Annotated in this window: 109 protein-coding genes, 4 tRNA genes and 2 pseudogenes; 64 read left to right on the top strand and 51 right to left on the bottom strand. The window is 59.5% G+C overall.

Features of this window, described 5'->3' with window-relative positions; all coding sequences use genetic code 11:
- Positions 1-53 precede the first annotated feature (53 nt).
- Positions 54-503: a YaiI/YqxD family protein gene (locus BSP75_RS11440; protein ID WP_042656600.1), complete on the bottom strand. Its 450-nt coding sequence runs from the start codon at positions 501-503 to the stop codon at positions 54-56.
- Positions 504-643: 140 nt separating this feature from the next.
- On the opposite strand from BSP75_RS11440, the gene zntB reads away from it, so the two are divergent.
- Both zntB and BSP75_RS11430 read left to right on the top strand, forming a co-directional pair.
- Positions 644-1609, top strand: a complete 966-nt coding sequence (gene zntB / locus BSP75_RS11435) for a zinc transporter ZntB (RefSeq protein ID WP_058053159.1) — start codon at positions 644-646, stop codon at positions 1607-1609.
- Positions 1610-1622: 13 nt separating this feature from the next.
- The gene (locus tag BSP75_RS11430; protein ID WP_075113246.1) at positions 1623-2135 is read left to right on the top strand and encodes a mechanosensitive ion channel domain-containing protein; all 513 of its coding nucleotides are present in this window, start codon (positions 1623-1625) and stop codon (positions 2133-2135) included.
- Positions 2136-2197: 62 nt separating this feature from the next.
- Here BSP75_RS11430 and BSP75_RS11425 read toward each other — a convergent pair whose 3' ends face one another.
- From BSP75_RS11425 to lpxL, 6 genes are all read right to left on the bottom strand, one after another.
- Positions 2198-2446: a hypothetical protein gene (locus tag BSP75_RS11425; protein WP_042057543.1), complete on the bottom strand. Its 249-nt coding sequence runs from the start codon at positions 2444-2446 to the stop codon at positions 2198-2200.
- Positions 2447-2524: 78 nt separating this feature from the next.
- Positions 2525-3097: a DNA-J related domain-containing protein gene (locus BSP75_RS11420; RefSeq protein ID WP_075113245.1), complete on the bottom strand. Its 573-nt coding sequence runs from the start codon at positions 3095-3097 to the stop codon at positions 2525-2527.
- Positions 3098-3271: 174 nt separating this feature from the next.
- A complete protein-coding gene (locus BSP75_RS11415) occupies positions 3272-3793 on the bottom strand; it encodes an MltR family transcriptional regulator (RefSeq protein ID WP_005354914.1) in 522 nt (173 codons plus the stop codon).
- Between the two features lie 133 nt (positions 3794-3926).
- Positions 3927-5072, bottom strand: coding sequence for a mannitol-1-phosphate 5-dehydrogenase (locus BSP75_RS11410; RefSeq protein WP_075113244.1), 1146 nt, complete (start codon positions 5070-5072; stop codon positions 3927-3929).
- Positions 5073-5109: 37 nt separating this feature from the next.
- Positions 5110-7032 carry a PTS mannitol transporter subunit IICBA gene (locus BSP75_RS11405; RefSeq protein ID WP_075113243.1) on the bottom strand — a complete coding sequence of 641 codons (1923 nt, stop codon included), beginning with the start codon at positions 7030-7032 and terminating at the stop codon, positions 5110-5112.
- Positions 7033-7659: 627 nt separating this feature from the next.
- The gene (gene lpxL / locus BSP75_RS11400; RefSeq protein ID WP_075113242.1) at positions 7660-8583 is read right to left on the bottom strand and encodes an LpxL/LpxP family Kdo(2)-lipid IV(A) lauroyl/palmitoleoyl acyltransferase; all 924 of its coding nucleotides are present in this window, start codon (positions 8581-8583) and stop codon (positions 7660-7662) included.
- Positions 8584-8787: 204 nt separating this feature from the next.
- On the opposite strand from lpxL, the gene hldE reads away from it, so the two are divergent.
- A complete protein-coding gene (hldE, locus tag BSP75_RS11395; RefSeq protein WP_075113241.1) occupies positions 8788-10215 on the top strand; it encodes a bifunctional D-glycero-beta-D-manno-heptose-7-phosphate kinase/D-glycero-beta-D-manno-heptose 1-phosphate adenylyltransferase HldE in 1428 nt (475 codons plus the stop codon).
- A gap of 116 nt (positions 10216-10331) precedes the next feature.
- Here hldE and tolC read toward each other — a convergent pair whose 3' ends face one another.
- Positions 10332-11657, bottom strand: coding sequence for an outer membrane channel protein TolC (tolC, locus tag BSP75_RS11390; protein ID WP_075113240.1), 1326 nt, complete (start codon positions 11655-11657; stop codon positions 10332-10334).
- Positions 11658-11962: 305 nt separating this feature from the next.
- Between tolC and nudF the strand changes: the two genes are divergently transcribed.
- The 6 genes from nudF (at position 11963) to parC (ending at position 18866) form a co-directional block, all read left to right on the top strand.
- On the top strand, positions 11963-12604 hold the full coding sequence (gene nudF, locus BSP75_RS11385) for an ADP-ribose diphosphatase (protein WP_075113239.1): 642 nt from the start codon (positions 11963-11965) through the stop codon (positions 12602-12604).
- Position 12605: 1 nt separating this feature from the next.
- A complete protein-coding gene (locus tag BSP75_RS11380; protein WP_075113238.1) occupies positions 12606-13055 on the top strand; it encodes a DUF1249 domain-containing protein in 450 nt (149 codons plus the stop codon).
- A gap of 22 nt (positions 13056-13077) precedes the next feature.
- Positions 13078-13896: a 3',5'-cyclic-AMP phosphodiesterase gene (cpdA, locus tag BSP75_RS11375; RefSeq protein ID WP_042656609.1), complete on the top strand. Its 819-nt coding sequence runs from the start codon at positions 13078-13080 to the stop codon at positions 13894-13896.
- Between the two features lie 10 nt (positions 13897-13906).
- Positions 13907-14494: a YqiA/YcfP family alpha/beta fold hydrolase gene (locus BSP75_RS11370; protein ID WP_075113237.1), complete on the top strand. Its 588-nt coding sequence runs from the start codon at positions 13907-13909 to the stop codon at positions 14492-14494.
- Between the two features lie 116 nt (positions 14495-14610).
- The gene (gene parE, locus BSP75_RS11365; RefSeq protein ID WP_075113236.1) at positions 14611-16506 is read left to right on the top strand and encodes a DNA topoisomerase IV subunit B; all 1896 of its coding nucleotides are present in this window, start codon (positions 14611-14613) and stop codon (positions 16504-16506) included.
- Between the two features lie 71 nt (positions 16507-16577).
- On the top strand, positions 16578-18866 hold the full coding sequence (parC, locus tag BSP75_RS11360) for a DNA topoisomerase IV subunit A (protein ID WP_075113235.1): 2289 nt from the start codon (positions 16578-16580) through the stop codon (positions 18864-18866).
- Between the two features lie 46 nt (positions 18867-18912).
- Here the strand turns inward: parC and BSP75_RS11355 are convergent, their stop codons facing one another.
- Both BSP75_RS11355 and BSP75_RS11350 read right to left on the bottom strand, forming a co-directional pair.
- Positions 18913-19107 carry a hypothetical protein gene (locus BSP75_RS11355; RefSeq protein WP_075113234.1) on the bottom strand — a complete coding sequence of 65 codons (195 nt, stop codon included), beginning with the start codon at positions 19105-19107 and terminating at the stop codon, positions 18913-18915.
- Between the two features lie 234 nt (positions 19108-19341).
- A complete protein-coding gene (locus BSP75_RS11350) occupies positions 19342-20139 on the bottom strand; it encodes a CPBP family intramembrane glutamic endopeptidase (RefSeq protein ID WP_216219165.1) in 798 nt (265 codons plus the stop codon).
- 261 nt (positions 20140-20400) lie between these two features.
- Here BSP75_RS11350 and BSP75_RS11345 point away from each other — a divergent pair, with 261 nt between their 5' ends.
- Positions 20401-20781, top strand: coding sequence for a VOC family protein (locus BSP75_RS11345; protein ID WP_075113233.1), 381 nt, complete (start codon positions 20401-20403; stop codon positions 20779-20781).
- Between the two features lie 163 nt (positions 20782-20944).
- Here BSP75_RS11345 and BSP75_RS11340 read toward each other — a convergent pair whose 3' ends face one another.
- From BSP75_RS11340 to BSP75_RS11300, 9 genes are all read right to left on the bottom strand, one after another.
- Entirely contained in the window at positions 20945-22441 is a 1497-nt protein-coding gene (locus tag BSP75_RS11340; protein ID WP_075113232.1) for an oligopeptide:H+ symporter, read from the bottom strand.
- A 558-nt stretch (positions 22442-22999) separates the two neighbouring features.
- Positions 23000-23905 (bottom strand): hypothetical protein, encoded by a 906-nt coding sequence (locus tag BSP75_RS11335; protein WP_075113231.1) that lies wholly within the window; start codon positions 23903-23905, stop codon positions 23000-23002.
- A gap of 11 nt (positions 23906-23916) precedes the next feature.
- Positions 23917-24681 (bottom strand): hypothetical protein, encoded by a 765-nt coding sequence (locus BSP75_RS11330; RefSeq protein ID WP_075113282.1) that lies wholly within the window; start codon positions 24679-24681, stop codon positions 23917-23919.
- Between the two features lie 12 nt (positions 24682-24693).
- Positions 24694-25224 carry a hypothetical protein gene (locus tag BSP75_RS11325; protein WP_075113230.1) on the bottom strand — a complete coding sequence of 177 codons (531 nt, stop codon included), beginning with the start codon at positions 25222-25224 and terminating at the stop codon, positions 24694-24696.
- A gap of 26 nt (positions 25225-25250) precedes the next feature.
- On the bottom strand, positions 25251-25535 hold the full coding sequence (locus BSP75_RS11320; RefSeq protein WP_033135738.1) for a DnaJ domain-containing protein: 285 nt from the start codon (positions 25533-25535) through the stop codon (positions 25251-25253).
- 277 nt (positions 25536-25812) lie between these two features.
- Positions 25813-26331 (bottom strand): protein disulfide oxidoreductase, encoded by a 519-nt coding sequence (locus tag BSP75_RS11315; RefSeq protein ID WP_075113229.1) that lies wholly within the window; start codon positions 26329-26331, stop codon positions 25813-25815.
- 3 nt (positions 26332-26334) lie between these two features.
- The gene (locus BSP75_RS11310) at positions 26335-27078 is read right to left on the bottom strand and encodes a DsbA family protein (protein ID WP_075113228.1); all 744 of its coding nucleotides are present in this window, start codon (positions 27076-27078) and stop codon (positions 26335-26337) included.
- Positions 27075-29117, bottom strand: coding sequence for a protein-disulfide reductase DsbD domain-containing protein (locus BSP75_RS11305; protein WP_075113227.1), 2043 nt, complete (start codon positions 29115-29117; stop codon positions 27075-27077). The genes BSP75_RS11310 and BSP75_RS11305 overlap by 4 nt, the downstream gene beginning before the upstream one ends.
- 50 nt (positions 29118-29167) lie before the next feature.
- Positions 29168-29545 (bottom strand): hypothetical protein, encoded by a 378-nt coding sequence (locus BSP75_RS11300; protein ID WP_075113226.1) that lies wholly within the window; start codon positions 29543-29545, stop codon positions 29168-29170.
- A 176-nt stretch (positions 29546-29721) separates the two neighbouring features.
- Here BSP75_RS11300 and BSP75_RS11295 point away from each other — a divergent pair, with 176 nt between their 5' ends.
- The 4 genes from BSP75_RS11295 (at position 29722) to pspG (ending at position 31799) form a co-directional block, all read left to right on the top strand.
- Positions 29722-30450 carry a 1-acylglycerol-3-phosphate O-acyltransferase gene (locus BSP75_RS11295; RefSeq protein WP_042061905.1) on the top strand — a complete coding sequence of 243 codons (729 nt, stop codon included), beginning with the start codon at positions 29722-29724 and terminating at the stop codon, positions 30448-30450.
- Between the two features lie 210 nt (positions 30451-30660).
- Positions 30661-31323 carry a phage shock protein PspA gene (gene pspA / locus BSP75_RS11290; RefSeq protein WP_058052337.1) on the top strand — a complete coding sequence of 221 codons (663 nt, stop codon included), beginning with the start codon at positions 30661-30663 and terminating at the stop codon, positions 31321-31323.
- A 2-nt stretch (positions 31324-31325) separates the two neighbouring features.
- On the top strand, positions 31326-31532 hold the full coding sequence (locus BSP75_RS11285) for a PspC domain-containing protein (protein WP_005335873.1): 207 nt from the start codon (positions 31326-31328) through the stop codon (positions 31530-31532).
- Between the two features lie 48 nt (positions 31533-31580).
- On the top strand, positions 31581-31799 hold the full coding sequence (gene pspG, locus BSP75_RS11280) for an envelope stress response protein PspG (protein WP_005335871.1): 219 nt from the start codon (positions 31581-31583) through the stop codon (positions 31797-31799).
- A 102-nt stretch (positions 31800-31901) separates the two neighbouring features.
- Here the strand turns inward: pspG and BSP75_RS11275 are convergent, their stop codons facing one another.
- Entirely contained in the window at positions 31902-32246 is a 345-nt protein-coding gene (locus tag BSP75_RS11275; RefSeq protein ID WP_075113225.1) for a GIY-YIG nuclease family protein, read from the bottom strand.
- Between the two features lie 43 nt (positions 32247-32289).
- On the opposite strand from BSP75_RS11275, the gene BSP75_RS11270 reads away from it, so the two are divergent.
- The gene (locus BSP75_RS11270; protein ID WP_075113224.1) at positions 32290-33024 is read left to right on the top strand and encodes an ABC transporter substrate-binding protein; all 735 of its coding nucleotides are present in this window, start codon (positions 32290-32292) and stop codon (positions 33022-33024) included.
- On the opposite strand, the gene rarD is transcribed toward BSP75_RS11270, so the two are convergent.
- Complete coding sequence (gene rarD, locus BSP75_RS11265; protein ID WP_042061910.1) at positions 33006-33896, bottom strand: EamA family transporter RarD; 891 nt, start codon at positions 33894-33896, stop codon at positions 33006-33008. The two genes, BSP75_RS11270 and rarD, sit on opposite strands and share 19 nt — an antisense overlap.
- A gap of 99 nt (positions 33897-33995) precedes the next feature.
- On the opposite strand from rarD, the gene BSP75_RS11260 reads away from it, so the two are divergent.
- Positions 33996-34583: a uracil-DNA glycosylase family protein gene (locus tag BSP75_RS11260; protein ID WP_075113223.1), complete on the top strand. Its 588-nt coding sequence runs from the start codon at positions 33996-33998 to the stop codon at positions 34581-34583.
- A 4-nt stretch (positions 34584-34587) separates the two neighbouring features.
- Here BSP75_RS11260 and BSP75_RS11255 read toward each other — a convergent pair whose 3' ends face one another.
- Complete coding sequence (locus BSP75_RS11255) at positions 34588-35445, bottom strand: DMT family transporter (RefSeq protein WP_075113222.1); 858 nt, start codon at positions 35443-35445, stop codon at positions 34588-34590.
- 91 nt (positions 35446-35536) lie between these two features.
- Here BSP75_RS11255 and BSP75_RS11250 point away from each other — a divergent pair, with 91 nt between their 5' ends.
- Positions 35537-36427 carry a LysR substrate-binding domain-containing protein gene (locus tag BSP75_RS11250; protein ID WP_075113221.1) on the top strand — a complete coding sequence of 297 codons (891 nt, stop codon included), beginning with the start codon at positions 35537-35539 and terminating at the stop codon, positions 36425-36427.
- Between the two features lie 12 nt (positions 36428-36439).
- Here the strand turns inward: BSP75_RS11250 and znuB are convergent, their stop codons facing one another.
- Together znuB and znuC are read right to left on the bottom strand one after the other, a co-directional pair.
- Positions 36440-37219: a zinc ABC transporter permease subunit ZnuB gene (gene znuB, locus BSP75_RS11245; RefSeq protein WP_075113220.1), complete on the bottom strand. Its 780-nt coding sequence runs from the start codon at positions 37217-37219 to the stop codon at positions 36440-36442.
- 21 nt (positions 37220-37240) lie between these two features.
- On the bottom strand, positions 37241-38017 hold the full coding sequence (znuC, locus tag BSP75_RS11240) for a zinc ABC transporter ATP-binding protein ZnuC (RefSeq protein WP_005354861.1): 777 nt from the start codon (positions 38015-38017) through the stop codon (positions 37241-37243).
- A gap of 93 nt (positions 38018-38110) precedes the next feature.
- Here znuC and znuA point away from each other — a divergent pair, with 93 nt between their 5' ends.
- Together znuA and BSP75_RS11230 are read left to right on the top strand one after the other, a co-directional pair.
- Positions 38111-39067 carry a zinc ABC transporter substrate-binding protein ZnuA gene (gene znuA, locus BSP75_RS11235; protein WP_075113219.1) on the top strand — a complete coding sequence of 319 codons (957 nt, stop codon included), beginning with the start codon at positions 38111-38113 and terminating at the stop codon, positions 39065-39067.
- 67 nt (positions 39068-39134) lie between these two features.
- Complete coding sequence (locus tag BSP75_RS11230) at positions 39135-39809, top strand: transglutaminase-like cysteine peptidase (RefSeq protein WP_042062932.1); 675 nt, start codon at positions 39135-39137, stop codon at positions 39807-39809.
- Here the strand turns inward: BSP75_RS11230 and BSP75_RS11225 are convergent.
- Both BSP75_RS11225 and BSP75_RS11220 read right to left on the bottom strand, forming a co-directional pair.
- Positions 39804-40745, bottom strand: coding sequence for a TAXI family TRAP transporter solute-binding subunit (locus BSP75_RS11225; protein ID WP_075113218.1), 942 nt, complete (start codon positions 40743-40745; stop codon positions 39804-39806). The two genes, BSP75_RS11230 and BSP75_RS11225, sit on opposite strands and share 6 nt — an antisense overlap.
- A complete protein-coding gene (locus tag BSP75_RS11220) occupies positions 40742-42040 on the bottom strand; it encodes a LapD/MoxY N-terminal periplasmic domain-containing protein (RefSeq protein WP_075113217.1) in 1299 nt (432 codons plus the stop codon). Before BSP75_RS11220 ends, BSP75_RS11225 begins: the two co-directional genes overlap by 4 nt.
- A gap of 260 nt (positions 42041-42300) precedes the next feature.
- Here BSP75_RS11220 and mepM point away from each other — a divergent pair, with 260 nt between their 5' ends.
- A complete protein-coding gene (gene mepM, locus BSP75_RS11215) occupies positions 42301-43638 on the top strand; it encodes a murein DD-endopeptidase MepM (protein WP_042656426.1) in 1338 nt (445 codons plus the stop codon).
- Positions 43639-43710: 72 nt separating this feature from the next.
- On the opposite strand, the gene BSP75_RS11210 is transcribed toward mepM, so the two are convergent.
- The gene (locus tag BSP75_RS11210) at positions 43711-44655 is read right to left on the bottom strand and encodes a D-2-hydroxyacid dehydrogenase (protein ID WP_075113216.1); all 945 of its coding nucleotides are present in this window, start codon (positions 44653-44655) and stop codon (positions 43711-43713) included.
- A 162-nt stretch (positions 44656-44817) separates the two neighbouring features.
- On the opposite strand from BSP75_RS11210, the gene BSP75_RS11205 reads away from it, so the two are divergent.
- A complete protein-coding gene (locus BSP75_RS11205; RefSeq protein ID WP_075113215.1) occupies positions 44818-45399 on the top strand; it encodes a YjaG family protein in 582 nt (193 codons plus the stop codon).
- Between the two features lie 71 nt (positions 45400-45470).
- Here the strand turns inward: BSP75_RS11205 and BSP75_RS11200 are convergent, their stop codons facing one another.
- Positions 45471-45950, bottom strand: coding sequence for a MarR family transcriptional regulator (locus BSP75_RS11200; RefSeq protein ID WP_013723454.1), 480 nt, complete (start codon positions 45948-45950; stop codon positions 45471-45473).
- A gap of 163 nt (positions 45951-46113) precedes the next feature.
- Here BSP75_RS11200 and BSP75_RS11195 point away from each other — a divergent pair, with 163 nt between their 5' ends.
- Both BSP75_RS11195 and BSP75_RS11190 read left to right on the top strand, forming a co-directional pair.
- Positions 46114-46641: a hypothetical protein gene (locus tag BSP75_RS11195; RefSeq protein ID WP_042062940.1), complete on the top strand. Its 528-nt coding sequence runs from the start codon at positions 46114-46116 to the stop codon at positions 46639-46641.
- A 9-nt stretch (positions 46642-46650) separates the two neighbouring features.
- Positions 46651-48249, top strand: a complete 1599-nt coding sequence (locus BSP75_RS11190) for a BCCT family transporter (protein ID WP_075113214.1) — start codon at positions 46651-46653, stop codon at positions 48247-48249.
- A 118-nt stretch (positions 48250-48367) separates the two neighbouring features.
- On the opposite strand, the gene BSP75_RS11185 is transcribed toward BSP75_RS11190, so the two are convergent.
- A complete protein-coding gene (locus tag BSP75_RS11185; RefSeq protein WP_075113213.1) occupies positions 48368-49606 on the bottom strand; it encodes a multifunctional CCA addition/repair protein in 1239 nt (412 codons plus the stop codon).
- A gap of 237 nt (positions 49607-49843) precedes the next feature.
- Between BSP75_RS11185 and mutY the strand changes: the two genes are divergently transcribed.
- From mutY to mltC, 3 genes are all read left to right on the top strand, one after another.
- Positions 49844-50896, top strand: coding sequence for an A/G-specific adenine glycosylase (mutY, locus tag BSP75_RS11180; protein ID WP_075113212.1), 1053 nt, complete (start codon positions 49844-49846; stop codon positions 50894-50896).
- Positions 50897-50904: 8 nt separating this feature from the next.
- Complete coding sequence (locus tag BSP75_RS11175; protein WP_075113211.1) at positions 50905-51177, top strand: oxidative damage protection protein; 273 nt, start codon at positions 50905-50907, stop codon at positions 51175-51177.
- Between the two features lie 117 nt (positions 51178-51294).
- Positions 51295-52398: a membrane-bound lytic murein transglycosylase MltC gene (gene mltC / locus BSP75_RS11170; protein WP_058052350.1), complete on the top strand. Its 1104-nt coding sequence runs from the start codon at positions 51295-51297 to the stop codon at positions 52396-52398.
- A gap of 85 nt (positions 52399-52483) precedes the next feature.
- On the opposite strand, the gene BSP75_RS11165 is transcribed toward mltC, so the two are convergent.
- Complete coding sequence (locus tag BSP75_RS11165) at positions 52484-52870, bottom strand: NirD/YgiW/YdeI family stress tolerance protein (protein ID WP_075113210.1); 387 nt, start codon at positions 52868-52870, stop codon at positions 52484-52486.
- A gap of 254 nt (positions 52871-53124) precedes the next feature.
- Here BSP75_RS11165 and BSP75_RS11160 point away from each other — a divergent pair, with 254 nt between their 5' ends.
- Entirely contained in the window at positions 53125-54150 is a 1026-nt protein-coding gene (locus BSP75_RS11160; protein ID WP_075113209.1) for an SGNH/GDSL hydrolase family protein, read from the top strand.
- A 266-nt stretch (positions 54151-54416) separates the two neighbouring features.
- A complete protein-coding gene (gene ompA, locus BSP75_RS11155; RefSeq protein ID WP_075113208.1) occupies positions 54417-55454 on the top strand; it encodes a porin OmpA in 1038 nt (345 codons plus the stop codon).
- Positions 55455-55587: 133 nt separating this feature from the next.
- Here ompA and BSP75_RS11150 read toward each other — a convergent pair whose 3' ends face one another.
- The gene (locus BSP75_RS11150) at positions 55588-56610 is read right to left on the bottom strand and encodes a GGDEF domain-containing protein (RefSeq protein WP_042062951.1); all 1023 of its coding nucleotides are present in this window, start codon (positions 56608-56610) and stop codon (positions 55588-55590) included.
- A 134-nt stretch (positions 56611-56744) separates the two neighbouring features.
- Here BSP75_RS11150 and rnr point away from each other — a divergent pair, with 134 nt between their 5' ends.
- The 4 genes from rnr to BSP75_RS11130 all read left to right on the top strand — a co-directional run bounded on the left by rnr (position 56745) and on the right by BSP75_RS11130 (position 61108).
- Positions 56745-59138 (top strand): ribonuclease R, encoded by a 2394-nt coding sequence (rnr, locus tag BSP75_RS11145; protein ID WP_042062952.1) that lies wholly within the window; start codon positions 56745-56747, stop codon positions 59136-59138.
- The gene (gene rlmB / locus BSP75_RS11140) at positions 59135-59884 is read left to right on the top strand and encodes a 23S rRNA (guanosine(2251)-2'-O)-methyltransferase RlmB (RefSeq protein WP_075113207.1); all 750 of its coding nucleotides are present in this window, start codon (positions 59135-59137) and stop codon (positions 59882-59884) included. Before rnr ends, rlmB begins: the two co-directional genes overlap by 4 nt.
- 7 nt (positions 59885-59891) lie before the next feature.
- Entirely contained in the window at positions 59892-60461 is a 570-nt protein-coding gene (locus BSP75_RS11135) for a Crp/Fnr family transcriptional regulator (RefSeq protein ID WP_075113206.1), read from the top strand.
- A 191-nt stretch (positions 60462-60652) separates the two neighbouring features.
- Positions 60653-61108: a GNAT family N-acetyltransferase gene (locus BSP75_RS11130; RefSeq protein WP_075113205.1), complete on the top strand. Its 456-nt coding sequence runs from the start codon at positions 60653-60655 to the stop codon at positions 61106-61108.
- Between the two features lie 69 nt (positions 61109-61177).
- Here the strand turns inward: BSP75_RS11130 and srmB are convergent, their stop codons facing one another.
- Positions 61178-62401, bottom strand: coding sequence for an ATP-dependent RNA helicase SrmB (gene srmB, locus BSP75_RS11125; RefSeq protein WP_075113204.1), 1224 nt, complete (start codon positions 62399-62401; stop codon positions 61178-61180).
- 119 nt (positions 62402-62520) lie between these two features.
- On the opposite strand from srmB, the gene BSP75_RS11120 reads away from it, so the two are divergent.
- The 3 genes and pseudogenes from BSP75_RS11120 to brnQ (BSP75_RS11110) all read left to right on the top strand — a co-directional run bounded on the left by BSP75_RS11120 (position 62521) and on the right by brnQ (BSP75_RS11110) (position 66455).
- Positions 62521-63231, top strand: a complete 711-nt coding sequence (locus BSP75_RS11120) for a methyltransferase (RefSeq protein WP_075113203.1) — start codon at positions 62521-62523, stop codon at positions 63229-63231.
- A gap of 191 nt (positions 63232-63422) precedes the next feature.
- Entirely contained in the window at positions 63423-64727 is a 1305-nt protein-coding gene (gene brnQ / locus BSP75_RS11115) for a branched-chain amino acid transport system II carrier protein (protein ID WP_075113281.1), read from the top strand.
- A gap of 442 nt (positions 64728-65169) precedes the next feature.
- Positions 65170-66455, top strand: a pseudogene (gene brnQ / locus BSP75_RS11110) (branched-chain amino acid transport system II carrier protein).
- Between the two features lie 71 nt (positions 66456-66526).
- On the opposite strand, the gene BSP75_RS11105 reads toward brnQ (BSP75_RS11110), so the two are convergent.
- The 4 genes and pseudogenes from BSP75_RS11105 to BSP75_RS11090 all read right to left on the bottom strand — a co-directional run.
- On the bottom strand, positions 66527-66757 hold the full coding sequence (locus BSP75_RS11105; protein ID WP_042656409.1) for a hypothetical protein: 231 nt from the start codon (positions 66755-66757) through the stop codon (positions 66527-66529).
- 4 nt (positions 66758-66761) lie between these two features.
- The gene (locus tag BSP75_RS11100) at positions 66762-67223 is read right to left on the bottom strand and encodes a chemotaxis protein CheX (RefSeq protein ID WP_042656408.1); all 462 of its coding nucleotides are present in this window, start codon (positions 67221-67223) and stop codon (positions 66762-66764) included.
- Positions 67213-67671 (bottom strand): zinc uptake transcriptional repressor Zur, encoded by a 459-nt coding sequence (gene zur, locus BSP75_RS11095; RefSeq protein WP_075113202.1) that lies wholly within the window; start codon positions 67669-67671, stop codon positions 67213-67215. The genes BSP75_RS11100 and zur overlap by 11 nt, the downstream gene beginning before the upstream one ends.
- A gap of 396 nt (positions 67672-68067) precedes the next feature.
- A pseudogene (locus BSP75_RS11090) lies at positions 68068-68820 on the bottom strand (IS3 family transposase); the annotation flags it as partial.
- A gap of 63 nt (positions 68821-68883) precedes the next feature.
- On the opposite strand from BSP75_RS11090, the gene BSP75_RS11080 reads away from it, so the two are divergent.
- Both BSP75_RS11080 and dusA read left to right on the top strand, forming a co-directional pair.
- A protein-coding gene (locus BSP75_RS11080) for an IS3 family transposase (RefSeq protein ID WP_148140694.1) occupies positions 68884-70034 on the top strand; the annotation gives its coding sequence in 2 pieces (ribosomal slippage) (positions 68884-69121 and positions 69121-70034; 1152 coding nt in all).
- A gap of 284 nt (positions 70035-70318) precedes the next feature.
- The gene (gene dusA / locus BSP75_RS11075) at positions 70319-71371 is read left to right on the top strand and encodes a tRNA dihydrouridine(20/20a) synthase DusA (RefSeq protein WP_075113199.1); all 1053 of its coding nucleotides are present in this window, start codon (positions 70319-70321) and stop codon (positions 71369-71371) included.
- A 71-nt stretch (positions 71372-71442) separates the two neighbouring features.
- Here the strand turns inward: dusA and BSP75_RS11070 are convergent, their stop codons facing one another.
- Both BSP75_RS11070 and BSP75_RS11065 read right to left on the bottom strand, forming a co-directional pair.
- Entirely contained in the window at positions 71443-71754 is a 312-nt protein-coding gene (locus BSP75_RS11070) for a hypothetical protein (RefSeq protein ID WP_075113198.1), read from the bottom strand.
- Positions 71755-71883: 129 nt separating this feature from the next.
- Positions 71884-73488: an ABC transporter substrate-binding protein gene (locus BSP75_RS11065; protein ID WP_075113197.1), complete on the bottom strand. Its 1605-nt coding sequence runs from the start codon at positions 73486-73488 to the stop codon at positions 71884-71886.
- A gap of 184 nt (positions 73489-73672) precedes the next feature.
- Between BSP75_RS11065 and BSP75_RS11060 the strand changes: the two genes are divergently transcribed.
- Positions 73673-74380 (top strand): ParB-like protein, encoded by a 708-nt coding sequence (locus tag BSP75_RS11060; protein ID WP_075113196.1) that lies wholly within the window; start codon positions 73673-73675, stop codon positions 74378-74380.
- A gap of 101 nt (positions 74381-74481) precedes the next feature.
- On the opposite strand, the gene BSP75_RS11055 is transcribed toward BSP75_RS11060, so the two are convergent.
- Positions 74482-75141 (bottom strand): CatB-related O-acetyltransferase, encoded by a 660-nt coding sequence (locus BSP75_RS11055; protein WP_075113195.1) that lies wholly within the window; start codon positions 75139-75141, stop codon positions 74482-74484.
- 285 nt (positions 75142-75426) lie between these two features.
- Between BSP75_RS11055 and BSP75_RS11050 the strand changes: the two genes are divergently transcribed.
- Positions 75427-75855, top strand: coding sequence for a DUF2753 family protein (locus BSP75_RS11050; protein WP_005335785.1), 429 nt, complete (start codon positions 75427-75429; stop codon positions 75853-75855).
- A gap of 18 nt (positions 75856-75873) precedes the next feature.
- On the opposite strand, the gene BSP75_RS11045 is transcribed toward BSP75_RS11050, so the two are convergent.
- A complete protein-coding gene (locus tag BSP75_RS11045) occupies positions 75874-76623 on the bottom strand; it encodes an enoyl-CoA hydratase-related protein (RefSeq protein ID WP_075113194.1) in 750 nt (249 codons plus the stop codon).
- A 90-nt stretch (positions 76624-76713) separates the two neighbouring features.
- Between BSP75_RS11045 and BSP75_RS11040 the strand changes: the two genes are divergently transcribed.
- The 3 genes from BSP75_RS11040 to BSP75_RS11030 all read left to right on the top strand — a co-directional run bounded on the left by BSP75_RS11040 (position 76714) and on the right by BSP75_RS11030 (position 78688).
- Complete coding sequence (locus BSP75_RS11040) at positions 76714-77163, top strand: copper chaperone PCu(A)C (RefSeq protein WP_075113193.1); 450 nt, start codon at positions 76714-76716, stop codon at positions 77161-77163.
- Between the two features lie 94 nt (positions 77164-77257).
- A complete protein-coding gene (locus BSP75_RS11035) occupies positions 77258-77890 on the top strand; it encodes a TIGR04219 family outer membrane beta-barrel protein (RefSeq protein WP_075113192.1) in 633 nt (210 codons plus the stop codon).
- 117 nt (positions 77891-78007) lie between these two features.
- Positions 78008-78688 (top strand): SDR family oxidoreductase, encoded by a 681-nt coding sequence (locus tag BSP75_RS11030; RefSeq protein WP_042019464.1) that lies wholly within the window; start codon positions 78008-78010, stop codon positions 78686-78688.
- A 94-nt stretch (positions 78689-78782) separates the two neighbouring features.
- Here BSP75_RS11030 and BSP75_RS11025 read toward each other — a convergent pair whose 3' ends face one another.
- Complete coding sequence (locus BSP75_RS11025) at positions 78783-80507, bottom strand: proline--tRNA ligase (RefSeq protein WP_075113191.1); 1725 nt, start codon at positions 80505-80507, stop codon at positions 78783-78785.
- Positions 80508-80782: 275 nt separating this feature from the next.
- Here BSP75_RS11025 and rlmD point away from each other — a divergent pair, with 275 nt between their 5' ends.
- Complete coding sequence (gene rlmD, locus BSP75_RS11020; RefSeq protein WP_075113190.1) at positions 80783-82135, top strand: 23S rRNA (uracil(1939)-C(5))-methyltransferase RlmD; 1353 nt, start codon at positions 80783-80785, stop codon at positions 82133-82135.
- 82 nt (positions 82136-82217) lie between these two features.
- On the opposite strand, the gene BSP75_RS11015 is transcribed toward rlmD, so the two are convergent.
- From BSP75_RS11015 to BSP75_RS11005, 3 genes are read right to left on the bottom strand one after another with little or no spacing between them, the layout of a single operon-like run.
- Positions 82218-82784 carry an ABC-type transport auxiliary lipoprotein family protein gene (locus BSP75_RS11015; protein WP_075113189.1) on the bottom strand — a complete coding sequence of 189 codons (567 nt, stop codon included), beginning with the start codon at positions 82782-82784 and terminating at the stop codon, positions 82218-82220.
- Positions 82781-84430, bottom strand: coding sequence for an intermembrane transport protein PqiB (pqiB, locus tag BSP75_RS11010; protein ID WP_075113188.1), 1650 nt, complete (start codon positions 84428-84430; stop codon positions 82781-82783). The genes BSP75_RS11015 and pqiB overlap by 4 nt, the downstream gene beginning before the upstream one ends.
- The gene (locus BSP75_RS11005; protein ID WP_075113187.1) at positions 84423-85694 is read right to left on the bottom strand and encodes a paraquat-inducible protein A; all 1272 of its coding nucleotides are present in this window, start codon (positions 85692-85694) and stop codon (positions 84423-84425) included. Before BSP75_RS11005 ends, pqiB begins: the two co-directional genes overlap by 8 nt.
- Before the next feature lie 177 nt (positions 85695-85871).
- Between BSP75_RS11005 and hfq the strand changes: the two genes are divergently transcribed.
- The gene (gene hfq / locus BSP75_RS11000; protein WP_005335772.1) at positions 85872-86231 is read left to right on the top strand and encodes an RNA chaperone Hfq; all 360 of its coding nucleotides are present in this window, start codon (positions 85872-85874) and stop codon (positions 86229-86231) included.
- Positions 86232-86363: 132 nt separating this feature from the next.
- Here hfq and BSP75_RS10995 read toward each other — a convergent pair whose 3' ends face one another.
- From BSP75_RS10995 to BSP75_RS10970, 6 genes are all read right to left on the bottom strand, one after another.
- Positions 86364-86954, bottom strand: coding sequence for a beta-phosphoglucomutase family hydrolase (locus tag BSP75_RS10995; RefSeq protein ID WP_058052274.1), 591 nt, complete (start codon positions 86952-86954; stop codon positions 86364-86366).
- A gap of 66 nt (positions 86955-87020) precedes the next feature.
- Positions 87021-88124, bottom strand: a complete 1104-nt coding sequence (locus tag BSP75_RS10990; protein WP_042063604.1) for an HDOD domain-containing protein — start codon at positions 88122-88124, stop codon at positions 87021-87023.
- 5 nt (positions 88125-88129) lie between these two features.
- On the bottom strand, positions 88130-89770 hold the full coding sequence (locus tag BSP75_RS10985; protein ID WP_075113186.1) for a sensor domain-containing diguanylate cyclase: 1641 nt from the start codon (positions 89768-89770) through the stop codon (positions 88130-88132).
- A gap of 256 nt (positions 89771-90026) precedes the next feature.
- Positions 90027-92063: an exoribonuclease II gene (locus BSP75_RS10980; RefSeq protein ID WP_075113185.1), complete on the bottom strand. Its 2037-nt coding sequence runs from the start codon at positions 92061-92063 to the stop codon at positions 90027-90029.
- A gap of 100 nt (positions 92064-92163) precedes the next feature.
- Positions 92164-93063: a LysR family transcriptional regulator ArgP gene (locus BSP75_RS10975; protein WP_075113184.1), complete on the bottom strand. Its 900-nt coding sequence runs from the start codon at positions 93061-93063 to the stop codon at positions 92164-92166.
- A 198-nt stretch (positions 93064-93261) separates the two neighbouring features.
- Positions 93262-93912: an acyl-homoserine-lactone synthase gene (locus tag BSP75_RS10970; protein ID WP_075113183.1), complete on the bottom strand. Its 651-nt coding sequence runs from the start codon at positions 93910-93912 to the stop codon at positions 93262-93264.
- Positions 93913-93974: 62 nt separating this feature from the next.
- Here BSP75_RS10970 and BSP75_RS10965 point away from each other — a divergent pair, with 62 nt between their 5' ends.
- From BSP75_RS10965 to BSP75_RS10955, 3 genes are all read left to right on the top strand, one after another.
- Positions 93975-94757, top strand: coding sequence for a LuxR family transcriptional regulator (locus BSP75_RS10965; protein WP_075113182.1), 783 nt, complete (start codon positions 93975-93977; stop codon positions 94755-94757).
- A 208-nt stretch (positions 94758-94965) separates the two neighbouring features.
- Entirely contained in the window at positions 94966-95574 is a 609-nt protein-coding gene (gene lysE, locus BSP75_RS10960) for an L-lysine exporter (protein ID WP_042656447.1), read from the top strand.
- Positions 95575-95708: 134 nt separating this feature from the next.
- A complete protein-coding gene (locus BSP75_RS10955; protein WP_075113181.1) occupies positions 95709-97682 on the top strand; it encodes a bifunctional 2',3'-cyclic-nucleotide 2'-phosphodiesterase/3'-nucleotidase in 1974 nt (657 codons plus the stop codon).
- Positions 97683-97782: 100 nt separating this feature from the next.
- Here BSP75_RS10955 and BSP75_RS10950 read toward each other — a convergent pair whose 3' ends face one another.
- Complete coding sequence (locus BSP75_RS10950; RefSeq protein ID WP_075113180.1) at positions 97783-99792, bottom strand: methyl-accepting chemotaxis protein; 2010 nt, start codon at positions 99790-99792, stop codon at positions 97783-97785.
- Between the two features lie 260 nt (positions 99793-100052).
- Here BSP75_RS10950 and ruvA point away from each other — a divergent pair, with 260 nt between their 5' ends.
- The 17 genes from ruvA to BSP75_RS10865 all read left to right on the top strand — a co-directional run bounded on the left by ruvA (position 100053) and on the right by BSP75_RS10865 (position 112038).
- Positions 100053-100667, top strand: a complete 615-nt coding sequence (gene ruvA / locus BSP75_RS10945) for a Holliday junction branch migration protein RuvA (RefSeq protein ID WP_075113179.1) — start codon at positions 100053-100055, stop codon at positions 100665-100667.
- 8 nt (positions 100668-100675) lie between these two features.
- The gene (ruvB, locus tag BSP75_RS10940) at positions 100676-101686 is read left to right on the top strand and encodes a Holliday junction branch migration DNA helicase RuvB (RefSeq protein WP_042063596.1); all 1011 of its coding nucleotides are present in this window, start codon (positions 100676-100678) and stop codon (positions 101684-101686) included.
- 935 nt (positions 101687-102621) lie between these two features.
- Positions 102622-104178, top strand: a complete 1557-nt coding sequence (locus BSP75_RS10935) for a cytochrome ubiquinol oxidase subunit I (RefSeq protein ID WP_042656377.1) — start codon at positions 102622-102624, stop codon at positions 104176-104178.
- Positions 104179-104189: 11 nt separating this feature from the next.
- Positions 104190-105326 (top strand): cytochrome d ubiquinol oxidase subunit II, encoded by a 1137-nt coding sequence (gene cydB, locus BSP75_RS10930; protein ID WP_042063598.1) that lies wholly within the window; start codon positions 104190-104192, stop codon positions 105324-105326.
- Between the two features lie 14 nt (positions 105327-105340).
- Entirely contained in the window at positions 105341-105457 is a 117-nt protein-coding gene (gene cydX / locus BSP75_RS10925; protein WP_005304933.1) for a cytochrome bd-I oxidase subunit CydX, read from the top strand.
- A complete protein-coding gene (locus tag BSP75_RS10920) occupies positions 105444-105755 on the top strand; it encodes a cyd operon YbgE family protein (RefSeq protein ID WP_075113178.1) in 312 nt (103 codons plus the stop codon). Before cydX ends, BSP75_RS10920 begins: the two co-directional genes overlap by 14 nt.
- A 105-nt stretch (positions 105756-105860) precedes the next feature.
- The gene (ybgC, locus tag BSP75_RS10915) at positions 105861-106268 is read left to right on the top strand and encodes a tol-pal system-associated acyl-CoA thioesterase (RefSeq protein WP_042063599.1); all 408 of its coding nucleotides are present in this window, start codon (positions 105861-105863) and stop codon (positions 106266-106268) included.
- Positions 106258-106947: a protein TolQ gene (gene tolQ, locus BSP75_RS10910; RefSeq protein WP_042063600.1), complete on the top strand. Its 690-nt coding sequence runs from the start codon at positions 106258-106260 to the stop codon at positions 106945-106947. Before ybgC ends, tolQ begins: the two co-directional genes overlap by 11 nt.
- Positions 106947-107393, top strand: coding sequence for a protein TolR (gene tolR / locus BSP75_RS10905; protein ID WP_005335733.1), 447 nt, complete (start codon positions 106947-106949; stop codon positions 107391-107393). Before tolQ ends, tolR begins: the two co-directional genes overlap by 1 nt.
- 5 nt (positions 107394-107398) lie before the next feature.
- Entirely contained in the window at positions 107399-108532 is a 1134-nt protein-coding gene (gene tolA, locus BSP75_RS10900; protein ID WP_042063601.1) for a cell envelope integrity protein TolA, read from the top strand.
- Between the two features lie 95 nt (positions 108533-108627).
- Complete coding sequence (tolB, locus tag BSP75_RS10895) at positions 108628-109953, top strand: Tol-Pal system beta propeller repeat protein TolB (protein ID WP_033135654.1); 1326 nt, start codon at positions 108628-108630, stop codon at positions 109951-109953.
- Positions 109954-110002: 49 nt separating this feature from the next.
- Positions 110003-110527, top strand: coding sequence for a peptidoglycan-associated lipoprotein Pal (pal, locus tag BSP75_RS10890; RefSeq protein WP_005304908.1), 525 nt, complete (start codon positions 110003-110005; stop codon positions 110525-110527).
- Between the two features lie 158 nt (positions 110528-110685).
- Complete coding sequence (gene ybgF, locus BSP75_RS10885; RefSeq protein WP_075113177.1) at positions 110686-111489, top strand: tol-pal system protein YbgF; 804 nt, start codon at positions 110686-110688, stop codon at positions 111487-111489.
- A gap of 174 nt (positions 111490-111663) precedes the next feature.
- A tRNA-Lys gene (locus BSP75_RS10880) sits at positions 111664-111739 on the top strand.
- A gap of 31 nt (positions 111740-111770) precedes the next feature.
- Positions 111771-111846, top strand: a tRNA-Val gene (locus tag BSP75_RS10875).
- Positions 111847-111869: 23 nt separating this feature from the next.
- Positions 111870-111945, top strand: a tRNA-Lys gene (locus tag BSP75_RS10870).
- 17 nt (positions 111946-111962) lie between these two features.
- Positions 111963-112038: transfer RNA gene (locus BSP75_RS10865), tRNA-Val, on the top strand.
- Positions 112039-112121 lie beyond the last annotated feature (83 nt).

Below are 112121 nucleotides of genomic sequence, written 5' to 3'. Positions count from 1 at the left end.
AATCAGGATGTTACGGCGAAAAAGCGCCCAAACAGGGCGCCTTTAGGGTCTCTTTACAGCTTGCCTTTGACCAGCCACTTGTCGAGGGCGTTGGCGAAGCGCTGTTTGTCGGCGGCGTTGAAGGGGGCCGGGCCGCCGGTCTGCACTCCGGCCGAGCGCAGCTCTTCCATAAAGTTGCGCATGCCGAGCCGCGCCTTGATGGTCTCGCGGGTGTAGATCTCGCCACGGGGATTGAGCGCCTCGCCACCGGCATCGATCACCCAGGAGGCGAGGGGAATATCGCCGGTGATCACCAGATCGCCGGGCTGAACCTGCTGGGCGATGACATGATCTGCCACATCGAACCCCTTATCTACCTGCTGGGTTTTGATGAAGGGGGAGGGGGGCACCCGCAATCCCTGATTGGCCACCAGGGTGGTGACGACCTGGGCGCGGTGGGCGGCGCGGTAGAGGATCTCCTTGACCGGAATGGGGCAGGCATCGGCATCGACCCAGATGGGCATGGCATGGTTTCCTGTAGTGAAAGCGGAGAGAAAACGAGAGCGGGCATCTTAACACAAGCCTCCCCTTGCCGGTGCGGGGCTGAGTCTGCCCCGCCTTTCGTGTAAGCTGGGGCCAGCACATGCAACGAGAAGGAGACGAGATGGATCGGGTGCCCGGTGAAGTGATTTATGCCCTGACCCTGGATGGCAAGGGTGGCATGGCGCCGCTGACGGCGGGAAGCGAGATCCCGGGGGATCGCCCCGGCTGGCTGCATCTGGATTACGGCCATCCCGATTCGGCGCGCTGGTTGCTGCAAACCCCGTTACTGGGTGAGGCGGCTAAGGAGTCGCTGCTCGGCCAGAGCAATCGTCCCAAGCTGGTGCGGATGGGGGAGACGGTGCTGCTGATCCTGCGCGGCATCAACCACAACAAGGATCACCGGCCCGAAGAGATGGTGGCGCTGCGCATCTTCATCACCCCGGATCTCATCATCAGCAGCCGTCGTCGCCCGCTGCTCTCCGAGCAGGATGTGTTCAACCAGCTCAAGCTGGGGGGCGGTGCCGATACCCCGGCCGACTGGCTGGTGGAGATCTGCGATGCCCTGACCGATCGGGCGGGGGAGTTTGTTGAAGAGCTGCACGACAAGATCCTCGATCTGGAGGAGATGGTGCTGATGCGCGACCTGCCCGCCAATGGCCGCCTGGCGCTGATCCGCAAGCAGCTCATCATGATCCGCCGCTATCTCTCCCCCCAGCGGGATCTGGTGGCGCGCCTCGCCAACGAGAAGATCAGCTGGCTGGATGAGGATGACCGCCGCCGTCTGCTCGATATCGCCGACCGGCTGCGGCGCTGGCTCGATGACCTCGATGCCGGGGTGGCGCGCACTGCGGTGCTGGCGGACGAGATCAACAATCTGATGGCGGAGGCGACCAACCGCCGCGCCTACCAGATGTCGGTGATGGCGCTGCTGTTTTTGCCCGCCAGCTTCCTGACCGGTCTGTTTGGCATCAACCTGGGGGGGATTCCGGGGGCCGAGAGCCCGACCGCCTTCTGGGTCTTCTGTGGCTCCCTGGTGGCGCTGGCCAGCGGGCTGGCCATCTGGCTCAAGCACCGGCGCTGGTGGTAGGGAGGCATAACCCATGTGGCAATCCATTGGCCTGACCCTGCTGCTGTTGCTGGGGCACACCCTGATCCGGCGGCTTATTCACAAGAGTTTGCTGGCGCTCGGTCTGAGCAGACAGGTGAGCGAGAACCGGGTGCTCTACGTGGCCCATGTGTTCCACTTCCTGCTCGGCTGCGCCACCTTGCTGGTGCTGGCCGGTGTGTGGGGGCTCGACTTCTCCCGACTGGTGGTGCTCGCGTCATCTTTCTTTGCGGTACTGGGGGTCGCCATGGTGGCGCAGTGGTCGATCCTCTCCAACATCACTGCCAGCATCACCATCTTCTTCGCCTTTCCCTACAAGATTGGCGACCGGATCCGCATCCTCGACAAGGACGACTCGGTCACCGGCGTCATCACCGAGATTGGCCTGTTCTACGTGCGGGTACGGGATGACAACGGTGATCTGGTCACCTATCCGGCCAACCTGATCCTGCAAAAGCCGGTCAGGAAGCTGGAGGGCAAGGTGGCGGAACCACTGCAACCGGAATAGCAAGTAACCGGAATAAGAAAAAGGCTCCTCTGGAGCCTTTTTTCTGTGTGGCGGGTGCTGATCTAGCGTTCGAAGAAGCGGTAGAGGTGCTCCACCTGCATCGGGCAGTCGGCCACCAGATGCACATGTTCGCGGGCCTGATCGACGGTGCCGAAACTGACCGGGCAGCCGAGGGTGTCGGTCAGCTCGTAGAGGGCACCATCCTTGCCTCTGAATTCGATAAGCCAGCCGGGGATGGCAACGTCGTGGAGAATTTCGGCTTCTTGCAGGATCTGTTGCTGATAGAGCTTTCGAAGTTCACTGACTGTCATGATGCGCTCCTTTGGGGAATATCCACTCCCAGTCTATGCCTGCCCTTTATATGCGGCAACAGCAGTGCGGCAACGGGATCATCCTCGTAAGCACTGCCAGGCCCAGCGGATGCGGATAAAGGTCTCGGCATTGCCGCCCCGATCCGGATGGTGCTGCAGCGCCAGTTCCCGCCAGCGGCGGCGGATCGCCTCCTGACTCGCCCCTTCATGCAGATCGAACAGGGCTAGCGCCTCGGCTTTGTGCCCCTCCCCGTCATAAGCACGCCAGAAGCGGTTGAGCAGGGCTTCGACCTCGGCACGGTCGGTCTGCCAGAACACCTGCCAGTCGAGATAGTAGCTGCGCAGAGTTTCGCCAAGGGCAAAGGCGTGGCTGGCCTCCGGGGTCTTGGCCAGCGGTTCGAGCCGGATATCCAGGGTGCTGATCACCAGCCACCATCCCTCTTCATAAAGCTCGGCCTGCAACTGGTAGAGGGCGTTCATGATCAGGAAGTTGACCCGAAACAGCTGCAACTGCTCATCGTCGGCCAGCTGGGGGATCGCCCCCTGCTGGCGCAGGGCGGCCATCAGCTCGTGCACCTTGTAGCTGCCCGCCGCCTGCTGCAACAACGCCAGCAGCGGGGCAATCAGCGGGTTGACGTTCGGGTCGCTCATGACGTTCGATTCTTCCATGTGAAGTTTTTTCTGCCTGTGGCGCCAATAGTATCCAATGTCCAGGCGAGGCGGTGCTGGATCAGAGTGGCATCTGCCAATGGTTGGGGCAAGGCGCAGTGGCAAGCGCGGCGCAGAAAAAGCGCGCCAGCGGGGCGGTCATGAGCGTGAGCCCGATCAGATGGGACTCTCCTTGTGGAGCTCGCCGACACAGTCGGCCAGCGCCAGTACCAGTGCGGAGCGCACCATCTGATCGAGCCGGTTGAGCTGCATCTGGTAGAAGGCCCAATCCTCTTCGCTGGCGGGGGGCTCCAGCTTCATCATTCCACCCTGATTGACCCCGTGCAGCCGGTCGAGCAGGTCGCGGATCGGCTTGTCGCTGAAACGGTAATCCTTGGGGTCGCGCACCAGAAAGTCACGGATCTTCAGATAGGCTTCCAGATCCTGATAGCGCTCGAGGGAGATGAGGCCGAGGGCGAAGATAAGCTTGAGGCGCACCTCCAGCTGGCCGAGGGGGCCGCTCTGGTTGAGCAGGGGTTCGATGGCGTATTTGACGGCATACTCCTCCTGACGGAACGCGCGTCGCATCAGGGAGTCGACCGCCTCTTCCAGGATGGTCACGGCTTCGAGAAAGAAGCCGCGAGGGCCATCCTGCTCGTTCAGTCGTTCCAGTACTTCATCTTCCTGGTGTGTGGTCATAGGTGTATAGGGTCCAGCTGACAGGGAGAGAGTGGGCCTCTCTCCCGGTTTTTATCATATGGGGCACATTCCCTTGCCATTCAAGCGCTTGGTGCGCTATCAGTGGTGGCTGAATGCGCCGCAAGCAGGGTCATTACAGGGTTTCGTAACGGGCGACGATGGCGCGAACCACCTCGCTCTCTTCATCCAGCCCGGTGACGCGGGCCAGCGCTTTGGCCGGGCCCAACTCCGCCAGCAGGGCTTGCAGCTCCACCGCCTGCGGGTCATCGGTGTTGCGATAGTGCAGCGCCGCGGCGATCCCCTCCTGCAACTGCTCGTTGGGCAGGCCGTACTCCAGGGTACCGAGCAGCGGCTTCACCAGTCGATCTCCCGCCGCCAGCTTGCGCAGCGGCTGACGACCGACCCGGTCAATCTCGTCCACCAGATAGGGGTTGGCGAAGCGGGACAGGATCTTCTCGATGTAGGCGGCATGCAGGCGTGGGTCGAAGCCGTAGCGTTTCACCAGCACGGCACCGCTCTCCTCCATGGCGCGGCGCACCTTGCTGCGGATCACCGGATCTTCGATCGCCTCGCGCACTGTGCGGTAGCCCCGCAGCTTGCCGAGGTAGGCGGTGACGATGTGACCGGTGTTGAGGGTGAACAGCTTGCGCTCGACGAAGGCCATCAGGTTGTCGGTGGGCTCCATGCCCGCCACCTGGGGCAGCTCACCCTTGAACTGGGTCTGGTCGACGATCCACTCGCTGAAGCTCTCTACCGTTACTTCCAGCGGATCATCGTTGGCGGCCGCGGCGGGCGGTACGATGCGATCCACCGCCGAGTCGACGAAGCCGATACAGGATTCGAGCGTGGCATGATACGCGACTGGCAGGTACTTGAGTACCTCCTGCTTGAGGTGGCTGGTGCCACGCACCATGTTTTCGCAGGCGATGACGTTGAGGGGGGTCAGGTTGCCGGCATCGAAACGGGCCTGCAGCCCCTTGGCCAGGGTGCTGGCAATCTTGTCGAGAATGTTGGGGCCGACCGCGGTGGTGACCAGATCGGCGGTGATGATGCGGGCGATCACCTCGTGACCGGCGGAGCTGACCGCCGCCACGTTGCGCACCACGTCCAGCTTCTGATCCGCACCCACCACATGGACCTTGTACTCCTGACGGTGGTTGAGCTGATCGATAAGCGTGTCGTTGACGTCGGCGAAGGTGACCTGATGGCTGGCATCTGCCAGCAGTTTGCCGATAAAGCCGCGACCGATGTTACCAGCACCAAAATGCAATGTTTTCATGATATTAACCTCTTGAACCAAAGACGATGAAAGATGATTACGCAGCCTGTTCGGCACCCAGCAGATCCAGGAAGGCTTGGGGATCCGTGGTGCTGGCCAGCCGGTCGATGAGACCGGGTTCATCCAGTGCATTGGTCAGGCGGGTTATCACCTGCATGTGTTCGTCGTTGCGGGCGGCGATGCCGATCACCAGCCGCGCCACCTCATCGGCGGCTTCGCCAAAGGCGACCCCGGCCGGGTACTGGCAGATGACGATGCCGGTACGCTTCACAAACTCCTTGGCGGCGATGGTGCCGTGAGGCACGGCGATGGACTCGCCGAGGTAGGTGGAGACCAGCTGTTCGCGCTCCAGCATGGCGTTGACATAGTCGGGCGCCACGTAGCCGCGCTCGGCCAGCAGTCGGCCCGCGGTCAGGATAGCGGCCTCCTTGCTGTCCGCTTTCAGTCCCAGATGCACGTCATGACGGCTCAGGGTAAAGACTTCGGCCGCTTGCGGCTCGTAGCTGTCATCGTTGGCCGCCACCAGCAGTTGCGGGTTGGCGACATCATCGTTGGCGGCCTGGGTCAGGCTCTGTACCAGCTCCTGATAGAGGCCGTTGTCGAGGAAGTTGGTCAGGGAAATATGGTGAGCGTTCGGCGCATGGCGACGGGCCCGCTCGGTCAGATCCTTGTGGGTGATGACCCAGTCCACCTGATCGTCGAGCTGATCGATGGCGCGGTTGGTGACGCTGATATCGAGCCCGGCGGCCTGCACCCGTTTGCGCAGCATGCCAGCACCCATGGCGCTGGAACCCATGCCCGCATCGCAGGCCACCACGATGTTGCGTACTGCCATCAGTTCGCCGCCCGGTTTCTTGGCCGCTGCGGTTTCGGGCTTGCCGCCCTTCATGGCTTTCATCTTGCGAGTGGCTTCACCGAGCGCATCGGCCTCGTCGGCTTCCGGTTGCTGGGCACGAACGAACACGGCGGCGACCAGGAAGGAGACCAGAGTCGCGCTGATGATGGAGAGGGCGACCCCAATCAGGGAGGCTTTCGGTGTCATCAGCAGCACGGCGAAGATGGAGCCCGGTGAGGCGGGGGAAACCAGACCTGCATTGAACAGGGTCAGGGTGAAGACCCCGGTCATGCCGCCGGCGATCACCGCCAGGATGAGGCGCGGGTTCATCAGCACATACGGGAAGTAGATCTCGTGGATGCCGCCGAAGAAGTGAATGATGGAGGCGCCAGCCGCGGACTGCTTGGCCGCACCGCGACCGAACACCATGTAGGCCAGCAGCACGCCCATGCCAGGGCCCGGGTTCGCTTCAATCAGGAAGAAGATGGAGCTGCCGTGCTCGGTCGCCTGCTGGATCCCCAGCGGCGAGAAGATTCCGTGGTTGATGGCGTTGTTGAGGAACAGGATCTTGGCCGGTTCGACGAAGATGGAGGTGAGCGGCAGCATGTGGTTTTCCACCAGGAAGCCGACGCCACCGGCCAGCACGCCGGAGAGCACCTTGACGAAGGGGCCAATCACGAAGAAGGCGAGGATCGCCAGCAGCATGCCGATAAGGCCGGCGGAGAAGTTGTTGACCAGCATTTCGAAGCCGCTCTTGACGCGACCGTCCATCGCCTTGTCGAAGCGCTTGATGGCCCAGCCACCGAGCGGGCCGACCATCATGGCGCCCATGAACATCGGGATGTCGGTCCCCACGATGACGCCCATGGTGGTGATGGCACCGACTACGCCGCCGCGCTCACCGCCCATCAGCTTGCCGCCGGTGTAGCCAATCAGCAGCGGCAGCAGGTAGGTGATCATGGGGCCAACCAGCTTGGCCAAGGTTTCGCTTGGCAGCCAGCCGGTGGGGATGAAGAGGGCGGTAATAAAGCCCCAGGCGATAAAGGCGCCTATGTTGGGCATGACCATATTGGACAGGAAGCGTCCAAAATTCTGTATCTTGACTTTGGTATCCGGTGATAACATGTCGGGACCCCGTTTTAAGCCTGTTTGATTAAAAGTGGTAGTCGGGATGGCCGGTTTTGCCGAACCGCCATCCCGGTCGTCTAAGCAACTTCAATCTACCAGCTTGCGATCAAATTAGGCTGAAAACGGGGTGTCTTGTGATCCACCTCTCAGATACCCCGCCATACCCCCTCTGCAACCCGTGACCCTGATCACATTCGGATGCTGTAATTCGGCTACATTTCGATCTTTTCTGTTTTGCATGACCATTTTATGTGACTCACATCACTTAAGTTGTTTGGTGGTGTCTTTGGGTAAAGGTGATTTAAGTCACAAATTCAATTTTTGTATTCGAATGGGACAAATCACTCAATCACTCATCAGCGGGTGGTGACGATGGATCTATCGAAACCTCTCACTGGTTATCAATGAATCAATAAGTTTGTAACCCGCTTTCAGTTTTTACGGTCGGTGATGAGGGCTCTTTTGCGACTGGTTGATGGGAATGGGCGCCAACATGCAGGATGTGATTGCGCGGCTGGCGTTCAGGGCGCTTGCTTGCCGCACAGGGCAGACAGCAGATAAAAACAAACCGCCAGCAGGCGGTTTGTCGGTTTTTGCGATCTGGCCCCTGTCGGGGACTGCGGCTTAGTAGAAGCCTGCATCCTCGGGGGCGGGGCGGGTCTTGAAGCGGCGATGGAGCCACATGTACTGCTCCGGCGCCTTGCGCACGGCGGCTTCAATCTCGCGGTTGGCGCGGGCGGCATCGACCATGTCATCCCCGCTGGGGTAGTCGGCGAGCGGCGCCCCGATGTGCAGGGTGTAACCCTCGCTGGTGCGGATGTTGTAGCAGGGCAGGGTGACGGTGTTCTTCACCCGCGCCAGCGTGGCGGTGCCGGTGATGGTGGCCGCCTGCTCCACCGCGAAGTAGGGCACAAACACGCTGGCGTGGCTGCCGTAGTCGTGATCCGGCGCGTACCAGAGGGCGTCACCGTTGCGCAGCGCCTTGATCATCCCCTTCACGTCCATCCGGTCCACCAGATATTTGTTGGAGGCGCAGCGACCGTGGTACTGGGCATACTCCAGCACCGGATTGGTGTTGGGGCGATAGACCCCCACGCCGGGGCGAACCAGACCGAAACAGCGGGCGTTGAGCTCCAGCGTCAGGAAGTGGCAGGAGAGCAGCAGCATGCCCTGCCCCCTCTCCATGGCGGCGATCACGTGCTCTTCCCCTTCCACCTTCATCAGGTTGCGCATCCGCCAGTCTGGCCAGAACCAGGCGATCCCCACTTCGAACACGGCGCAGCCCACGCTCTCGAAGTTTGCCTTAAGCAGTTTCTCCCGCTCATCCCGGGTCAGCTCGGGCATCGCCAGTTCCAGATTGCGATGGGCAATCTTTACCCGGGACTTCAATATCTTGGCGGCGAGACGACCGAGCTGACGACCCAGCCACATCTGGCTGCGCCACGGCAGCAGGGTCAGCAGCCAGAGCAGGCCGAGGCCGAACCAGCTGGCCCAGTAACGGGGATGAAACAGGTGGGGCTCCAGGCGGGGAGCGTTGTCATGGGCCATGGCTAATCTCTTGTTCGCAAACACAATCGGGGGATTCTAGCCGAAAAGGGGGGGCGGGGGCGAATGGCAGTGTGCTGGTCAGAGGGGTGTCCCGCGTCCGGTTAGCGTGACAGCGGCGGCAACTGCGGTCGGCTTTTTCTCCACCGGATAAAAGAGTGTGATAAAATCGCCCGCTGATTTTTCAGGTTTTGAGAGTCGATACAGATGAAGATCACCCTGCCCGAGTTTGAAAAAGCCCGCGTTCTGGTCGTAGGCGATGTCATGTTGGACCGTTACTGGCATGGCCCCACCGGCCGGATCTCCCCCGAGGCGCCGGTGCCCGTGGTCAAGGTTGAACACATTGAGGAGCGTCCCGGTGGCGCGGCCAACGTGGCCCTCAACTCCGCTGCGCTGGGCGCCCACGCCGTGCTGCTTGGCCTGACCGGTCAGGATGAAGCGGCCGATGCGCTGGCCGGTCAGATGGCTGGCGTCAAGGTGGCCTGTGACTTCGTTCGTCTGGCCGACTTCCCGACCATCACCAAGCTGCGCGTCCTCTCCCGCAACCAGCAACTGCTGCGTCTGGACTTTGAAGAGCCCTTCCACTCCGTCGATGCCACCCTGCTGATGAGCAAGGTCGAGCAGGCGTTGCCGAACAGCGACGTGATGATCCTCTCCGACTACGGCAAGGGTGCGCTGAACGACGTGCCCGGCATGATCCAGCGGGCCCGCGCCGCCGGTATTCCGGTGATGGTTGACCCCAAAGGAACCGACTTCGAGAAGTACCGCGGTGCCACCCTGCTGACCCCCAACATGTCCGAGTTCGAGGCCGTGGTGGGCAAGGTGAAGAGCGAAGAGGAGCTGGTCGCCAAGGGACTGGAGCTGGTCAAGCGCTTCGAGCTGGATGCCCTGCTGGTCACCCGTTCCGAAAACGGCATGACCCTGATCCGCGAAGGCCAGCCGGAGCTGCATCTGCCGGCTCAGGCCCACGAGGTTTACGATGTGACCGGTGCCGGTGATACCGTCATCTCCACCCTGGCCACCTCGCTGGCGGCAGGCAAGAGCCTGGACGAAGCCTGTGCGCTGGCCAATACCGCTGCCGGTATCGTGGTCGGCAAGCTGGGCACCTCTACCGTCAGTCCGGTCGAGCTGGCCAACGCCCTCTATACCGAACAAGAGACCGGTTTTGGTGTCATGTCCGAAGCCCAGCTGAAAGTGGCGGTGCGTGCCGCCCGTCTGCGTGGCGAGAAGGTAGTGATGACCAACGGCTGCTTCGACATTTTGCACGCCGGTCACGTCTCCTATCTGGCCAACGCTGGCAAGCTGGGGGATCGTCTGATCGTGGCGGTCAACACCGACGAATCGGTTCGCCGTCTGAAAGGGCCGGGTCGTCCGGTCAACCCGACCGAGCGTCGCATGGCGGTGCTGGCTGCGCTGGGCGCGGTGGATTGGGTGGTACCGTTCGGTGAAGATACCCCGCAGCGCCTGATCGCCGAGATCCTGCCGGATCTGCTGGTCAAGGGCGGTGACTACAAGCCGGAAGATATCGCCGGTTACGCCGAGGTGACCGCCAACGGCGGCGAGGTGCGCGTGCTCAACTTTGAAGATGGCTGCTCCACCAGCGACATCATCAAGACGATTCGCGAGCGCGGCTAACGCGCTGCTGGCCCCGCAATCAGGCGGGGCTCACTATAGTCTGTAGCAAGCCGACGGAAATACGGATAACAAAAAGGCGACCTTGCGGTCGCCTTTTTCATGTCCGATAACGGCTATCAGCCTTTGGTCTTGGCTTTTGCGGTAGCAGGCATCAGACCCTGGTTCACTTCCACCAGATCTTGCGCTTCCAGCACTCCAGCAGCCTGTTTCAAACTCAGGATGTTGAGGATGTAGTTGTAACGGGCAGCAGAGAGTTTCTGCTTGGCATCGTACAGCTTGCGGGTGGAGTCCAGCACGTCGACGATGGTACGGGTACCCACTTCGTAACCGGCTTCGGTCGCTTTCAGGGCGCTGTCGGCAGAGATGACGGACTGGCTATAGGCGCGCACCGAGCCGATGCTGGCGTTCACGTTGTTGTAGGAGGAGCGCACTGTGCTCTGCACCGAACGGAAGTTCTTCTCCAGCAGCTCGCTGGCGGCCACGTAGTTGAACTGGGCCTGCTTCACTTGCGACGTGGTGGCACCGCCGCTGTAGATCGGCAGCTTGAAGGTCAGACCGATATTGGCCTGATTGTCATTGCCGCCCGGAATGCTATCCAGCTTGTAATCGGTATTGCTGGTTTGCAGGCCGGCACCCAGATCCAGGGTCGGTTCATGGCCGGTTTTGGCCAGATCGATTTTCTCTTTGGCGATGTCTTTGGCGATGCGGGCACTGTGCAGTTGCAGGTTCTTGTCCAGCGCCAGTTCCAGCCACTTGTCGGAGCCAAAGGCGGTCTTTTGCGGGCTGAAACGATCGGTGTTCAGCACATCCAGATTGCGGTGATCGATACCGGTCAGCTCGCGCAGGGCCTCATAGCTGTTGGCCAGATCGTTCTCGGCGTTGATCTCGTCGGCCAGAGCCTGGTCGCGGGACGCCTCGGCTTCATGGACGTCGGTGATGGCGGTCAGGCCCACTTCGAAACGCTGCTGGGTTTGCTCCAGTTGACGCTCAACGGCAACCTTGTTGGCACGGACGAATTCCAGGGTATCCATCGCCTTGAGCACATTGAAATAGGCGGTGGCGCTGCGCACCATCAGGTTCTGCACTTCGAGGTTGTAGGCGACGTCGGACTGGGTGGCGCCTTTCTCGGTCAGGTCCAGGTTGACCCAGTTGCTGCGACGGTAGATGGATTGATCCAGCGAAAGAGAACCGGAGGCTTTGTTGTTGCTCTGGGTGTCATTTTTGTTTTGCAGGTAGTTCAGACCGGCACCCAGATTTATTTGCGGCAAGAGCGCAGCACGGGATTCATTGATCTTCTCGAAGGCCTGGTCACGAACGGCTTTGGACTGCAGCAACTGCGGGTCTTTGATCTGGGCTTGCTGGTAGATGTCGAGCAGGTTTTCGGCATGGGCACCGGCACTGACGCCCAGCAACACCATGACAGACAAGAGTGTTCTTTTCATAGATCGTTTTAACCTTATGTAGTAACCCAAACTGGTTGCTGGAGAGGGCAAATATTGTCACCGACCAAGCTTGATTGCAGCTTAATCACTCTACTATAAGCAAAATTTAATGCTAAGAGTCTCAGGTCCGGTGACGGGAACGTCAAGAACCGGACGCAGTTTTCTCCCCGCGCGCCTAGCCAAATGGTCTGTGGCTGCTAAAATCCACCCCTCATTGCCATGGCACGCCGAGTGAATGAACGTTCATTCATGTTCCTCGGATTTTATGGTCAAACTGATACAAGTCAAGCTGACGGGAGTCCCGGATGTCGCAGCAACCCTTGCCGCAAGATCGGCATTACGCCGCCGATGATGTGAAAATCATTGAAAAATCAGCTGGATATAACGGCTTCTTCAAGGTGAATGTCTATCGTCTGCAGCATCGGTTATTTGCAGGCGGCTGGAATCAGCCCATCGTGCGCGAGCTGTTCGAGCGGGGCCATGCTGCCGCGCTGCTGCCCTATGATCCGGTGCGCGACCAGATCGTGCTGGTGGAGCAGTTCCGTATCGGCGCCATGGAGACCTGCCCGACCCCCTGGCTGCTGGAGCTGGTGGCCGGCATTATCGACGAAGGTGAAACCGCCGAGGCGGTGGTGCGCCGCGAAGCGGTGGAAGAGGCGGGGATCGAAGTGGCCCGCTGCGAGCACGCCATCAGCTATCTGGTGAGCCCGGGTGGCAGCACCGAGCGGATCGAGGTCTTTGTGGGCGAGGTGGATGCCAGCAAGGCCGAAGGGCTGCACGGTCTGGCGGACGAAGGTGAAGATATCCGGGTCCACGTGGTGAGCCGCGAACAGGCCTATGCCTGGCTCAAAGAGGGGCGCATCGACAATGCGGCCTCGGTCATCGCCCTGCAGTGGCTGGCTCTCAACCACGGCGAGCTGCGCGCCCGCTGGCTGGCGGATCGCTGAGGTGGCGCTGACCCTGCAACAGAGCAGGCGCTATGTGCCTGATCTGATGTCCTTGCAGCGTACCTGCGAGGTCAACTACATGGCATTGATGAAACTGCTGCCGCCTGATGGGGAAGTCGGGGCCGAGCGCTGCTATCGGGTCGGCAACGATCTGCAGTTCCAGCTCACCATCATTGGCGAGAGTCGCTTCACCAGTCAGGTGATCCTGAGCCAGCACAACCCCGAATTGCCCGAATATCTGCAGGCTCAAATCGAGATTCGTTTGTACCATGATGTGCGGATGGCGGAAGTGTGTGCAGCGCAACAGATTTCCCGTTTGCAACCACGTTATGATTATCCCAATAAAAAGATGCACCAGCGGGACGAAAAGGAGCAGGTAAATCTGTTTCTGGCCGAATGGCTAAAATTTTGTCTCAGACATGGTACCAGCCCGATCAATATCTCCAGTTGAACATATAAAAAGAAGCGTGATTTTGGAAACAGAGCTCCCCCAGGCGCAGGACGGCAGTGTGCGCCTGTTGCAAATTACCGATACCCACCTCTTCGCGAGTGCCGAAGGGCGGCTGTTGGCTGTGCGCACCGCAGAGAGTCTGGCCGCCGTGCTGGAACAGGTGCAGGCCAACGAACACCCCTATGAGGTGATTCTGGCGACCGGCGATCTGTCGCAGGATCACAGCCCGGAATCCTATCAGCGTTTTGCCTCCATGATGGCGCCACTGGGTCGCCCCATCTACTGGCTGCCCGGCAATCACGATGACAGCCCGCTGATGACCGAATATCTCCATGCCGCCGGGATCAGCGAATCCAAGCAACTGGTGGGCGATCACTGGCAGGTGATCCTGCTCGACACCCAGGTGCGCGGCAAACCCCACGGCATGATCGGCGATCACCAGCTGGCCGCCCTCGACCGCGCCCTGCGCCAATATCCTGATCGCCACGCCCTGATCACCCTGCACCATCAGGCGGTGCCGGTGGGCTGCGCCTGGCTGGATCAGCACAATCTCAAGAATGCCGATGACCTGTTTGCCGTGCTGGCCCGTCATCCGCAGCAGAAGACCATCCTGTTTGGCCACGTGCATCAGGAGTTTGACGAAGTGCACCGCGGAGTGCGACTGATTGCCAGCCCCTCCACCTGCATCCAGTTCAAACCGCTCTGTGATGGCTTCGCGCTGGATGAATCCGGCCCGGGCTGGCGCTATCTCACCCTCTATCCGGATGGGCGGGTAGCCAGCGAGGTGTGGCGCCTGCCGGTGGGGCAGTTTGTGCCCGACCCCGATGCCACCGGTTATTGAGGAGGATTACGTGAAGTCGGTTCTCCTTTATCTGCACGGTTTCAACTCCTCACCGGGCTCCGCCAAGGCGCAGCAGATGGCTGCCTGGGTGGCCGCCAACCGGCCCGACATCGAGGTGATCATTCCGGCCCAGCCCAATACGCCTGCGGCGGCCTGGGCGGCTATCGAGCAGACCATTGCCGAGCTGCAGCGTCGTTATGGCAATGCATTCAAGCTCGGTGCCGTGGGCAGCTCCCTCGGCGGCTTTATGGCGACCCGGGTCAGCGAGCAGTACGGCTGCCGCGCGGCGCTGATCAATCCGGCGGTGCGCCCGCATGAGCTGCTCTGCGACTACCTCGGCCCCCAGACCAATCCCTATAGCGGGGAGCAGTACGAACTGCTGCCTGAGCATATGGACGAGCTGCGGGCGCTGGCGGTGCCGGTGACGGTGCCGGAGCGACTCTGGATCCTGCAACAGCAGGGGGATGAGGTGCTCGACTATCGCAAGGCGCTGGATGAGTACCGCTTTGCCCGCCTCTCGCTGGAGTGCGGCGGCGACCACGCCTTCGTGGCGTTCGAACGCTATCCCGCCCAGATCATCCACTTCCTCGGGTTATAAAAGGGCGGTCTCGCCCTGCTTGTCCTTCTCCAGATCAAGCTTTCTGCGCGGGGCGTTTGTCCTGCCCCCGCCTAGCAGTTAAGATTCCCTCCAAACGTCAATTCGCAAGGCCCTCCATGTCTACTCAATACAATGCGGATGCCATTGAGGTCCTCAATGGCCTTGAACCGGTGCGTCGTCGCCCCGGCATGTATACCGACACCACCCGGCCCAATCACCTCGGCCAGGAGGTCATCGACAACAGCGTCGACGAAGCGCTGGCGGGTCACGCCCGCACCCTGGAGGTGACCCTGTATGAAGATCAGTCCCTCGAGGTGATAGACGATGGCCGCGGCATGCCGGTCGACATCCACCCGGAGGAAGGGGTGTGCGGGGTGGAGCTGATCCTCTGCAAGCTGCACGCGGGCGGTAAATTCTCCAACAAGAACTACCAGTTCTCCGGCGGTCTGCACGGGGTGGGTATTTCGGTGGTGAACGCGCTTTCCGATCGGGTCGAGGTGACGGTGCGTCGCGACGGCCAGGTCTACGACATCGCCTTCGAGCGTGGCGAGAAGGTGCAGGAGCTGACCATCACCGGCACCTGCGGCCGCCGCAACACCGGCACCCGGGTGCGCTTCTGGCCGCAGGCGAGCTACTTCGACTCGCCCCGCTTCTCGGTCACCAAGCTGGAGCACTTGCTCAAGGCCAAGGCCGTGCTTTGCCCCGGCCTCACCATCAAGTTCCTCGACAAGAACACCGGCATCAAGCTGGAGTGGTGCTATGAAGATGGCCTCAAGGATTACCTGATCGATGCGGTCAAGCAGTTCACCTGCTTGCCGGAGCAGCCCTTTATCGGCGCCTTCAGCACCGAACAGTCCGCCGTGGACTGGGCCCTGTGCTGGCTGCCGGAAGGGGGCGAGTGCCTCGCCGAATCCTATGTGAACCTGATCCCCACCGCACAGGGCGGTACGCACGTCAACGGTCTGCGTCAGGGGCTGCTCGACGCCATGCGCGAGTTCTGCGAGTTCCGCAACCTGCTGCCGCGCGGGGTCAAGCTGACCCCGGAAGATATCTGGGATCGCTGCGCCTACATCCTCTCGGTCAAGATGCAGGATCCGCAGTTCGCCGGTCAGACCAAGGAGCGCCTCTCGTCCCGTCAGAGCTCGGCGTTTGTCTCCGGTGTGGTGAAGGATGCCTTCAGCCTTTACTTGAACAGCAATACCGAGCTGGCGGAGCAGATCGCCGAGATCTGTATCAGCAGTGCCCAGCGCCGGATGCGCGCCGCCAAGACGGTGGTGCGCAAGAAGATTACCCAGGGCCCGGCGTTGCCCGGCAAGCTGACCGACTGTAACTGCGCCGACCCCATGCAGGGGGAGCTGTTCCTGGTGGAGGGTGACTCCGCGGGCGGCAGCGCCAAGCAGGCGCGGGACCGCGAGTTTCAGGCCATCATGCCGCTGCGCGGCAAGATCCTGAACACCTGGGAGGTGGAGGCCGGTCAGGTGCTCGCCTCGCAAGAAGTGCACGATATCTCGGTCGCCATCGGGCTCGATCCCGACTCCGAGGATCTCAGCGGCCTGCGCTACGGCAAGGTGTGCATCCTCGCGGATGCGGACTCGGACGGTCTGCACATCGCCACCCTGCTCTGCGCCCTGTTCGTGAAGCACTTCCGCGCGCTGGTCAATCAGGGCCACGTCTATGTCGCCATGCCGCCCCTCTACCGGATCGATATCGGTAAAGAGGTCTACTACGCCCTCGACGAGGACGAGAAGAACGGCGTGCTGCAGCGGGTCGAGGCCGAGAAGAAGAAAGGCAAGGTGATGGTGACCCGATTCAAGGGTCTGGGTGAGATGAACCCGAAACAGCTGCGGGAAACCACCATGGATCCCAACACTCGCCGTCTGGTGCAGCTCACCATGGGACCTGAGGCCGAAGGGGATGAGACCCTGCAGCTGATGGACATGTTGCTGGCCAAGAAGCGCGCCCCGGATCGTCGCGAGTGGCTGGAAGAGAAGGGCAACCTTGCCATCATCTAAGCCGTCGGTCACCTGCCGACCCGCATTTCAGGCGTGCCCTCCAGGGGCGCGCCATAGCAAGAGAAAAACATATGAGTGATGCTATCGAGCTCAGTCTGGACGGGGTAGAGCGCCAGCCAATGCGCACCTTTACCGAACAGGCTTACTTGAACTACTCCATGTACGTCATCATGGATCGGGCCTTGCCGCATATCGGCGATGGCCTCAAACCGGTGCAGCGGCGCATCATCTACGCCATGAGCGAGCTGGGCCTGTCGGCCCTCTCCAAGCACAAGAAGTCCGCCCGTACCGTGGGTGACGTGCTGGGTAAGTACCACCCCCACGGCGACAGCGCCTGTTATGAAGCCATGGTGCTGATGGCCCAGCCCTTCTCCTATCGCTACCCGCTGGTGGACGGTCAGGGCAACTGGGGTGCGCCGGACGATCCCAAATCCTTCGCTGCGATGCGTTATACCGAGGCGCGCCTGTCGCGCTTCTCCGAGCTGCTGCTCTCCGAGCTGGGTCAGGGCACGGTGGAGTGGACGCCGAACTTCGACGGCACCATGAAAGAGCCCGTGGTACTGCCCGCCCGCCTGCCGCACATCCTGCTCAACGGGGTGACCGGTATCGCGGTGGGGATGGCGACTGATATTCCACCCCACAACGCGCGGGAAGTGGCCTACGCCTGTGCCGAGCTGCTCGACAACCCCAATGCGGGGCTCGATGCATTGATGGCGCACATTCAGGGGCCGGACTACCCGACCAACGCCGAGATCATCACCCCGCGCGACGATATCCGCAAAATCTACGAGACCGGCAAGGGCTCCATCAAGCAGCGGGCGGTCTGGAGCGAGGAGGATGGCGACATCGTCATCACCGCGCTGCCCCATCAGGCCTCCGGCGCCAAGATCATGGAGCAGATCGCCGCCCAGATGGTGGCGAAAAAGCTGCCGATGGTTACCGACCTGCGCGATGAATCGGACCACGAAAACCCGACCCGTCTGGTGATCATCCCCCGTTCCAACCGGGTGGATGTGGAGGGGCTGATGGCCCACCTGTTCGCCACCACGGATCTGGAGAAGAACTACCGGGTCAACCTCAACATCCTCGGCCTCGACAACCGACCGCAGGTGAAGACCCTCAAGATGATCCTCTCCGAGTGGATCATCTTCCGCCGCGAGACTGTGCGTCGCCGTCTGCAATTCCGCCTCGACAAGGTGCTGGCTCGCCTGCACATCCTCGAAGGTTTGCTGGTGGCCTACCTCAACATCGACGAGGTGATCGAGATCATCCGTACCGAGGATGAGCCGGGCAAGGTGATGGTGGAGCGCTTCAATATCAGCGAAACCCAGGCCGAAGCGATCCTCGAGCTGAAACTGCGCCATCTGGCCAAGCTGGAAGAGTTCAAGCTGCGCGCCGAACAGGATGAACTGGCGCAAGAGCGCGACAAGCTGGAGCTGATCCTGGGCTCCGAGCGTCGCCTCAACACCCTGCTCAAGAAAGAGCTGCTGGCCGATGCCGAGAAGTACGGCGACGATCGCCGCACCCCGCTGGTGGAGCGTGCCACCGCGGTGGCGCTGACCGAGAAAGAGCTGATTCCCAGCGAACCGGTTACCGTCATCCTCTCCGACAAGGGGTGGGTGCGCGCCGCCAAGGGCCACGACGTCGATGTGGCGGGGCTCTCCTACAAGGCGGGGGACAGCTATCTGGCCCATGCCTGTGGTCGCAGCAACCAGCAGGCGGTGTTCCTCTCCACGTTGGGCCGAACCTACGCCCTTGAATCCCACACCTTGCCATCCGCGCGCAGTCAGGGCGAACCGCTCACCGGCCGCTTTGCGCTGGGGGCAGGGGAAGAGGTGCGCCATCTGGTGATGGGCAACGAGGGTGAGCCCTACCTCATCTGTTCGGATGCCGGTTACGGCTTTGTCTGCACCTATGACGATCTCATCGGCAAGAACAAGAACGGCAAGGCGCTGCTCACCGTGCCGGAAGGGGGTCAGGTGATGGCGCCTCAGAAGATTGGCTCGCCAGAGACCGATCTCTGCATGGCCATCTCCAACGAGGGGCGCATGCTGCTGTTCCCGCTCAACACCCTGCCGGTACTCGGCAAGGGCAAGGGCAACAAGCTGATCAGCATCCCGTCGGCGCGGGTCAAGGCGCGGGAGGAGTTTATGGTGATGGCCGCCATTATCCCGCAGGGGCAATATGTCACCCTGTTTGCCGGCAAGCGCAAGCTGACCCTCAAACCCTCTGATCTCGACTACTACCGCGGCGAGCGCGGCCGCCGCGGTGCCAAGCTGCCCCGCGGTTTGCAGCGAGTCGATCGCATCGAGATTGAACCCGCCGCCGGTGCCGAACCGGTCGCGGAGGATAATCAGTAAGGGTAATGAATATAGAAGGGCGCGAAAGCGCCCTTTATATATTACATCAGTCTTTAAGTGAGCGCTTAAATCCCTCTTTAATCGCGGATGCCTTTATGTGTGCAGGAACCTTTTCCCTCCCACCTATTATATCTCTTACTCGATCGTCACTCATGCGGGGCACATCATACATATCTCTATCCAACATGACATCGCCAACTTTATCGCCAATAGCGTGTGCTATTTTATCAAAAAGCCCCATATAACTTCCCCTTGTTATTTAGCTAATGCAATTGAGAATTAAATTAAAAACTGGCGCTCTATCTACGAGAGTGAGTGCAATTCGATCATTGTAACTATGATGGAGTTCCAAGAGAAGCCTTTTGTCTGGCGCAGACATTTGGCGCGATTCAGTAGGGGGATAGCCTTGATTCACAGCGCCTAAACAGGGTGAGGGGAGGTAACCGTAGGGTGCAATGGGCTATACGGATTGCCGCTATCCGGCGGCGTGAGCGCCCAGAAATGCCGCCATGATGGTAAACAGCAGCCAGTCATTAATAATGTGTGCGCCGGTCGATACCCAAATATTTTTGGTAATGATGTAGCCACTGAGCAGCACAATGCGGGCCGTTCCGATAACCAGAAAACATTGCACGAAATTCCACTCATAAGTGGGCAGATGCAACGCACCGAAGATAAGCGCAGTGCAGAGCCAGGCGGTGATAATGGCACGCTTGCGCGTCATGGCGAGTTTTTGGTGACAAAACCAGAGCACAGCCAGAAACGGCAAGATGGAGACCACCTCCTCACCGAACAGCTGCGGGGCCGTTTTTAAATAAAAGAGAATGAGTGCCGTATCTGAGGCCTCTGCCAGCAGGGCGTTGGCCGGGTTTGCATTCATCTTGAAAACAAGCTGCAGCAACAATGCCACGGTAAAGGAGACCAGAATATTGGCGCCAGCAATGGCCACCATCAACAGAACATCCCGCCATGTCGGCGTGCGAAACAGGGCGCGCCACCCTTTACCCACCATGATGGCGAGCACGGCCAGGGGGATTAGCGGAAACAGGAGGGCGGGAACAAAGCCGCCCATGGTGGTTTTAAAAAATGCGACCGGCAGCGTCAGCATCGAGAAACCCAGCGCCGCACCCAGCAGGAGCACTACCCAGTGGCGGGCAGATAATGCATGGTGCCCCTCGCGATAAAAGGGAAAGTCTCCGGCATTTTTGCGCTCGAAACCATAGCAATCCTTGTCATTCAATACCGGCATGGCGGCAGATTGATCTTCACTCATGGCGTCTCTCGATATGTATTCGGGTGTGGTGCAGACAATCGTACACCAAGGTTGTGCTCCGCGAGGTCGCCGCGGCAATGGGTTGCGCCGGTCGCCTCACCGCACATGGTTTGTCTCTTGTCCCCAGCGAACTTGTGCTTCTCAGCGCACCATCTCGTCTTTTGACCCGTCTGCGTGGATCTGATGGATGGCTTCATGGCAATAATGGGGGCATGATCCTGCCTGCACGGCGTTATCGCTCACTAACAAGGAAGGGGTTCGATGGTCAATATTGGGATGCATTTCGAGATTCCGGTAACGGATATGCCGCGAGCAATCGCCTTCTATTCTGCCGTTTTTGATATCGAGTTCGAACGAGTGGAGATCGATGGCAATGAAATGGCGCTATTTCCGCTTATTGACGGTGCCGAAGGCTGTTCTGGTGCGTTGGCGAGAGGAGAGAGTTATGTCCCGAGTCTGGATGGCACGCGTATTTATCTGACGGTGAACGATATTGAGCGGGAGATAGCGGATGCGCTATCGGCGGGCGCCAGGTTGCTTTACCCCGTGACCCGGGTGGGAGATGCCATCACGGTGGCCGAGTTTCAGGACTCTGAAGGTAACCGGATTGCCTTGCTGGATAAGGCGATTTGCGCTGATTAGCGAAGCCTGAACAGGGATGAGCCAACCTGTGCGGGCCATCAAACCTGCCAAAAAGCGAGGGCCCCGCCATCCATGATGGCGGGGCCCTTTGCATTATCAACTGCGTCGCTGATTCAACCGCTCGCTCTGGCAGGGGCCGGTTACATGGCTGGCCCGAATCCGATCAGACGGGAATGGCAGCCCCTGCCGGTGGCGGGGTAATTTTGGAAGCGATCAGCTGGCGCAGGCGGGGCACCAGCAGCAGCAACACCACGCCGCCCGCCAGCGAGCCCCAGCCGAGCATATTGAATACCGAGCTGTAACCGGGGTTGGTGGCGGCCGGGGTGCTGCCGATATTTTGCGGCATGGCGCCGGAGACATAGCCCGCCAGTACCGAGGCCACGCCGGTCACCATCATCCAGCAGCCCATCATCAAGCCTTGCAGGTTGGCGGGGGCCAGCTTGCCAATCATGGCGTAGCCGATGGGGGAGATCAGCAGCTCGCCCAGACTCTGCAGCACATAGCTGATGGCGATCCACTTGAAGGCGACCAGCCCGTCGGCGCCCGCCAGATGAATGCCGATCGGCAGCACCAGCATGCCGAGCCCCATGCAGAACAGCGAGGTGGCAAACTGGGAGGGGATATCGATATTCCAGCCCTGTTCGCGCAGCCGCTTGAACAGCAGCGCCATCAGCGGGCCACCGATGACGATGACAAGGGTGTTGATGTTCTGGATCCACTGGGGGGCGACTCGCAGCCCGAACACGTTGAGGTTGATGTTGTGCTCGGAGAAGAGCATCAGCCCCATGGGCGCCAGCTGGTAGAGCGACCAGAAGATGAGGGAGCCAAGGGCGAGGATCAGATAGGCCACCATGCGGCTGCGCTCTGCGGCGTCCGGGTGGCGGGCGGTCATCACGCAGAGCAGCACCAGCACCACGGCCCCCAGCATCAGCACGAAGCTGCCGCTAAAGCTGGCGTGGGTCAGCAGCAGACGCAGGGCAGGAACCAGCATGGCCAGAATGGCGAGGCCGCCAAGCATCCGCAGGTAGAAGCCGCGCCCCTTGATGTGGCGCAGCGGGGTGTTGATATCCGCCAGAATCGGCCAGAAGAACAGGGTGGCGATGATGGCCAGCACGTTGCCCAGCGTCGCAAACAGGAACAGGGTGCGGTAATCCTCGGTGAGCTGGAAGTAGCCCGCCACCGAGAAGCCCATAAAGAAGCCCAGATTCATCCCGGCGTAGTTCCACAAGAAGGCGCTCTCGCGGCGGTGATCGTCCGGGGCGAAGCGCTGGGTCAGCATCATGTTGAGGCAGGTGACGTTGAGGCCGCTGCCGGTGAGGAACATGGCGAGCCCCCAGTAGAGGCCGGTGATGCCCATCTCGGCGATGAGGTAGCAGCCGATCACCTGCAACACCATCCCCATCACGAACAGGTTGCGGTTGCTGAGGTAGCGCCCGCCGAGGTAGCCGCCAAACAGGTGCAGGCCGTAGTTGAAGGCACCGAAGATCCCCATCATGGCGTTGGCCTGGGATTCGCTAAAGCCGAGCCGCTTGGTGGCGTAGAGCACCAAAGTGGAGTAGAGCACGGCAAACCCCAGGGTGGCGAAGGTCTGGATAAAGAACAGGGCGCCTGAGCCGGGTGGGACGGCGGCGTGATGAGGGTGTGGTGTCGAAGCGCTCACGGTCTGTCTCCTGTGAGAAGAGAAAATCACAACTCATCCTGAGAGCGTACCGGTCTGCTGCCGGCTAGCCTTTGGCGCTTCCATGCTGGTTTCAAGGCTGGTCTGTCATTTAGCGACCAGCCCGATCAAATTGCCAGACCTTAAATTTAATCCGGCGCGATTAATTGCTTTTTATTGATCTATTCCGCTTTTTTATGCGAGAAAGGTCGTGATTTTAGCCCGGTTTGCCATGCGATTTCGGTGCGTCTGATGTGATCTTGTCGGTCTTTTTGTGCAAATTTCTGCGGTGTGGTGCGATCTCCATCCCGTTTATTACCCCGTCACGTCACGACAATCCGGCTGTTGCGTCGTATGTCATTTATTCATCTGCCAGCGTTGAGTGAATAAATGTCGGGGAGAGGAGGGGCGGCCTGAGGGTAGCTTGCGCGTATTCCCTCTCCCCTTCGGAGAGGGACGGGGTGAGGGGAGGTGCTTGTCGCCTGATATAACAACGCCCGGCGGGCCGGGCGTTGTGGTGCGACTGGTTGTGGTGCGACAGTATGGCGGCGAAAACGCCCGTTAGAAGTCGTGGTAGAGCGGCCAGCCGAGCAGCGGGTGCTTGAGACCGGCACGCATTTCGAAGTTGTCGAGCTTCTCCGGCGAGGCGTTCTCTTTTTGCAGTAACTGGTACTGGCGCACAAAGCCGAGGGTGTGCAGCAGGTTGGGGACAAACCCCTTGCTGAGATCCTGACGCAGACCAGCGATCAGTTCGCCCGGCAGCTCTGCCAGCAGCAGCTCCAGCTGGGCGGCCAGATAGTCGGTGTCGTACCACGCCTCGTTGAGCTCAATCTCCCGCGCCAGCTTGCGCTTGAGATCCTGCTTCACCTTCAGTTTGGCGGCGCCGCTGCCATTGCCGCAGAGAATGCGGTAGAGCAGCGCTTCGGCCAGCTTGTCTTCCATGGTCGGGTGGTCGTTTTCGCAGGCGAAGCAGTGCTGATCCAGCAGGGTCATCAGGCGGACCTTGTTATGCTCGGCCAGCGCCTTTTCGTACTCCTGCCACCCTTGCCACTCTTCCACGTCCGGCGGGCTGGAGATCTTGTCCAGCAGGCGGGCGTCCACATCCCCAAAGAGGTTGTTGCCGCCGGGCTGCTTGCTGCTGACGGAGATCAGCATCGACCACCCTTTCTGGAACGGCTTGATGGGCCCTTCCGGCGCTTGCAGCAGGGCGAGCGCTTTAGCCGTGTCGCGCTGGGAGAGCTCCTGCAGGCCGAGGCTCACCACGCCGATCACGTCGTGGGCGGCCTGCTCCAGCAGGTGCATCTTGTACTTGTTGTAGTACTTGTCGGCGAACTTCAGGCTCATCAGCACCGCTTTGCCCTTGATGGCTGCGAGCTGCTGTTGACTCAAGAGTTCGTTCTCGCGGCCAAAGCGCAGCACCTGAGTGAGAAAGGGGCCTTGATTGACGTCGCGTATCACTAGTTGCATTGCGGGGTTCCTCAATCCAGAAAGCTGAACATGTCGTCGACTTCGGCGTACTCGTCCTCGACCTTGTTCTTCTCTTTGGCCTGCATCACCAGCTCGCTGGCGAACTTGTTGATGATCCCTTCCCAGCTGGAGTGCTCGTTGCGCAGCAGCGCCTTGATGGATTTTTCCACCTCGGGGGTCAGCTCGCGGATTAGCATCAACAGGCTGCGCGGATCATCCAGTGCGTAGTCGTGGGCATCTTCGCTCTGCTGGCGGTTGCTGTAGGAGAGCGCCTCTTCCAGATCTTCCTCTTCGGCATGCAGGGTGTCGTGGAAGCCTTCGTCATCCTCGTAGCGATCGCCACGGTAGAACTCGATAAAGGGGATGGCGAGGTAGAAGAGACCGGCCGGATCGTCGGCGACGCACTCGAGGATCTCGCGTTGCTTCGTTTCGCTATCCTGGGTGCGGATCAGGTAGTTGAGGAAGTCGAAGGTGTGCTGTTGCAGCTCTTCGGCGTTGTTCTTGATCGCTTCTTCCCAGTAGAGGGGCTGCTGGCAGACGATGTCGCGGATCCGCTCCGGGGTCATCAGCTCCGCGATGATGGAGGGGAAGGACATGTCATGCTGGCCGTTGATCTGGGTCAGGGTGACGATATCGATCTGTTCGATAACTTCGCCCAGCTGCTCATCGGACATGGTCTTGGCGATCAGCTCGAACTTTTCGCTGGCCTGCTTCGGCTCGATAACGGCCAGCTCTTTGATCTCGATGGCGGTAATTTCTATCAGACTGTTGTTCATGCGTTGCCCCAATTAGAAACGTACTTCGTCGTACATATCCTGATCGCCGTCGTCGTCACCATCACCGTTGTAGTCGGCGTCGGCATCTTCCCCGTCTTCATCTTCGTCGTCACGCAGCTCATAGTCGTCATCGGCACGGCGGCCACCGCGCTGCAGCGGGTTGTCGAGCTGGAACAGCACGGCGCAGGCTTCGATCAGCTGATCTTCGCTCTGGGCCCGCACCGCCTTGACCAGCGGCAGGTCGGCATTGTTGAACGCCACCGACACCTTGAATTCGTCCCATGAGGGTTGTACGCCGCCGGTGAGCCATTTGTTCCACTCGGGCTTGGTCTTGGCCGGGAACTGCACCCGGCCATAGAGGGCCAGCGGCAGGTATTCCGGCATAAACTCCAGCATGCTCATATCGGCCAGCAGCAGGGTCTTCATCTGGCCGGTGAACTGTTCCAGCGCCTTGGGGTCGTCCTGATCCCGGTAGGATTCGATGTTCTCGCTCGCGTCACTTATCAGCGCTTTGATCCGCGCCTGATCCCATTTTTTTTGCATAGTGGCTCTTCTTTCCTGCGTTGGCATCAGGGGTAGAACTGATCCCACATCTCCTGCATGGCAGCAGCGGGATCGGTCACGATAACGTTGTTGAAATCCTTGATAAAGGCGGCGCGCTGCTTCGGGTCGGACAGCACTTCATAGGCCTGCTTTACCTGGTGCAGCTTGATGGCTGCCAGCTCTCGCTCTTCTTCGCTCGCCCCTAACAGCTTATCGGGGTGGTACTGGTTCGACAGCCGGCGATAGGCTTTTTTGATGTCGTTTTCGTTGGCGTTGGACTTGACGCCCAGCACCCGAAAGTAGTTGTTCATGGCAGATCCTGCATCACTGGCATCATCGGATTCACACTGCGGGTGCCTGATGGTGGGGATTGACAAACCAGGCACGGCAAAAACCCGTCATTTTAACGGAAACGGCCCCCCAAAGCGATGAATTGGGCGACGAATTAAGGGGCGGGATGAAGAGGTGTCAGTTGAGCGTCTATTGTTGCCAGTCGGTCTGGCCAGTGCAAGGGCCGCGCACGGGAAGGCGATGAAAAAATGGCCATCCGGTAGGGATGGCCATGTTGAAGGCAACTATGTTGCGTGGCTAGAGTGACGCCCACCAGAGCCGCAACTGCAAGCCCCACTTCGAGCTCCAGCCGGTGGTGCTGCTCACCAGCTTGCCATCCTTGATGACGAGGAAGGTCGGGGTGACGCCCACCTGCCACTTGGCGGCCAGCGCTCCCGACTCATCGTTGTGGGTCGGGAAGGTGAGCCCCTTCTTGCTCATCCCCTTGCCTAACTGCTCCGGATTGCCGGAGCGCAGCGCCACCGTCAGCACGTTTTCACCCTCTTGCCAGAGCTGCTGCACGGTCGGGGTAGTGAAACGGCAGACGCCGCACCAGCTGGCCCAGTAGTAGACCAGCAGCGGCTTGCCCTGACTTAAGGTAGCGAGATCCGTGCTGCTGCCATCCTGCAGGGTGACGGGGGCGCTCATCGCCCCTTCAGGCAAGGTCGGGCTGCGCCACAGGTCCAGCAACGTCGAGATGACCAGCGCCATCAGCAGCAGCCAGAGCGCCTCCTTGCCCCAGCGTCGCCAGCGGGGTTGAGGATTGATTGTTGTCATCCCTTACCCCAGCTTGGCCAGTTCGGCCAGCACCAGTTGCTCCAGCTCCTCATAGGGGATGGCGCCCGGCACCAGCTGGTTGCCGATAAGCGTCGCCGGGGTGCCCTGTACCCCCAGAATGGTGCCGATGCGCAGGCTGTTGCGCAGCTCCTCGGTCGCCTTGCCCTCCGGTTTGAGCGCCACATTGCCGGTGGCCGCCAGCGCCTTGTTGATGTCTGCCTCGGTCAGCATCCCCTGCTTGCTCATCAGCTTGTCGTGCAGGGCGAGGAAGCGGGCTGGATCCTGCTGCCACAGGGTCAGGCTGTATTGAGCCGCCTTGGCGGAGGTCTGCCCCTTGAACGGCAGCAGTTTGATCACCAGACCCAGATCGTCCGGATAGGCCTTGAGCAGCTTGGTCAGCTGGGGATCGAACTGCTTGCAGTAGGGGCAGTTGTAGTCGGTGAACAGCACCAGCGTCAGCTTGGGGTTTTTGGCGCCGAGGCGCGGGCTGGTGGCGCTGTTGAACAGCACATCCTTGTTGCCCTTGATGAAGTTGCCAAGCTGCGCCTGCTGGGCGGCCGCGTTCTGCTTCTCCCAGGATTCGGCCGCCTCGTCGAGGATCTTGGGGTTGGCGATCAGGGTTTCGCGGATCAGCTCCTTGATGCGCGCCTCCTGCTCCGCAGTGAAGGGGGCGGCGTGCAGAGCCGGAGTTAGCAGGGCTGCACAGAAAGAGGCCAACAGGGGCAGGGCGCTCAGGGTTGATTTCATTTGGTATCTCCTTGAGAAGTGGCAATGCCTGCTTGCGCCAGGGTGGCAAGCAGGGTCGGGCGGTCCAGCAGGGGCGAGAGGATCTCGCCACCCTGCAGGCCGGGTCCGTAGATCTGGTTGAAGGGAATGGCCACGCTACCGCGTTGGCGCAAGAAGTCGGCGATGCTGGCAGAGGGGCGGCTCCAGTCCCCACGCAGGGCCACCACATCGGGGGCGCTCAGCGCGCTTTGCACGTCATCTCGCAGCAGTACGTTGAATTTGTTGGCTTTACAGGTAATGCACCAGTCGGCGGTGACATCGACAAAGACCCGCTTGTTCTGGGCCAGCGCATCCTGGATGGCTTGCTCCGTGAGTGGCTGCCAGTTGACGGTATCTCGCTGGGGCTTTCCTTCCATCGTAAAGGCGCCGCCCAGCAGCAGGGCCCCGCCCAGTAAACAGCCCAGCGCCAACCCCAGGGTCACGCCCCGAATGCCATGGCGCCACACGACGGCCAGCAGCAGGGCGGCCAGCATCAGCGCCATCAGGATCAGCATCCAGAATTGACCGACATGGTTGCCGAGCAGGCTGAGCAGCCAGAGGCTGGATCCCAGCATCATCAGGCCGAGCAGCATGCGCAGTCGCCCCATCCAGCGGCCCGGCTTCGGCAGCCAGAGCGCAAGACGGGGGAAGGCGGCGATCAGCAGCCAGGGCAGGCTCATGCCGAGGCCAAGCGCGGTGAAGATAAGCCACAGCTGACCGAGTGGCGCTGCCAGCGCAAAGGCGACCGCGGTGCCAAGGAAGGGGGCCGAGCAGGGGGTGGCGAGCAGGGTAGCGAAACTCCCCTGCAGGAAGTGGCCGCCGAGGCCGTTGCCGCCGCTGGTGGCGAGGCGGGTGCTGAGATTGCTGGGCAGCCTGATCTCGAACAGCCCCAGCAGGTTGGCGCAGAACAGCGCCGTCACCACCACCATAAAGCCGATAAACCAGATGCTCTGGAACTGAATGCCCCAACCGACAGCGCCTTGCGTGGCGCGCAGCAGGCTGCTCATGGCTGCCAGCATCCAGAAGGAGGCGATGATCCCGGCACTGGCCGCCAGAAATTGCAGGCGAACCGGACGGCGCTCACGGGTTTCCAGCTGCAATACCGATCCCAGCTTCAGTGCCAGCACCGGCAGCACGCAGGGCATCAGATTGAGGATCAGGCCGCCCAACAGTGCTGCGCCCAGCAGCCAGAGCAGCGAGTGGCTCTGACTCGGCAGGGTCAGCGGGTCACCTACCTCGAGTTCGCTCTGCCAAGCCTGTTCACCGTTGGCCAGTACCAAGCCGAGTGGCTGGTTACGGATGTCGGGCGCATCGCCCTGCCAGCCATCGCTGACCGGAATGCGGGCGATCAGGGTGTTGTCTTGCACCTCCAGCTCGGGTTTGCCAAATTCGGCGCCCTCCAGCCGCTGGAGGAAAATCTGCGGATCCTGCCAGCCCTGCGGGTTGTCGGCAGTCAGCTGCAGCTGGTTTTGCTGATAACCCGCGTTGAGGATGACGGTCTCCGGCATGGCTTGTGGCAGCTTGCTCATCGCCTGGGCGTAGGCAAAGTCGAACCCTTCCGGCGCAGTGCCATCCAGCGCCAGGGTGAAGGGGTAGTCAGTCAGGATGCAGACATTGCTACAGGTTGAAAGGCGCAGGGTGCCCGTCAGTGCCTCGCGGCGGCTGTGGGCAAGCGTGATGGGGAGGCTGACGGTCTTCTGATAGCCCTGGGTCGAGATGCCGCTGACCTCAAACCGCTCCGGTACGGGCCAATGCCACTGCTGCGCAGCTTGAGGGTCATCCCAGAATATTTCAGGGGCAATGCCGCCTTCCCCCGGGTTCTGCCAATAGGTTTTCCAGCCGGATTCGAGCTCCAGGCTGAGCAGCACGCGCGTTTGGGCGGGATCACGGGCGTCGGCTTGCAGCCGCACTTTTGCGTGATCGTTCCGGGGACTGGCAAGCCAGCCGGTGTCGCTGGTCAATCCCATGGATTGCCACAGCAGACCGCCCATCAACAGGGCCGTCTTGATGATGTTTGACATTTTTCTGTCTCTTGAAAATGGAAGTTAGGGTGGTGTAAACCGCGGCTAACTCATTCTCGCCAGACACAGAGAGTAAGATGCAGTCGCCGTTCAGGCGGAGATATGTTCCGAGGTGGGGGCAACGCGGGTGAGCGGCGCGACAGCGGCGCCAGCAGGGCAATCACGAAGGCGATGGCAAAGAAGATCTGTTCAACGCAGAGCAGGGTCGCGGCGCTCAGCCACTTGCCATTGAGCTGGCAACTGGTGGGCTGCGGGCTGGCCGGTTTGGCATCCTCTTGATCCGTCGCCGCGCTTGGAACAGGCAGTGCCTGACAGCTGAGGGCCTGATCGAGTTGGGCCAGCCGGGCCAGCGGCTGGGCCGCACAGTTGAGCACCAGAATGCAGACCAGCAGCAGGAGTCTTGTCGCCACGCGTTGTCGCAAAATCATGCTCGCCCTACCCTGTTGAATGGTGCATATCCTATCGATCAATAATGTCAGGGGCAAGTCAGCGGGATTCGATACGACCATATGTGCGATGCGGGGTGGTCGGTTCTGTCTGGCGAACGCTTGTTCGCTAAAAGGGGGATCAGTATACTGCGCCGAGTTAAAACTCGAGGTGTTCGATGCTCAAAATTGCCCGTGTGCTGCTGCTTGGTCTGCTGCTCATTTTCTGGTTCCTGTTCGGCCTGCTGCTCTGTCTGGTTCGTCCGCGTCATCCCAACAACGTCTATGTCTTCGCTCGCATGTATCACGCGGTCTGCCCGCTGATCGGGCTGCGAGTCAAGGTGACTGTGGCCGACGAGGTCAAATCGGTCGGCCCGGCGGTCTACGTCTGCAACCACCAGAGCAACTTCGACATCTTCACCGTGACCGGTGCGGTGCAGCCTGGTGTGGTGGCGGTGGGCAAGAAAAGCCTGCTCTGGCTGCCCTTCTTCGGCCTTATCTTCTGGCTCTCCGGCAACGTGCTGATCGATCGCTCCAACCGCTCACGTGCCATCGGCACCATCGGTCAGGTGGTGGATCGCATCAAGAATCGCGGCACCTCCATCTGGATGTTCCCGGAAGGGACCCGCTCCAAGGGACGCGGCCTGCTGCCGTTCAAGGCGGGCGCCTTCCACACTGCGGTGCAGGCGGAAGTGCCGGTAGTGCCCATCGTCTGCTCCAGCTACTTCGGCCAGATCGACCTCAATCGCTGGGACAACGGCGAAGTGCTGGTGGAGGTGATGGCGCCGGTCTGCAGCAAGGAGCACGGTGCCAGCGGCATTCGCGATCTTTCCGACACCTGCCGCGCCCGGATGGAGGCCAAGCTGGCCGAACTGGACAGCAAGCTGGGCCACAGCCACGCCGCCTGATAGATAGCGCAGCTGAATCGACAAGGGAGCCACCGGCTCCCTTTTTTGTTGGTGAAAATCACCACTTGGTTGGCTATTTTCACCAATCAACCCTTCTTGAATTTCCTCCATAAATTTCCATCTATATGTAAAACAACAATAAATTTTCTTGGCACGGCTCTTGTAATGCAATGGGAAGAGATTGCCATCCCATCAACAAGGAGCCAGACCATGAGCGTATTCAGCCGCCTGACCGACGTGATTAATGCCAACCTGCACAGCCTGCTCGACAAGAGTGAAGAGCCGGAAAAGATGCTGCGCCTGATGATCGAAGAGATGGAGCAGGTACAGGTTGAGATGCGTACCCAGGCCGCCCGCGTGATTGCCGAACAGAAACAGCTGGAGCGTCACCAGCAGGCGTTGCAGGCGCAGATCCGGGAGTGGTCGGCCAAGGCCGAGCTAGCCATCCAGAAAGGGCGTGAGGATCTGGCCCGTGCCGCCCTCACCGAGAAGCTGGCGGAGGCCAAGAAATGTGAACAGCTGGAGCAGGACAAGGCCCGGGTGGCCGAGGTGCTGGCCCAGCTCACCGCCGACAGCGAGCGGCTGGCGGCCAAGCTGACCGAGGCGCGCGAGAAACAAAAACTGCTGACCCTGCGCGAGCAGACGGCCCACAGCCGTATTCGTGCCCGTGCTCAGGTAGACAACCAGCGCATGCACGAGCTGATGGCGCGCTTTGACGGTTTTCAGGGCCGGGTCGATCAGCTGGAAGCCCAGCTGGAGGCGGCCACATTGGGGCAGAATCCCTCGCTGGAGGCCCAGTTCCGCGAGCTGGAGCTCAATGACGAGATCGAGCGCGAGCTGGCTCGCCTCAAAGGCCAGAAGGCGGAGGTGTAATCATGAGCCCCTGGCCCAAGGATCTGGTGCATCGCAAGCTGACCGGGGTCTGCGCCGGTATTGCCAGGCGGTTGGGGGTCTCCAGAGTCACTGTGCGGGTGGTGGCACTGCTCGCCCTGATCCTGATGCCGCCACTGGCACTGGCCGCCTATCTGCTGGCGGTGCTGGTGATGCCGCCCCGTTATGAATTGAAGCGCTGGCTGGATTGACCGAAGGGTTGCCCAGCCGGCAGACAAGGTACTGATAAGGAGCAAGTTATGCTGGAATTTTTCATCTTGCTGGTGGTGCTGCTGGTCATGGCACTAACCGGCTTTACCCTGGTAGCCATGTTGCTGGTGAGCGGCCTGTTTGTGCTGCTTGGGGCGCTGGGTGGCATGCTTGCTCTGATCATCAAGCTGGCTCCCTGGTTGCTGCTGGTGCTGGCGGTCTGCTGGCTGATCAGCAACCGCAGCAAGCGTTCCAATACCTACCTGTAACCAGCCTGACGTTGTGGAATACGTTGTGCAAGACGTTGTGTGATGCTCCCTGATTTCCCCTTTCCGGCCACTCATCGAGTGGCCTTTTTTTGCCTGTCATCCTCAAGGCCGGGTGGCTGCGGGTAACCATTGCGGGCTCCAGCTCTGCCAGAGCGCAGGGTGCAGGATCAGCTGCTCCTTGAAGGATTTTGGCTGCTGCTTTAGGCGATATTCGATGCGCAGGGCCGCCCCCTTCTCACCGACTTCCTGCTGCCATACCAGCGTCAGCGGTCCCTTGCCGCGCAGGGCGCGAGAGCCCTTGCCACTCTGGTGCTGGCGCAGGCGGCGCAGTGGGTCCGTGCTGATCCCGGTATAGAGCAGGCCGCTGGCGGTACGCACCATATAGACAGACCAGCGGGAGGGCTCGGGCGGTTGCGGCGCGGGTGTGGTGGTCGCGGACTCTCTCATTCAACTTCTCTGTGCCAAACTCAAAGCAGCTCAAGGAGGTGCGATGAGAGTCTGGTTCTGGTTGTGGTTACTGTTGTCGGTCCCGGCTCTGGGGGAGACGATCCGTCTCTACGATTACCATCAGCATCCGCCCTTCAATACCGGTGGAGAGGCCGGGTTGAGCCACGAGCTGGTCAAGTATCTCAATGAAAAGCTGGGGGGGGAACCCAGGATCGAACTCTGGCTGGTCAATCGCGCCCGGCTGGCGCTGGAGATGTCGGATCCCGACTTCGACGGTCTGGTGGTCTGGGCCAATCCCGCCTGGGTGGGGGATCCCCAACGCGAGCGCTATCTCTGGACCTTTCCGGTGATGCGCGACACCAACGAGCTGATCTCGAGCATCGACAAGCCGATCACCTATCGTGGGCCAGACTCTCTCAAGGGGTTGGTGTTTGGCGGGGTGGAGGGCTATCGCTATCAGGGGATCGATGAGGCGGCCGCCGGGGGTGAGCTGGTGCGCCACGATGCCAAGAAGGTGAAGATCAATCTGGATCTGCTGGTGCGCGGGCGCATCGATGTGACTCTGGTGCCCGGATCGGCCCTCGCGTTTTTCACCCATGTCCCGGCCTATGAGGGCAAGCTGTTTGTCTCGCCCTTTCCCCAATCCAGCTATACCCGCCATATTCTGGTGCCCAGAGCTCGTGCCGATCTCCATGCTCGTCTCAACGATATCGCCGAGCAGATGGACCGGGATCCCCGCTGGCACCAGATACTGGAGTCCTATCGCGGTACGCCCTGAGGGCGGCGCTTGAGCCGGTGCAGCGGTAGCAGGCTCACCAGCAAGCCCGACCAGACGAAGGCGAAGCCGACCGTCTTGATGGGGTCCGGCGCCTCACCAAACCAGTAGATGGCGAGCAGGAAGGCGAGGCTGGGCTCGATATATTGCAGCAACCCCACCGTGCTCATCCGGGTTCTCGCTACCGCGTAGCAGAACAGTCCCACCGGCAGCAGGGTGGCGGGCGCACTGCCCATCAGCAGCAGCTTGTCGGCCAGATCCCCGTTCACGAATGCCCCTTCCCCGTGCCATGCCAGCGTGCCGATGATGATCAGCGCGACGGGCAGTTGCACCATGGCTTCCAGATAGAGGCTGGTGCCGGTGTCGTAGTGGATCTTCTTCTTGATAAGGCCGTAGCAGGCGAAGTTGGCCCCCATGATGAGGGAGAACCAGGGGAGCTGGCCGTAGCAAAACAGCATGTAGGCGAGCCCTGCCAGCGCCAGGGCGACCGCCAGATGCTTTTGCGGGGTGAGCCGCTCTTTAAGGAAGATGACGGCGAATACGATATTGAACAGCGGGGTCATAAAGAAGGCGAGGCTGGTGGTCAGCACCTGTCCGGTGGTGAGGCACCAGGTGAACATGCACCAGCTGATGGACATCACGGGGCCCGCCAGCAGAATGAGGCCGAGCTGGCGCGGCTCGCTGCGCAGTTGTGCCCACGGCACCTTGTGGCCAAGCAGCAGAAACAGGACGCCCAGCAGTACCACAGACCAGAGCACCCGGTGGGAGATCAGCTCCCACATGTTGACCTCGGGCATAAATTGATAATAGAGCGGCAGCATCCCCCACAGGATGAAGGAGAGGGTCGCGGTGCCGGTACCTAGCCAGTTTTTCATTATCGTCCGTTTATTAAATTAAACGCCCATGGCGATAGTAGGGGGCGCGCCTTGTTTCCACAAGAGGGAAAACAGGGAAATGCTGGTACTATCAACATCATGCAGCAAATCGATAAGTTGTTTGAGCAAATCAGGGCCTGCCGTCTGTGCGAGGCTCATCTGCCGCTGGGGCCTCGTCCGGTGATCCGCGGGGCCGAGAGTGCCCGGCTGCTGATCATCGGTCAGGCGCCCGGCACCCGGGTGCATGCCAGCGGTATCCCATGGGATGACCCCTCAGGTGACAGGCTGCGCCAGTGGCTCGGGGTCGATAAAGCCACCTTCTACGACGAATCCCGCATCGCCATCATGCCGATGGGGCTCTGCTATCCCGGCAGGGGAAAGTCCGGCGATCTGCCACCCAGACCCGAGTGCGCGCCCACCTGGCACGACAAGATATTGATGCTGTTGCCCAACATCGAGCTGACCCTGCTGATCGGCCAGTATGCACAGGCCTACTACCTGCGGGGGGCGGCCAGGGGGTCGCTCACCGAAACGGTGCGCAGCTGGGCCGACTATGGCCCCGGCTGGCTGCCGTTGCCGCACCCTTCACCGCGCAATACCCTCTGGCTCAGGAAGAATCTCTGGTTCGAGGATGAGATCGTCCCCCATCTCCAGCACAGGGTCGCCCCTTTGCTGGAGCGACCCTGAGTGCTTAAACAGCCGGTTCGGCCAGCGGCTTGGGTTTGCTGCGGGCCATGGCGACCAGCGGCAAGATGATGCAGAGGCACCCCAGCAGCAGCGGCAGGCCCGGTTGCTCGTCAAACAGCCATACCCCGATGGCCACCGCCATCAGCAGGCCGGTGTACTCCGCCGAGGCGATCTTGCTCGCCTCCGCCTTGCGATAGGCCACCACGCACAAACCCGCATAGACCATGATCAGCGCCGAGGAGCCAAAAGCGGGCCACCACATCTGCCACTGCCAGTCCCCCCCTTCCCACAATGCCAGCGCCAGAATGAAGGGCATGCTCAGCACGTTGGTGAAAAACAGGGTTTGGGCGATGGGTTGCTTGAGCGGGATCCGCTTGATCAGCAGGTTGTTGAGCGCCATCGATAGCGCCACCCCGAGTGCCGCCAGCGCGGCCCAGTTCACCTCGGTCGGGCGCAGCACGATCAGTACCCCGATAAAGCCGATCAGCGCGGTCAGCACCTTCTGGCGCGAGATCGCTTCCCCCGCCATCCACACCGCCAGCGGCACCATCATCAGCGGCGCGGCATAGAACAAGGCATTGGCGGTGGCGAGCGGCAAGCGGGTGAGGGCGACCACCATCAGGCAGACGCCAACCGCCCAGATATGGGCCCGCAGCAGGTGCCACTTGATGGCTACCGGCGGGTTGCGGCGCCATGACCAGAGTAGCCAGGGCATCAGTAGAAGGGCGGCCGAGAGCTGGCGGAAAAAGACAAACTGGAAGATGGGCTGGCTCGGCTCCAGTACCTTGACCAGTGCATCGGAAAAGACCGCCACCATGTTGCCCAGCACCAGATAAAGGATGCCGATCCCTACTGCATTCATACCACCTCCCACTTCAGATGAGGGGAGGGTAGCGCGGGGGCCGTTATCCAGTAAAATGATAAAAAATGACCACTCATGAGATATTTAGATAATGAAGCTGCCCCCCCTGCGTGCCGTGCAATATTTTGAAGTGGTCGCCCGCCTGCTCAGCTTCTCCCGCGCCGCCCTTGAATTGAACGTCAGCCAGAGTGCGGTCAGCCACCAGATCCGTCTGCTGGAGGATTTTCTGGGTGAGCGTTTGTTGCTGCGTCAGGGACGCTTGCTCTCGCTGACGCCGCAGGGGGAGAGCTACTTCGAGGGGATTGCCGCCGGGCTCAGCCAGATTGCCCAGAGCAGCGAGCAACTGCGCGGTGGTGGCGAGATGCGAGTCCGGCTCGCGGTCTACAGCTCGTTTGCGGTGAAGTGGCTGATCCCGCGGTTGGCCGGATTGCGCCAGCTCTACCCCGAGCTGGATTTGAGTCTGGAGATGGTGGCGGAAGACCCCGAGCTATCTGATCGGGTGGCCGACTGCTTTATCACTGTGTCCCCCCACGGGCGGGGTTATTGCCACGATCTTATCTATCAGGAGCGGCTCTTTCCGGTCTGTAGTCGCCGCCTGTTGCAGCAGGTGAGCGGGGAGTGGCCTGAGGCCATCTGGCAGCTGCCGCTGCTGTCGGTGCAGTCCATTTACAAGGCGCGGGGCGAGGATTGGCGGCGCTGGGCCAAGGCTGGCGGGCTGATTATTCCGGACGAGGCACGGATGCACCACTTCAGCCATGTGTTGCTGGCGATGGAGGCTGCAGCCTGGGATCAGGGGGTGGCGTTCGTGAATGACTACATGCTGCGGCCCGATGATCCCCAGCTGGTGGCCTTGCCGGTACACCAGCTGGAGACGGGGGATGCCTTCTACTTTACCTGCAAGCGCTCGCGGGCCCATGAGCCCGCCATCAGCCGGTTACGCCAGTGGCTGATGATGGAGACACGCCAGAGCATGCCGTTGTAATTGCTCGGGTTATCAGGCTTTCTTGAACTGGCTCAGTACAAACAGGCTGGTGGCGCAGACGACGACCGAAGGCCCTGCCGGAGTATCCTGATACCAGGAGAGGGTCAATCCACCCAGTACGGCGAGACAGCCGATCAGCGAGGCAAAGCCAGCCATCTGCTCCGGCGTCTGGCTGAAGCGGCGAGCGGTGGCGGCGGGGATGATCAGCAGGGAGGTGATGATTAACGCGCCGACAAACTTCATCGCCACGGCGATCACCAGCCCGATCAGCAGCATCAATACACAGCGCAGCACATCGACCCGGATCCCCTCTACCCGCGCCAGCTCTTCCGAGATGGTCATGGAGAGCAGGGGATCCCACAGCCGCCACAGGGTGAGCAGCACCAGTGCGCCACCGCCGTAGATCCAGAGCAGATCCATCGGTTGTACCGAGAGCAGGTCGCCAAACAGGTAGGCCATCAGATCCACCCGCACGTTATCCATAAAACTCAAGGTAACCAGACCCAGCGACAGAGCGCTGTGGGCCAGAATGCCGAGCAGGGTATCGGTCGCGACCTGCTGATTGCGACTCATGATCACCAATAGCATCGCCATGGCGAGGCAGCAGACCACTACCGCCAGGGTGAGATCGACCTGCAGCAGAATGCCCAGTGCGATGCCGAACAGGCAGGCGTGGGAGAGGGTGTCGCCAAAATAGGCCATCTTGCGCCATACCACGAAGCTGCCGAGGGGGCCGGCCAGCAGGGCAATGCCGAGACCGGCCGCGAGGGCGTATAACAGAAAGCTGTCCACTTGAATGTCCTGTTGCTTGCGCTATTTGCTGTGAGCGTTGTTGCGAGAGGGCAGGCGGATGACGGGAGCCTGCGGTTCATGATGATGGTGTTCGCCGTCGCAGTGGTGATGGTGGGTATAGACCGCCAGCACCTCCTGCTCCGGTCGCCCGAACAGGCGGGCAAATTCGGGGTGACGGGCCACGCTTTCCGGCTCGCCATGACAGCAGACATGGCGATTGAGGCAGATCACCTCGTGGGTGCTGGCCATCACCAGATGCAGGTCGTGGGAGACCATCAGCACGGCGCAATTGAATTCGGCGGCGAGCTGGCCGATCAGGGCATAGAGCTCGATCTGGCCGGTGATATCAACCCCTTGTACCGGTTCGTCCAGTACCAGCAGCTCGGGCTTGACCAGCAGGGCGCGAGCCAGCAGCACACGCTGCATCTCACCGCCGGAGAGTTTTTGCATCCGGTTTTCCAGCAATCCTTCTGCGCCCACCCGGGCTAGCGCTTCCTCGATGGAGAGGCGGCTGTTTTTGCCCAGTTGCAGGAAGCGGCGCACCGTCAGCGGCAGGGTGGGATCCAGATAGAGGCGCTGGGGCACATAGCCGACTCTCAGGTCGCGACTGCGGGTGATCTTGCCCGAATCCGGGGTGAGCAGACCCAGCACCAGCTTGCTCAGGGTGCTCTTGCCCGCCCCGTTGGGGCCGACCAGGGTGGTGATTTTGCCTTTATTGAGGGTAAAGGAGACCTTGTCGAGCACAGAGCGTCCATCAAACGAGAGAGAGACCTCTTTCAGCTCTACCAGTTGGCTCATGACAACTCCGGGGTTTACAGCCAGTGAGAGTTATAATATAACAAAAAGCGGCTGTTATATTATCACATACTCACCCCCTGACGAGATTCATCAATGAGAATTATTGCGCTTTTCACTGCCCTGCTGGCGGTGAGTTTGCCTGTTCGTGCCATTGAGGTACTGACCACCATCAAGCCTCTTGGCTTCATCGCTGCGGCGATCACTGACGGGGTGAGCGAGCCCAAGGTATTGCTGCCGACCGGTGCCTCTCCCCACGATTTTTCCCTGCGTCCCTCCGATATTCGCAGCATCAACAGTGCCGATCTGGTGGTATGGGTCGGCCCCGAGCTGGAAGGCTTCATGGCCAAGCCGCTGGCCAACCATCCCCATGCTCTGGCTCTGACTCAGGTTGAGGGGATGCCGCTGTTCAACTACGCGACTCAGGATAGCCATGACTCCCATGATCATGATGCGCATGATCATGACCACGCTGCCCACGAGCACGGCGACCATGACGAAGGGCATGAAGGGCATGAAGGGCATGAGGGGCATCATCACGAAGGGGTCGATCCCCATATCTGGCTTGGCCCGACGCAGGCCAAGGTGATTGCCAAGGCGATCGCAAGCGAATTGGGCAAGCTGGATCCGGCCAATCAGGCCCGCTATGACGCCAACCTCGCGGCATTTGATGCCAAGGTGGATGCCAAGGACAAGGTGATTGCCGGCCAGATGAAGGCGGTGAACCAGAAGGGGTACTTTGTCTTCCACGAGGCGTATGGCTACTGGGAGCGCCACTACGGCATGAGTTCAAAAGGTCACTTCACCGTGAGTCCGGAGCGTCGCCCGGGCGCCAAGACGCTGGTGGATATTCGCAAGGCATTGGAAGAGAAACAGGCGAGCTGCATTTATGCCGAGCCGCAATTCTCACCGGCAGTGATCGAATCGGTGGCACGCAATACCGGTGCCAAGGTGCTGTTGCTGGATGAGGTGGGTGAACAGGTGCCGCTCGGCCCGGATGGTTATCCCCAATTCATGCAGCAACTGGCTGACGCATTCGCCCAGTGTCGCTGATCACCGGCTGAGCCTCTCATCCGGACGGACTATACTGACCTCCAGCATCTGACATGGAGTGTCTGGTATGAAATGGTTGTTGATCCCGGCCTGCACCCTGGCGCTATGTTGCGCCAGTGTGCAGGCATCGCGTCTCTCCGAGTACATTGCCAGTCCGGAGCTGCGGGCCAAGCTGCAGGAAGTGTATGGTGGCCGCGCCATTCAGCGGGCCGAGGCTTTTTCTCGCCTGCTGGCCCCCAGAGCGGGCACGACCGACCAGCAGAAGATCGAGCTGGTGAACAACTACTTCAACAATCTGACCTACAGCGAGGATCCCAGGTTGTGGGGGGATGAGGATTATTGGGCCAATCCGCTGGAGTTCATCGGTGCCCGCGGGGGGGATTGCGAGGATTACAGCATCGCCAAGTACTACACCCTGATGGAGCTGGGGGTAGATGAGAAGAGGCTGCGGCTGGCTTATGTCAAGGCAGTCAAATACAACCAGTTTCACATGGTGACGCTCTACTTCCCGACCCCCAAATCTGACCCGCTGGTGCTCGACAACATCAACAGCCGGATCCTGCCCGGTAGCAAGCGTACCGATCTCATCCCCGTTTACAGCTTCGATGCCAAAAGCATCTGGATCATGAAGTCACGCCGGGAAGGGACGCTGGCGGGGAGTGCCGATCGGTTGGCGCAGTGGACATCGATGAAGACCCGTTTCTCCAGCGAGCAACTGCGCTCTCCCCGTCGTCAGCTATAGCTTGCCCGCCGCTTTCAACTCCTCGAAATATTTTGCCGCGCCCGGATGCTGTTCAATGCTCAGCACCGGGCCGGTTTTATTGCGCGCCCGGTGAAACATATTGGCGTAGCCATAAGTCTGTTCATTGAACTTGGTCTGCTGGGTCAGCATGGCCTTGGTCAGGCGATAGACAGACGCTTCCGGCATGGCGGCGTTGGTGACCAGGGTAGCGGCGATGGCAAAGGTTGGCGTCGCTTTCAGATTGCCAGGGTAGATGCGGGCGGGCACCTGACTGCGCTGGTAGTAACTGACACCCTTGAGCAACTGATCCCGGGTGGCTCCCTCTATGGCAAGAAAGCTGACGGGGCAGCGCTTGGCAGTATCCAGCACGATCCGGTTCGGGTGCCCCATCACCAGTGCAAATGCGTCGATCTGCTTGCTGCAGAGCGCATCCGGCAGGTTGGCCATGCTCTTCAGATCGAGGTCCTGCTCTTTCGCTCCCAAGATGTTGAACAGGGCCAGCGCCGTCTGGCGGGTTCCCGAGCTCTTCAACCCCATGTCGATGGGGGCGAGCTTGAGCTGTTCCAGTGAGGTGATATCGCCATCGGCACGGATCACTATGGTGAAGGGCTCGGCATGGGTGGCAAACAGGGCGCACAGCTCAGGTTGCGGCTGCGTGGCAAAAGGGCCCAAGCCCTTGCTGGCCTGATACAGCCAGTCCGATTGCACCATGGCGTAGGAGGTCTCGCCGCTCTTCAGTCGCTGCAGGTTTTCTATTGAACCCGATGTGGCTTGTAGCTTGCACTCAAGTTGTTCATCGACCTCCTGGGCCAGACGGCAAAACTCTTTGGTTATCTGATGGTAAATCCCCTGCTCACCACCGGTAGCGATAGTCACGGTTTCAGCCATCAGGCCGGGTTGCCACAGCAGGGGCAACAATATGGCGAGCTTTTTCATGATTGCGCCTCCCTGGCATAACCATCGATACCCCAGGTCCGCAGTTTGTCGATGTCGCGGCACTCTCCCGATTCCGCCAGCAGGGTATAGCCGGCGGCATGCATGGTCTGGGAGAGCAGATTCCAGTAGAGCGGCGCATCGGTCAGCTGGCAGCTGATAAAGATGGGGTTGAGCGGGTCAAGTTGATTGAAGGTATCTGCATTGAGGGGAATGGCGCTGAAGGCGAGCTCACACCCCTGTTCCTGTAGCGCGGCCAATGTGGACTGGCCGTGGGCGGGGAACGTGGCCACATCCCAGCGCCAATCCAGAGTCTTGCCGCGTCCCTGGCTCAGCAGGGGGACGATCTCTGACCATTGCGGATGATTAAGCAGGGAGAGGGGCAGCAAGATCCCCTCAATATGGGAGTGTTGCCACTGTTGCAGAGCGGTCTGGATAGTCGCGAGATCGCTGTCTGCACCGAGGGGCTGGTTGGGCAAGAAGCGCTGATAGAGCGCGATATCCCCTTGAGTTGAGACAAATTTTTGCAGTTGCCCGCCTTCCGGCAACGGGCTTAGCCCTTGCAGCGGCTGCGGGTGGGTCAGTGGCAGCTGTTTGCCCAGCTGGGTGATCTTGAGCCGTTGTTGCAACAGATCCCGTTTGCGTTCGGAGACCAGTTGATTGATGGAGATCGCCACCTCTTTGAGATCCTGCAACCAGGGGGTGGGCAGGGTGCTGTTGAACTGGTGTTTGCGGACCCGGATCAGCTGCAGGTTGATCTGCTCCAGAGGGTGCAACAGGCGTTTGCAGACCAGGGAGATCACCAGTGTAAAGACCACCAGCCCCGCCAGTAGCGCCAGACCGGTGCGGCTGATGGCATTCCACAGATGCTGGTAGGCGTAACCGCTATGCCCCTCCAGTGTCAGGGTGCCCAGCATGCGCCAGCCATCGGTCAACTCTTGCTCAATTTTGACGGGCGGCATGCCGATAACCGAGGGAAGCCAGCCGGGGACATTCTGCTGGGTCGAGTGGAAGACCTTCTGAAACAGCAACTGGCCATCGGGATCGATCAGGGTGACCGAGCTGACGAAGCCGCCATCAAACATGGCATTAACGATGGTCTCTGCCAGCACCTTGTCGTCATTTAACAAGGTTCCTTGCAAGACCAGTCCAAGGGCCGTGATGGCGGTTTCCAGATTGGCTGACATCTGGTCGAGGATGGACTGGCGGACTGTCGTGACTTCCAGTGCGAACAGCAGCGCTGCACCTATCAGGAACAGGACGACAATTATTCTGATTAACAGTTTTGCTAACGACATATCCACTCCATGGAAAAGTTATCGCAACATTTTGGGTTTCTATTCAGAATCGAATCCGACCCGGTTCTTAAAAATAGGAAAAAATGGTTAAAAAAGACGATCATTTCTGCCCATCCGGGCGGGTTATGCATAAAATGTGAGGTTCATGCAGATTGCGATGAACTATTTGTAACTTTTTTTGTCCAACAAACAGTTTTATACGGTTTTGTCACAACTGACATCGCAACTCACACTCTTTAGATCTAAATACAGGATAGCGGATGAAACGTCTCCGTCCCTTGGTAGTACAGGCTGCCAATTGGGAACCACCGGTTCCCCGCAAACACTTTTACGCCATGCTGATGCTGACGGCCATGACCCTGTCAGCAGTGGCATTATTGCCAGCTCCGGGTGACATCCTCGAGCGGCCGCTGCGTCTTGAGTTGCCCATTGATACCGCCGGTACGGCAACCAACGAAAACAACACCGACTTTAACGAAATCCCCGATCACGAACTGGTTGATCAAAGTGCGCCGGATGACGACATCCCGGTCGACACCACCCCCCAGTGGCAGGATTACCGGGTTCGCAACGGCGAAAACCTGACCGCCATTTTTAACAATCTCGGTCTCTCCACCACCACCCTCTACAAGGTTCTGGACGCGGACAACAAGAACTATCTGGCGCGCCTCAAGCCGGGCCAGAATATCGAGCTGCTGATCGATCAGGACAACATCCTGCAGCAACTCAAGATCCGCCTGAACATCAAGCAGACGCTGGTAATGGCCCGCAGTGACGATGCCTACACCGCCTCCATGATCAATGAGAAGGTCGAGTGGCAACCGCAGCGTTACAACGGGGTGATCAACGGCAGCTTCTATGTTAGTGCCCGCAATGCGGGGATTCCGGCCAACCATATCCAGAAGATTGCCAACCTGTTCCAGTGGCGGATGAATTTCGCCAAGGATCTGCAGAAGGGCGACAAGTTCAAAGTGCTGGTCCGCCAGGAGACGGTGGAAGGCAAGAGCACCGGCAACAGCCAGCTGCTCGGCGTGGAAGTGATTAGCCAAGGCAAGAATGTGTCAGCCTGGCTGGCCGAAGATGGCAACTATTACGACGGTCAGGGCAACAGTCTGGAGCGCGGATTCCGCCGCTACCCGACTCACAGCCGCTACCGGATCAGCTCCAATTTCAACCCCGCGCGCAAGCATCCGGTGACCGGTGCGATCCGTCCCCACGAAGGGACCGACTTCGCGGTGCCGGTGGGTACGCCAGTGCTGGCGACCGGTGACGGTGTCGTCCAGAAGGCGACCAGCCACCCGCTGGCAGGCACCTATGTGGTTATCAAACATGGCCGCACCCTGGCGACCCGTTATCTGCACCTGAGCAAGCTGCTGGTCAAGCCGGGCCAACGGGTGAAGATGGGCGACAAGATCGGCCTCTCCGGCAATACCGGTCGTTCTACCGGTGCTCACCTGCACTACGAGCTGCGGATCAACAACCGCCCGGTCAATGCCATGACCGCCAAGCTGCCGATGGCTGAACCATTGAGCGGCAAGGAGCGTCGTCAGTTCCTCGCCAAGGTGAAGAGCTACCGCAAGGAGCTGGCCGCGGGTTGATACCTGTCGTCACTGCCTGAAATGAAAAGGCCCCGCCAGATTGGCGGGGCCTTTTTGCAGGCGCGGTGAGGGTCAGTAACCCTTGTCGAAGTCGATCTTGCCATCCAGTGGCTGGCCGTCGATAAAGCGGATGTAGTTGCGCACAAATATCTGGGCCACATCCTCTGGGAAGCTGTAGGCGCTGTTGTGAGGGGTGACGATGAGGTTGGGTTGTCCCCACAGCGGACTGTCGGCGGGCAGCGGCTCCTGCTCGAACACATCCAGCACCGCCATCGCCAGCTTGCCGGTACGCAGCGCGGTGAGCAGATCGCCCGAGTGCACGGCGCTGCCGCGGCCTACGTTGAACAGGATGGCGCCCGGTTTGCAGTGTTCGAAGCGGGCGGCATTGAACAGATGACGGGTATCGCGGGTGGCTGGCAGCACGCTGACGATGACATCGGCCTGTGCCAGCATCTTGTTGAGCGCCGGCAGCTGATAAACCTGATCAAACCCGGCCCGCTCCCGACCGCTGCGGCTGATGCCCAGCACCTTCATGCCAAAATGTTTGCCGGTGTGGGCAATATGCTGGCCAATGCTGCCGGTACCCAGGATTAACATAATGCGTCCTTTGAGTCCCTGATAGGGGTGGCTTTGCCACAGGCGTTGCTTTTGCTGCTCCCGATAAAGGGGGATTTGGCGCATCAGGCTGAGCAGATGACCAAAGACATACTCGCTCATCAGTGGGCCGAAGATGCCGCGCACATTGGTGAGTTGATAGTCGCGGCGACTGTCAGGGTTGAGCAGCACATCGACTCCCGCATAGGTGGACTGGAACCAGCTCAGCTTGTTGGCTTTGGGCAGCAGCGGTTTGGCACGGGCCGGTTCGGCCATCAGAATATGGGCTTCGCCAATCAGTTTTTCGGCATCGGCCGGATTATCGGCCCGCAGAATGCGCAGATGGGGGAGGTTGGCGGCCTTGAGCAGCCGTTGGTAGTGAGCATTATCCTGGCTGAGCAAAAGAAGGGTACGTTGGCTCATACTCTTGTTCCTTATCAGAATTTGCGGCGCAACAAGATGCCGCTCTCGTCCCATCTTACCTGACTTCATCTCGCAACATAGCCGACCAGGGCGCTTTTTCGTTTTCGCCGCGCCCCTCGTGGGCTACAATCTGCCCCACATTTTGCAAAGGATCCGACTCCAGTGTTTGGTGACAAGTTTTATAAGCGACTGGCCGAGCTACAGCCTTGGCAACAGACCGTCTACACCCTGGCGCTGGCAGAGCGCATGTACCCCAACTATGCCCTGTTCTGTCAGGCTTCCGGCTTTGGCAATGCAAGTGCCTTCCGGCATGCGCTGGATCAGCTGTGGGTCTACCTCACCGTCAAGGGATCCCGGGTCAATCTGGGTGCCATTCTCGAAGAGTTCGAGTCTCACATTCCGGATCCCCGCAAGTTTGAATCCTACGGCGCCTATCCCGCGCTGGATGCCTGCGTTGCGCTGGGCTGTGCCTACAACTCGGTGATCTGCCGGGTTGGCGAAGAGGCTAACGATGCCAGCCATGCATCAGTCGGTACCGTGGCCGGTTTTATCGAGCTGCTGGAAGAGCGGGATCTGACCGAAGAGGAGCTCTACGAGCACGAGTACATGGAAGCCGAGCTGGAGTTCCAGGTCGAACTGCTCAAGCGGGTTGCCCATGAGCGCGACAGCGATCGTATCCTGGCCATCAGAACATTCGCCTGCCAGGATGGCGTCTCCAATATCGGGATCAGCCTGGAAGAGTAATTCTCTGTGGCCCCTGATAGACAAAAGCTCCCGTTCGGGAGCTTTTTTTATGCCTGAAATTGTTTAACAGCTTATGCCTGCTCTTCGGTGAGGGGTCTGACGCTCAGCACCGGGGCGGCGTCGATTTCATCGGCATTCATCATGGAGGAGATGCGCTGCAGGGAGGAGAGCAGCAGGGTCTGTTCCCACGCTTCCAGCGCCTGAAAACGCTGGATGAAGCGTTCTTGCAGCGGGGTGGGGGCCTGGGCCAGCAGGGCGCGGCCTGCGTCAGTCAGTGTCGCGTGAACCTTGCGCTTGTCGGTATTGCTGCGAACGCGCTGCACCAGTTGGCGGCTCTCCAATCGGTCCATGATGGTGGTTGCAGTGGCCTGGCTCATGTTGGTGTGATCGGCCAGCTGGCGCATGGAGATCTGTCCCAGCTCGTCGATCCCTTTGAGCAGCAAGAGTTGCGGGGAGGTGAGCCCGGCTTCTTTGATCAGGCGCCTGGAGTGCATGTCGATGGCACGAATAATCTGGCGCAGAGCGACCAGCACTTCATCATGTTTTTCCATGGGGTGTGCGTCATTGAAGGGCTATGGAGAGGCGCAAAATTTTCCGCCTAATTCGTCACAAGGTCAATATGGTTTTTGCTGTAATCATTTCTGCTCTAATTAATTTTGTGTTAGGTTGTCGGGCATTTCACGGAATTCACCCTGACATTTGAGGAGCGAAATGATGAACAACGAGCTGGATATCAAGTCTCTGGTGGCCGAGTTACGCGTGGTCAGAGTGCGCTACGAACTGCCGGATACCTCGGCTTTTGTGCGCTATCAACCTGCCTACGAAGAGGACCCCAATACCCTCAAGGTGCACCACTATGATGGTGAATTACCCCTCTCTTGCAGCGAGACAGGTACTTTCAACCTAAAGGAGTTGGTGAATGAATTGCGCTACGCCTATGTGCTGGTTCACCTCTTTCCTGATGAAAGTGCCATGAACTTCTATCTGACCGGCCTCGATACTGGCCTGGCCCAGCTGGAGTTCATCGGCGGCTCTTACGATTTCAACCGGCTCTGGATCACCAGCGGTGTCTCCAATCTGGGCGTTCCCATGGCCATCTTCCTTGGCAAGCGTCACGCCGTGAATGGTCAACCCTCGGTTTCGCTGGTGGATCACCGCGAACAGGCAGCCGGCAAACTGGTCTATCGCGCCATCGGCGGTGCCGGTGATCATGTGGGCGAAGACTTTTTCAACAACGACTAAGGAGGCTGGATGCGAGCAAGCAAAGGGCTATTGAAAGGCCTCAACCCGACCATGGCCATGACGGCCCTCACCGTAATCACCCTGTTTTTGCTGTTTGGCGTATTTGTTCCCGATACCGCGGCCGCCTGGTTTGTCGGTGCCAAGGATCAGATCATTGCCGGGTTCAAGTGGTACTACATTCTGGTAGTCGCCCTGTTCCTGTTCTTCGCTGTCTACCTGATGTTCAGCCGTTTTGGCAGCATCCGACTGGGTGACGACGACCAGGTACCGGAGTTCGGCTACTTCGCCTGGTTCTCCATGCTTTTTAGCGCGGGCATGGGTATCGGTCTGGTGTTCTGGAGCATCGCCGAGCCGATGAACCATCTGCAGGGCAATCCATTCATTACCGAAGGAATGACCCCGGAAGCAGCCCAGATCGCCATGCGCCTCACCTTCTTCCACTGGGGTCTGCACCCCTGGGCCATCTATGTGATCGTCGGCCTGTCTCTGGCCTTCTTCAGTTATCGCCGCAAATTGCCGCTGGCTATTCGCTCTGTGCTCTATCCCATCCTCGGCGAGCGGATCTACGGCTTCTGGGGCCATGCAGCCGATGTGCTGGCGGTGTTCGGCACCGTGTTCGGGGTGGCGACTTCCCTCGGGCTGGGTGTCTCCCAGATGAATACCGGCCTCAACCAGATGTTCGGCATGGCAGTGTCGCAGTCCAACCAGCTCTGGCTGATTGGCGGCATCAGCCTGATCGCCACCCTCTCGGCGGTCTCCGGGGTCGGGCGCGGGGTGAAGATCCTCTCCGAGCTCAATATCTGGCTGAGTGTGTTCGTGCTGGGCCTCTTTCTGGTGCTGGGGCCGACCACCTACATCCTCAACGCCTATGTGCAGAACATCGGTGATTACCTGCAGAACATCATCAAACTGAGCTTCTGGACCAACACCGAGGCCAACGGCACTTCTGCTTGGCAGTCGAGCTGGACGGCGTTTTACTGGGGCTGGTGGATTGCCTGGGCGCCGTTTGTCGGCATGTTCATCGCCCGCATCTCCAAGGGGCGTACCATCCGCGAGTTTGTGCTCGGTGTGTTGCTGGTACCCTCGCTGCTCGGCATGTTCTGGCTCACCGTGTTTGGCGGTACGGCGATGAATCTGGAGCTGTTTGGCGGTGGCGGCGTGGTGGCCGCGGTCAATCAGGATGTGACGCTGGCGCTCTACAAAACGGTCGAGCTGCTGCACTGGGAGACCTTCGGCTGGATCGCCAAGGCCGTGCTGACCCTGCTCATCTGCACCTACTTCATCACCTCCAGTGATTCGGGCACGCTGGTCATCACGACCCTGCTCTCCATCGGTGATCAGGAGCCGCCGGTACTGCACCGCGCCGTATGGGGTCTGGGGCAGGGGCTGGTTGCCGCCATCCTGCTGGTCTCCGGCGGCCTGGCAGCCTTGCAGGCGGCCAGTATAATAGCGGCGCTACCGTTTTCGGTGATCATGCTGGCGATGTGCTATTCGCTGATGCTGGGGCTCAAACAGGAGAGCCAGCGCCAGTTCGAGTATCGCCAGAACCTCAAGCGCCACGATGGCTCATCCCATATGAGCCTGATGGAGCGAATTGGTCCGGCATAACGGCACCAGCAGGGGTTAGCGCCCCCTCACATATCAATCTGGATGCAAAACGGCCGCCCTGGCGATGCTCTCCTTGCGGAGCTCATCATCATGGCGGCCGTCTGTTATGGGACCGAGGTTACTCCTCGATAAAGGTCCACTCATCCTTGATGCGGCTGATGGCATCGGTCCGCTTTTTGGCGAGCTGTTCCTTGATCTCTTCTCCCTTGAAACCGGCCGCCACTATCTCTTTGACCGGCACCGCCTGGGCGGCAGCCAGCGCTTCGGCCACGTAGTCAGGCTCGGCGTAGACCCGCTCCTCGAAACCGGTACGGCCGTGGAAGTCGGCGCGGCAGGCATCCAGCAACTGGGCAAATCGCTCGGGACGGCGCCAGGCATCTGCCTTGTCGAACACCTTGAGCAGGGTGGCGGGCTTGAGCTCAAAGGCGATGTGGATGTGGGTATGCAGATCGCTTACCAGCAGCGCCAGATCCCGGCACTCATTGGGTACCCGGAACCGCTCGCACAGGGCGCGAATAAGCGGCAGTCCCTTCTGACCGTGACCGTGATGGCTGGGCCAGAACTCTTTGGGGGTGATCCCCTTGCCAAGGTCGTGGCAGAGGGCGGCAAAGCGGACGGTCAATTCCGGGGAGATCCGGCACGCCTGCTCCAGCACCATCAGGGTGTGGATGCCGGTGTCGATCTCCGGGTGCCACTTGGCTGGGGCGGGGACGCCAAACAGCGCATCAATTTCGGGAAACAGCGCCTTGAGGGCGCCGCACTGGCGCAGCACCTCGATAAAGATCTGCGGGGTTGGCCCCAGCAGCACTTTTTCCAGCTCCTTCCAGACCCGCTCCGGAGTGAGGTGAGCCAGCTCGCCGGCTGCCGTCATCTCGCTCATCAGGGCGAGAGTTTCCGGCGCGATGGTAAAGCCCTGAGCGTGGAAGCGGGCGGCGAAGCGGGCGACCCGCAGGATGCGCAGCGGGTCTTCGGCAAAGGCGGGGGAGACGTGGCGCAGCAGCCGTTTTTCCAAATCCTCAATGCCACCGTAGGGATCGTGGAGCTGGCCCTGATCATCTTCGGCGATGGCGTTGATGGTGAGGTCCCGGCGCAGCAGATCCTGCTCCAGGGTCACATCGGGGGCGGCGTGGCAGACAAAGCCGGTGTAGCCCTGACCCTGTTTGCGTTCGGTACGGGCGAGGGCATACTCCTGCTGGGTTTTGGGGTGAAGAAACACGGGAAAGTCGCGACCGACCTGGGTAAAGCCCAGCGCCAGCATCTGCTCCACGGTAGCGCCGACCACCAGATGATCCCTGTCTCCCTGCGGCAATCCCAGCAGGCGATCCCGCACTGCGCCCCCAACCAGATAAGTCTGCAAACCGTCTCTCCCGTCATCAATTGTGGGGCCGAGTATATCGTCTTTGTTACCGCTTTGCTGCCTGACCACCACCTGGCCGCAGCGCCAGTCAGCGTGGCTTTGACTTGGGCGGGACGAGGCCTTACGCTGCCGCACCAGACAGCTGGCGCTGTGTTGCGTGATGGCGTTATGCCCGCGCTGGCCAGATGAGCCAAAGGAACCGCAGAGTTCCCCTTATATCAACGACATGAGAACAACGTGAATCAATCAACCTTCGCAAGCCGGGTTCTGGAGTGGTACCAGCTTCATGGCCGCAAAACCCTGCCCTGGCAGCAGGAGAAGACCCCTTACCGGGTCTGGGTCTCGGAGATCATGCTGCAGCAGACTCAGGTCGCTACCGTGATCCCCTATTACCAGCGTTTTATGGCACGCTTCCCCGATGTGGTGGCGCTGGCTAATGCCCCCGTCGACGAGGTGCTGCACCACTGGACCGGGCTTGGCTACTACGCTCGGGCCCGCAACCTGCACAAGGCGGCCCAGCAGATCCGCGATCATCACCACGGCCTCTTTCCCGAGCGCTTTGACGAGGTGATGGCATTGCCCGGCATTGGCCGTTCTACCGCCGGGGCCGTGTTGTCGCTCTCTCTGGGTCAGCCCCACGCCATCCTTGATGGCAACGTGAAGCGGGTACTCACCCGCTGGCTGGCGCTGCCGGGCTGGCCCGGCCAGAAACAGGTGGAGAACGAGCTGTGGGAGATCGCCATCCGGCTCACTCCCAAGCTCGGTGTGGCGCACTACAACCAGGCGATGATGGATATCGGGGCGACGATCTGCACCCGCAGCAAGCCGGCCTGTGATCGCTGTCCGGTGCGGGCCGATTGCCAGGGGCTGTCGCAAGGCAAGCCCACCGCCTATCCCAACAGCAAGCCGAAAAAGAGCATTCCGGCCCGCGATGGCATCATGCTGCTGATCCGCCACGGCGACGAGTTGCTGCTGGAGAAGCGGCCGCCGCAGGGGATCTGGGGCGGGCTCTACTGCTTCCCGCAGGTGGCCTCGCTGGCGGAGGTGGATGGCCTGCTGGCCAATCTGGGGCTGGCGCATCACGGTTATCGGGAACTGGCCGGTTTTCGCCATACCTTCAGCCACTTCCATCTCGATATTCAGCCGCTGCTGATTGACATTGATGAGGCGCAGCCGCTGCGGCTCATGGAAGCAGATAACCGACTCTGGTATAACTTACGCCATCCTGCCGAGGTGGGGCTGGCGGCCGCCACGGCCCGTCTGCTCGCCTATCCAGAGTTACAACCATAGAGGTCAACATGAGCCGTACTGTATTTTGCCAACGCCTGAAAAAAGAGGGCCCGGGTCTGGATTTTCAACTCTATCCCGGTGAGCTCGGCAAGCGGATTTTTGACAACATCAGCAAGGAAGCCTGGGCCGAGTGGCAGAAGAAGCAGGTGATGCTGATCAACGAGAAAAAGCTCAACATGATGAATCTTGAGCATCGCCAACTGCTGGAAAAAGAGATGGTCAGCTACCTGTTTGATGCAGGTGAAGTGGAGATCGAAGGTTACACCCCGCCTGCCCAGTAAGCTCACCGGCTGTTGTACGTGTGAACAGGTGCGGGAATGGCGCCACACTAGCGTGACCGCTCCTGAAGTCGCAGCAAATGAATGATGGGCAGCTCTGCTGCCCGGTTTGAGGATCCTATGGGCCGAATTTTTTGGCTGCTGTGCACCCTGCTGTTTCTCTCTGCCTGCTCATCCTCTCCCAAGCCCAGCGGGAGTGAGGATGACGATCTGGTCAACGGCAAGGACATCCGCGGTTTTGAACACATGATCAGCGCGCTCTCCCATAACGTGAACGAGATATGGGGGCGGGAGGCGCTGTTTGCGGGCAAGTTTGACTACGTAAAATACACGGATCAGTACAAGAGCCGGGCCCACATCGACTTCTCCAGCGGTCACATCATGGTGGAGACGGTCTCGGGCATAGATCCCCGCGCTCACCTGCGTCGCGCCATCATCGAGACCCTGCTGACCCCGGATGATCCGGCCGAAGTGGATCTTTACTCCGATCGGGAAATTCTGACCGGCGGCGAGCCCTTCCTCTACGGTCAGGTGCTGGACAATCAGCGCCAGCCAATCCGAGCCTCCTGGCGCGCCGAGCGCTATGCCGATTACCTGCTCAGCACGGCGATGAAGAAGCGTACCTTGGGTATTCGTACCATCTTCTTCGTCGATATTCCCATGGTGGCCAACCATGAAGACAGGCGGGGCTACAAGTATGCGGGGATCATCCGGGAAGCGTCGCGCAAATACGGCGTGCCGGAGAGCCTGATCTATGCGGTGATCAAGACCGAGAGCAGCTTCAACCCCTATGCGGTGAGTCATGCCAACGCTTATGGCCTGATGCAGGTGATCCCGGCTACTGCCGGTCGTGACGTCTATGTGCGGGTCAAGGGCAAGAACGGCCAGCCGACCCGGGAGGAGCTGTTCAATCCGGCCTACAACATCGATGTCGGTACCGCCTATCTGCACCTGTTGCAGACCGTCTATCTGGCGGATATCGAGGACCCGCGCTCCCGTCGCTATGCGGTGATCTCTGCCTATAACGGTGGCGCCGGCGGGGTGCTCAACACCTTCTCCAGCGATCGCAAGGCGGCGCCGGGCCGGATCAACCAGCTCTCCCCCGAGGCGGTCTATCAGGTGTTGACCGAGCAGCATCCCAAAGAGGAGGCGCGCCGTTACCTCTACAAGGTCAACCAGGCCGAGAAGGGGTTCAAAAGAACCTTTTCTGGTCGGGCCGGTTAAGCGGTAACGCTGCGTTAACCATGCAAAAGGGCGCTTGATAGCAAGCGCCCTTTTAACGTCTGGCCAGTTCGTCGGTGAAGTGGCCTTATTTGGCGATGAAGCCGCCCTTGGTCTGCGGGGCTGCGCCCACTTTCTCCAGGGTTTTCACTTCCACTTCGGTCTTGTTCCAGCTGTGGTCCACTTCACCACGGATGCGGATCAGATCGTCCGGGCCCACTTCGGTGCCGCGCCACACATCCTGATCCACTTCGACCTCCACTTCACCGCTGGCATCGCGGAACAGATAGTTCTCGCCGCCCAGATGCTTGACCAGTTTCCCTTCCAGCGTGGCCCAGCTGTCATCGGCCAGATCTTTCAGTTGAGCAACGGAGACCTTGTTCTGCTCCTGCGGGCCGGTATAGGCCGCCATGGCAAAAGAGGAGACAGACATCAGGGTCAACAGTCCGATTACGCTTGCGCTTGCCTTGTTCATTTCATACTCCTGTCGTTGGTATGAGGGCATTGTGCCGCGCGGGGCGTGAAACAAGCGTGAAAGAAATACGCAGTTGTGATTGTCTGTTTTGTGAGCGCAAGCGATTTCATCGGTGATGGAACATGTGTGATTTCATCTGGAACTGTAATCTGTCGCCTTCACCAGAAGTCAGTGGTGGCAGACTCTTCCCGTGCTTGCCGCCATTCGAGGGGAAGTCCGCAGGTCTCACCTGCTTAATCGAAGAGCATAACAATATGAAAAAATGGCTTGTTTGTTTATTGGGGTTAATGGCATTGACCGCGCAAGCGGCAGAGGGACGCCAGCCTTTTTCCCGGGTCGTGATGTTTGGTGACAGCCTCTCCGACACCGGCAAGATGTACAAGAAGATGCGGGGATATCTCCCCTCCAGCCCACCCTACTTCAACGGGCGCTTCAGCAACGGCCCGGTGTGGCTGGAGCAGTTGCGTGACCAGCATTTCCCCGGTCTGGTCGTGGCCAACGAGGCGGAAGGCGGCGCGACGGCGGTGGCATACAACAAGCTGGGCTGGTTTAACAAGTGGGCATGGGATCCCAAGTATCAGGTGATCAATAACTTCGATTACGAGATCGATCAGTTCCTGAAAAAGGACAAATTCCGCCCCGATGACCTGGTGGTGATCTGGGTCGGTGCCAACGACTATCTGGCCTATGGCTGGAACACCGAGCGGGATGCGGATCGGGTGATCGATACCATCCGGCTGGCATCCAACCGGTTGGTGCTCAACGGCGCGCAGCAGATCCTGCTGTTCAACATCCCGGATCTGGGGCAGACCCCGTCGGCCCGCAGCATGAAGGTGGTGGAGAAGGTGCGCCATGTGGCCCGCTACCACAACCAGCGGCTGCAGAACCTCACCCGCGAGCTGGCCCCCCTTGGCATCGTGAAGCTGTTCGAGGTCGACAAACAGTTTGACGAGATGGTGCGCGATCCCCAGCTGTTTGGTCTGAGCGACACCGAGCACGCCTGTTATGACGGCGGCTACATGTGGAAGCCCTTCTCAGGCAGCGCCGCCGAGGTTGCCCCGGCTCCGGCTTTGAGTCTGTCCGAGAGGGTGGCGATCGCCGGTAACCCGATCCTGGCGCAGGCGGTGGTGAGCCCGCAGGCAAAACGTAGTGCCGCAGTCCTCAACTGCGACGAGCATATGTTCTGGGATCAGGTGCATCCGACCAAAACCGTGCACACGGCACTGAGTCAGCGCGTGGCTGATTTTATTGACCGGAACTACGAGTTTGTTCGTCACTGATTCCTCACAGGGCCAGCATGCTGCTGGCCCCTGTTCTCCCCCGGGCCCTCTTCAATGCGTCTTTTTGCGTCACACTTAGTTCAATTAACAAACATTTGTTGCTGTTTTTGTAACACACTTGCGTTACAGTGTTTTTTGTTAATTGATATCAGTGACTTGAAAATAGGCTAACGTTGATATGCTGCGATCGCTTTTGGGTGGTTGCACCTATAAGACGAGGTGATATCAATCAACCTCCTCCTACATAAAGTTGCAGAGGCTCAGACATGAAAAAAACATTGATTACCTTGCTGGTTACCGGCTTGCTGGCGGCCAATGCCCAGGCTGCCGGTCAGGACAACACCTGGTATGGCGGTGCCAAACTGGGTTGGTCCAACTTCTACGGCATTGATGAAAGCAATGCCCTGACGCTTGGCAATGAGACCAACGATGCCCTGGGTGCAGGTGTGTTTGGCGGCTATCAGATCAACCAGAATCTGGGGCTGGAGCTGGGTTACGACTACCTGGGCAATTACAAATACGATGCGACTACGGCGGCTGGCGCTTTCAGTGATGAAGTGAAAGCGCAGCTGGCGCAGCTGACCCTGAAACTGGGTTTCCCGGTTACCGATAATCTGGATCTGTATGGTCGTGTCGGTGGCGGTTATGGTTGGGCTGATACCAAGAGCGATGTCTACAAAGATGACAGCCGCTTTGTCATGGTCGGCGCACTGGGTGCCGAGTATGCATTCAACCTCGACTGGGCTGCTCGCCTGGAGTACCAGTACACCACACCGTATGGCGACCGTGATGACACCGGCGTGAGAATGGATAACGGCCTGCTGTCGCTGGCGGCGGTTTATCGCTTTGGTCAGGTTGCCCCTGTGGCGCCCGCCCCGGCTCCGGAACCTGCTCCCGCGCCTGTGATGGTTGAGAAGCAGTTCACCCTGAGTTCCGACGTGCTGTTTGACTTCAACAAGGCGACCCTCAAGCCAGAGGCCAGTCAGGCGCTTGATAGCCTCTATACCCAGATCGAAGAGGCGCGACCCAAGGATGGCGTAGCAACCGTGATTGGTCACACCGACCGTATCGGTTCCGATGCCTACAACCAGAAGCTTTCCGAGCAACGTGCCCAGACCGTCGCCAACTATCTGGTTGGTAAAGGGATCCCGGCCGCCAAGATCAATGTGGAAGGGCGTGGTAAATCCTCACCGGTTACCGGCGACAGCTGTGTCAGCAAGTCCAAACGTGAGCTGATCGTCTGCCTAGCTCCGGATCGCCGCGTTGAAGTGAAGGTGGAAGGGGTTGCCGAGGCTCAGCAATAATCTGCTGAACCAGCCTCTTGCGGGGCGGTGACAAGGCCGCCTCGTTGGTTGTGAAATACAAAAAAAGCCAGTCAGTTGATCTGACTGGCTTTTTCATTTAACGGAGCAAGGCGTTATGAGGGGGGGGGCAGTATCAGGACGGCAGCGGCATCACCCGGTTGCGGCCGAGCTCCTTGGCCTTGTAGAGCAGCTTGTCGGTACGTTCGACCAGACAGTCCGCGCTCTCCTGACCGTTGAACTCACCCACGCCAAATGAGGCGGTGATGTGGTCGATACGACGACCCGACTTGCGATCCAGAATCGACATCCGTTCAATGGCCCGGCGCATGCTTTCCGCCATCTGTCTGGCCAGTGCCAGCGCGCGATGGGGAACCAGCAGGGCGAACTCTTCTCCGCCGATCCGATAAGCGGTTACCCCCTCCTGACAGGCGTCACGCAGCCGTTTGCTGAAGGCACGCAGTACCTGATCGCCGAGCAGATGGCCATATTCATCGTTGAAGTTCTTGAAGCGATCGATATCGGTCAGGATCAGCGAGAAGGGGTGCTGGCTGCGGATCAGCCCTTCCAGTTCCAGATCGAAGGCGCGACGATTGAGCAGGCTGGTGAGGGCATCCTCGTTGGCCAGCTTGCGGGTCTCGTTGAGCGCCGCTCGCAGCTCCTTGATCTCTTTCTCGGCATTGCTGATTTGATTGCGAAAGTGCATGGTGGACATCCGCACGTCCCGCGATTCGCGCACCAGTTCCCGCAGGATCCCCATGGTGTCTTCCAGGCTGAAGCCCTCGTCATCGATGCGGCTGAGCTTGTCAAAACTCTTGTCGAGCATCTCCTGAAACATGCCGGTATCGGAGATGGCGTCCTGCATGGAGTGACCGAGCTCGTTGGCCATGGCGGCCAGGCTCAGCTTCATCGCCTCCATCTGCTTCTCATCCTGAGCGGCCAGATACTGGTGATAGAGCCGTTCGCAGGTGGTGAGCGAGCAGGTTCCCTGCAGCTTGACGGCCTGATCGATCGCCTGGTTGAGCTCGGGCATGCTGGCCGAGACATAGTTGTACCACAGGTGGTAATTGTCCGGCGTCGTGGGGATCTGGTACTTGATCATCAAGGGTACCGCCTGCTTGAGATAGGCGGCAGATTGGGCAAACGTGTCCTTACTCATGAGTTCCGTGTCTCATCATGCCAGCGAACTGAAGATAGTATGACAGAGAGATTGGCCAAAAGGCAGCCGATGGATGCCATTCGCCCCCCCCTTCGATATAATGGCTGGGTTATTACCTACCCTAAGGCCTGCTTATGTCTCAAAAAGATCCTTTCCTCCAACGCGAGGCCGAAAAATACGAAAACCCCATCGCCAGTCGCGAGCTGATCCTCGAACTCATCAAGGGTCACGAAAAGCCGATGTCCCGCGAAGAGCTGGCCAAGGCACTCAAGCTGACTGACGAAGAGCCGTTGGAAGCTTTGCGCCGTCGTCTGCGCGCCATGGAGCGCGATGGGCAGCTGGTATTCACTCGCAACCAATGTTACGCCCTGCCGGATCGTCTGAATCTGGTCAAAGGGTATGTACTCGGCCATAAAGATGGTTTCGGTTTTCTGCGCCCGGAAGGTGGTGGACCGGATCTGTATCTGAACAACCGCGAGATGCAGCGCCTGATGCACGGTGACTATGCGCTGGTGCAGCCGACCGAGATTGACCGCAAGGGTCGTCAGGAGGCGCGTCTGGTGCGCCTGCTCAAGCCCCGTGAGGCAGACATCGTCGGCCGTTACTTCGTCGAGAACGGCGTCGGTTTCGTGGTGCCGGACGACAGCCGTATCGGTCAGGACATCATCATCCCGGAAGGCGAAAACAAGGGTGCTCGCCAGAGCCAGGTCGTGGTGGTGCGCATCAACCAGCGCGCCAACTCCCGCATCAACGCGGTCGGTACCGTACTGGACGTGCTGGGCGAGAACATGGCGCCGGGCATGGAAATCGAGATCGCTCTGCGTACCCACGGTATCCCGCATACCTGGCCGGAGGAGGTGACCAAGGAGGTTGCCGGTCTCGGCGAACAGGTACCGGAAAAAGCCAAAGAGGGTCGTATCGACCTGCGCGCCCTGCCGCTGGTCACCATTGACGGGGAAGATGCCCGCGACTTCGATGACGCCGTCTTCTGTGAAGCCAAGCGTGGTGGCGGCTGGCGCCTGTGGGTTGCCATTGCGGACGTATCCGCCTACGTGAAGCCAGGCACTGCGCTGGATGCCGAAGCCTATCAGCGCGGCAACTCGGTCTATTTCCCCGAGTTCGTGGTGCCCATGCTGCCGGAGGTGCTCTCCAACGGGCTGTGCTCCCTGAACCCGCAGGTTGACCGTCTCTGCATGGTGTGCGAGATGACCATCTCCGCCGCTGGCCGCATGTCCGGCTACAAGTTCTACGAAGCGGTGATGAACTCCCATGCGCGCATGACCTACAGCAAGGTCGCGGCCATTCTGGATGGTGATCCCAAGCTGCGTCAGCAATATGACCCGCTGGTGGGCCACATCGAAGAGCTCAACAACCTCTACAAGGCGCTCAAGCACGCTCGTCATCAGCGTGGCGCCGTGGAATTCGAGAGCGAAGAGACCCGCTTCATCTTCAACGCCCAGCGCAAGATCGACCAGATCGTGCCGCTGGTGCGCAACGACGCCCACAAGATCATCGAAGAGTGCATGATCCAGGCGAACGTGGCCGCGGCCCGTTACATCGAGAAGAACGAAGCCTTTGCCCTGTTCCGGGTGCACGACCGTCCGGGTGAAGAGCGTCTGACCGGTTTCCGTGATTTTCTGGCCGAACTGGGTCTGGAGCTCAAAGGCGGTCTCGAACCCGAACCGAAAGACTTTGCCGAGCTGGCTGCCAAGTTTGAAGGGCGCCCGGATGCCGAGCTGCTCTCCACCATGCTGCTGCGCTCCATGCGTCAGGCGGTCTATCAGGCTGACAACATCGGTCACTTCGGTCTGGCGTTGAAGTCCTACGCGCACTTCACCTCGCCGATCCGTCGCTATCCCGACCTGATCCTGCACCGCGCCATCAAGTACCAGACTGCAAAAGAGCAACAGGGCAACCTGCGCCACAAGTGGACCCCGAGCGGTGGTTATCACTACCAGCTGGAAGAAGTGGACCCGATGGGCGAGCACTGCTCCATGACCGAGCGCCGTGCCGATGATGCGACCCGCGACGTGGCCGACTGGCTCAAGTGCGAGTACATGCTGGATCACGTGGGTGACGAGTTCGATGGCGTGATCGCCAGCGTCACCGGCTTTGGTTTCTTCGTCCGTCTGGCGGAGATCCACATCGATGGTCTGGTCCACGTCAGCACCCTCACCAACGACTACTACCAGTTTGATCCCCTGCACATGCAGCTGATCGGCGAGAACTTCCGCCGTCGCTACCGTCTGGGTGACAAGGTGCGGGTCAAGGTGATGGGCGTGAACCTGGACGATCGCAAGATCGACTTCGTGATGGTGGAAGAGCCGCTCAAGGCCACCGGCAAGAATGCCAAAGAGATGGCGCGCAAGCAGGCCGAAATCAAGAAAGAGAAGGCCAAGAGCGCCCAGCGCCACGAAAAACGCAAAGAGGGCAAGGATCACGGCAAATCCGACAAGGGTGGCCGCGCCAAGCCCAGCAACAGACGACCGAGCAAAAACGCTCGCGATAAGGCCAAGAGCACTAAATGAGTACTGAATTGATCTACGGCATTCACGCTGTATCCGCGCTGCTTGAGCGCACCCCGGAGCGTTTCATCGAAGTGTGGGCCCTCAAGGGGCGGGATGACGACCGGCTGCAACCCCTGCTGACCGAGCTTGAATCCCTCGGTCTCAAGGTGCAGAGCGTGAACCGCAAGACGCTTGATGATAAAGCCGAGGGCAACAATCACCAGGGCATCATGGCCAAGGTGATCGAAGCACCCAAGCTGGCCGAGCACGATCTGGCCAGTTTGCTGGACAGTCTGGCCGAACAACAGACCCAGCCTTTCCTGCTGGTGCTGGATGGCGTGACTGATCCGCACAACCTCGGTGCCTGCCTGCGCAGCGCCGATGCGGCCGGGGTCCATGCGGTGATCGTGCCGCGGGACAAGGCTACCGGCCTGACTTCGGTGGTGCGCAAGGTTGCCTGTGGCGCCGCCGAAGTGGTGCCCTTGATCCAGGTTACCAACCTGGCGCGCAGCCTGCGTGAGTTGAAGGAGCGCGGCGTCTGGTTGGTTGGCACGGCTGGCGAGGCGGACCACGACCTCTATCAGGCCAAACTGACCGGCCCGATGGCGCTGGTGATGGGCGCCGAGGGCAAGGGGATGCGTCGCCTGACCCGCGAACATTGCGACGAACTGGTGAGCATTCCGATGGCGGGGGCGGTGTCCAGCCTCAACGTTTCGGTGGCGACCGGCGTCTGCCTGTTCGAAGCCGTCCGTCAGCGCCGCAGTTAATGCCGTGATGACCGACAGACCCCCCTTCAGTTGGGCGCAGGTCGCAGATAAAGAGGAGGCCGCGCGCCTCCTCTCTTTTGCCCGCTCGCTGACCCTGGCTCCCAGATCTTGCCTCTGGCACGCCGGCGACAGCCCGGATCTGCTGGTCAGGGTGGAGCAGGGGCTGCTGCGGGCCAAAGTGGTGCTGGCGGATGGCCGCGAGTACATCAAGGAGTTCTACTGGGAGGGGGACGAGTTTCTCGACTTCCACCATCTGCTCAGTGGCGAGCCCGCCCGCTACAGCGTGGAGGCGCTGGAGCCCTGCCGCTTGCAGTTGTTCCAGCTGGCCGACCTGCGCCCGCTCTGCTGTTGGCCAGTCTGGTACCAGCACCTGCTGGAGATACAACTGCGCATCAAGGAGGAGAAGGAGCTGTTGCTGCTGACCGGGAGCCCGCAGGCCCGCTATCAGCACTTTCTGGACAGTTTTCCCGCACTCGATGCCAGAGTGCCGGATCACCAGATCGCCGCCTATCTCGGCATTACCCCCATCAGCCTGAGCCGCATTCGCAAGCGGTTGAAAGCACTTGGCGAGGGCTGACTTCCTCTCTATTAGCGCCCGATTTTGTGCAAAGGGGTTGGTGTTGCTCCCTATACCCGATCTACCCGCGCATTACGCTGCATCTGCAGCCTGAGCCGTATTCGCAAACGACTGAAAGAACTTAACAAAGGTTAATGCAGGGCGCTGGCGTCACGATTATGCTGGCAGGCCGAATTGATAAGGAGTCGCCGATGAACTGGATCCTGAAACCCTGGTCTGAATTGACCACTGACGAGTTGTACGAGTTGTTGGCATTGCGGGCCGAGGTGTTCGTGGTGGAGCAGACCTGCCCCTTCCAGGATCTGGACGGGCTGGATCGCCGCGAGGGGGTCTGGCACCTGCTCGGTTATCAGGGCGAACAGCTTGCTGCTTACGCGCGGATCATGGCGCCCGGTATCGGTGATGAGAGCGGCGCCGCCATCGGCCGGGTGGTGACCTCACCGAGAGCGAGAGGGGGCGGCCTCGGCCACACGCTGATCGCGCAAGCGGTGACAGCCTGCGAGGCGCGCTGGCCGACTCACAGCATCTGGCTAGGCGCGCAGGCCCATCTGCAGGGCTTCTACGGCCAGCACGGCTTTGTGGCTGAAGGGGAGGGGTATGTCGAAGATGATATCCCCCATATGGGGATGCGCAGAGCCGTGGCCTGACCGCCAGGCAAGGTGATGCATGCAGAAGGGCCATCCCGTGGGATGGCCCTTCTCTTTCGCGCTTGGCGATTACTTCTTCTTTTTCTTCTTGGCGGACCTCTTCTTGTCGACCGGCTTTTTCTTCTTCACCGGTACCCGCGCTTCCTTGTGTTTCGGGCGCAGCTCGTCGATCACCCGGCGCTTGAGGCGCTCCTCGGTGTAGCGTTCGATCTTGGCGACCATTGCCATGTCGTGAGCTTCTACCAGGCTGATGGCGCAGCCACGGTTGCCAGCGCGACCGGTACGGCCGATACGGTGGACGTAAACGTCGGTGCCGTAGGGCATGTCATAGTTGATGACATGGCTGACGTTCGGCAGGTCGATGCCACGGGCGGCAACGTCGGTCGCGATCAGGAAGGGCACTTCCCCTGCGTGGAACTTGCGGATCGACTCGACGCGCTTGCTCTGCTCCATCTCGCCACGGATCCAGGCGCACGGGATGCCCGCAGCCTGCAGCTGGCCGGAGAGCTCCGCCAGACGCTCGCGGGTCTTGACGAAGACGATGGCTTTCTGGGTTTCCGGATCTTTCAGGATATGGATCAGCAGCGCCAGCTTGTGCGCAGCATCATCGGCCAGATGCACCCACTGGGTGATCGGGCGACGTTCGCTGCGGGGCGGCTCGGCATGCAGTTCGACCGGATCGTTGAGGATCTCGTTGGCGAACTTCTCAAGGCCTGCCCCTTCCAGGGTGGCGGAGAACAGCATGGTGTGCTTGCGGTAGCGCGCTTCGGCCACGATGCGGTTCACATCCTTGATAAAGCCCATGTCCAGCATGCGGTCCGCTTCGTCCAGCACCAGCACCTCGATGTCGTGGCTCTCGAACTCCTCTTTCTCGATGTACTCGAGCAGACGACCCGGGGTGGCGACCACGATGTCGGTGGTCTTGGTCAGGGCAGGCAACTGCTCTTCATGACTGACGCCGCCGATGATGGTCTCGATGCTGAGGTTGGTGTGCACCGCCAGCGCCTTGGCGTGGGCGGTCACCTGCAGCGCCAGCTCGCGGGTCGGGGTCAGGATCAGCATGCGGCAGGGGCCCGGCTTGCGGCGCGGGAAGTCCAGCAGGTGCTGGAGTGCCGGCAGCAGGAAGGAGGCCGTTTTGCCGGTACCGGTTGGAGCGGATGCCAGAATATCGCGGCCGTCCAGGGCTGGCTCCAGCACCATCTGCTGGATGGTGGTGGGGCGGGTGAATCCCATCTCGGCCAAGGCCCGGTTGAGGGCGGGGTGCAGGTCGAAATCATCAAAGGACTGGCTCATGGCAATACTCGGTCATTAAGGAAACGGCAGATTATAGGCGATTATCTCGTCGGCTCCTATTGGTGAGTGTGTCTTAGCCGCTATAATCGCCCACCATTTTTTCAGATGACGGGGGCCAAATGGGGCGTAGTCGCGGATTTACCTTCAAACAGTTCCATATCAATCACGATCGCTGCGCCATGAAGGTAGGCACCGATGGCATTCTGCTCGGTGCCTGGGCGCCGGTCGAACAGGCGCACCGTGTGCTCGATATCGGCACCGGCAGCGGCCTGATCGCCCTGATGCTGGCCCAGCGCAGCAGATCTGACTGTCGTCTCGATGCGGTCGAGCTGGATATTAATGCGGCCAGCCAGGCGCGGGAGAATGCGGCGGCCTCTCCCTGGGCCGATCGAGTGACCATCATAGAGAGTGCCATTCAGGATTATCAGGCCGCCCCCTACGATCTTGTCGTCTCCAACCCCCCCTATTTCGTGGCAGGCCAGTCATTTAGCGATCCGGCGCGGGCGTTGGCCCGTCATACCGGCGCCCTCGACAGTCACGGATTACTGGCGGCTTGCAATCGTTTGCTGAGCCAGAACGGTCAGGTGGCGCTGGTACTGCCGACGGCGATGGCCGATGAAATTTTATGCATCTCGGCGCATTATGATCTGCATGGGATTTGTTATACAGCTGTTATCACCAGAGAGGGTAAAGAGGCAAATCGTGTTTTATTGCTACTTGGCAGAGGATTAAACAGGTGTGAGAGGGGTGAGATTGTGATCCATTCTGCTGATGGAGCCTATTCCGACAGATATATCCAACTGACCAGTCCCTTCTATTTGAAGATGTAAATTTCGTCTTGAACTATTTTTTCACGCCATTATGCTGGTTCCAGATCGAGCGCCCGCTCCAGACCAGCTAAAACCACTGGTTGTGATGAAAAAACACGCGGGGCTCTTTTTTTATCCCCCCTGAACACACCCGGTCAGCGACCGATAAAAACTATAACAAGCAATAATTTACAAGACAGACGAGGTTGAACTTGACGAAATCACTCACATTGTCCGATGTACTCGGATTAGGGTTTATGACCTTCGCCTTCTACCTGGGCGCCGGTAATATCATTTTCCCGCCGTTGGCCGGTTACATGGCCGGTGAGCACCTCTCCCTGGCGATGTTCGGCTTTCTGGTGACTGCCGTGGGCCTGCCCCTGGTGACCATTCTGGCCGTGGCAAAAGCCGGTAACGGCTGGGCGGGCATGACCAAACTGCTGCCTGCCGGTGTCGCGACCGCGCTGGCCGTGGCCATCTATATCATCATCGGCCCGGCCTTTGCTGCGCCCCGTACCGGTCTGGTGGCCTACGAGATGGGCCTCAAGCCGTTCATCGGTGATATGGGTCAGGCGGGTCTGGCGGCCTATACCGTGATCTTCTTCGGCGTGGCCATGCTGGTTTCCATGAACCAGGGCAAGCTGATGGACGCCATCGGCAAATACCTGACACCGGTACTCATGCTGCTGCTGCTGACCCTGGCGGTCGGGGTATTCGTGGCGCCGCAAGGCACCATGCCGGATGCGTCCGGTGACTATCAGAACAGCCCCTTCGTGAAAGGGATCCTGGAAGGCTACAACACCATGGACACCCTGGCGTCCCTGATGTTTGGCGCCCTGATCGTCGACCTGCTGCGCCAGAAGGGCATCAACGATTACAAGAGCCAGTTCAAGTATCTGGCCATTGCCGGCCTCATCTCCGCCATTGGTCTGTGTGTGGTTTATGTTTCCCTGTTCCGTCTGGGTAACACCGCGGCCGGTGTGGCGACGGATGTCAGCAACGGTGGCGCCATCGTCAACGCCTACGTGCTGAGCCTGTTTGGTCAGCCCGGTCAACTGATCCTGGCCGCCATTATCACCCTGGCGTGCTTCACCACTGCCGTGGGTCTGATCTCCGCCTGTTCAGACTTCTTCCACAATCTCACCGGCATGAGCTACAAGAAGCTGGTGGTGTTGCTGGGCGTTGTCTGCGCCGTGGTGGCCAACGTGGGCCTGAGCCAGTTGATCAGCCTCTCCATTCCGGTGCTGGTTGCCATCTATCCGGTTGCCGTGGCGCTGGTGCTGGTCACCTTCCTGAAGGGTTACTTCGGTCGTCCCCGTCTGGTGTTCCGTGCGGTGCTGGTGGTGGCCTTCCTGTTCGGTTGCCTGGATGGTCTGGGTGCTGCCGGCATGAAGATGGATGCGTTCGCCTTCCTGCCGTTGTTCGACAAGGGCCTCGCCTGGCTGATGCCGACCCTGCTGGCCTGCGTAGTAGGCATGGTGGTGCGTCCGACCGAGATGGCCGCCGAAGCCGCCTGATCACGCCCGATGTGATGTTGCCAAGAGCCTGCCCCGTGCAGGCTCTTTTGTTTTTCATCTTTCAGCAGTCTGTGCTGGAGTGTGTGCCGTAGTGTCGTGATGATCGCTCTCGGCGACGTTCATCAGTTCCACTCCTTTACCGCCCGTGCTCCCCTCTTGGTGCAACCTCTGTTTTGTATCCTTTTGAGATTGCCAAATTTATTGGTGTTTAACTCTGTATAGTTAAATTGTTTCAATATATTAATTTGAGATTGAGCTTTTATTCATTTTCTTTATGCTGAATGAGTGATTCTTGTCCTGTCTCAGGACGAGAAAGAAGCAAGAGGTATTGTTACCGGTTATCTGCCAGGCAGTGGGTGCAATCAATAACAAGCTGATAAGGCAGATGAGGTTGGGTTTGACGAAATCATTGAAGTTGTCCGATGTATTCGGGTTGGGGTTTATGACGTTTGCCTTCTATCTGGGGGCTGGCAATATCATTTTTCCGCCGCTGGCCGGTTTCATGGCCGGTGAGCATCTGCTGGCTGCCATGTGCGGCTTTTTGCTGACGGCGGTGGGCTTGCCGCTGATCACCCTGATTGCGGTGGCCAAGGGGAGTTCGGGTGGCGGCGCGAGTGGCTGGACCGGGATGACCCGCTATCTACCGGGCTGGGCCGCCACAGCGCTGGCCATCGCCATCTACATCATTATGGGACCGGCTTTTGCCACACCGCGCACCGGATTGGTCGCCTACGAGATGGGGCTCAAGCCCTGGCTTGGCGAGGCCGGCCAACACGGGCTGCTGCTTTACAGCCTGCTCTTCTTTGCACTGGTGATCCTGGTCTCGCTGAATCGGGGCCGACTGCTGGATGCGGTGGGCAAATACCTGACACCGGCCCTGATGGTGATGCTGCTTATTCTGGCGGTCGGGGTCTTTATGGCGCCACAGGGCACTATGCCCGATGCCAGCGGCGACTATGTCGAGACCCCGCTCATCAAGGGGATGCTGGAGGGGTACAACACCATGGATACCCTGGCCTCCCTGATGTTCGGCGCGCTTATCATCGGTTTGCTGCGGCGCAAGGGTATTGAAGACTACCCGAGCCAGTTCAAATACCTGACCATCGCAGGCCTGATCTCTGCGGCCGGACTCTCGGCGGTCTATATCTCCCTGTTCTACCTTGGCAACAGCGCCGCCGGAGTGGCGAGCGATACCAGCAATGGCGGCGCCATCGTCAATGCCTACGTCCTGAGCCTGTTTGGTCAGCCGGGGCAGTTCATCCTGGCCGCCATCATCACCCTGGCCTGCTTTACCAGTGCGGTCGGTCTGCTTTGCGCCAGTGCCGACTTCTTCCACAGTCTGGCTGGCTGGACATACCGCAAGTGGGTGCTGCTGATGGGCTGATGGGCTGCTTGTGCGTCCTGGTGGCCAATGTGGGGTTGAGCGAGCTGATCAGGCTCTCTATTCCGGTACTGGTGGCCATCTATCCGGTTGCCATCGCGCTGGTGCTGGTTACTTTTGCTCAGGGTAGTTTCGGTCGGCCACGTCTGGTGTTTCGTGCCGTGCTGCTGGTGGCTTTCCTGTTCGGCTGTCTGGACGGACTGGGCGCTGTCGGTATGCAGATGGATGCGTTTGCCTTCCTGCCGCTGTTCGACAAGGGGCTCGCCTGGTTGCTGCCGACCCTGCTGACCTGCGGCCTTGGCCTCTTGGTGCGGCCAAGCGGGAAGCTGGCTGCCGAAGCGGCCTGATCCCCAGTCAGAGATAGCAAAGAGGCCAGCATCTGCTGGCCTCTTCTGTTTCTGCCGGATCCGTTAACAAGTCAGATTTGCGGGCCTGTCGGCTTGGGTTTGCCGTCCAGACCATACCAGTGGGTTTGCACCCGTCCGGCATGCCACTCGAAGGTGCCCCAGGGCTGCTTGGCTTCCCAGCGGGGGAAGTTGATGAGCACCCGGTTATCCTCGTATTTGTAGAGGGAGGTGCTGATCTGGATATCCGACAGGATCAACAACAGGGCCCAGCAGATGAAAATCCATTTCAATGCTTTCCACATAGGGTTACTCGAAGCAGATTTCGATGGTGGCGCGGCCGTAATCTGATTCGAACGGCATCATGATCTTGGTGCCATCGGCCCGGTGGGTGATGGTGTGGTTGGCTCCGGAGACGATGATGGGGGTGGCCATATCAAACTCGTAACCCTTCTCACCCAGCATCCGCTTGGCGCCACCGGTTACCATGTTGGTGATTTCACCGACCATGTCGGTCACCTCTTCGTTGATGTTGGCGGGGGCTTCCCCCAGCATGCGGCGCATGATCTCCAGCGCCAGCCCCTTCTCGAAGCTGATGGAGAGAGAACCACGGGTCTGCGGGCCGACCATGCCGATCAGGCCGGAGACGTCGCCGCGCGCCAGCTCATCCATCTTGCGTTTCGGTTTGCCCGGTTTGAGTTCCAGCTGTGCCATGGTGGAGAGCACATTGAGCAGGGATAGCAGGAACGGATTTACAAAATCAGCCTTCATAATGACTTCCTACAGTGGGCGTACAGCGAGCACATTGGCCATGTGCCTCTATTGTCTTATTGGTAATCGTAAAACCATGCAAGTGGGCCTGCTCGGAAAACGCGCTATCTATGGCCGTATCGTGCAGCTCGACCACATCGCCGCACTCGTCGCAGATCAGCAACTGCATCGGGTGAGCATGATCGAAGTGGCAGCAGAAGATAAATGCGTTGAGCGATTCCACCTTGTGAGCAAAGCCCTGTTCGAGCAAGAAATCGAGTGCCCGATAGACGGTTGGCGGCTTGGCATTGGCTTCGGTTTGTTGCAGCTGGGCTAACAAATCATAGGCGCTGATGGCATTGCCGTGTGCCGCCAGCAGGCGAAATACCTGACGTCGGGTCGGGGTGAAGCGGATCCCTCGCTGTATACAGAGTCGCTCGGCTCGTTGTAAAAGTTGGTCTTGATTCATGATCGCGCAGATACCCTTTCTATTAGCCGGATACTATCACAGGGCCTCGCATGGCGCGGCGACAAAATTCATTTTCTGGGGCTGCTTCACGTTGTGATAAAATCCGCCCCTTTCTTTAGCCAACCCGGATGATTTTTATGCAGGCGCAGCGTTTTTCCATCGCCCCCATGCTGGATTGGTGAGATTTTTTCTCTAACCCTTACCAGGCGTGGCCTTCAATTTCCATGGGGCAGATATGGGGCAGGTGGCTGCCAAAACGGCTTTAATCAGGGGCTTTCTCAAGCCTTTCAGCTCTTCTTGTCTACTCTGCGAATATGTCCCAACAACGTTGTTCGTTAAAGACAAAAATTAACATCATCAACAGGTTATGTTGATGTTGGTGACCGTTTGTAGTGGTCAACTAAATCCGGACACTTGGTTAGGCCGATTTTCGGCTTTTGCTGGCGGTATCCCGTCATTGTGTTGATGTGGACGCTGCCAGTTGTAGTAATCCATCAGGTAATAACTGATATCCCGCTTTGCTTCCCGCAGACCCATGTACCCCGTTGCTGGAAGCCACTCTGACTTCAGGCTTCTGAACAATCGCTCCATCGGGGCGTTATCCCAGCAGTTGCCACGCCGACTCATGCTCTGGGTCATGCGATAACGCCACAGTCGTTGCCGAAATGCCCGGCAGCCGTATTGACTACCCTGGTCGGAGTGAAACAGCACGCCAGATGGGCAACCTCGTTGCTGATAGTGATAGGCCATTTCCAGTGCTTTTATTGCCAACTCTGCATCAGGCTTGTCAGGNGGAGTGAAACAGCACGCCAGATGGGCAACCTCGTTGCTGATAGTGATAGGCCATTTCCAGTGCTTTTATTGCCAACTCTGCATCAGGCTTGTCAGGCATCGCCCAGCCCACGACCCGCCGGGTATGCAGGTCGAGCACTGCGGCCAGGTAATGCCAACGACCACCGGCCCAGACGTAGGTGATATCGCCACACCACACCTGATTGGGTTGCGGGACATCAAATTCACGGGCCAGTAGATTGGGAATGTCCGGTCGTTCAGACTGTGCCACCTTATAACGGTGTGCGCCCGGCTGTTTGGATGCCAGCCGGCTTCTTTCATCAGGTTACGTACTTTGAATCGACCAATCTGATACCCTGAATCGCCCCCAGTTCCCTAGACACCTCACAGCCTTAAAATGAGGCAACTATTGGAGGTGTTATGACCCGTCAGCGTTATCCAGAAACATTCAAAATCGAAGCCGTTAAACAAATCACCGAGCGCGGACGGCCGGTGGCTGACGTTGCACGCGCCCTTGGGGTATCCAGCCACAGTCTGTATGCCTGGCTCAGGCAGTACGGCAAGCCTGCTGACCAGCAGCTCGAAGAGTCTGCCTTGCAAGCCGAGATACGCCGCCTGAAAGCCGAACTGCGCCAGGTCACCGAAGAGCGCAATATCCTAAAGGAGGCCGCCGCGTACTTTGCCAGCGAGTCAAGGAAAGGTACGCATTCATAACCTCCCGACTCGACCGGTACAGTGTCGTTACCCTGTGCCAGACCCTGGGGGTTCACCGAAGTGGCTTCTACGCGTGGCTGAAACAGCCCACATCGCCACGCCATCAGGAGGACGAACGACTGACCGGATTGGTCAAGCAATCCTGGCTGGAAATTGGTGCTGTCTACGGTTATCGCAAAATCCATCGCGACCTTCGTCACGCAGGGGAAGCCTGCGGCAAGCACCGTGTGGCCAAATTAATGAGGCGGGAAGGGCTGCGTTCGCAAACGGGCTATCAACGCCGCAAGGGGCATTATGGAGGCAAGAGCACGCAAGCTGCTCCAAACACGCTGGCACGTCAGTTTAAGGTGCCAGCCCCCAACATCTCCTGGGTGACTGACATTACCTACATTCGCACTCAAGAAGGGTGGCTGTACCTGGCGGTGGTGCTCGACCTGTTCTCTCGCCAGATCGTCGGCTGGGCGATGAAGTCACGCATGACGGCAGACTTGGCGGTGGATGCGTTATTGATGGCCGTCTGGCGGCGCAAGCCCAAGCAGCCGGTACTGGTGCATTCGGATCAGGGCAGCCAGTTTACTGGTGGTGAATGGCAGGACTTTCTGAAGGCCCACAACCTGAGTTGCAGCATGAGCCGACGGGGTAACTGTCACGACAACGCGGTCGCCGAGAGCTTCTTTCAGTTGCTCAAACGGGAGCGGATCAAGCGCAGGATTTACGCGACAAGAGATGAGGCCCGCAGCGATGTGTTTGATTATATCGAGATGTTTTACAACCCAATCAGACGCCATGGTTCCAATGATGGGTTGTCGCCGGTAGAGTTTGAAAGGCAGTTTATTTGTCAGCAACAGAGTGTCTAGAAAACCAGGGGCGATTCAAACCATCCCTCTCGATCATCGCAACCATCTGCATTCCCCAGCTCTTGGCGTCGGACTGTCTGCCAAAGGTTCGGGATTCTCGGTATACTACCTCTTCGCCTTTATGTTCCCTGACGGTACTGCGATAGCGTAACTCGCCTTTGCTGGTCTTACGTTTTTCTATTGTGTAGCCGGCCATAGATACCTCGTGGAGTACACCTGCCCCATGAAATGGTGGGGCAGATATGGGGCAGGTTCAATCAACAAATGTCTGGAAACACCCGCAAATGACTCAGAAACAAATCAGTGAAAACCCCGTTAAATCAGGCTCTGAGGCCATATCTGGCAAGCCTGCCCACCGCCAGACATTCTCGATTGCCCCCATGCTGGACTGGACTGATCGGCATTGCCGTTACTTTCATCGACTGATGAGTCGCCAGACCTTGCTCTATACCGAAATGGTGACCACCGGCGCCATCATCCACGGCAAGGGGGATTATCTGGGTTACAGCGAGCAGGAGCACCCCATCTCCCTGCAGCTGGGTGGCAGCAATCCCGCCGATCTGGCCCACTGCGCCAAGCTGGCCGAGGAGCGCGGCTATGACGAGGTGAACATCAACGTCGGTTGCCCCTCCGATCGGGTGCAGAACGGCCGTTTTGGTGCCTGCTTGATGGGTGAACCGGCGCTGGTGGCTGACTGCGTCAAGGCGATGCGCGATGTGGTCGATATCCCGGTGACGGTGAAGACCCGCATCGGTATCGACGATCAGGACTCCTACGAATTTCTGCAGGCCTTTATCGAACAGGTTCGCGATGCCGGTTGCGACACCTTTATCGTCCATGCCCGCAAGGCGTGGCTGAGTGGCCTGAGCCCCAAAGAGAACCGCGAGATCCCGCCGCTCGATTATCCCCGTGTCTATCGGGTCAAGCAGGATTACCCGGAGCTGACCATTGCCCTCAACGGCGGCGTCACCTCCATGGAGCAGACTCTCGAGCATCTGCAGCATGTTGATGGCGTGATGATGGGGCGTGAAGCCTATCAGAACCCCTACATTCTGGCGCAGGTAGACAACCTGGTGTTCGGCCAGAATAACGCCGTGCCGAGTCGCCATGAGGTGGTGCGGATGATGCTGCCCTATATCGAGCAGGAGCTGGCCAAGGGCAACTACCTCTCCCATATGACCCGCCACATTTTGGGGCTGTTCCAGAACATGCAGGGAGCCCGCGCCTGGCGCCGTCACCTGAGCGAGAACGCCTGCAAACCGGGCGCCGGTATTCAGGTGGTGCTGGATGCCATGGCCAAGGTGCCGGAGTTTGCCAGCAGCGAGACGGCCGAATAAGCCGCTGTGCCAGGGCAAGAACCACAAAAAGCGCGTCAATCGACGCGCTTTTTTTCGCTCTGTCGGCAGGTTCAGCCAGATGTTTTGTCTGGCGCTGTGAAGTTGTGGATCTCCCCCGACCGAGGGCTAAAGCGGGGATCGCCATCTTTGTATTCACGAACAAGCTGCATGGTCTTGCAGAAGCTGGCCTGCTTGTCGTACTCCTCTCGGGCCAGATCGATGGCGCGCTCGGCCCGGCGCCGCTCCATCTTGTCAGACTTGCGATCGCTGAACTGTTGCTGCTGTTGCAGCATCCAGCCGACAAACTCTTGCTGGCATTGGGATTCGTTATTGGCTTGCGCAGGCAAGGCCCACAACAGGGGGAGCAGTAACAGATAACGCATGTTCAACCGATGATAAGAGGGGGGGTCACTAGAAGGGCGGCATTTTATGCCTAAAACTTGAGCATGAACAGTATCAATAAGAGGGCCGCCCGCAGGCGGCCCTCTTCGGTTTCAGCCTTGATTGCCAGTTCAGTGTTTGACGAGATAGAGCTGGCGGCTGTAGGCCACATCTTCCGGGTTGTTGATGGGATAGCCCTTGAGCCATGGCTTGATGAGGCGGGCATTGGTGTACTGGTAGATGGGGGCTATGGGGGCTTGATCCAGCAGGATTGCCTCCGCCTCGCCAAACAGCTTGCTGCGGCTGGCGACATCCTGAGTGCTGGCCGCATCTGCCAGCAGCTGGTCATAACGGGCATTGGCAAAGCCTGCCATATTGCCGCTGTGACGGGAGCCCCACAGGCCGAGGAATGCTGACGGGTCGTTGTAGTCCGCCACCCAGGAGGAGCGGATCACCTCGAACTGACCGCTCTGGCGGCTGTCGAGATAGGTTTTCCACTCCTGATTGGTCAACTCGACCTCGGCGCCGAGCTTCTGTTTCCACATACTGGCAATCGCCAGTGCCATCTTCTTGTGAATTTCCGCGGTGTTGTAGAGCAGGGTCAGCTTGAGCGGCTTGCCCGGGCCGTAACCGGCCTCCTTGAGCAGGGCCTTGGCCTTGCTGTCCAGTGCTGGCTGGCTGCTGGTGGAAAGCAGGTTGGCGGCCGGGGTGAAGCTGGCAGTCACATCCGGAGTGAAGTGATAAGCCGGTTTCTCGCCGGTGCCGAGCACCTTGTCGGCGATCAGGGCGCGATCGATGGTGTAGGAGAGCGCCTTGCGCACCCGCACATCGTCGAGCGGCGCCTGCTTGGTATTGAAGGCGTAGTAGTAGGTACCGAGCTGATCCGGGGTATAGACCTCATTCGGGATCTGCTGCTTCAGCTTGTCGTACTGCTCTTTGGGGAAGGATTCGGTGATATGCAGATCGCCAGCCAGGTAGCGGTTGGTGGCCGCACTCTCCTGATTGATCGGCATGAAGATCACCTTGGTCAATACGGTATGCGCCCGATCCCAGTAATAAGGGTTGGGGGTCAGCTCCAGCTTCTCGTTGACTACCCGGTTGTTCAGCACAAAGGCGCCGTTGCCCACCAGCTTGCCCGGTTGGGTCCACTGGTTGCCGTACTGCTCGATGCTGGCCTGATGGAGCGGCGACAGGCTGGGGTGACTCAGCAGGCTCAGGAAGTAGGGCACCGGCTGGGAGAGAGTCACCTGCAGGGTGTGGTCATCGAGGGCCTTGACCCCCAGCTCGCTGGCAGGCAATTTGCCAGCGACTATCTCGTCCACCTTGTCGAAACGAGCCAGCTGGGCAAACCAGGCGAAGGTAGCAGCCTCTCTCGGGTCGACCAGCTTGCGCCAGCCGTAGACGAAGTCGCCGGCCTTGACCGGATCGCCGTTGGACCAGCGTGCCTCCGGGCGCAGATGGAAGGTAAAGAACTGGTTGTCCTTGTTCTCCCAGCTGGCCGCCACCCCGGCAACCGGTTTGCCATCCGGCCCCTGGGTCAGCAGCCCCTCGAACAGATCCCGCAGTACCTGCAACTCCGGCAGGCCGACCAGCTTGAGCGGGCTCAGGCTCGCAGGTTCATCCTTGAGGTGGCGAACGACAATCTGCTCGGCGGCGAGTTGTGTTCCGGCGGGAATATCGGCAGCCTGGACAGCAGCACAGCCCAGCAGGGCCAGCAAGGGGCTCCATCCTTTCATGGGTCGGATCCTTCAAATAGTGTGAAGCAGGGAGAAAACTCGGCGAGAAACTATCGCCGACAGATGGGAAATCATGATATCCCGTTTGCTGGTCTGACCGCCAGCATTCGACTCTCACGCCCAATCGGGGTAGCAGAGCGTTTTCTGCGTCTGTGCAGTTCAATGTGGTGAGGAGTATCAAACGATGAAAGCATGGTTATTGCTGGCCTGTGTGTTGAGCCAGGGTGCCTGGGCGTTGGTCCCGTGCCAGAGCGACACGGCGGTGGGCAACTGGTGCGAGATCGGCATTGATGCCTTGCACCCGACGCAGGGGGGCGTCGGTCAGATTCAAGTTGATGAGACCCAGGCCACATTGGCGGGCATGAGCGCAAAGCAGCTCGACAAGTTGATGAAAAAGAAAGAGATCCCCGTAGTGATTGCGCCGGATGGCGGCTACTGGCTGGTGGATCGCCACCATCTCACCAAGGCGTTGTGGCAGCTGGGCGTCAAGGATGCGCGGGTCAAGGTGATTGGTCGTCTGCAGGACAAGGCCAACTTCTGGAGCCAGATGCAGAACAACCACTGGGCCTGGCTCAAGGATGAGAAGGGGCAGCCGCTGACCCCTGAGCAGTTGCCGACCCGCATCGACCAGCTGCCTGATTACCCCTATCGCACCCTCGCCGGACTGCTGCAGGATGCTGGCTACTTTCGCAAGGACAAACAGGTCTATTTCGTCGAATTTGCCTGGGCCAGCTGGCTCGGCAAGCAGATGCAGTGGATGCCTGTCGATAACTCCAATCTGGCAGCCCGGCTGCAACAGGCCAAACGGCTCGCCTGCGGCAGCGATGCCAAGGATCTACCCGGTTATCCCGGCAAGCAGTGCAGCCTCAACCAGTCCAAAAGCGCGCAGTGAGTGGATGTGCGATGACGGCATCCAGAGCATGCCGGAGATAACAGAGGGCGACCCCGGGGTCGCCCTTATGCTGTCAGCTTGCTACTGCTGGCTGGCGGTGGTCACTCATGGCGCTCCGCCCAGCGGGCAGCCGCCTGTTCAAGCAGGGCGACGTCACCTTGCTGGATCAGCGGTAGCAGATCGTTGACCTGTTGATCCGGCCAATCCCACCAGGCGAGGGCCTGTAGCCGGGCAATCTCCTCCTCGCCAAAGCGCATCCGCACCACCCTGGCCGGGGTGCCCGCCACCATGGCATAGGGCGGTACGTCCTGATTGACCAACGAGCGGGCGGCGATGATGGCACCATCACCGATGGTGACACCGGGCATGATCATCGCCTCCATGCCGATCCAGACATCGTTGCCGATGCGGGTATCGCCTGCGGGGCGGTAGCTGCGCTGGAGCGCTGCCAGATCGGCGAACGGATAGGTGCTGATGAAGGCCGTGTTGTGGGTGTGGTTGCCCCCCATGATGATCTTAACCCCGGCGGCAATCTGCACATAGTCGCCGATATGGAGCTGGTCGATATGCCAGAGCGGCTCCCAGCCGGTTTCCGGGCTGCGGCTGAAGCGGTCGCCGTGGAGGTAGCGCACCGCCACCTCTTCGAAGGGGCCATCCCAGGCACCCGAGTAGTAGCTGTGCTGCCCCTTGAGGCAGATATTGGGGTTGGTCACCGTCAGGTGCAGGTATTCGACCTGCGACCAGTGTTGGCAGGGGTGCATGTTGGTACTCCTTTGCTGAATGGATCGGATGGGTTGCGTTTGCTTGAGCGCAGCTAATAAATCCAGACCAGCATGCGGGGCACGCAGAGCAGGGAGCAGCCCAGCATCTGCGGGAGGCGTGGTCGCATTGTGGGGCTCCAAAGAAGGGGGGGCAAGGGCGCGATCATAAAGTCGGGCGCCGGGTTTGCCAAGGTTGCGCAGAGATCCTGCACTAACCCTCTGGTTGATATTTATTCTCAATTAGCCATGATAACACTCCCACCATGACGGACTCGGGAGAGCGAGATGACACCGCAAAGTTGGCAACGATACATGCTGGAGGCGGAGCGTGCCTGGCAGGCCGGTTCGCTGGGGGCTGCGATCTGCTTTTATCAGCAGGCGCTGGGGGATGTTTACGAGATGACCCAGGTCGAGTTGACCGAACTGGCCACCATGCGGGTCGCCACCTGTCACCGGCTGGCCGACTTCTGGCGGGCTATGGATGAGCCGACTTATGAGCTGCGCTACCTGAAGCTTGCCTCCGAGCTGGTGACTGCGCTGGTTCCACAATGCCCGAACCGGGAATGCGAGGCGCTGATCAGCGAGCTGGGTTGCTGTCGCGGTGCCCTGCTCGCCTTTCTCAAGCGCCACCCCAATCCGGAAATTGCCCGGCTGATCCAGCTGCAGGACAAGGTGCAGGGCTGCGAGCTGATCGGCCGTTTTCGACTCAACTGACTGGCGTTGAGCGGCAGCTCAGCTCCGCTGTTTGAGTTTCTGGGCGATGCGCTGCTGCGCCTCTTCCCCTTGCAGTGCCTGGGCGAAGGCGCGCGCTTCCAGATCAATGACGAAGTGCACCGCCTGTTTAAGCTCCTGTTTCAGCAGCGCCTTGCTCTTTTGCAGCGCTCTGGGCGGTTTGGCCGCCAGCTTCAGTCCCTGCTCGCGGGCAAGGGAGAGCACTCCATCGGCCGCCACCACCTTGTTGGCCAACCCGAGTCGCAGCGCCTCTTCGGCATCAATCGCCTCGGCCAGCAGCAACAGCTCGGCCGCCTTGAGGTGTCCCACCAGACGCGGCAGCAGCAGGCTGGAGGCGAACTCCGGCACCAGTCCCAACTCGACGAAAGGAAGCTGCAAGCGGGCATTATCCCCCAGATAGACCAGATCGCAGTGCAGCAAAATGGTGGTGCCAATCCCCACCGCCGGGCCTGCAACGGCGGCGACCACAGGTTTGGGGAAATCGGCCAGGGTGTGGAGGAACTGCAGTATGGGGTCGTCGGGCTCCAGCGCGCTCTTGCCCATAAAGTCGGCCAGATCATTGCCCGCGGTAAAGCAATCCTGCTGCCCCTGCAACAGCAGGACATGCACCTCCTCATCGGCTGCCGCCTCTCGCAGCGCTGCCACCAGTTGTTGATACAGCTCGGTATTGAGGGCGTTGCGCTTGTCGGGGCGGTTGAGGGTCAGGGTGAGCAAGCCATCCTGCTGCTCGGCAATGAGAATGGGGGCCATGTCTAAATCCTTGTTATTGAAAGGTGCAAAAAAGGTTGCTGCTGGGGTAACCTTGGCGCCGTTTAACAACATCATAAAAGGATTTCAACCATGTTTAAACGTGCGTTTTATTCTCTGCTGGTTCTGGGTATGACGGCGCCTGCACTGGCCAAGGTCGAGGCTGTCGACGGTTATGTGCGCCTGTTGCCGCCGGGCTCCCCCAACACTGCTGCCTTTATGGTGCTCAAGAATGACGCCGACCAGCCGGTCAAGCTGGTGGCGGCGGCTTCAGCTGCGGCCGGGCGTGCCGAGCTGCACACTCATCTGCACGAAAATGGCGTGATGAAGATGCGTCAGGTCGAGAATATCGAGATCCCGGCCAAGGGCGAAGCGGTGCTGAAACCGGGCAGCCTGCACATCATGCTGTTCGAGGTGGGCACGCTCTCCGAGCAGACTCCTGTTCCGCTCACCCTCACCATGGATGATGGTCAGAAGCTGGATCTGTCGCTGCCGGTGAAGCCGATTGAGCCGATGGCAGAGATGGATCATATGAAGCACTGACATTTGTCGTCGCTTGTTCAGCATTCCCGCTGGGTATTTTGGCTGTGCCGAGTAAAATAGTGCCCTTTCCATGTATGCAAGAGGAAGTGAAGTGATGAAGAAGACACTGATTGCCGGTTTTGTGTTGGCTCTGTGCAGCCAGAGTGCCATGGCCGCTGACGACTGGCGTTTTGCCGCCGGTGCTGACGTATGGGCAGCCAAGGGCAGTGGTCAGGCTTACGGCACCAGTGCCGATGGCAGCTATGACGACAGCTACAACTGGAACGGCTATCTGCAACTGGAACACGGCATCATCTTCCTGCCGAACGCCAAGTTTGAAGTCTCCGATTTCAGCACCTCCGGCGGCAACTTCAAGAACGACCTGACCGCCTACGATCTGAGCCTCTACTACCGTCTGTTCAACAACGATCTGTTCAAGATCGATCTGGGTATGACCGGTCGTCACTACGATGGCGAGCAGGTTTACTGGGGCCGCAAGGGTTATGACGAAGATACCCTGATGGCCTATGCCGGCAGCGAAGTGAAGATCCCGGGCACCGGTATCTCCTTCTTCGGCGACGTGCGTACCCACGATGCAGACAACTATGACTACCGTCTGGGTGGCGCATACAAGTTCTCCTCCATGCCGATCAAGCTGCGCGCCGGCTGGCGTGAAGCCAAAGTCGATTTCGACAATATCGATCAGTCTGTCGACGGCTGGTTCATGGGTGGTGAATTCACTTTCTAATCTGACGATGGTCTGACGACGCGCCGCCAACATCGACCAGCGCATTGACGGTCGGCTGGTTTATGGATGGTGAGTTTACTGTCCAATCTGGCCATCAGCTGGCAACGAGGAGGGATAATGGGGCACATCATAGTCACTGGCGCCGGTTCCGGTCTGGGCCGGGCCCTGACCATAGGTCTGGTTGAGCGGGGCCATCAGGTTTCCATGATGGGGCGCCGTTATCAGCGACTGCAGGAGCAGGAGCAACTGCTCGGTAGCGCGGTGATCGGCATCGCTGCCGATCTGGCGCACCATGAAGAGGTCGATGTCGCCTTCGCCGCTGCGGTGGAGTGGGGCGGCTTGCCCGAGCTGGTGCTGCACTGCGCCGGGGTGGGGGAATTCGGCCCGGTCGGTGTCTACACCGCCGAGCAGATCCGCCGGGTGGTGGAGAGCAATCTCATCTCCACCATTCTGGTGGCCCAGCAGACGGTGCGGCTGATCGGCGAGAAAGGCGGGGTGCTGGCCAACGTGCTCTCCTCCGCCGCGCAAGTGGGCAAGGCCAACGAGAGCCTCTACTGTGCCTCCAAATGGGGGATGCGTGGCTTTCTCGAATCCTTGCGCGCCGAGCTGAAAGGCTCGCCGCTGCGGCTGGTCAACCTCTACCCGAGCGGGATCCGCAGCGAATTCTGGGACAACTCGGATCATGTGGACCCGAGCGGCTTCATGACCCCGGAAGATGCGGCGGCCTATATGCTCGATGCACTGGAAGCCAGGAGCAGCTGCCACGTGACCGACCTCTTTATCGGTCGCAATCCCTGAGGCGAAGCCCGCCATCCGGTTGCCGTCGTCAGAACATACAGAAACAAAAAGCGCGCCAAACGGCGCGCTTTTCTATTCAGGCAAGGGGGCGGAATTAACGGCCCAGCTTGGCCTTGAGCATGGCGATGATGTCGCCAATGGCCACTTCCTGCTTCTCGCCGGAGCGGCGGCACTTGTACTCGACCACGCCGTTGTCCAGACCGCGATCGCCGATGACGATGGCGTGCGGGATGCCCAGCAGCTCCATGTCGGCGAACATCACGCCCGGACGCTCTTTACGGTCGTCGAACAGCACATCGACACCGGCGGCTTTCAGCTCGGCGTAGAACTGCTGTGCCTGCTCGGCCACGCGCTCGGACTTGTGCATGTTCATCGGCACGATGGCCACTTCGAACGGAGCGATGGCATCCGGCCAGATGATGCCGTACTGGTCGTTGTTCTGCTCGATGGCGGCAGCCACCAGACGGGAAACCCCGATACCGTAGCAACCCATCTCCATGGTGACGGACTTGCCGCCTTCGTTCAGCACGCTCGCCTTCATCGCTTCGGAGTACTTGGTACCCAGCTGGAAGATGTGGCCCACTTCGATACCGCGCTTGAGCAGCAGCTTGCCCTGGCCGCACGGGCTCGGGTCGCCTTCCACCACGTTGCGTAGGTCGGCAACTTCATAGGTAGCGATGTCACGATCCCAGTTGGCACCGGTCAGGTGGAAACCGGTCTCGTTGGCGCCGCAGACGAAGTCCGCCAGATGGGCGGCGCTGCGATCGACGATGATACGACCGGCAAAGCCGACCGGGCCGATGGAGCCTGCATCGCAACCGGCGGCAGCTTTGATCTGCTCGTCGTTGGCAAAGGTCAGCGGGTTGGCCACGCCAGCCAGTTTCTCGGCCTTGATTTCGTTCAGCTCGTGGTCGCCACGCAGTACCAGCGCGATAACGGCCTGTTTGCCGTGCTCATCTTCTTCTGCCAGTACCAGCAGGGTCTTGGCGATGGCGGTCGGTGCAACGTTCAGGAAAGCGGCTACTTCGTCGATGGTGTGGACGTTCGGGGTAGCGACCTTGGTCAGGGCCGCGGTGGCAGCAGCGCGCTCACCCGCCGGCGCCAGCGCTTCGGCCATCTCGATGTTGGCGGCGTAATCTGATGTATCGGAGAAGGCGATCAAGTCTTCACCGCTCTCGGCCAGCACCTGGAATTCGTGGGAACCGGTACCCCCGATGGAGCCGGTATCGGCCTGCACCGGACGGAAGTTCAGGCCCATGCGGGTGAACGCCTTGCAGTAGGCGGCATGCATCTTCTCGTAGGTATCGACCAGAGACTCTTTGTCGATGTGGAAGGAGTAGGCATCCTTCATCAGGAATTCGCGGCCACGCATCACGCCGAAACGGGGGCGCACTTCGTCGCGGAACTTGGTCTGGATCTGGTAGAGGTTGAGCGGCAGCTGCTTGTAGCTGTTCACTTCGTAACGCACCAGCGCGGTGATCACCTCTTCGTGGGTCGGGCCCAGCACGAAGGGACGGTTGTGACGGTCGGTCAGACGGCACAGCTCGGGACCGTAGTCATCCCAGCGGCCGGACTCCTGCCACAGCTCGGCGGGTTGCACCACCGGCATGGAGACTTCGACGGCACCAGCATTGTTCATCTCTTCGCGAACAATGTTCTCGATTTTCTTCAGTACCCGCAGACCGGTTGGCAACCAGGCATACATGCCGGAGGCCAGTTTACGGATCATCCCGGCGCGCAGCATTAGCTGGTGGCTGACAACTTCAGCGTCGGAGGGGGTTTCCTTGAGAGTGGAAAGCAGATATTGGCTGGTACGCATCGCGGTAGACCTTAGCTAGAACGGGCGCGGGGCCCAGGATAATTTCAAGGGCGGAATTTTAACAGGCTGGGCGTTGCGGCCCAAGGGCTAAATTTGCCGCAACCCGAAAGGTGGCAACGCCCTACAGATTGCCAGGGGCAATGACCATTGCAACAAGCAGGCTTTTTATGCCTGCAATTTGGCCGGATCTCCGCTAAACTCTGCCACCTTTTCTCGATGGGCATGGCTTTGCCGCGTCCATCACCCCCATTTTTTTAGTACTTTTGGAGCCGCTCATGCCGTTAGTGGGACATCAACACCAGATCGAGATCCTGGAACTGACCGACAAAGGAGATGGCAAAGGACGCCTGTTCGATCGCCCCCTGTTTGTCGAAGGTCTGCTGCCCGGTGAGCAGGCGCTGGTGGAGCTGACCGAGGTCAAGCCGAACTATCTGCACGGCAAGGTCGCCGAGCTGCTCCAGCCCTCTGCCGATCGGGTTGCCGATTTCTGCCCCAACACCGAGTGCGGTGGCTGTCAGGTGCGCCCGCTGGCCTATCCGGCCCAGCTCAAGCTCAAGCAGGCACTGGTGCAGAGCGCACTGGAGCAGGCTGGGCTGGGTGATACTCCGGTCAAGGATATCCTTGGCATGGAGAGCCCGTTCGCCTATCGCAACAAGGCGCAATATGCGGTGCGCAGTTGTGAAGCGGGTGCCGAGATCGGTTTTTATCGCAAGCATTCCCACGATCTCATCACCGCCGATGACTGTGCGGTGCAAGACTCACTGCACGTCGAGCTGAACGCCCGGGTACGCAACTGGATGCGCGAGCACGACATCGCCGCCTATGACGAAGTGAACCACACCGGTTGTGTGCGCAACCTGATGACCCGCAAGGGCTTCAAGAGTGGCGAGCTGATGGTGGTGTTGGTGACGCTGGGTGAGGCGCTGCCGTTCGAAGCCGAGCTGCTGGCGAGCTTAAGCGATCTGCCGGTTACTACCCTGGTGCAGAACATCAACGATGAGCGCACCAACCGCATTCTGGGCGCCACCAACCGGGTGCTGTTGGGCGAAGGGGTGATCCGCGACAAGATCCACGAACTCGAGTTCGAGATCTCGCCCCTCTCCTTCTTCCAGAACAACCCGACCCAGACCGATGTGCTCTACTCCAGCGCCCTCGAGTATGCCGAGCTGACCGGCAACGAGACGGTGTTCGACATCTATTGCGGTATCGGCACCATCTCCCTGTTCCTGGCTGGTAAGGCCGCCAAGGTAGTGGGGATCGAGTCGGTGGAGAGCGCTATCAGCGATGCCCGCCGCAACGCCGCCCTCAACGGCATCGAGCACACCGAATTCCACGTCGGCAAGGCCGAGCAGCTGATGCCCGAGCTGCACGCTCAGGGCGTGACCGCTGACGTGGTGGTGATGGATCCGCCGCGCAAGGGCTGTGACAAGGCCGTACTGCAGACCCTGGTCGCCATGGCGCCCCGTCGTCTGGTCTATGTCTCCTGCAACCCGCAGACCCTGGCCCGCGACCTCGCCTGGCTGGTCAAGCAGGGCTTCGTGCTGGACGAGGTACAGCCGGTCGATATGTTCCCGCACTCCATGCATGTGGAAGCGGTTGCCCGTCTGAGCCTGCCAGCGAAAGCGTGAGTCATCACCTGACACTCGCCCATAAAAAAACGACGCCAGCTGGCGTCGTTTTTTTCTATCTGTTGCACGGACAATGGCGAGATCAGCCCTGCTTGCGTACCTCATCGGCGATCTGGTCGAGCAGCTGTTGCCAGCCCTGACCCAGTTCGTTCACCAGCGCGTTGTAGCCATCGGCCGGCAGTACCCGTTCCTGACGGAAGGGCGCATCGCGCAGCACGGTGCCATCCTCCGCCAGCAGGCGCCAGCGACCGCTCAACACGGCGCTGCCGTCATGACGGCCCTGAAAGCGTTCCACCAGAATGGTCAGCACCGGCCCCTTGCGGGCGCCATCCTGCCGTACCACCCAGCCCGGCAGGCGGGTGGAGAGGCCATTGAGGGTGAGCTGGTTGAGCTGATCGTCCAGCGCACCGGCCCAGCGATGGTACTCGGTGAAGTGCAGCTCTTGCCCTTCCAGTTGATAGACCAGACTGATCCGGTCGAGCTGGCTTGCCAGCGCCACCGGGCGCAGCACCAGTTGGTGCTGCGGTTGGGCCGGTGCCGTCACGGATTGCTGGCTGTCGGCATCGAGCGAGTAGTAGTGCAGGCTTGGCTGGCTGCTGCAACCTGCCAGCAGGCCAAGCAGGGCCAGCGTCAGGATCTCTTTTTTCATTGTTTGCCTCGCTTGGGCTCAGGGTCCGATGGATGCGCGCGATCGAAGATCAGCGAGCTGGGCTGCTCGTTGAGGGAGTGCACCAGCGGCTGCAGTTCGCGCATCAACTGATTGAGGGTTTGCACCGACTGACGCAGGTCCTGATTGGTCTGGGACTGGGCATCATAGGCCTGCAAGGTCTCCTGCAACTGCTTGAGGCTCTCGTTGAGCGAGGCCGGCAGCTGCTGGGTGGCGTCCTTGGCAGTGAGCTTGTTCAGGTTGGCGCTGACTGTACTGATGTTCTTCAGGGTGCCATCCAGGGTGGTGAGTGACCCGTTGACCTTGGTCAGGGTGGTCGCCATGTCCATGTCGACAAACTTGTCGAGGATGAGGTTCACCTTGCGCTCGATCTGATCCAGCCCGCCCTGCACGGTGGGGAAGACCTGATAACCGGCCAGCTTGGCCTGCTCGAAGCGCGGCGCGTCCGGATAGAAGTTGAGATCGATGATCTTGCCGCCGGTCAGCAGGCTCGAGGTCTTGAGGCTGGCACGCAACCCCTCCTTGAACTGCTTGCCGAACAGGGCACGCCACTGATCCTTCTCCGCCTTGGCAAAGCGGTGGGAGAGGCGCTGCACTTCGATGCGGGCCAGTACCGGGATCTGGCGGTTCTGGAAGATGCGAACCCCCTTCTCCTCGATCATGTAGGGCGCCGAGATGACGGTACCGACCCGGATGCCGCGGTACTGCACGGCGGCGCCCGGGTGCAGGCCAGCCACGTTGTCATCGAACAGGAAGACGTAGTCGATGAACTGATCCAGGCTACCGGCCAGCACGCTAGCCTCATCCTGGAACAGGGTGAAATCGTCGTTCTGCTTGACCGGATCACCCGGTGCCCAGCCGGCCGGCAGGCCCATGGTGATACCGCCGTCGAGCAGGCTCTCCAGCGAATCCATCTTCACCTTCATCCCCTCGCTGCTCATGGAGACTTCGAAGCCCGGGGTCATCCAGAAGCGGGAGTTGCTGCTCACCAGAATGTCATAGGGGGCCTTGATGAAGATTTGATACTGCATCTCGCTCTTTTCTGGCAGGAACTTCGCCTCTTCCACCTGACCGATGGTGAAGCCCTGATAGTTGATGGGGGAGCCTTCGCCCAGCGCGCGGGTGTCGCGACTGCTGAGGGTGAGGCGCAGCCCCTTGGCATCCAGCGAGGCGAGCGGCGGCTTGTCCAGCATGGCGTACTCGTCCTTCGCCCGCCCTTTCTTGCCGGGGGCGAGTTCGATATAGGCGCCGGAGAGCAGGGTGCTGAGGCCGGAGATCCCTTCACGACCAACCCGGGGTTTGACCACCCAGAACTGGCTGTCACCGCGCAGCATACCGGAGGCGGCGTTGTTCAGCCGCCCCTTCAGTACCGCGTGACTGTAGTCTTCGCTCAGCTCGACGGCCTCGATGCGGCCGACGTCCACTTCGCGGGAGCGGATCACCGTCTTGCCAGCGACTATGCCTTCGGCAGTGGCGATCGTCAGGGTGAAGCTCGGGCCCTGGGAGTACCAGTGCTGGAACAGCATCCAGATGCCGATGCACAGCGCCAGCAGGGGCACCATCCAGATTGCGGCGGCAGAGCTCAGAAAATCAGAGCCCGGTTTCCACCTTTTTTTACGCTCACTCACGTTCGCGTTCTCCTTGTTGTAAATCCCAGATCAGGCGGGAGTCGAAACTCATGGCGGCGACCATGGTGATCAGCACCACACCTGCAAATGCGACGGCCGCGGGGCCGGGGTAGATGGTCATCAGATTGTCGAGCCGGATCAGGCCCGCCAGAATGGCCACCACGAAGACGTCGATCATCGACCAGCGTCCGACAAATTCGGTCATGCGATAGAGTTTGAGCTTGCCGAGGGGGGAGGTGACATTGCCGCGCTGCACCATATAGCAAAGCCAGAATAGCGCCAGTATTTTCACCAGCGGCACCACCACGCTGGCGAAAAAGATCACCGCGGCGATGGGGTAGGAGCCCATGGCCCACAGCAGCACCACGCCACCAAGGATGGTGGAGGGGCTGTCATCGCCGAGGAACACCGTATCCATGATGGGATAGAGGTTGGCGGGCACATAGAGAATGGCGGAGGTAAACAGCAGCGCCCAGGTACGGTTCAGGCCGCCCGGCTTGCGCGCATGCAGGTAACCGCCACAACGGGAGCAACTGTGGCTGTCCACCTCGCTCAGGGCCCCACAGATGTGGCAGCCCACCAGACCGGATTCCAGAGCTCCCGCATCCGGGTCGATCTCCCTCGCTTCGGTGGGGCCGAACAGCCGTTGCCACAGCCACATCTGATCCAGCGAGGAGATCATCTTGATGAGCAACACCGTGTAACCGACGAAGGCCCAGAACGACAGGCCCATCTTGATGTCGGCCATCCCCATCAGTTTGACCAGCGAGATCAGTACCCCTACCAGAAAGACATCCACCATCAGCCAGGGTTTGATCCGGCAGAGCAGGCGGCCGAGGGAGCGCAGGGCATTGCTGTGCAGATCTTTATCGACTCGCCACAGCACCAGCATGATGGAGCCCATGTAGACCAGCGGCAGGCCGATCAGGGTCAGGCTCAGCACCGCGCCGAGAAACAGATAGCCCTCATCCACCAGGGTGGTGATGCTCTGCAGAAAGGTCATCTCCTGGCCTATCCCTTTGGCCGAGAAGGACATAAAGGTAAAGGCATTGGCCAGCACGAACATGATGAGCGCCGCGAAACCATAGGCGATCGGGCGCAACTCCTGCTGCGGCAGGTGGCGACTCAGGGTGTGTCCGCAACGGGGGCAGCAACTGGCCTGCCCCACCTCGAGCGGTGTGGCCGGTATCAGCAGATCACACTCTTCGCAGGCAGTGGCATCATGGACATAGGTGGTGTGGTGTTGGTGTGAAGCCGGATGCAAGATAAAACCCCAGATAAGGCCCGTGGTGGAGCCAGAGTTGGCGATTATCGCAGTTGTACTGGTCAGCGACCAGCCCCCGGAGGGCGCTATTGCTGGCGGGAGTGAGAATGACTTTGACAAGCCAGTGCCCATTTAGCACAATCAAACGCCACTTTTTTTTCCGCGGGACAATAATTTATGACAACTGAATCCCCAAGCTACTCCACCATCGAGCAAGCCTTCTCCCTCGGGAACGGGCAAGATTCTGCCCTCAACTGGTTGCGCAAGAACCGCAGTCAGGTCGCTATTTTTCTGGTGAGCGGCATCAAGCTGGAAGGCACCATCAGCGGGTTCGACCAGTACAGCGTGCTGCTGACCGATGCTCATGGTAACCAGCAGCTGGTCTACAAGGCCAAGATCTCCACCATCGCCATGCACACCGGCCGTCCGCAGGTGAATATCCAGCGCGCTCGCAAACCGCGTGTCTCCATGGCGCCGCGCCCCCACGGTGCGCCGGGTCGTTATGACGACAATCAGGGCGGCGGCAACAACGAGTAATCGTCTGCCCCGCACGCCCCGTTGACGCGCTCTGCGTCAGCGGTTGACGGATCCCGCTCTCATTGTCATTCATGTCCCGTATGAGAGCCGGTTCCGGTTATCGCCCCTTGCAGGGCGATATTTTTTTCCGCACTACTCCGCTATACCAACCGGTTTCCCCTCTTTGACCATGCAGGTCTGCATACCCGCAGCTTTTCCTGCCTGTACGCCGATGCCGGTATCTTCAAACACCAGACAGCCTGACGGCTCGACGCCCAGCTTGCGGGCGACTAGCAGGAAGGTATCCGGATTGGGCTTGTGCTGCTCTACATCGTCGGCGGTGACCACCACGGAGAAGTAGCGATCCAGCCCGGTATTGCGCAGCACGGCCTCGGCGTTGATGCGGGGTGAACCGGTGCCAATTCCCATCGGGATGGTGCCGTGATAGCGATCGAGCAACGCCTGCATGGCCGGAAAGACGGTCGCTTTGTGCAGGTTGGCCACATAGTGCTCGGTCTTGCAGCGGGTCACTTCGACGGGGTCGAGGGGGATCTGCTGCTCCTGTGCCACCAGCAGGGCAATCTTGCGGCTCGGCATGCCACCCAGTTCATAGAACCAGTCGGCATCGAAGTGAAAGCCAAACTTGCGGGCGGTGTGCTCCCAGGCCGCGAGGTGCAGCGGCATGGAGTCGACCAGGGTGCCATCAAGGTCAAAGACCAGGCCTTGGAATCCGGAAAGAGTCATGGTGCGGGTGAGCCTCTGGCAAAAAGGGAGCCCATTCTAGCCAGTGACTCACCGTCCTGCCATCTCCTAACTGGTGAGAAACGCTTGCCCCCACATTTGCGCTTGAAAATAGACGGGGGTGAGCCTGCTCGGGTCGAGCTGATATTTGGGGGCAAGCTGCTCCAGCAGCGCCCAGTTGCCCTGTTCATAGGTGCTGACCAGCTGGAACAGGTGAAACAGCGGCCCTTCATGCAGCTCGATGGCCCGTTTCACACTCTTGGGCAGGTGGGCCATCAGGGGGGCAGAGAGCATGGAGCCGTCGAGGACCAGCCCGACCAGAAAGGCCCAGCTTGCCTCCGCCTTGCCCAGCGCGGTGAGGGCAATCAGCTCGCAGAAGCGCGCGCGGGCGATGGCCATGCGGGTGCAGGCCTCCGGCATATGCTGGCTTACCCGGGCCAGCCCGTTGATCAGCACAAACTTGCGGATCTCCTGCTCCCCCAGATAGGAGAGAGCGCGAGGCACCGAGGTGATGGGGCTGGCATGATCGAAGCCCGGGGCGTTGACATAGGTAAGCAGCTGGCCGGGCAGCGAGGCATCCTGCTCCAGCAGGCGGGCCACCTGGGCGAAGGAGAACTCCTCGTGGCAGATAAGCTGGAGGATCTGCTGTACCAGCGCCATGTCGGGCTGGTTGGTCCGCTGATTGACCAGTTCCGGGCGGGCGAGAAAACCGCCGGCAAAGAAGTCGACCCCGGCCTCTCGCAGCGGGAGAAAATCCTCCCAGGTTGCGATATCGAGCGCCATCCGCTTGTGCTCGGTGGGCTGGCAGATCCCCTCTTCGCCCATCCAGAACACCAGCAGTCGGCTGGCGCCGAACCAGCGTGGATCGCGGTTGGCACCGTGTACAGCCAGTCTGCGCCGACTGTCGCGCCACTGTTCCAGCACCGGAAACGAGCCGGGCAGCCGTTCGCTCGACGCTTCAACCAGCGGGATCACATCTTGATCAAACAGCAGCGGGCGCTGCTCATCGAGCTGCTCGTGGGTGAACGGCACCAGATATTGACGCCCCTGCGCCAGCAGGCGGCAATGTTGCGCCAGTGAGGGCCATTCGGCCGGTGAGCTGAGTTGATAGTCGATGCCGTAGGCCACCAGAGCCAGGCGACGATTGAAGATGGGATAACGACGCAACAGCATGGAGATCACCGATAGGCCAGAGTGCGGGCCCTCCCTTGTGACTTGGCGTGGTAGAGCGCCTGGTCAGCCTGTTCGGTCAGGGTCTGCCATGCCTCGTCAGGAGAGGGAACCAGATAGCTAAATCCTATGCTAACCGTAATGAAATCAGCAACCCGCGAGGCGGGATGGGGCAGTTTTAAGCGGGCCAGCCCATCGTGGATCCGTCCGGCCAGCTGTTCGGCCTCACCGGGTTGGGGCGCGCAGAGCAGAACGACGAACTCCTCCCCACCGTAACGGGCCACCAGATTGGTGCTGCGCCGCTCCGCATCCCGCAGCACATGGGCCACCTGTTGCAGGCAAACATCCCCCTTGGCGTGGCCGAAGTGGTCGTTGTAGGCCTTGAATTCGTCGACATCGATCATCAGCAGCGCCAGCAGGTTCTGGGTGCGCCGTGCCCACTCCCACTCCCGCTGCATGGTGATGTCCCACTGGCGCCGGTTGGCGATGCCGGTGAGGGGATCCTCCAGCGACAGCAGGGAGAGGCGCCGGTTGGCCTCCTCCAGCGCCCGGTTGGTCTCGGCCAGTTGCATGGTGCGCTCGGTGACTCGCGCTTCGAGCTGGCGATTGAGGGTTTCCAGCTGCTCCTGGGTGCGCTGGCGGATCAACAGCTGTGACAGGATCGCGGCGTACTGCTTGAAGATCTCGCTCTGATAGGCCTTGAGCGGCCGGTGCCAGAGCAGGTTGTCGGCGGCGATCCAGCCGATGGGGGTGGTCCCATCCCACAGCGACACCATGGCGTTCCAGCCACGGCCTACCTGCTGCTTCTCGTAGTAGAGCGGGGTATCTTCCAGCACCAGCACGTAGTCTTTACGCCTGAGCGCCTCCTGTACCGTGGGGTGATCCGGAATGGGGCTGATGAACGCATGTTCGTCGACCAGCTCGCCCTCTTCGCTGGTGCCCCAGGTGCCACGCATGGTCTTGCCATCGGGCTCGATCAGGAAGATGGCGACCCGGTCGAACTGCAACTCCTTGCGGGCCAGCAGAACGGCATCCCGTAGCAACTCGTTTTCGCTGCGGCTGCGGGAGAGGGTGACGCTGACCATGTGCAGCGCCTGCAGCATATTGAGGAAGGAGCCCTGCAGCGCCTGACTCTGCACCAGATCGGTCTGGGTATGGAGCCGTTGATCCCGCTCCTGATCCACCTGGCAGGAGAGCAGGTGGTTGCTCAGTTCGGCTGTCAGATAGTGAATAAGCAGCTGGATGCCCTGACGCTGGCGAGAGGAGAGGCGGTCGATGCGGCGGTGGGTCTCCAGATAGATGACCCCTTCCAGTTTCATGTGCCGTTTGAGGGGGAAGCAGGCGCGCAGCCGTTGCTGGGCTGGCTCGACATTTTCACCGGCGTCCGGCGGCTGGTAGATCTGCTCGATCACCAGTTGCCCCTTGCCCATCGCCTTGTCGATCAGATGGTGGGGCAGGGTCAGCTGTTCGAGATGAGCGGGAGCCAGTCTGGTCAGCCCTTGATCGAGCTGAAAGCTGTAGAGTTGCGGTTCGGGGGCTTTCAGCCAGAGGTAAAGGCGTTCGGCATCGGTTTTTTCACGGATGGTAGCGAGGCTCACTTCGCATAACTGAGCGAAGTTGGTGAAGTGTTCCGGGTCCCATTCCTGCATACCAATATCCCTTGGGGTGTACCCAAGCGAGTATATAGTTATTTCTCTTTGATTAATATGTCAGAAAAGAGAGGTAGCGCACATAACGGTTGCATTCAGTGCGGCTCATAGAAACTCTCACTGAGTTCTCCGCCCATCGCGGTGAAAACCGTGCCCCAGGGCGGTGGTTTTGGCCGCGGGTTGGGCAGGATGCGGAGCAAAAAAGAGAGCCCGCACGATGGCGGGCTCACGGGCAGATCAGATGACTCTGTGCGGCTTATTCTGCCTTGGGGGCAGCGTCCGCAGGCGTTTCACTGCTATCGGCTGGCGCACTCTCGGCCACCGGCGCTTCCGGTGCCGGACCCGGTACCAGGGCGACCGCCGGCTTGGCGATGAGGGAGCGGGTCTCTTCCACCGCTTCGCTCAGCTTGACCTCGATGATCTGGCCCAGCTCGTAGACTACCTCGGTCTTGTCCAGATAGACGCGGCCGTTGTCCCAGTTGCACTCCAGCCGATCCTTGTTGTCGAGGATATGACGGGCAGGCATGAAGACCACGGCGCCGTTTTCCTGCAGACGCAGCTTGAGCCCGGCACGCATCACGTCGATGATCTCGGCGTTGAACAGCTGATCGGTGCCCGCGGCGGCTTTCAGGTAACGGACATAGAGCCAGTCACCGATGTCGCGCTCCACCATGCGGTGCAGGCGGCGGCAGGCGGTCAGATGCTCGGTGAGCTCCTGACTCGGGCGCTCACCCGGGGTCTTGCCAGCGATGACCGCTTTGAGCAGACGATGGTTGACCATATCGCCGTATTTACGGATCGGGGAGGTCCAGGTGGCGTAGGCATCCAGACCCAGGCCGTAGTGGGCGCCCGGCTCGGAGGACATCAGCGCATAGCTCTGGAAGCGGCGGATCTTGCCATCCAGCCAGCGGGTGTCGAGGTTGTCTATCCAGCGGCGCAGGGCGCAGAAGCCGGTCAGGCTGGCGATCTCGTCGCGCTCGAACGGGGCCTCGGCGCTTTTCAGCAGATCGATGGCGCCGTCGAGGGACTCTTCGTCAAAGCCGGTGTGAACGTTGAAGATGCCGTAACCGACGCTCTTGCCCAGTACGCGACCGGCGCAGATGTTGGCGGCGATCATCGACTCTTCCACCATGCGGTTGGCGATGCGGCGCGGCTCGACGTGGATGGCCAGCACTTCGCCATTCTCGCCCAGCTCGAAGTCGTAGTCCGGGCGATCCGGGAATACCAGTGCGTGCTCGGTGCGCCATGCGATGCGCGCTTCGGTCATCGCCTTCATCAGCGGCAGCTGGGCCTGCACGCCAGCATCAATGGTCAGCGCTTTGCCGTGTTCGGCCCAGTCGGAGACGTCGTCATAGCTGAGGCGGGCATGGGAGCAGATGCGGGCGGCGAAGAACTCGGTCTCCTCCATCAGCAGGCCATCTTCGGCGATGTGCAGACGGGCGCACAGTGTGTTGCGCTCCTCGCCCTCTTTCAGGGAGCAGAGCTCGTCGGAGAGGGTGCGCGGGATCATCGGCACGTTGCGGCCCGGCATGTAGACGGTAAAGGCGCGCTGGGCGGCCTCTTTGTCCAGCTCGCTCCCTTCGGCCACATAGGCGGTCGGGTCGGCGATGGCGACCAGCAGCTCCCAGCCGTTATCCAGCTTGCGGATAGCCAGGGCGTCATCCATGTCCTTGGTCTTGGCACCGTCGATGGTGAAGAAGGGGACATCGGTCAGATCGGTGCGTGGCAGCTCCTCTTCCTCGATGACCTTCCACTCCGGCAAGTCAGCCGGTTCGATCTGGGCCAGATTGTGGCGCGCCAGCACCACCCACCAGGGCACATTGTGATCTTCCTGGGCGGCGATCTTCTGGATGATCTCGGCAGAGAAGTTGCCGTCAACCAGCGCATGGCGCTTGAGGGTGGCCACCACCCAGTCCCCTTCCTTGAACTCTTTCTCATCCAGACCCTTCTTGACGCGGGCCTTGATGGCATCCTTGATCAGCGGGTGATCGGCGACCACGTTGAGGCGGTCACGGAACATCTTGACCCGGGCCACGAAGCGGGTAACGGACTGCTCCAGCAGGGTATCCGGCTCGGCCACTTCCTTCTCTTTTTCGGTGCGGATCAGGGCGGTCACCCGGTCACCGTGCATCACCTTCTTCATGTAGGGAGGCGGCACGAAATAGCTGGTCTTCTCATCGACTTCCAGAAAGCCGAAGCCCCGGTCCGAGGCGCGGATCACACCCTCTTTCTTCGGGATGTTTTCGCGGATTTGTTGCTTGAGCTGGGCCAGCAGCGGATTGTCTTGGAACATAAGTGAGGAACCTGAAGTGGAAAACCTGGGTGGAGACCTGATGAAGGATCGCCCAGCACTATACGTTTTTACCCCTCCAAAGCCAAGGTGAATGGCCTGCTCAGCGTGGTTTCAACTGCGATCTGGCGTGGTCAATGAGTCCCAGGGAGAGCTGTTTGTGCACCCCTTTTTCCAGTACCCAGCGGTGCCAGTAGAGTCGTTCCATCAAGATGTGCTCGGGGCTGAGGTTGACCAGTGTTCCGGCTTGCAGCTGCGATCTGATCTGCAATTCGGGGATCAGACAGTAGGCCAGCCCCTGCTCGGCCATGGCGACGAAGGCTTCTGACGAGTGAACGGTATGGCAGGGATAACCACCGGGCTCTAGCCCGAAGTGACGGCGCATGAAGCTGATATGCATATCATCGCGCTGATCGAACGCCACCGCCGGTGTCCTGGCCAGCGCCTCCCGGGTCAGACCGTGGGGAAAGTGGCGCGCCACGAAGGCGGGGCTGGCGGTGAGCAGGTAGTTCATCTCCCCCAGCTCGTCGACACAGCAACCCGCCAGCGGCCGGGGCTGCAGGCTGACCGCGCCAAACGCCTGCCCCTCGCGCACCTTGTCGAGGGTACGGCTCTCGTCATCGACCAGCAGGTTGAGTTCGATGGGGTGCAGTTCCAGCAGCGGGGCGATGGCGGGCAGGAACCAGGTGGCCAGGCTGTCGGCGTTGACGGCGATGCTGATCCGGATCGGCCCCTGCGGCTCGTCGGGGGTCAGATCCCCCGCCAGTTCGAGCTCGAGCTGGTGTACCTGACGGTAGTGGGCCAGCAGTTTCTGGCCGAGCGGGGTGGCTTGCAGCGGCTGGCTGCGAGTGAGCAGCGGCTCGGCAAACTGTTGCTCCAGCTGCTTGATCCGCTGGGAGATGGCCGACTGGGTGATATGGAGCGACTTGGCCGCCCGATCGAAGTTCTGCTCCTGCAGCACCGCATCCAGTGCCCGCAGCAGTTTGTAATCCAGCTCTTTCATTGCGTCCCTCCCGTTGTATCAGGGCTGACTCTACGTCAGCCAGGCCGGGACAACAATGGTGGCTGAAATAGGGGCGGTGCTGTGATTTTTGACAGTAGTGGTCAGGCCACTGAGGGAGGATACTCTCTGGTGCCGCGTGGGGTAGCCCTGCGGGATCATAGCGATCTGTTTATCCCGGGTCTGTTTTCCCGGGATTTTTTATGAGTGGACTGCCAGCGCCAGTGACGGCTGCAGCAGTGGATAATGGCTGGTTTGATAATGGCCCAGCAGAGGTTGGGAGACCGCCTGCGCGAAGCGTTCATCCAGATGGAAGCGGATGCCAACGCCCCGCACCGCGCCCAGATCGACCGCCTGACGGTGGCCGAGTCGTTCGATAGGCAGGCCGAGGCGGCGGAAGATGCGCTCCACCGGCAGGCTGACGACGGCGACCAGTTCGCGGATCCCGTGGGCCTGGGCGAAGGCATGAACCTCGCGGAAGATGACGCAAGTGAGTTCGCTGACGCCGTTGTTCATGCGCGGAGCGCGCTGGGCATCGATAGCCAGACGGGTCAGTTCCCAGACATCTGAGCTGCGTGGTGCGCGTTCACCAGCAAGGGCGGTGGGGAAGATGGTGGGCAGCATATAGGCATCGGCACAGTTGAGCAGCCGGATGCAGCCACACACGCCTTGCTCGTCCTCGATCAGCACCCAGTGGGTGTCTGGCGTGTCAAAGCTGTCACGCTCCAGGCCACGATGCGACTCCACATCCCAGCCGAGCCGGTCGGAAAAGACGCGATTTCGAAAGCGATAGAGTTCATTTTCCACCTCATTTCGTGGGTGTTCTCTCAATTTTCCTTTGAAAACCAACATTTTGGACCCTCTATCTTGCTATTCGCCGTTATAATCACATGTCTGGCCAAGGGGGCTTTCATATGAACAGAGACCAACTGCTTGAGTACCTCGAACATTTCACTTCGGTGACAGATGGCAATTGTCTGGCCGAATTGATTGGTCGCTTTACGCTCGGGATGGGCTACGACTACTACCGCTTTGCCCTGATCCTGCCGATGTCGATGCAAAGGCCCAAGGTGGTGCTGTTCAACCGCTGCCCCGACTCCTGGGTGCAGGCCTATACCGAGAACAACATGCTGGCGTGCGATCCGGTGATCCAGCTGGCGCGCAAGCAGACGCTGCCCATCTACTGGAATCGCCTCGATGAGCGAGCCAGCTTTCTGCAAGAGGGGAGCATGGATGTGATGGGGTTGGCAGCCGAGTTCGGGTTGCGCAACGGCATCTCCTTCCCCCTGCACGGCGCAGCCGGGGAGAACGGCATTCTCTCCTTCATCACGGCCGAGCGGGCCTCGAGCGATCTGCTGCTGGAGTCCTCGCCGATCCTCTCCTGGATGTCCAATTACATCTTCGATGCGGCCATTCGGGTGGTGCGGTTCAGCATGATGGACAGTGCGGGCAAAGAGCCTCTGACCGAGCGTGAGACCGAGTGCCTGTTCTGGGCCAGTGAAGGGAAGACCTCCAGCGAGATCGCCTGCATCCTCGGGATCACCGAGCGCACGGTCAATTACCACCTCAATCAGGTCACCCGCAAAACCGGCTCCATGAACCGCTATCAGGCCATTGCCAAGGGCGTTGGCACCGGGCTGTTGCTGCCCAATCTGGAGCAGGTTGTGGTCACCAACTTCCCCAGCGTGCTGCAGTAGGCCGGAGCCCGACAGACACAACCGATTCTCCTGCCGCACTCCGAGGGTCACAATTGTCAGATCCGGTAATTGACAAGGGATTGAATAGCGGATGGCTGTGGCGGCCATCATTAGCAAAATGAATCAATCAGTAAATCAACGCATTTCTCTGGATGCTTCCCCCTAGCTATAGTGCCGTTCATTCATCACTTCGGACGGTACTCTCATGCTGCTCGCTACGACGTTGCAAGGCTTCACCATTGGCCTTGCCATGATCATCCCCATCGGTGCCCAGAATGCCTTTGTGCTGAGCCGGGGCATCCATCGCAATCACCATCTGCTGAGCGCCACGCTCTGCAGCGGCTGCGATCTCGTCCTGATTGCCATCGGCGTATTTGGCGGGGCCAATCTGCTGGCCGCCAGCCCCCTCGGCATGGCGCTGCTCACTTGGGGCGGGGTGCTGTTTCTCGGCTGGTTTGGCGGTCGGTCCCTGCTCAGTGCCTGGCGCGGTAAGGGAGAGGGGTTGGCCGACTCAGCCCGGCTGATGGGGGCCAAAAGCGTGCTGGCGATGACGCTGGGGGTCACGCTGCTCAACCCTCACGTCTATCTCGATACCCTGATGCTGCTCGGCTCGCTGGGTAGTCAGGTAAATGAGTCCCTGCGTCCAGCGTTTGCGGCGGGGGCCATGCTGGCCTCGCTGGTGTGGTTCTACTCGCTGGCGCTGGGGGCGGCGGCACTGGCGCCCTGGTTGGCACGCAGCCGGGTGCAGCGGGGGATCGACCTGCTGGTCGGCATTATCATGCTGACACTGGCACTGCAACTCGCTCTGGGGGGTTAGCAGGGGGCCGGGCATTGTGCTGCCCGGTTTCATAAAAATTAATCAAGATGCCAGTTTGTGGCATATTCTCCGGTGAAATTTTCCATCCTTGTGACTTGCTAGATAAAAATAAGGAAAATCCAGTGAATAGAACCATGAAGCTGGGCGTCATTGCCTCCATCATGCTGCTGTCTGCCTGTGGTGCAGAAAAGCAGGAGCAGCCCGGTGCCGTCTCGCTGCGGCTGATCCAGACCTCCGATATCCACTCCAATGTGCTGGGCTATGACTACTACCAGAACAAGGAAGATCGCAAATTCGGTCTCTCCCGTACCGCCCTGCTGATCCGCGCCGCCCGCGCCGAGAACCCTAACAACCTGCTGCTGGACAACGGTGACCTGATCCAGGGCTCGCCGCTGGCGGACTACATTTTCGAGCAATCGGGGGCCGGCTACCTCGACAAGCAGGCCCATCCCGCCATCAAGGCTCTGAATGAGCTGGGTTATGACGTGGGCAACCTCGGCAACCACGAGTTCAACTACGGCCTCGACTATCTGGGCAAGATCCTTAAAGGGGCCAACTTCCCCTACGTCAACGCCAACGTGTTTGAGGGGGATGCCTTCAAGCGTGATAGCAATGGCAAGATCGACTGGAGCGGCAACAAGTTCACCCCCTATCTGCTGCTGGAGCGTCAGGTCAAGGATGACAAGGGGCAGCCGCAGACCGTCAAGGTCGGTATTCTGGGGCTGACGCCGCCGCAGGTGCTGCAGTGGGACAAGCGTCATCTGGAAGGCAAGGTGGTGGTGGCCGACATGGTCGAAACCGCCAACCACTATGTGCCCGAACTGCGCGCCAAGGGGGCCGACGTGGTGGTGGTGGTCGCTCACTCCGGCATCAATGCCGGCAGCTACGAAGCCATGATGGAGAACGCGGCCTGGCATCTGGCCAAGGTCGAGGGGATCGATGCCCTGATGCTGGGCCATGCCCACAAGAACTTCCCCGGCGACTTCCCGGATCTGCCGTTGGTGGATAATCAGGCGGGCACCCTGAACGGGATTCCCACCGTAATGCCGGGCTTCTGGGGTAACCATCTGGGGATCATCGATCTCAAGCTGGAGCAGGTGGCTGGCAAGTGGCAGGTGAAGCAGAGCCAATCAGCCTTGCGCCAGATCGATTCCAGCGAAGGGAGCAAGGTAGACGAGCAGGTAGTGGCTCTGGTCAAGGCGGATCACGACGCGACCAACCAGTGGCTGGATCGCCCGCTCGGCAAGATCACCTCCTCCATCCACAGCTTTTTTGCGCTGGTGCAGGATGACCCCTCGGTGCAGCTGGTGAGCGATGCCCAGCGCCAGCATGCCGAGCAGTTGCAAAAGGATGGCCTGCTCAAGGAGTCCTATCCGATCCTCTCCGCCGCCGCCCCGTTCCGTGGTGGTCGCAACGGCATTACCGATTTCACCTATGTGACGGCGGGGGATATCTCCCTGCGCAACGTCTCCGACCTCTACATCTACCCGAACACCCTGCAGGTGGTCGAGGTGAACGGTGCCACCGTCAAGGAGTGGCTGGAAATGAGTGCCGGTCAGTTCAACTGGGTTGATCCGGCCAAGGGCGAGGTGCAGTGGCTGGTGAACGAGAAGTTCCCCACCTACAACTTCGATGTGATCGACGGAGTGAACTACGAGGTGGATATCACCCAGCCCGCCCGTTACAACAAGGAGGGGGAGAAGGTGAGCGAGGGTCAGCGGATCAGCAACCTGACCTTCAACGGCCAGCCCATCGATCCGGCCCAGAAGTTCTATGTGGTGACCAACAACTACCGCGCCAGCGGGGGCGGCCACTTCCCGGGTGTGGATGGCAGCAATATCGTGCATGAAGATCCCTTCGAGACGCGCGAAATCGTCGCCCAATATCTGAAATCCCGTTCCGCCAGCAATCCGCAAGGATTCAGCCCGGCTGCCGACAACAACTGGCACATGAAGGCGCTGCCTGCCGGGGTGGATGTCCGTCTCTACTCATCGCCCCGTGAAGAGGCCAAGGCGCTGGCAGGCAAGGATCTGGCCTATCAGTCCACCCTGCCGATGGATGACGAGAAGCACCCGGGCTACGCCATCTACCGTCTGGTTCGCCAGTAACTCGCCGATGGCTGGATGGTGTGTCCGGCCCGCAGAAAAGCAAATGCCAGTCCGTTCACGCGGACTGGCATTTTTTTGCGCCGGGTTCGGCGGGCGCTGGCTACACCCGGAACTGGGAGAGCAGGCGCTGTTGCAGCAGGCTGGCCTGATGGAGCGAGGAGGCGAGCTGCAGGCACTCCTGCGCCTCCTGTTCGCCAGTTCTGGCTTGCAGACTGATGCCGGAGACCTTGTCGGAGGAGTGGCTCAGGGTGTGTGACAGCTGTCCGGTGGCATCCGCCACCTGTTGCACCATGTCGGCCAGCTGGTCGATGGCCCCTTCCACCTTGAACAGGATCTGCTTGGTGTTCTCGGAGTCCTGCATGCCGGACTCCACCGTCTTGAGGTTGCGTTGCATCATCAGGTAGGCGGTCTCGGTTTGCTGCTGGATGCTGCTGATCACCTGGCTGATCTCGGCGCTGGAGGTGGCGGTGCGATTGGCCAGGGTGCGCACCTCGTCCGCCACCACCGCAAAGCCGCGCCCCATTTCGCCCGCCCGGGCCGCTTCGATGGCCGCATTGAGGGCCAGCAGGTTGGTCTGCTCCGAGATGCCGCTGATGGTGGAGATGATCTGGCCAATCTGGCTCGCCTGCTCCTTGAGGGAGTTGATGGCGACGGCGCACTCGCCCACCTCCTGTACCACCCGCTGCATGCCCGCGCTGGCCGAGGCGACGTACTGGCTGCTCTCGGTGGTCAGCTGGCGCACCTCGTTGGCATTCTGGGCCGCCATGCTGCAGTTGTCGGAGATGGTGGTCGCTACCTGCACCATCTGTTCGCTGTCGTGGTGCAGGGCCTGGGCGTGTTCGGCGGTCTGGCGGCTGCTCTGGCTGATCGCTTCCACCCGGTTGACCGAGGTGTGGACGTGTTCGCTGATGTGCTGATTGTTGTCCATGGTGGAGCTGATCATCTTCTGCAATTTTTCGATGAAGCGATCCACGCTGTTGGCCAGCGAACCGATCTCGTCATCCCGTTGCAGGTTGATGCGTGCGTTGAGATCCCCCTCGCCGGCGGCGATATCCTGCATCCGTTTGTCCACTTGCAGCAGCGGCGTCACCAGCTTGCGGGTCAGCCAGAAGCCGCAGAGAGTGACCATGATCAGGCTCAGCAACAGGCCACCGAGCAGCAGGGCGCGGGTCTGGCTGATGATGCCGTTGAGTTGGGTGACCTGATCCTCGACGGTGGCATCACCGCTCGCCTCGATGGCAACCAGTTGTTGTTTCAGCTGGTCGGCACTGGCCTCATAGAGAGCCTGCTGGGCCTGATAGCTGCCGAGTGCCTCGATCCACTGCCCCATCAATTGCTGATGTCGGGTCAGCAGGGCGCGATACTCTGCCGACAGTGTCTTGCCAGCAAATTCGCCGGTTCCCTCGATATCGAACAGCCCGGTGCCGAGCATGCTGTCGATCGCTTCGTGGTAGAAATCGGTCGCCTCTTTCAGCTCGGCCTTGATCGCCGCCGTGACCCCCTGTCTGCGCATCTTCTCCAGCGCATAGAGCTGGCGCAAAAAGCCGATGTTGGACTCCATCCCCCCGTCGGCTGCTTCCCAGCGGGTAGAGAGGCCGCTGTTCCAGCTGATGGTCTGGTCGGGGGATTGGGTCAGCGCCTCCACAGCGCCATCGCCGATCACCTCCAGCTGGGTCGAGAGACGGGCCATCAGGTCGGCGTTCTGATGCAGCGCCTGATCCGCCTCGGTATAGGCCTGATAAAGCGCCAGCAGCTTCTCTTGCTGCTGTTGATAGCCCTGTTTCTGCTGATCCATGGTGGCAAGGGCCGCGCTATCGATCAGCTGGCCCTGGCTGACCCGGGCCAGCGCATCATCGGTTGCAGCCTTGGCAGCATCGAGTTCGGCCCGATTGAGCGGCGCGCCGTTTTGCATCTTCTGGATATAGAGCTGCTGATTGCCCAGCTCTATCGAACCCTCCATGGCGCCATCGGCGGTCTGCCAGGCGGCGCCCAGCACATAGGAGAGCAGGTCGGCAAGCCGCTGGCTGCCATACCAGCCCACGATCCCCATGCCCAGCGTGCAGCCGAGCAAGATGGCAAGACCCAGATTGGCGGTGGTAACAATTTTCATGTGATGGCCTTCCTTGGTATCGACATTGGCACCATGTTCGGTTCCGAACGGGTTTAGTGTAGTGGTTTATCCCCCGGTCAGGGTCCGCTGCGGTGTTGAAACATCCCGTGCACGGGCTGCACCCGATCAAGCATGGTGGCTAATTGAATAAAAAGCCTCTCTGACGACGCCCCTGTCACGGCCCTATGCTGGATACTTATCCAGTTATTCTTTATGCTATGAGCCAATTTACGAATAGCTGTATTGGTGAGGAGAGAGCCGTGATTGGTCGCTTGAGAGGCATTGTCATTGAAAAGCAGCCCCCCGAGGTCCTGCTGGAAGTGGGCGGGGTTGGCTATGAGGTGCAGATGCCGATGAGCTGCTTCTATGATTTGCCGGAGATCGGCAAGGAGGCGGCCATCCATACTCACTTCGTGGTGCGCGAAGATGCCCAGCTGCTTTATGGTTTCAACCACAAGCAGGAGCGGGCGCTGTTCCGCGAGCTGATCAAGACCAACGGGGTCGGCCCCAAGCTGGCGCTGGCCATTCTCTCCGGTATGACCGCTACCCAGTTCGTGCTGAGTGTCGAACGCGAAGAGATAAGCTCCCTGGTCAAACTGCCGGGTGTCGGCAAGAAGACCGCCGAGCGGCTGGTGGTGGAGATGAAAGATCGGCTCAAGGGCTGGGTCAGCCACGATCTCTTCTCTCCGGCCCTAGTCACCTTGCCAGCCAGTGAGCCCGAATTGCGTGCGCCGGATGTGACCGAAGAGGCGGCCAGTGCGCTGGTGGCTCTCGGTTACAAGCCGCAGCAGGCGAGCCAGATTGTCAGCAAGATCGCCAAAGAGGGGATGTCGGTGGAAGAGATCATCCGTGAATCCCTGCGTAGCCTGGTGTGAGGTAGTTGATGATTGAAGCAGACCGTCTTATCTCATCAAGCGCCGCGCGCGAGGATGAGATTATCGATCGGGCCATCCGCCCCAAGAAGCTGGCTGACTACACCGGTCAGGATACCGTCTGCGAGCAGATGGAGATCTTTATCGAAGCGGCGCGCCAGCGGGGCGAGGCGCTCGATCACCTGCTGATCTTTGGCCCGCCGGGTCTGGGCAAGACCACCCTCGCCAACATCGTCGCCAACGAGATGGGGGTCAATATCAAGACCACCTCCGGCCCGGTGCTGGAGAAAGCGGGGGATCTGGCGGCGCTGCTCACCAACCTCGAACCGAACGATGTGCTGTTCATCGACGAGATCCACCGCCTCAGTCCGGTGGTGGAGGAGGTGCTCTATCCGGCGATGGAGGATTACCAGCTCGACATCATGATCGGGGAGGGGCCTGCGGCCCGCTCCATCAAGCTGGATCTGCCTCCTTTCACCTTGATTGGCGCCACCACCCGGGCCGGTTCACTCACCAGCCCGCTGCGGGATCGCTTCGGCATCGTCCAGCGGCTGGAGTTCTACAACGTCAAGGATCTGACCGATATCGTCTCCCGCAGTGCCCGCTGCCTGGGACTCGAGATGACGGAAGATGGTGCCATTGAGGTCGCACGTCGCTCTCGCGGCACGCCGCGGATTGCTAACCGTTTGTTAAGGCGGGTGCGCGATTTTGCCCAGGTGAAATCCGATGGCCGCATCGATGGCCCCATCGCGGCCCGCGCCATGGACATGCTGGATGTCGATAACGAAGGGTTTGACTTCATGGACCGCAAGTTATTGTTGGCTGTGATAGACAAGTTTATGGGGGGCCCGGTGGGTCTCGATAATCTGGCCGCCGCGATCGGGGAAGAGAAAGATACTATCGAAGATGTGCTGGAGCCTTATCTGATCCAGCAGGGGTATCTGCAACGTACACCCAGAGGACGGATTGCGACCACACGAGCCTACGCTCATTTCGGTCTTCAGCGACCAGATGAGAAGTAAAAACAGTCGTTTGAATATGAAACCGCCGTCAAAGGCGGTTTTTTATTATCCTGGCAAAAAAAAAGCCCACGGCGGATGCGGTGGGCAAAGACAATTCAGGATGGATGTTCACAGACAGTGAGTGCGTCTGGACACAGACCGGAAAATAAACAGTTGAGCCGTCGCGAGCTCTCAGAGTCGGTTCATTTGATAGAGCTGAACAAAGGAAAGCTTGTAGTAACGGATGGTTTTAGCAACAAACTTTTTCATCTTCGATTCCAATAGACAGGTTCAAATTGATCGTCGAATACGTACCGTGAACCCAGATTAACCGGCCTGTATCCAAGGGTATGCCCTCACTGCGAGGCGCATTGTAGGAGTTCGAACCGACCCGGGCAAACAAGAAAAATTGCACTTTTCAAATTAGTTTATCTAATGTCTTGATTGATGAAATTGGTTCGCATGAGTATGCATTCTTTGCAGTTTTAAATTGAGTTTTCGAATCAGATCGCCTGACCCGGATAACATGGGAAAAGGCGCGTCATCCACGCTTTTCAAATTAAACGGGGTGGCGGGATGTTAAATTCTTAAATTGATTTAAATCAATGTTTTACGATTTGTCATGTTTTGTGATCCGGCTCGCGTCAATAATCGTGAAATAGATTAAAAATGCCTTTTAAAGCCATGTATGGCGGGTCCTTTTACATTGATTTCAATCAAATAAAGGTGATATAAAAACTCGGTCATCATGGGCGAGAATAAATTCAGGCTGATTGTTTTGTAATTGTTAAACATTAGCTTTGTTTGTGTTCTCGTATTGCCTTGTTGTTAATGTCAGTGGTTACTGAACGCGTTTTGTTGTGACATGTCTCAATGAGGCTCATTCGATAACCTCCAACGGAAGCTTTGTGCTTAAAACTTAAAATAGCCGTGCCAATAATCGGTGAGGAAACATCATGATTGCTGAGCATGTGGTAGACCTATCGCGGTTCCAGTTCGCTGCGACGGCCCTTTATCACTTTTTGTTTGTACCCCTGACGCTGGGAATGGCTTTTCTCCTGGCGATCATGGAATCCGTCTATGTGATGACCAACAACACCATCTACCGGGACATGACCAAATTCTGGGGTAAGTTGTTTGGTATCAACTTTGCCTTGGGGGTCACCACAGGCCTGGCCATGGAGTTCCAGTTCGGGACGAACTGGGCGTACTACTCCCATTATGTCGGCGATATCTTCGGGGCCCCGCTGGCCATCGAGGGGCTGATGGCCTTCTTCCTGGAGTCCACCTTCGTCGGTATGTTCTTCTTTGGTTGGGATCGTCTGAGCAAGCAGCAGCATCTGGTTGCCACCTGGTTGATGGCGCTGGGTACCAACCTCTCCGCCCTCTGGATCCTGGTCGCCAACGGCTGGATGCAGAACCCGGTTGGTGCCGAGTTCAACTTCGAATCCATGCGGATGGAGATGATGAGCTTCGCTGACGTGGTGCTCAACCCGGTTGCCCAGGTCAAGTTCGTCCACACTGTGGCGGCTGGCTATACCTGTGGCGCCATGTTCGTGCTGGGTATCTCCTCCTACTACCTGCTGAAGAATCGTGATGTGGCGTTTGCCCGTCGCTCCTTCGCCATTGCCGCCGCGTTCGGTATGGCTTCCATCGTGTCCGTGCTGATCCTCGGTGACGAATCCGGTTACGAGACCGGTGAAGTGCAGAAGGTGAAACTGGCCGCTATCGAAGCCGAGTGGGAAACTGAACCTGCTCCGGCCGCATTTACCCTGTTCGGTATTCCGAATCAGGAAGAGATGCGCACCGACTACGCCATCAAGATCCCCTATGCACTGGGCATTATCGCGACCCGTTCTCTGGACGGTCAGGTCACCGGTCTGAAGGATCTGAAGAGCGAGCACGAACTGCGCGTCCGCAACGGTATGACCGCTTACGACCTGCTGACCAAGCTGCAATCCGGTGACAAGTCTGACGAGACCCGCGCTCGCTTCGACGAAGTGAAGCAGGATCTGGGCTACGGTCTGCTGCTCAAGCGCTACACCAGCAACGTGACCGATGCGACTGACGATCAGATCAAGGCCGCGGTGGATGACTCCATCCCGCAGGTACTGCCGCTGTTCTTCGCCTTCCGCATCATGGTTGCCGTCGGCATGCTGATGCTGGTGCTGATCGGTATGGCCTTCTATGACAGTGCCCGTCATCAGATCGGCCAGCGCAAGTGGCTGCTCAAGGGTCTGCTGTGGGGTATCCCGCTGCCGTGGATCGCGATTGAAGCCGGCTGGTTTGTGGCTGAATATGGTCGCCAACCGTGGACCATTGCCGAGGTGTTGCCGACTTCCCTGTCTGCATCCAACTTGCCTGCAGCTGAAATCTGGTTCTCTCTGATCGGTATCTGCCTGTTCTATACCGTACTTCTGGTTATCGAGATGTACCTGATGTTCAAGTATGCCCGCCTTGGCCCCAGCAGCCTGAAGACTGGCAAGTATCACTTTGAACAGCTCAAGGCATAAGGAGAGCGACCATGTTTGATTACGAAACTCTGCGTGTCATCTGGTGGGCTCTGGTCGGCGTACTGCTGATCGGTTTTGCCATCACTGACGGCTTCGACATGGGGGTAGGCGCACTGCTCCCGTTCGTCGGCAAGAAAGATGTCGAGCGCCGCGTGATGCTCAACACCATGGGGCCGCACTGGGAAGGAAACCAGGTTTGGCTGGTCACTGCCGGTGGTGCCTTGTTCGCCGCCTGGCCGATGGTGTATGCCGCGACCTTCTCCGGCTTCTACATCGCCATGATCCTGACGCTGATGGCGCTGTTCCTGCGTCCGGTCGGTTTCAAGTACCGCTCGCTGCGTGCTGATGCCAAATGGCGCAGCAACTGGGATTGGGCCTTGTTCGCCGGTAGTGCCGTGCCGCCCATCGTCTTTGGTGTGGCCTTTGGCAACCTGCTGCAAGGTGTTCCGTTCGAGTTTAACCAGTTCATGATGTTGACCTATCACGGCAACTTCTTCGGCCTGCTTAACCCGTTCGGTATCCTGGCTGGTCTGGTGAGCCTGTTCATGCTGCTCACCCAGGGCGCAACCTGGTTGATGATGAAGACCGATGGTGAAGTGCTGGCACGTTCCCGCACTGCCGCCATGATCTGCTCACTGGTGACTCTGGTGCTGTTTGCTGCCGCGGGTTGGTGGGTAAGCGGTATGGAAGGGTATGTCATCGTCAAGGCCGCCGCGACCGACGCGGTATCCAACCCGATGAACAAGGAAGTTGTCCTGCAGGCTGGCGCCTGGATGAACAACTACACCCTCTATCCGTGGATGGTGGCCGCTCCTGTACTGGGTCTGGCCATGAGCCTGCTGACTGCGCTGTTTGCCCGCATGAACATCGGCTGGCTGGCGTTTACCAGCTCCTCGCTGGCGATTGCCGGGGTCATCCTCACCGCCGGTTTCTCCATGTTCCCGTTCGTGATGCCCTCAAGCCTTGAGCCGTCACTGAGCCTGACCATGTGGGATGCTACCGCCTCCTTCAACACCTTGCAGGTGATGACTGTGGCTGCAGCGATCTTCGTACCGATTGTGCTGGGTTACACCCTCTGGACTTACATCAAGATGTTTGGCCGGGTAACCAACAAGCACATCGAAGATAACCAACAATCTCTCTATTAAGAGGTGCGCTGACAATGTGGTATTTCACCTGGATCCTGGGGCTGTTGCTGGCCTGTGCATTTGGCATCATCAATGCGCTGTGGCTGGAACACACCGAGAACATGGATCGTCAGATCGATGAAAACAAGTGATCGACTCGCCAGGCTGGCCGCTCCACTGGAGCGCCAGCCGTGGCAGGGGTTGATGTTACTCGCGGCGGCCTTGTTGGCCGTCGCTATTTTACAGGCCCCCAATCTGATCGCGGCCAACACCAGCGAGCATGGCCACTGGCTTGCTCCCTGGCTGATGTGGGCCGTCTGTTGTGGCGTACTTAACGGGCTTGGCTTTCATCTGAAAAGCCTGCCCGGACGTGTGCTGTTCAACCCCTGGCTCGCCTGGCCCAGTTTGTTGTATGGCCTCTGGCTGACACATTCATATTTCCTTTCATAAAAAACGGGGGGAGGCAGGATTTCCCTGTCTCCCCCTGCTTCTTTCCTATTCAGCCCTGCGCTATGATAGCCCCCCATCTGACTGTCGAATGGATCACAGATTGTTATGGGGGAAGTCTTTGAGTTTCCGGTGCGTGTCTACTACGAGGACACCGACGCCGGGGGCATCGTCTACAACGCCAATTATCTCAAGTTTATGGAACGCGCTCGCACCGAGTTTCTTCGTGCCAAAGGGGTCGAACAGGACGTCTGGCTGCAGGAGGGATATGCCTTCGTGGTGAGCCGAACTGAGATCGATTTCCGCTCGGCGGCCCGTTTTAATGAACTTTTAACTGTATTAACGCAAGTGATTGAAGTGAAACGCGCATCCCTGCGTTTTTCGCAGCAGATCCTGGCGGCTGATGGACGACTGATCACCCAGGCCATGGTACAGATAGCCTGTGTCAGTCATCCGCAAATGAAACCTGTAGCTATACCTGAAAAAATCAAGGGAGTGCTGTTAAGTGCACGCTGAAATTTCGTTTATTGGCCTGTTTTGGCAAGCCAGCCTGTTGGTAAAACTGGTCATGATGACCCTGATGAGCATGTCTATTGTCTCGTGGGCGCTGATTATCCAGCGCTCCAAGGCGATCAAGGCGGCCAATCTCGCATCGGAACAGTTTGAAGATCGCTTCTGGTCAGGAGTCGATCTCAATCGACTCTATCAGGAGTCCTCTTCCCGCCGCGATGACATCGAAGGCATGGAAGATATCTTCTACTCCGGCTTCAAGGAGTATGCCCGCTTGCTCAAGGCCGGTGCCCGTGGTCAGGATGCGGTGATGGACGGTACCTACCGTGCCATGCGCGTCTCTCTCTCCCGTGCGGTGGATGAACTGGAATCCAACCTGCCGGTGCTGGCGACCATCGGCTCCATCAGCCCCTATATCGGTCTGTTCGGTACCGTATGGGGGATCATGAACGCCTTTATCGCCCTCGGTCAGGTGCAACAGGCCACCCTGCAGATGGTGGCACCGGGTATCGCGGAAGCGCTGATCGCCACCGCCATGGGTCTGTTTGCCGCGATCCCGGCGGTTATCTTCTACAACCGCTTCTCCAACAAGGTCGAGCGGCTGGAAAACGCCTACGCCAACTTCATGGACGAGTTCACCACCATTCTGAACCGTCAAATTGCACAGCAGCAGGGTGATCAGTAATGCAAACCTATCAGCGGATCCGGCGCAAGAAGGTGGCCGAGATCAACGTGGTTCCCTATATCGACGTCATGCTGGTGCTGCTTATCATCTTTATGGCGGTCACGCCGGTGATCACGCAAGGGGTCAAGGTGGATCTGCCACAGGCTGAGTCCGAGCAGTTGCCGGAAGATGCCAAGCCGCCCTTCATCGTCAGCGTCAATACCGAAGGCGAATATGTCATCAAGGCTGGCGAAGCCGATGATGAGCCGGTGCCAAGCGGTACGCCAGAGGCGATGCAGCAATACATCACCGAAAAAGCCATGGGCTATCTGGCGATCAACCAGAATGCCCCCGTGGTGGTCGCGGGTGACAAGGCCGTTCGCTACGAAGAGGTGATCCTGTTGATGGTGGCCCTCAAGAATGCGGGCGTGCCTCAGGTTGGCCTGATGACAGATCCGGTGAACTAACGGAGATGGATGTGAAGCGTGGTATTTCCGGTTATCTCATCGCGTCGTTTCTGCTGCACCTGATCATCGGCATCATCCTGTTTGTCGGGCTCGATTTCAGCAAACCGAAGCGACCCGAATCGAAGGGGCAGATCGTCAATGCCGTCATGCTCGATGAGAACTTCCTCAACGAACAGGCCAAGCAGATCCAGCAGCAGAAATCTCAGCCCAAGCCTCAGAAGGTAGAGAAAGAGAAGGATAAGGAAGACACGGATCTCGCCAAGCGCGAGCTGGCTCAGAAACAGGAGCAGCTTCGTATCGCCGAGACCAAGCGCAAGCAGGCCGAAGAGGCCACCCGTAAGGCCGAGGCCGAGAAGCAGAAGAAAGTGGCCGAGCAGAAGCAGGCGGAAGAGAAGGCCCAAAAAGCCGAGGAAGCCCGCAAGCTGGAAGAGCAGAAGACCAAGAAGGCCGAAGCCGAGCGTAAAGCGGCGGAAGCCGAAAGCAAGGCGCTGGCGCTGAAGAAGAAAAAGGAACAAGAGAAGAAAGAGGCCGAGGAGAAGGCCAAGGCGGCAGAAGCCAAGGCCAAGAAAGCGGAAGCTGACAAGAAGGCCAAAGCCGAAGCCGAGAAGAAAGCCAAGGCAGAGGCTGAGAAAAAAGCCAAAGCCGACGCCGAGAAGAAGGCCAAGGAAGAGGCTGACAAAAAGGCAAAAGCTGACGCAGAGAAGAAAGCCAAGGCAGAGGCCGACAAGCAGGCCAAGATCGCGGCTGAGCGCAAGCGTAAAGCAGCCGAGCAGGCCAAGCTGCAAAAAGAGATGGAAGAGATGATGCAGCAGCAGCTGGCGGCTGAGGCGAATGCCCGCAGTCAGGCAGCATCGGCAGCAGCGCAGGGCGAAGTCGACAAGTATGCGGCGCTCATCAAGGCCACTGTTGAGCGGTATATGATTTTGGATCCCACCATGCGGGGCAAAACATGTACTATCGGCGTACGTCTTGCGAGCAGTGGCTTTGTCATATCGGTAGATAACGGCCAGGGTGACCCGGCGGTCTGTCGTTCCGGTAAGGCAGCTGTCCTGAAAGCCAATCAACTGCCAGTGCCGAAGGATCCTGCGGCATTCGAGATGTTGAAGGAATTTAACCTGAAGTTAGAACCGAGTATCTAAGCGTGATAAAACGAGGTTGTTTACAAGTGGTTGGCAGCGTCTCGCAGAGAAAGGAATTTAACCGCTCATTTTTATTGGAACCGAGTATTTAAGCCATGATCAGAAAAGTATTTTTTGCTTTGGTTGGCTGTTTGTTGCTGGGCCAGAGTGCCCAGGCGGCCCTGGACATCGTCATCACCGGCGGTATTGATAGCGCACGCCCCATCGCCGTCGCCCCCTTCAAGTGGGAAGGCAACGGGCAGCTGCCGCAGGACATCGCGGAAGTGGTCTCCAACGACCTGATGCGCAGCGGCAAGTTCAAGCCGCTGGCCCGTGGCCAGATGCCGCAGACCCCGAGCAGCAGCAGCGAGATCAACTTCGCGCCCTGGGCTTCCCAAGGGGTTGAAGCCGTGGTGGTGGGTTCCATTTCGGCAGTCGGTGACGGCACTTACAAGATCAACTTCGAGCTGGTCGATGTGCTGAAAGGTCAGCTGGCCAAGGCGCAAGGTGGCGAGAGCAACGGTTACATCCTGGATAGCCGCATGGCAACCATCCCGGGTGCCCAGATGCGCCAGTTTGCCCACCGCATCTCCGATATCGTCTATGAGCGTCTGACTGGCGAGCGTGGTGCCTTCCTGACCCGTCTGGCTTACGTCTCCGTGCAGCAGGGTACCCAGTTCCCGTATCAGCTGCGCATTTCTGATTACGACGGCTACAACGAGAAGACCCTGCTGCGCTCCCGCGAGCCGCTGATGTCTCCCTCCTGGTCGCCGGATGGCAGCAAGCTGGCCTACGTGAGTTTCGAGAACCAGAAATCCGAAATCTACGTGCAGGATATCTACACCCAGCAGCGCAGCCTGATCACCAGCTTCCGTGGTATCAACGGGGCGCCGGAGTGGTCTCCTGATGGTCGTCGTCTGGCTATCGTTCTCTCCAAAGATGGTTCACCGAACCTCTATGTGGTTGATGTCGCTAGCAAGCAGCTGACCAGGGTGACTACCAGCCGGGTGATCGACACCGAACCCTCCTGGCTGCCGGACGGGCAAAATTTGTTGTTCACCTCTGAACGTGGTGGCAAACCCCAGATTTATAGCGTAAATTTGGCGACTGGTATGACTCGCCGGATGACTTGGGAAGGTGAATCCAACCAGGGTGCATCCATTACTCCTGATGGCAAAATCATGGTGATGGTAACCCGTGTTCAGGGGCAATACCGTATTGCCCGTCAGGACATGGAAAACAATGCCCAGTTGGTCCTGACTCAGAGCGCACTTGACGAGTCCCCAAGTGTGGCACCCAATGGCAGCATGATCATTTATGCCACCATCTATCAGGGTCGTAAGAGTCTCGCGTTGGTGTCGACTGATGGTCGCTTCAAGGCTGTGCTTCCGACCAGTAGCGGTGAAATTCGTGCACCAGCTTGGTCGCCCTTCTTGAATTGATAAAAATCCAATTGTTTTTTGTTTTGTTATAAAGGTTTAAGGAAATAGCATGCAACTCAATAAACTGCTCAAGGGTTTGGCCATCGCACTGCCACTGTTCACCCTGGCCGCTTGTAGTTCTTCTTCTGATTCTGACGCCGCTGGCGCTGAGTCAGGTATGACCGACGGCATGGGCGGTGTACAAACCGGCGGCGCCAACGGCATGTTGTCCCCGGAAGAGCAGATGCGTCAGAAGTTCGAAGCACTGCAACGTGACAACGTGATCTACTTCCCGTTCGACGGTTACGATATCCAGGGTCAGTACGCTGATCTGCTGGATGCCCACGCCAGCTACCTGCGCGAGCGCCCGAGCGTTAAAGTCCTGATCGAAGGTCACGCCGATGAGCGCGGTACTCCGGAGTACAACATCGCCCTGGGCGAGCGTCGTGCCAAGGCTGTAGCCAAGTATCTGCAAACCCTGGGTGTGCAGGCAGAGCAGCTCTCCATCGTCAGCTATGGCGAAGAGAAGCCGCTGGACATGTCCCACACCGAGGATGCCTTTGCCAAAAACCGCCGCGCGGTTCTGGTTTACTAAGGTTTGAACCGAACGAAGTTCGTTTATATGCAAGCGGCCATTTCGATGGCCGTTTTATTTGCACTAAACGCCAAGGTTTGATCCGAATGAAATCTGTATAAGCGAGCGACGATGGCGCTGGCCGTTTTATTTGCACTAAACGCTAAGGTTTGATCCGAATGAAATCTGTGTACAAGCAAGCTGTTGTTGCGCTGGCCGTATTGGTTGCTCTGAATGCGCATGCGGCGGCTCCTGTCAGCGATCTGGGCGGTGACTCGGGTGGCGGGGTTGTCCTTAGCGGCAACAACGGCGCCATTGTGCCCACCGGTAGCCTGGAAGATCGGGTTGCCCTGCTGGAGCGCACCCTCAATGCCCGTCTGCGGCTGCAAGCTGAATTGCAGCAACAGGTCGACTCCCTGCAAGGGGAGGTTTCCGAGCTGCGTGGTCAGCTGGAGCAGCAGACCTACCAGATGGAACAATCGCAAGAGCGCCAGCGTCAGCTCTATCAGGAGCTCGACAAGGTCGCCAGCAGCCAGCAGTCTGCTCCGGCGGCAGCGGCCCCTGCAGCTGCCGCTACACCGGCTGCCGCAGCCAACTACTCAACCAATCAGGATGAGAATCAGGCCTACGACGCTGCGGTCAACATGGTGCTCAAAGAGAAGAACTATGACAAAGCCATTCCGGCTTTCCAGGGCTTCATCAAGCAGTACCCCAATTCGGGCTATGTTCCCAATGCGCACTACTGGCTCGGCCAGTTGCTGTTCAACAAGGGTGACAGAGCCGGTGCCTCGGCCCAGTTCTCGACCGTGGCCAACAAATACAGCAAATCCCCCAAGCGTGCCGATGCGCTGCTGAAGCTGGGTATGCTGGCGCAGCTGGATGGCAAGAAGGCGGAAGCCAAAACCTTCTATGAACAGGTGATCAAGGGCTATCCCAACACCTCGCCGGCCCAGTTGGCCAAACAGAGTCTGGCCAAGCTGTAACATTGCTGTATGTCACTGTTTTCGTAACGCTACTGTAAAAACAGCCCACATTTGTACGCACAGTGAGCAAACGGATTTAAATTACGAATTTTCTGTTGCACCGGAAATTTAAATCCGTAATATAGGCCGCCGTCAGAGCCGAAGCAGTAATGCAGTCGGAACTGGTCGTGGTGAGGGTCGTTAGCTCAGTCGGTAGAGCAGTTGACTTTTAATCAATTGGTCGCTGGTTCGAATCCAGCACGACCCACCATTTTCTCCACTCGGTGGAGACAGAATTCCCAGGTCGTTTAGCTCAGCTGGGAGAGCACCTCCCTTACAAGGAGGGGGTCACTGGTTCGATCCCAGTAACGACCACCAGTTTGTAAAAAAATGATTTAGATGGGTCGTTAGCTCAGTCGGTAGAGCAGTTGACTTTTAATCAATTGGTCGCTGGTTCGAATCAAGCACGACCCACCATCATTTCAAGAATCTCAGGTCGTTTAGCTCAGCTGGGAGAGCACCTCCCTTACAAGGAGGGGGTCACTGGTTCGATCCCAGTAACGACCACCAGTTTGTAAAAAAATGATTTAGATGGGTCGTTAGCTCAGTCGGTAGAGCAGTTGACTTTTAATCAATTGGTCGCTGGTTCGAAT

Origin of the sequence: Aeromonas sp. YN13HZO-058, from assembly GCF_001921245.1 — a bacterium.
Taxonomy (GTDB): domain Bacteria; phylum Pseudomonadota; class Gammaproteobacteria; order Enterobacterales; family Aeromonadaceae; genus Aeromonas; species Aeromonas allosaccharophila.
This window is presented reverse-complemented; position numbering and strand designations above follow the sequence as displayed.

Excerpts from the sequence above, each read along its gene's own strand:
- tolR (WP_005335733.1), top strand. The coding sequence starts at position 106,947 with ATGCAAACCTATCAGCGGATCCGGCGCAAGAAGGTGGCCGAGATCAAC.
- rnr (WP_042062952.1), top strand. The coding sequence starts at position 56,745 with ATGTCTCAAAAAGATCCTTTCCTCCAACGCGAGGCCGAAAAATACGAA.
- BSP75_RS11325 (WP_075113230.1), bottom strand. The coding sequence starts at position 25,224 with ATGCAAAAAAAATGGGATCAGGCGCGGATCAAAGCGCTGATAAGTGAC.
- BSP75_RS11315 (WP_075113229.1), bottom strand. The coding sequence starts at position 26,331 with ATGACAACAATCAATCCTCAACCCCGCTGGCGACGCTGGGGCAAGGAG.
- ruvB (WP_042063596.1), top strand. The coding sequence starts at position 100,676 with ATGATTGAAGCAGACCGTCTTATCTCATCAAGCGCCGCGCGCGAGGAT.
- BSP75_RS10935 (WP_042656377.1), top strand. The coding sequence starts at position 102,622 with ATGATTGCTGAGCATGTGGTAGACCTATCGCGGTTCCAGTTCGCTGCG.
- parC (WP_075113235.1), top strand. The coding sequence starts at position 16,578 with ATGAGTGATGCTATCGAGCTCAGTCTGGACGGGGTAGAGCGCCAGCCA.
- zur (WP_075113202.1), bottom strand. The coding sequence starts at position 67,671 with ATGAATCAAGACCAACTTTTACAACGAGCCGAGCGACTCTGTATACAG.
- BSP75_RS11275 (WP_075113225.1), bottom strand. The coding sequence starts at position 32,246 with ATGAGAGAGTCCGCGACCACCACACCCGCGCCGCAACCGCCCGAGCCC.
- tolC (WP_075113240.1), bottom strand. The coding sequence starts at position 11,657 with ATGAAAAGAACACTCTTGTCTGTCATGGTGTTGCTGGGCGTCAGTGCC.
- BSP75_RS11350 (WP_216219165.1), bottom strand. The coding sequence starts at position 20,139 with ATGAGTGAAGATCAATCTGCCGCCATGCCGGTATTGAATGACAAGGAT.
- mepM (WP_042656426.1), top strand. The coding sequence starts at position 42,301 with ATGAAACGTCTCCGTCCCTTGGTAGTACAGGCTGCCAATTGGGAACCA.
- BSP75_RS11100 (WP_042656408.1), bottom strand. The coding sequence starts at position 67,223 with ATGAAGGCTGATTTTGTAAATCCGTTCCTGCTATCCCTGCTCAATGTG.
- BSP75_RS11330 (WP_075113282.1), bottom strand. The coding sequence starts at position 24,681 with ATGAACAACAGTCTGATAGAAATTACCGCCATCGAGATCAAAGAGCTG.
- hfq (WP_005335772.1), top strand. The coding sequence starts at position 85,872 with ATGACAACTGAATCCCCAAGCTACTCCACCATCGAGCAAGCCTTCTCC.
- BSP75_RS10975 (WP_075113184.1), bottom strand. The coding sequence starts at position 93,063 with ATGAAAGAGCTGGATTACAAACTGCTGCGGGCACTGGATGCGGTGCTG.
- BSP75_RS10985 (WP_075113186.1), bottom strand. The coding sequence starts at position 89,770 with ATGCAGGAATGGGACCCGGAACACTTCACCAACTTCGCTCAGTTATGC.
- znuA (WP_075113219.1), top strand. The coding sequence starts at position 38,111 with ATGAGAATTATTGCGCTTTTCACTGCCCTGCTGGCGGTGAGTTTGCCT.
- srmB (WP_075113204.1), bottom strand. The coding sequence starts at position 62,401 with ATGAGCCAGTCCTTTGATGATTTCGACCTGCACCCCGCCCTCAACCGG.
- hldE (WP_075113241.1), top strand. The coding sequence starts at position 8,788 with ATGAAGATCACCCTGCCCGAGTTTGAAAAAGCCCGCGTTCTGGTCGTA.
- BSP75_RS11175 (WP_075113211.1), top strand. The coding sequence starts at position 50,905 with ATGAGCCGTACTGTATTTTGCCAACGCCTGAAAAAAGAGGGCCCGGGT.
- BSP75_RS11045 (WP_075113194.1), bottom strand. The coding sequence starts at position 76,623 with ATGGCCCCCATTCTCATTGCCGAGCAGCAGGATGGCTTGCTCACCCTG.
- BSP75_RS11355 (WP_075113234.1), bottom strand. The coding sequence starts at position 19,107 with ATGGGGCTTTTTGATAAAATAGCACACGCTATTGGCGATAAAGTTGGC.
- BSP75_RS11210 (WP_075113216.1), bottom strand. The coding sequence starts at position 44,655 with ATGAGCCAACGTACCCTTCTTTTGCTCAGCCAGGATAATGCTCACTAC.
- mltC (WP_058052350.1), top strand. The coding sequence starts at position 51,295 with ATGGGCCGAATTTTTTGGCTGCTGTGCACCCTGCTGTTTCTCTCTGCC.
- BSP75_RS11105 (WP_042656409.1), bottom strand. The coding sequence starts at position 66,757 with ATGTGGAAAGCATTGAAATGGATTTTCATCTGCTGGGCCCTGTTGTTG.
- BSP75_RS10950 (WP_075113180.1), bottom strand. The coding sequence starts at position 99,792 with ATGAAAATTGTTACCACCGCCAATCTGGGTCTTGCCATCTTGCTCGGC.
- BSP75_RS11070 (WP_075113198.1), bottom strand. The coding sequence starts at position 71,754 with ATGCGTTATCTGTTACTGCTCCCCCTGTTGTGGGCCTTGCCTGCGCAA.
- BSP75_RS10995 (WP_058052274.1), bottom strand. The coding sequence starts at position 86,954 with ATGACTCTTTCCGGATTCCAAGGCCTGGTCTTTGACCTTGATGGCACC.
- cydX (WP_005304933.1), top strand. The coding sequence starts at position 105,341 with ATGTGGTATTTCACCTGGATCCTGGGGCTGTTGCTGGCCTGTGCATTT.
- BSP75_RS11065 (WP_075113197.1), bottom strand. The coding sequence starts at position 73,488 with ATGAAAGGATGGAGCCCCTTGCTGGCCCTGCTGGGCTGTGCTGCTGTC.
- BSP75_RS11035 (WP_075113192.1), top strand. The coding sequence starts at position 77,258 with ATGAAGAAGACACTGATTGCCGGTTTTGTGTTGGCTCTGTGCAGCCAG.
- BSP75_RS11260 (WP_075113223.1), top strand. The coding sequence starts at position 33,996 with ATGCAGCAAATCGATAAGTTGTTTGAGCAAATCAGGGCCTGCCGTCTG.
- tolB (WP_033135654.1), top strand. The coding sequence starts at position 108,628 with ATGATCAGAAAAGTATTTTTTGCTTTGGTTGGCTGTTTGTTGCTGGGC.
- BSP75_RS11270 (WP_075113224.1), top strand. The coding sequence starts at position 32,290 with ATGAGAGTCTGGTTCTGGTTGTGGTTACTGTTGTCGGTCCCGGCTCTG.
- BSP75_RS11220 (WP_075113217.1), bottom strand. The coding sequence starts at position 42,040 with ATGTCGTTAGCAAAACTGTTAATCAGAATAATTGTCGTCCTGTTCCTG.
- BSP75_RS11015 (WP_075113189.1), bottom strand. The coding sequence starts at position 82,784 with ATGAAAAAAGAGATCCTGACGCTGGCCCTGCTTGGCCTGCTGGCAGGT.
- rarD (WP_042061910.1), bottom strand. The coding sequence starts at position 33,896 with ATGAAAAACTGGCTAGGTACCGGCACCGCGACCCTCTCCTTCATCCTG.
- BSP75_RS11130 (WP_075113205.1), top strand. The coding sequence starts at position 60,653 with ATGAACTGGATCCTGAAACCCTGGTCTGAATTGACCACTGACGAGTTG.
- BSP75_RS10970 (WP_075113183.1), bottom strand. The coding sequence starts at position 93,912 with ATGTTGGTTTTCAAAGGAAAATTGAGAGAACACCCACGAAATGAGGTG.
- BSP75_RS11120 (WP_075113203.1), top strand. The coding sequence starts at position 62,521 with ATGGGGCGTAGTCGCGGATTTACCTTCAAACAGTTCCATATCAATCAC.
- BSP75_RS11425 (WP_042057543.1), bottom strand. The coding sequence starts at position 2,446 with ATGACAGTCAGTGAACTTCGAAAGCTCTATCAGCAACAGATCCTGCAA.
- BSP75_RS11440 (WP_042656600.1), bottom strand. The coding sequence starts at position 503 with ATGCCCATCTGGGTCGATGCCGATGCCTGCCCCATTCCGGTCAAGGAG.
- BSP75_RS11225 (WP_075113218.1), bottom strand. The coding sequence starts at position 40,745 with ATGAAAAAGCTCGCCATATTGTTGCCCCTGCTGTGGCAACCCGGCCTG.
- BSP75_RS11415 (WP_005354914.1), bottom strand. The coding sequence starts at position 3,793 with ATGACCACACACCAGGAAGATGAAGTACTGGAACGACTGAACGAGCAG.
- pspA (WP_058052337.1), top strand. The coding sequence starts at position 30,661 with ATGAGCGTATTCAGCCGCCTGACCGACGTGATTAATGCCAACCTGCAC.
- BSP75_RS10980 (WP_075113185.1), bottom strand. The coding sequence starts at position 92,063 with ATGTTCCAAGACAATCCGCTGCTGGCCCAGCTCAAGCAACAAATCCGC.
- pspG (WP_005335871.1), top strand. The coding sequence starts at position 31,581 with ATGCTGGAATTTTTCATCTTGCTGGTGGTGCTGCTGGTCATGGCACTA.
- ompA (WP_075113208.1), top strand. The coding sequence starts at position 54,417 with ATGAAAAAAACATTGATTACCTTGCTGGTTACCGGCTTGCTGGCGGCC.
- BSP75_RS11230 (WP_042062932.1), top strand. The coding sequence starts at position 39,135 with ATGAAATGGTTGTTGATCCCGGCCTGCACCCTGGCGCTATGTTGCGCC.
- BSP75_RS11135 (WP_075113206.1), top strand. The coding sequence starts at position 59,892 with ATGACCGACAGACCCCCCTTCAGTTGGGCGCAGGTCGCAGATAAAGAG.
- BSP75_RS11320 (WP_033135738.1), bottom strand. The coding sequence starts at position 25,535 with ATGAACAACTACTTTCGGGTGCTGGGCGTCAAGTCCAACGCCAACGAA.
- BSP75_RS11420 (WP_075113245.1), bottom strand. The coding sequence starts at position 3,097 with ATGAGCGACCCGAACGTCAACCCGCTGATTGCCCCGCTGCTGGCGTTG.
- BSP75_RS11055 (WP_075113195.1), bottom strand. The coding sequence starts at position 75,141 with ATGCACCCCTGCCAACACTGGTCGCAGGTCGAATACCTGCACCTGACG.
- BSP75_RS11030 (WP_042019464.1), top strand. The coding sequence starts at position 78,008 with ATGGGGCACATCATAGTCACTGGCGCCGGTTCCGGTCTGGGCCGGGCC.
- ybgF (WP_075113177.1), top strand. The coding sequence starts at position 110,686 with ATGAAATCTGTGTACAAGCAAGCTGTTGTTGCGCTGGCCGTATTGGTT.
- ybgC (WP_042063599.1), top strand. The coding sequence starts at position 105,861 with ATGGGGGAAGTCTTTGAGTTTCCGGTGCGTGTCTACTACGAGGACACC.
- BSP75_RS11410 (WP_075113244.1), bottom strand. The coding sequence starts at position 5,072 with ATGAAAACATTGCATTTTGGTGCTGGTAACATCGGTCGCGGCTTTATC.
- BSP75_RS11025 (WP_075113191.1), bottom strand. The coding sequence starts at position 80,507 with ATGCGTACCAGCCAATATCTGCTTTCCACTCTCAAGGAAACCCCCTCC.
- BSP75_RS11345 (WP_075113233.1), top strand. The coding sequence starts at position 20,401 with ATGGTCAATATTGGGATGCATTTCGAGATTCCGGTAACGGATATGCCG.
- parE (WP_075113236.1), top strand. The coding sequence starts at position 14,611 with ATGTCTACTCAATACAATGCGGATGCCATTGAGGTCCTCAATGGCCTT.
- BSP75_RS11405 (WP_075113243.1), bottom strand. The coding sequence starts at position 7,032 with ATGTTATCACCGGATACCAAAGTCAAGATACAGAATTTTGGACGCTTC.
- BSP75_RS10955 (WP_075113181.1), top strand. The coding sequence starts at position 95,709 with ATGAAGCTGGGCGTCATTGCCTCCATCATGCTGCTGTCTGCCTGTGGT.
- BSP75_RS11150 (WP_042062951.1), bottom strand. The coding sequence starts at position 56,610 with ATGAGTAAGGACACGTTTGCCCAATCTGCCGCCTATCTCAAGCAGGCG.
- BSP75_RS10990 (WP_042063604.1), bottom strand. The coding sequence starts at position 88,124 with ATGCTGTTGCGTCGTTATCCCATCTTCAATCGTCGCCTGGCTCTGGTG.
- BSP75_RS10965 (WP_075113182.1), top strand. The coding sequence starts at position 93,975 with ATGAACAGAGACCAACTGCTTGAGTACCTCGAACATTTCACTTCGGTG.
- lpxL (WP_075113242.1), bottom strand. The coding sequence starts at position 8,583 with ATGGCCCATGACAACGCTCCCCGCCTGGAGCCCCACCTGTTTCATCCC.
- BSP75_RS11300 (WP_075113226.1), bottom strand. The coding sequence starts at position 29,545 with ATGATTTTGCGACAACGCGTGGCGACAAGACTCCTGCTGCTGGTCTGC.
- BSP75_RS11335 (WP_075113231.1), bottom strand. The coding sequence starts at position 23,905 with ATGCAACTAGTGATACGCGACGTCAATCAAGGCCCCTTTCTCACTCAG.
- BSP75_RS11305 (WP_075113227.1), bottom strand. The coding sequence starts at position 29,117 with ATGTCAAACATCATCAAGACGGCCCTGTTGATGGGCGGTCTGCTGTGG.
- BSP75_RS11295 (WP_042061905.1), top strand. The coding sequence starts at position 29,722 with ATGCTCAAAATTGCCCGTGTGCTGCTGCTTGGTCTGCTGCTCATTTTC.
- zntB (WP_058053159.1), top strand. The coding sequence starts at position 644 with ATGGATCGGGTGCCCGGTGAAGTGATTTATGCCCTGACCCTGGATGGC.
- cydB (WP_042063598.1), top strand. The coding sequence starts at position 104,190 with ATGTTTGATTACGAAACTCTGCGTGTCATCTGGTGGGCTCTGGTCGGC.
- BSP75_RS11250 (WP_075113221.1), top strand. The coding sequence starts at position 35,537 with ATGAAGCTGCCCCCCCTGCGTGCCGTGCAATATTTTGAAGTGGTCGCC.
- BSP75_RS11050 (WP_005335785.1), top strand. The coding sequence starts at position 75,427 with ATGACACCGCAAAGTTGGCAACGATACATGCTGGAGGCGGAGCGTGCC.
- pal (WP_005304908.1), top strand. The coding sequence starts at position 110,003 with ATGCAACTCAATAAACTGCTCAAGGGTTTGGCCATCGCACTGCCACTG.
- rlmB (WP_075113207.1), top strand. The coding sequence starts at position 59,135 with ATGAGTACTGAATTGATCTACGGCATTCACGCTGTATCCGCGCTGCTT.
- BSP75_RS11200 (WP_013723454.1), bottom strand. The coding sequence starts at position 45,950 with ATGGAAAAACATGATGAAGTGCTGGTCGCTCTGCGCCAGATTATTCGT.
- BSP75_RS11040 (WP_075113193.1), top strand. The coding sequence starts at position 76,714 with ATGTTTAAACGTGCGTTTTATTCTCTGCTGGTTCTGGGTATGACGGCG.
- BSP75_RS11165 (WP_075113210.1), bottom strand. The coding sequence starts at position 52,870 with ATGAACAAGGCAAGCGCAAGCGTAATCGGACTGTTGACCCTGATGTCT.
- nudF (WP_075113239.1), top strand. The coding sequence starts at position 11,963 with ATGTCGCAGCAACCCTTGCCGCAAGATCGGCATTACGCCGCCGATGAT.
- BSP75_RS11195 (WP_042062940.1), top strand. The coding sequence starts at position 46,114 with ATGAACAACGAGCTGGATATCAAGTCTCTGGTGGCCGAGTTACGCGTG.
- BSP75_RS11060 (WP_075113196.1), top strand. The coding sequence starts at position 73,673 with ATGAAAGCATGGTTATTGCTGGCCTGTGTGTTGAGCCAGGGTGCCTGG.
- tolA (WP_042063601.1), top strand. The coding sequence starts at position 107,399 with ATGGATGTGAAGCGTGGTATTTCCGGTTATCTCATCGCGTCGTTTCTG.
- BSP75_RS11160 (WP_075113209.1), top strand. The coding sequence starts at position 53,125 with ATGAAAAAATGGCTTGTTTGTTTATTGGGGTTAATGGCATTGACCGCG.
- BSP75_RS10920 (WP_075113178.1), top strand. The coding sequence starts at position 105,444 with ATGAAAACAAGTGATCGACTCGCCAGGCTGGCCGCTCCACTGGAGCGC.
- BSP75_RS11255 (WP_075113222.1), bottom strand. The coding sequence starts at position 35,445 with ATGAATGCAGTAGGGATCGGCATCCTTTATCTGGTGCTGGGCAACATG.
- BSP75_RS11430 (WP_075113246.1), top strand. The coding sequence starts at position 1,623 with ATGTGGCAATCCATTGGCCTGACCCTGCTGCTGTTGCTGGGGCACACC.
- BSP75_RS11285 (WP_005335873.1), top strand. The coding sequence starts at position 31,326 with ATGAGCCCCTGGCCCAAGGATCTGGTGCATCGCAAGCTGACCGGGGTC.
- znuC (WP_005354861.1), bottom strand. The coding sequence starts at position 38,017 with ATGAGCCAACTGGTAGAGCTGAAAGAGGTCTCTCTCTCGTTTGATGGA.
- BSP75_RS11310 (WP_075113228.1), bottom strand. The coding sequence starts at position 27,078 with ATGAAATCAACCCTGAGCGCCCTGCCCCTGTTGGCCTCTTTCTGTGCA.
- rlmD (WP_075113190.1), top strand. The coding sequence starts at position 80,783 with ATGCCGTTAGTGGGACATCAACACCAGATCGAGATCCTGGAACTGACC.
- BSP75_RS11190 (WP_075113214.1), top strand. The coding sequence starts at position 46,651 with ATGCGAGCAAGCAAAGGGCTATTGAAAGGCCTCAACCCGACCATGGCC.
- dusA (WP_075113199.1), top strand. The coding sequence starts at position 70,319 with ATGACTCAGAAACAAATCAGTGAAAACCCCGTTAAATCAGGCTCTGAG.